We start from the raw sequence: 115,020 nt of genomic DNA, 5'->3' as shown, positions 1-115,020 counted from the left end.
GCCTGCATGCGGCCCACGGTGCCGAAGACGAAAAGGCCGGGCGCCACGAAGGGGCAGCCGGCGGGCACGCCGCGCTGCGGCGCCGGCGCGAAGCGCTCGGTGTCGACGCCGTTGTAGAGCTGCGAGATGCGCGCGCTCGGCACGCCTATCGGGTGCTGCAGGTGCTCAGCGAGGTCGCGCGACAGCGCCACGTAGTGCTGCACAAAGGGGCGGTAGGCGCGCCGCGTCCAGCGGTGGTTGCGGTTGGTGAGGTGGAGGTCGGCCATGTCGCGACCGTGCTCGCCGTGTACGCGCGCCGGCACGCCGGCCAGCCAGGCCGGCAGCTGCGCCTCGAGCGCCGCGATATTGCGCGTGTGGACCACGGCCGGGCGCAGTTCGCGGAAGGCGCGCCACAGCCGCGGCAGCTCGCGCAGGCCCTGGCCCGGCGGCTTGTGCAGCGAGGTGAAGCTCACGTCGTCGCGCACGATGCGGCGCGCGAAGCCGGGGTCGACCTCGGTCAGCGCCAGCACGCCATGGCGCCAGCGCGCCGGCGCCATGCGGTTGATGAGGTTGACGACGCCGTTCTCGAGGCCGCCCACCGCGAAGCGGTAGACGACGTGCAGGACCAGGGGGCGGGTGTCGCCCACGGCAGTGGGCGGCTTCAGAGCCGCCAGACGCGCAGCCCCGCCGCCTGCAGCGCCACCTGGTCGAAGCCGGCCTTCACATCGATGAAGGCGCCGCCCTTGACGAGCTTGCGACTGAACTCGTCGACCGACAGCGCGGCGAACTCGCGGTGCGCCACCGCGGCGACGATGGCGTCGGCGCGTGGCAGCTCTTCCCAGGGCAGCAGGCGCACGCCGTACTCGTGCATGGCCTCGTCGGCCTCGGCCTGGGGGTCGGTGACGAAGACCTCCACGCCATAGCTGCGCAGCTCGTTGATGATGTCGATGACCTTGCTGTTGCGCAGGTCGCCGCAGTTCTCTTTGAAGGTCAGGCCCAGCACGTTGACGCGCGCACCCTTGATGTAGCTGCCGCTGGCGATCATCTGCTTGATGGTCTGTTCGGCGATGAATTTGGCCATGCCGTCGTTGATGCGGCGGCCGGCCAGGATGACCTGCGGGTGGTAGCCCAGCATCTCGGCCTTGTGCGTCAGGTAGTAGGGGTCGACGCCGATGCAGTGGCCGCCCACCAGGCCCGGCTTGAACTTGAGGAAGTTCCACTTCGTGCCGGCGGCTTCCAGCACCTCGGTGGTGTCGATGCCGAGCTTGTCGAAGATGATGGCCAGCTCGTTCATCAGCGCGATGTTGAGGTCGCGCTGGGTGTTCTCGATCACCTTGGCCGCCTCGGCCGCCTTGATGCTGCTGGCGCGGTGGACGCCGGGGACGATGATCTTCTCGTACAGGCGCGCCACGCGCTCCAGCGTCTCGGGGCTGTCGCCGCTGACGATCTTGAGGATCTTGGTCAGCGTGTGTTCCTTGTCGCCCGGGTTGATGCGCTCGGGGCTGTAGCCGACGAAGAAATCCTGCTTCCACTTCAGGCCCGATTCACGCTCGAGCACGGGTATGCACACCTCTTCGGTGGCGCCGGGGTAGACGGTGGATTCGTAGATCACCGTGACGCCCTTCTTCATGTGGCGGCCGGCACTGGTGGACGAGCCGATGAGCGGGCGGAAATCGGGGATGTGGGCCTCGTCCACCGGCGTCGGCACGGCCACGATGATCATGTCGGCCTCGGCCAGCAGGGCCGGGTCGCTGGTGTAGACGGCATGCTTGGCCGCGGCCATCTGGGCGTCGTCCAGCTCGCGCGAAGGGTCGGTGCCGCGCAGGCAGGCGTCGACCTTGTGCTGGGCGATGTCGAAGCCGATGGTGCGGATCTGCTTGCCGAATTCGACGACGAGGGGCAGGCCGACATAGCCCAGGCCGATGACTGCGATGGTGTCCATGGTGGTGTCCTTGGATGCGGAGGTTGAAAGCTGGGGATGTCCGCGCTCAGCGCCGCGCCTGGGTGGCGGCCAGGCTGGCCTCGAGGGCCGGCAGGTGGCGCGCGACGAAGGCGTCGAGGCGGGCCGCAGTGTCGTCTTCGGCGGCACCGGAAAGGAAGAAGCTGATGGCGGCGGCATCGTCGCCGCGGCCGGCCAGGCGGTTGGCCACCGAATGCGCCACCGCGAGGTGATCGCTGGTGGTCAGACGCCCGCCCACCCAGTAGAGCTGGCGCACCTCAAGGCGGTGTGAGCGGTCGGCGCCGGAAGCGGCGGTAGGCAGCACCTCGGCCGTGCGCAACGCGATCGGGCGCCCGCCCACCGCCACCGTGGTGGCGCCGCTGGCGCTGCGGTTCCACTCGCGGTCTTCGCTCGTGACCAGGGTGTTGTCCGAGCTGACGAGCTTGTGGCCGAAGCGCTGGTGGCGGTAATAGGCAACGTGGACGAAGACCGCCTTGTCGCCGTCGGCATAGGCACGGCTGACGATTGCCGATGCGCCTTCGAACACCGGCTTCAACGGCAGCGGGGCCTGGCTCGCGCCCTGGCCTGCCAGGTCGGGCAGCGCAATCGCTGGCGCCGGTTCATTGCCGACGTGGGCAAACTGCCAGGCCGCGGCCTGGGGCGCGGCAGCCAGCACGAGGGCGGCCAGCGCCAGCCACCAGGCGTTGGCGCCGCCGGCGGTGGCGGCAGGCACGGCCCCGGTGGCTGGGGCATCCAGGTCCTCGTCGGGCTCGGCCCAGCGCGAACCGACGTAGAACATCAGCCCGACGACGATGCCGAAGAAGACCCAGCCGTAGACCAGGTGATCGACCCCCACCGCGAGTGTGTTGCCGGACACATGGCCCAGCATCACGATCATGTAGGCGCGCAGCCAGTTGGCGACGATGGGCACCGCCAGCGACACCGCCCAGAAGGCGGCGCGGGCGCGCAGCGAGCGGTAGTTGAGGTACGCGAACAGCGTGCCCACCATGAAGCTGGCGATGAGGTAGCGCACGCCGCTGCAGGCCTCGACCACCGACCACGCGCCCGAAGGAATGATGAACTGCAGGCCCTCGCGGTAGACCGGGATGCCCGACAGGCTGATCGCGGCAACGGTGAAGTCGGCGGTGGACTCCATCAGCCGCGGCATCAGGAACTCGCCGAAGGGCACCATGAAGAAGAGAAAGCCGAGCGGAAAGGCAATCTCGCGCGCCACGGCCCGGCCCAGCAGCAGCGGCACGGACAGCACCAGCAAGGCAGTGGCGGCGGCCTGGGTGAGGGCATTGACGCCGGCCAGGTCGCCAACCAGCCAGGCCAGCGCCACCGGCGCCATCGCCAGCAGCCAGGCCGGCTCTGCGCGCGGCGCCATGGCCGCCAGGCGGTGGCGGCGGCGCCACACCAGCCACAGCGAGATCGGCGCCACCAGGTAGGCGTGGGCAAAGGTGCCCGAGCGCGCCCAGATGGCCTCCATCGCGGCCAGGGTCGGCAGGTACAAGGCCAGCAGGGCCAGCAGCAGCAGGGCCAGCGCCGGCAGCGCGCGCCGCCAGGGCGAGCCCAGGGCCGTGAAGGAAGGCAGGACCGCGTTCATGCCGCCACCGCCGCGCCCAGGGCAGCAAGCTGGCGTTCGACCACCGCCATGTGGGTGCTCCAGTCATAGGTTTGCAGCACGCGCCGGCGGCCGGCCGCACCGATGGCGGCAGCGCGCTCGGGCGCGGCCAGCAGTTGTTCGAGGATGCGCACGTAGTCGTCGGCCGCTTCGGCGGCCAGCACCTCGGCGCCCTCCTCGGCCTGCAGCGCCTGCACGCAGGCGGTGGCGGCCACCACCGGGCGCGCCATCGCCATCGCCTCGAGGATCTTGTTCTGGATGCCGCGCGCCAGCCGCAGCGGCGCCACCACCACCGCCGCATGCTGCAGGTAGGGCCGCACATCGGGCACGGTGCCGGTGACGACGACGCCCGGCCCGGCCAGCGCGCGCACGGCCGGCGCCGGGCTGCGGCCGACGATGTGCAGGCGCAGGCCCGGCCGCGCCTGGCGCAGCCGTGGCAGCACGTCCTGCGCGAACCAGTTCACGGCGTCGACATTGGGCCAGTAATCCATCGCGCCGGTGAAGACCAGCGGCGCCTCGTCCTTCTCGAAGGGCGAGGCGCGCTCGGGCGCGGGCGAGAAGTAGCGCGCGTCGACGCCGTTGTTCATGGCCTGTACGCCGCGGCCCGCGGCGGGGGCGAGGCGACGAAAGAGATCGACCTCCTTCTCGGTGGCGAAGTACGAGGCCTGTGCCTGGCGCGCCACTTCGCTTTCGCATTCGAGCAGGCGACGGCCCTCTCGGCGGTAGAGCCACGACATCGGCCAGCGGTGATTGGGCGCGTAGTCGGTCCACTTGGCCGAATCGACATCGACGAAGTCGACCAGCATGGGGATCTGCGGATGGCGCTGCGCGTACTGCGCCATCGACGACGAGAACACCACCGTGGCGGCGATGGGCTCGCGCGCCACCGTCTCGTCGACCCAGCGCGCCAGCGCGGCGCTGCGGTAGTAGTGCAGCGTCAGCGCGTCGCCACGGGCCAGGCCCGCCAGGCTGGCCAGGCGCGCTCGCAGCGGGTGCAGGCGCTCGGCGTGCAGGCTGGCGCACAGGCCTTGCAGATGCGGCAGGTGGGCCTCGTCGGCCGGGTCGTCGACGAAGGTGCCCAGGTGGACACGGTGACGGGCCAGCAGGTGCTGCAGCAGATGGAAGCTGCGCACCTTGTCGCCCTTGTTGGGCGGATAGGGCAGGCGGTGTACCAGGTAGAGCAGATCGGCCATTTCGGCCCTACCCCAGGCTTCGCACGATGTAAGGGCCCAGCCAGTTGACGACGCCCAGCGGCAGCTTCTTCCAGGTGGCGATGAGCATCCGGTACTTGGCGTTGGACGGGTTGTTCTGGGGCACGGTGTCGCGCTTGTAAAGGCGGTACTCGTAGTGCAGCGGCTGCGGCTCGAAGCCCCAGTTCTTCTTGAAGGCGTAAGGCCCGGTGCCCTGCTTGCTGCGGCCGTAGTCGAAGACCTTGAGGCCGCGGGCGCAGGCGCGCCGCATCAGCTCCCAGTACTTGAAATCGTTGGCCGCCAGGTCGCGCGCCGCCTCGTCATCACCGGCGTAGTAGGGCAGCACCTCGTCGCGGAAGTAGAAGCTGAACACCGACGACAGCGGCCGGCCGTCGGGGCCGCTGACGGTGAGCACCTCGCAGTCGGCGCCGAACTCGCGCACCAGTTCCTCGAAGTAGCGCTTGGGCATGGCCGGCGTGCCATGGCGGTGTACGTTGCTGGCGAAAAGGGCGAAGAAACGATCAACCGTGGGGTCGATCTCGGCGACGAGCCCGTTCTTGATGCCCTTGCGCACCATCGCGCGCTGCTTGCGCGGAATGGCCAGCATATTGGCCTCTTCCTCGGGCAGGATGGCCTTGCGGAAGGTGACGTAGAGATCCTGCTGCGGCCAGTCGGGGTGGTGCTGGCGATCAAGATGCCGCAGCTCCAGGTGGGGCACATCGAGCTGGCGCGCCAGGCGGTCGGCCTCGGCCTCCAGCGCGGCGGCACTGGCCTCGTCGTCGGCGGCCACGCCGCCATAGGCGGCAAAGGGCAGGCTGGTGAGCGAGCTGCCGAACAGCCAGCTCTTCACATGGGCCAGCGGCAGCACGCCGGTGATGCGGCTCGCCGAGCCCTCACCCGTGCGCGCGAGCAGGAAGTAGGGCTCGTGGCCGTAGACCTCGCGCAGGATGCGCTGCCAGCCGGCGCGGTGGAAAAAGGTGGCCTGGGGACAGGCCATCACGTAGGCATCCCACGAGGCCAGCTCGCGGGCGTCCTGGGTATTCAGACGCGAGACGGTGGGCACGGCGTTCAGCCCCCAGCGCCGTTGCGCAGGCGGGGCAGGAAGATCTGATCCATGCGTCCCCATCGGAAGTCGGCCAGCAGATGCTGCAGGCGGGCCTCCGTGCGATCGATGTTGACGTAGTGGCGAAAGCGCGTCTTGGCGTTGATGCCGGCCACGCGCGGCTGGCCGGGGTCGATTTCCCAGGGGTGGAAGTAGAAGACGGCCGCCTCGCGGTCTTCGCGGTTCACCCGCCGCAGCATCCAGCGCGACAGTGCATAGGGCAGCAGCCTGAAATAGCCGCCACCGCTGGAGGGCAGGTTGCGGCTCGCCAGCCGCAGCGTGGTGACGGGAATCTCGAGCAGGCCATTGGCCAGGCGGTAGGCGAAGCGGGGCGAGTCGGGCATGCCGTAGTGGTCGTGGCGTATCGGGTAGATGCTGGAGCTGTAGCCGTGGCCGGTGCGCGCCAGCACATCGAAGGCCCAGAGGTTGGACGAGCCGATGGAGAAGCTGGGCGCGCGATAGCCCTGGACCGCCGTGCCGCCCAGGTCTTCGAGCAGCTTCTTGGCGCGCGTCACGTCGGCGGTGAAGGCCTCGGGGCTGAGATCGCTGGCGCGCTCGTGGCCGTAGCCGTGGCTGGCCAGCTCATGGCCCTCGGCGACGATGCGGCGCACGATCTGCGGGTAGCGCTCGGCCACCCAGCCCAGCGTGAAGAAGGTGGCCTGGGTCTGGCGCTCGGCCAGCAGGTCGAGGATGCGGTTGACGTTGCGTTCGACGCGGCATTCGCGCGTCTCCCATTCGTCGCGCCGGATATAGGGCGCGAAGGCCGAGACCTGGAAATAATCCTCCACGTCGATGGTGAGTGCATTGGTGATCGCGGGAGCGAGCATCGGTAGGGCAGGAATCCAGGTTCAGGGAGCGCCAGCGCGCAGCCATTGGTAGAGATCGGCGGCAATGCGTTCGGCGGCATGGCCGTCCCACAGCTCGGGCACCCGCCCGCGCTTGCCGCGGCCGGCCAGGATCTCGGCGGCCGCCTCGCGGATCGCCTGCACATCGCGGCCGACCATGGTGTTTGTACCCTGCTCGACCGTGATCGGGCGCTCGGTGTTGTCGCGCAGCGTGAGGCAAGGCACACCGAGGGCGGTTGTCTCTTCCTGCAGGCCGCCGGAATCGGTGAGCACCATGGTGGCGCCGGCCATCAGGCCCAGCATTTCGAGATAGCCCTGGGGCGGCAGAAGCAGCATGCGCTGCGGGTCTATCAGCGCGCCGAGGCCGAAGCGCTCGATGTTGGCGCGCGTGCGCGGATGCAGCGCAAAGACCAGGGGCAGGCGCCGCGCCACCTCGCCCAGCACGCCGAGCAGACGGCCCAGGGTCTGGGCGTCGTCGACATTGGACGGCCGGTGCAGCGTGACCACGCCCCAGCCTTGCTGCAGCAGCGCCGGGTCATGGCCGCCATCGCGCAGGGTGTCGGCCACCGGCCGCGCCTGGGCGCGGTTGGACAGCAGCGAATCGATCATCACATTGCCGGCGAAGCACACGCGCGACTCGGCAATGCCTTCGCGCACCAGGTTGTCGGTGGCGCTGCGCTCGGTGGTGTAGAGGCGATCGGCCACCTGGTCGGTGAGCACGCGGTTGATTTCCTCCGGCATCTTGCGGTCGTAGCTGCGCAGGCCGGCCTCGACGTGTACCACCGGCACGTTCTTCTTCACCGCCACCAGCGTACAGGCCAAGGTCGAATTGACATCGCCCACCACCAGCACGCAGCCGGGCTTGTGCTCGTCCAGCGCCGGCTCGAAGCGCTTCATCACCTCGGCCGTCTGCACTGCATGGCTGGCCGAGCCGACCTCGAGATTGATGTCGGGCCGCGGCAGGCGCAGGTCGGCAAAGAGCTGGTCGCTCATGGCGGCGTCGTAGTGCTGCCCGGTGTGCAGCAGCAGCGCCGGCAGCGGCGGCCGGTGGGCCGCCAGCGCGCGCAGGATGGGCGCCATCTTCATGAAATTAGGTCGCGCGCCCACGACGCACATCACCGGGCCGGCACTCAACTCGCGGGTCGTCATTTGGGCTTGTCTTCGTTCTTTCGCACCGCGCTCACCAGCTTCTGCAGCATCGACAGCGTCTGCACATTGATGCGCTCCAGGCGCATCAGGCTGCGCTCGAGCCGCTGCAGCTGGTCGGTGCGCTGGTCGGCAGTGAGGCTGGTGATCTGCTTGCTGATGCCATCGGCTGTTTCGGCGTCGAGCTTGAGCTTGCCGAGGTCGACATCGAGCACGGCGCCGGCCATGCCGCCGGGCATCATGGGCTCGCCGCCCACCATGGCCGGCTGCAGCGGCGCCGGTCGTGAAGGCACCTCGTTCTCGGCCTGGAACTCGCGCACCACCTCGTTGGCATCGGCCACCGTGAGCAGCACCCGGCCGGCCAGGAACCCGGCCAGCAGCAGGCGGTCGCAGACGGCATTGATGCGGCGCGGGATGCCGCCGCTGGCCTTGAAGATGACCTCGAACACGCCGGCCTCGAAGGCCGGCTTGCCCTGGGCGCCGGCGCACTTGAGGCGGTGCTCCATGTAGCCGCGCGTCTCGTCCAGGTCGAGCGGCCCGATGTGGCAGGTGGCCGCCACGCGCTGGCGGAACTGCTCCATCTCGGGGCGCTGGAGGATCTCGCGGAACTCCGGCTGGCCGACCAGGAAGCTCTGCAGCAGGGCCTGGTTGCCGAACTGGAAGTTGCTGAGCATGCGCAGCTCTTCCACCGCTCGCGGTGTCAGGTTCTGCGCTTCGTCGACGATGAGCAGGCAGCGCTTGCCCTTGCTGGTCTGGCTGATGAGGAAGGCCTCGAGCGTGATCAGCAGCTCCGACTTGGGCACGTCCTTGACGCGAAAGCCGAAGGCGGCGCCCACCATGCGCAGCGTGTCCTCGGCGCCGAGTTGCGTGGTCACCAGGTGGCCGGTGATGACGTTGCTGCCGTTCAGGCCCTCGATCAGCGAGCGCAGCACCATGGTCTTGCCGGCGCCGATCTCGCCGGTGATGACGATGAAGCCCTCGTTGCGCGAAACGCCGTATTCGAGATAGGCCTTGGCGCGGCGATGCTGCTTGCTGGCGAAGTAGAACGCCGGGTCCGGGTTGAGCTGGAAGGGCTTGGCGGTCAGCCCGTAGAAGGATTCGTACATGTCAGTACCCCCCGCGCGACCGAAGGCGCGTTGCCAGACGCCCCGAAGGGGCCGGGGAAGGATGAAGGCGGCTGCTGTCCATGCGTCAGAACCGCAGGTTGAGCGTGCCGGTCACGCTGGTTTCGCGATACGGATCGGTCGCGCTGTTGAAGACCGCATAGCGCGCCAGCAGCGAGGCGCCGACAGTCCGCCAGGGTTGGGCCGTGAGGCCCAGGCTGACCGACTTGAGCACATTGCCCGCCAGCACATCGGTGGCCGCCGTGCTCTGGCGCGAGCCTATGAAGTTGACCGAGGTGGTGGGCGTGAGGCGGTACGACAGCGTGCCGGTGTAGCCGAACAGGCGCGTGCTGCCCGTGTCCGGATTGCCGCCCAGCGTATCGAGCACGCGCGTGCGCGACGCGAAACCCTGGACATTGAAGCTCGCCCGCAGGCCGGTCCAGGTGAAGGACAGATCCTGCCGCCGCTGCAGGCTGACCGCCGAGTTGAGCAGGCCGCCCTGCACGATCTCGTTGCGGTCGCGGCTCAGCAGGCGCAGGGCGTCGAGCACCGCCTGGTCGCGCAGCACGGGGTCGGGCTGGGTCGGCCCGAACTGCGCATACAGCTGCTGGTAGAGCGTGACGGGCTGGCCGACGCCGCGCGGACCGCTGCCGCCAGTGCTGTCGCGCGTGTCGCTGTAGGCGAAGGACGAGCGCGCCATGCGGTGCTCGAAGGCGTAGACGTGCGAGCGGCCGAAATAGCGCCGGTCCGACTGCAGGCGCAGGCTGGTGCGCTCGGTCGGCGTCCAGCGTGCGCCCAGGCCCCAGTTGCCGTAGCGCTGGCTGTCCTGGGCCAGCACATCGGTAGCTTCCTGGCCGCCGCTGAGATTGAGCTGCAGGTCGGGGTCGGGCCGGTAGTTCAGCGTCAGGTTGGCGCGCTCGTTGGCGGTGGCGCGGCCGGTCTTGTAGTCGACGTTCTGCTGCGTCAGCGCCAGCGCCCAGCCCAGGCGGCCCTGGGTGGCCGAGGCGAGCGACACCGAACCGCCCAGCGTGGTGGCATCGTTTTCCGACGAACCCTTGGTCTCGTTGACGCTGGCGTCCAGGCGCACTTCGTAGTTGACCGACGGACCCAGCATGCCGCGTACATACGGCGAGAGGCTGGCCGTGCCGACCTCGGCGCGGTTGGCATTGGCACGCGCGCTGTCGGCCAGGGTCTGCTGGCCGTGGGCCGAGATCGATTGCTGCGAGATGGTGGAGCGCGCATCGATGAAGAGCCAGCGCTCGATGGCCTCGGCGGTGAAGGTGGCGGCCAGGCTGTTCTGGATTTCACGCGCCTCGTCGCTGCCCGAGCGGAACAGCGCGTTGAGGGTGTAGTTCAGCGAGCCCTGGACACGGCCGCTGCGGCTGTTGAGCGTGAAGCCCGGGCTCAGCCGGGTGGTGAGCTCGGTGCCGTTCTGGCGCGGGCTGTTGCGCGTCTCGGTGAAGATGCCCGAGGCCGCGAACTGCGGCGTGAGCGCAAGGGTGCGCGCGGCCTCCTGGGCCCGGGCCGACGCGCCGGCCAGGCAGGCCAGCGCCGCGCCGAGGGCAAGGGCGCGGACACGAACGTTGCGGGACGGGGGCATGGCGCGCACGGGCGGCTAGGGGCGCGTAGGCTCGGCGCCCGGCGCGGGCGCGTCCTGGCCTTCGCCATAGCCATAACCGTAGCCATAGCCATAACCGTAGCCATGGCCGCCATAGGCGCCCTGGGCACCGCTGCGCGCCTTGTTGAGCACCATCAGCTTGAGCGGGCAGCTCTCGATGGTGGCCAGCGCCTGCTGCACGGTGGCCTGCAGCGTGCTGCCGGCGTGTACCACGACGACGATCTGGCCCATGTGGCCGGCCAGCACGCGCGACTCGGTGGTCAGCAGCAGCGGCGGCGAATCGAAGAGGATGATGCGGTCAGGGTAGCGCGTGGCCATGTCATCGAGCAGGGCCTGCATCGAGGCACTGGCCAGCAGCTCGGTCGCCTTGGGGTGGGGCGAACCGCTGGGCAGGATGGTGAGCTTGTCGATGTTGGTGCGCAGCAGCACGTCGGCCATCTCGGCCTTGCCCTCGAGCAGGTCGAGCAGGCCCGGCGCCGGTGGCAGGCCCAGCACGCGCAGCACCGAAGGCCGCGCCACGTCGGCGTCGACCAGCATCACGGTGTGGTCGAGCTCGGCGGCGATGCTCATCGCCAGGTTGATCGAGGTGAAGCTCTTGCCCTCGCCGGCCACCGCGCTGGTGACCATGATCAGGTTGCCGTGGGTCACGGCCGCCGCGCCCTTGGCGATGGCGTTGGCGATCAGCGGCCTCTTGAGCACGCGGTACTGGTCGGCCAGGTGCGAGCGCGGCGAGGCCGGCGTCACGATGCCGGCCTTGTTCAGCGTCTCGAGGTCGATCTCGACACGCTTGGACGAGGCCGCCATGGCATCCAGCGGCAGATCCACCTCGAACGCGGCCTCGGCGGCCACGACCGCGGCCTGCTGCTGCGGCGGCGGAGGCGGTGCGGCATGGACATGGGGCGCGGCGGGTGCGGGCGGAGCCGGCGGCTGGCCGAAGGGCTGCGGTTCGTCGAACTCGGGCAGCACCACACCGGCCTGGCGCAGCTGCTCGAGCCGCTGCGCCGCCTGTTCGATCAAGCTGGTCATCGCTTCATACCACCGCGTAGCGCCCCATCAGGGACATGAGGATCAGGCCGGCCGCGAAAAGCCCGATCAGGCTGCCGGAGGCAGAGACGAAACGGATCAGGCGCATGCGCTCGAGGCGGCGGTCGGCGTCGCTCATCACCAGCGTCACCACGCCCAGCAGCGGCAGGCCGGTCTTGGTGCGCAACTCGTTGGCGTCGCTGAAGGTCGGCCGCAGCTGGCTGCCGGCAAAGGCCGCGGCGGCGCCGACGCCGAGCGCGGCGAGCAGGACCACGGGCACCAGCAGCAGCCGGTTGGGCGACACCGGCCGCGGCGAGACACGCGGCGGATCGATGAGGCGGAACTCGGCCATGCCGGAGGCCACATCGAGCTCGCCCGACATCACCGCCGACTGGCGCCGCGCCACCAGGTCTTCGTAGTTCTTCTTGGTGATGGCGTAGTCGCGGTTGAGCTGGGCCGCCTCGGCCTCGATCTGCGGTGCGTTCTTGAGCGAGGCGCGCGCCTGCGTCAGGCGGCCCGAGTACTCGGACACGCGCGCCCTGAGCGCGGCCACCGTCACCTCGGAGCTGGCCAGCATGCGGTTGAGTTCCTGCGCCGCCAGGCTGCCGCCGCCAGTGGCGCCGCCCCCGGCCGGACTGACACTGGCGGTGGCCATCGCGGCCTTGCGCAGCTCGATCATCTCCTTGCGCTTCTGCTCCTCGAGATCCTTGAGCAGCTTGCGGCCCGATTGGACGTCGGGGTGCTGCTCGGTGTAGCGCTGCAGCAGGGCGTCGAGATTGCGCTTGAGGGCGTCGATGCGGCCGTCGATTTCGGGCGTGGAAACCGAGATCGCCGATTCCTGCAGCAGGCTCTGGGTGGCGGTGCTCCCCGCCTGCGAGCGCTCGGCCTGCAACTGCTGTTTGGCGGCGTCACGCGAGTTCTCGGCCTCGCGCAACTGCAGCCGCGCGGCCTCGAGCTGGCCGTTGATCTCGGCCAGGCGCGAGGCGGCGTCCTTGCCGTCGGCGCTTTGCATCTCGGCATTGCGCAGGCGGAACTCCTTGAGCCGGCCTTCGGCCTCCTGCAGCTTGGTCTCGAAGCTCTTGATCTGCTCGCCCAGGAAAGTCTTGGCCGAATCGGTGTCCTTGCGGCTGGCGCCCAGGCCCGACTCGACGAAGATCGACACCAGCGACTGGATCACGCGCTTGGCCTTCTCCTGGTCGGCGTCGCGGTAGGCCAGCGAGTACAGGTTGATGCCGCCGGTGGTGCGGATCTCGATCGCCTTGATCAGCTTGTCGACCAGGATGTCCTGTTCGCCGCGGCCCTCGCTCTTGAGGTCGAGGTCGGCCATGCGGATCAGCTTCTCGATGTTGGGCCGGCTGATCAGCGTGCGGCTGAGCATGCCGATCTGCTGCTCGACATTGGGCTGCACCGCCAGGCCCGACATCAGCGGCTTGAGGATGGAGTCGGTGTCGACGAAGATGCGCGCCGAGGCCTCGTACTGATCGGGTATGCGGAAGACGACGATCACGCCGATCAGTGCCACCACCCAGGCGGTGACGAGCCCGTGCCAGCGGAACTTCCACATGCCGCTGACGACGGCCAGTATCTGCTTGACGATCTCTTCCATGGGCAGGGTAATCGGTTTCCGCTGGAGGGATTGAAGGCGCCGGGCCTCAGAACAGGCTTTGCGGAATGACGATGATGTCGCCCGGACGCATCTCGACGTTGGCCGAGACGTCGCCGCGCTTGAGCAGGTCGCGCAGGCGCACCGAATACTGCTTGTTGCCCTCGGACGTGCGCAGGATGGTGGCGCCGTTGCCGTTGGCGAAATCGGTCAGGCCGCCGACGGCAATCATCACGTCGAGCAGCGTCATCTTCTGCTTGAAAGGCAGGAACTGCGGCTTGGCGGCCTCGCCGACGACGCGGATCTGCTCGCTGTAAGGGCCGACGAAGCTGGTCACGATGACCGTGACGATGGGGTCGCGCACATAGGTGGCCAGCTTCTTCTCGACGTCGCGCGCCACCTCGACCGAGGTCTTGCCCTGCACCACCAGTTCGTCGACCAGCGGTGCCGAGATCTTGCCGTCGGGTCGCACCGGCACCGCCATCGACAGGTCCGGGTTGCGCCAGACCGTGATGTTGAGGTTGTCGCCGGCGCCGATCACGTAGCTGTAGTCCGCCGAGGCGGCGGAAGCGGGGGCCGGCGGCAGGCCGGCGGTGCCCACGGCACAGCCGGCGAACAAGCTGGCCAGCACCAAGAGCACGCCGGCGCCGAGGCGGCCGATCAGGGTTGAGCGGTTGCTTGTCAATTCAGACTCCTGTGATCAAAAGACGAAAGCGGCGACCCCGGCCGGGAGAAGACGCGCCCGGACGTGCAAAGGCCCCGCCACAGGCGTTTGCAGTGCCGGGTCCACAGCGAATGATGATGGCACAGGTTGTTGACGCCGCCATCCGGGGCAGCTTGACTCGCGGCGGGCTGCGCCCATTTTTTAACGGGCACCGCCGGCACCATTGCACGGAGGCGGGCAGTGCCGGCCTCCGGTCGGATTGGAAGGCAGTTCCGGGCCCGGCGTCCTCGGCGGCAGCATGTTCCCGATCCCCAGCCTTGGGGGGCGGGCCGCCGGATGCGGCCCAGCCATTCGGTGATACTCGGGTGCCGCCCGCCCCAGGGTTCCGGCCGTGGCATTCTTGTGACAAGGCAAGGGTGCTGAAATTGCCACCTGAAAGCCGCATGGACATGCCGACACCGAACTTCCTGCACCGGAGCCGACTTGCGGGCGCGCTGATGGGCGCCGTACTGGCACTGGCGGCCTGCCAGGCGAATTCGCCGCAGGCGCTGATCTCCTCTGGCAAGGAGTTTGCCGCCAAGAAAGAGCACGCTGCGGCCATCATCAAGTTCAAGTCGGCGTTGCAATCCAATCCGGGCAACGTCGAAGCGCGGATGCTGCTGGGCGAATCGCTGCTGGAGGTGGGCGAGATCGAGGCGTCCATCTCCGAGTTCGGCAAGGCGCTTGCCGAGAACGCGCCCAAGGCCACGGTCTTGCCCTCGCTGACGCGGGCGCTGGTGCTTTCCGGTGACCACAAGCGGCTGGTCTCCAGCTACGGCGATGTAAAGCTGGACGAGCCTGCGGCCCAGGCGGCCCTCAAGGCCAACGTCGCCATGGCCTGGGGCGCGTTGGGCGACCGTCCGCGCACCGAGACGGCGATCGCCGCTTCGCTGGCGGCCGTACCCGACTACAACCCAGCTCTCATCCTGCGCGCCCGCGTGCTTGCCGGCGCCGGCAAGTTCGACGAGGCCACCGTGATCGTCGACGGGGTGCTCGCACGCGACGACAAGCGCCACGACGCATGGCTGTTCCGCGGCGAAATCCTGTCCGCGGCCAAGAACGACTTCAAGGGGGCCGAAACCTGCTACCGCAAGGCGCTGGCGGTGGAACCGGCTTATATCGCCGCCCACGCCGCGCTCATCAGCCTGCAGATGCGCCAACGCGATTTCGCTGGTGCCAAGGCATCGGCCGACGCGCTGCGCAAGGCCCAGCCTCGCCACCCCTACACGATCCTGGTCGATGCCCAGCTGGCGTTCCTGGACAAGCAATACGCCCGCTCGCGCGATCTCGTGCAATCGCTGCTGCGCGTGTTCCCCGAAAACCGCGGCGCACTGGCCCTGGGCGGCGCCGTCGAGGCCCAGCTCGGCTCCGTCTCACAGGCGGCCGCCTACCTGAACAAGGCCCTGCTGCTCGACCCCACACTCATTGGCGCGCGGCGCAACCTGGCCGAAGTGCAGGTGCGGCAGGGCCAGTACGCCAAGGCTGTCGAGACGCTCAAGCCCCTGCTCGCCGCCGAGCAGCCCTGGTCGGACGCCCTCGCGCTCGCGGGCGACGCCGAACTGCGACTGGGCCGACACGCGGTGGCCGAGCGCTACTTCACGCGCGCCGCCCAGCTCGATCCGGAAAACAACCGGCTTACCGCGGCCGCTGCGATGGCCCGCTTCAACAGCGGGGACACCAGCGCGGCCCTGGCCGATCTGCAACAGATGTCGGCCAAGTCCAAGGACACCTATGCGGACGAGCTGATCTTCACGGCGCGCATGAAGCGCCGCGAGTACGACGCCGCGCTCGCGACGCTGGACACCATGCTCGCCAAGCAGCCGGGCAAGGCCGCGCACATGGAACTCCGGGGGCGTGTACACATGGCCCGGCGCGACTTCGCCGCAGCCCGCAAATCCTTCGAGCAGGCGCTGGCGGCCGATCCGGCCATGTTCGCCGCCGTCAGCAGCCTGGCCGACATCGACATCAAGGACGGCAAGCTGGCGCAGGCCATCGCCCGGCTGCGCGCCAGCGTCAAGGCCGATCCCAGGAACTCCTATGCCCTGATGACGCTGGCCTTTTACCTGGCGCGCGACAGCCAGCCTGACGCGGCGGAGATCAAGAAGCTGTACGCCGACGCCGTCGCGGCGGCGCCTACGGCGCCCGAGCCCCGCCTGCGCCAGATCGACTACGCGATGCGGCAACGTCAGTACAAGGACGCGCTGCAGGCGGCACAGGAGGCCGCGGCGGCGATACCCTGGGACGCCAGCATCCTGGACGCTGTGGGCCAGACCCAGGTGCGCACCGGCGACATCGAGCAGGCCGCCACCACCTTCCGCAAGCTGGCCACCGCGTTGCCGGATGCACCCGAGCCCTATATGCGGCTGGCCGAGCTTTACCTGGCGGCGGGCCGCCGCGACCAAGCGGAATCCGCCACCATCAAGGCGCTCGACCTCAACCCCAACCTGGCTTCGGCGCAGGCGGCGCTGGTCGAGATCGTCGCGGGCTCCAGCGACAAGAAGGCAGCGCTGAACCGCCTTGCCAACATCACGCGCGCCAACCCCAGGCAGCCCTTGGGCTATATCCTGGAGTCGCAGTTCCACATCAAGCAAAAGGACAACGACGCCGCGGCCGCGATCTTGCGCGAGGGCCTGGCCAAGACCGAAAGCTCGGAACTGGCGGGCCGGCTCTATGGCCTGCTGATGACGACCGGCCGCGCCGCCGAGGCCGACCGCTTCGGCACTGCCTGGATGGGCAAGCACCCGAAGGACGCCGCGTTCGAGAACCTGCAGGCCAACGTCGACATTTCGCGCGGCGACGCGGCAGGCGCGGAGAAGCGGCTTCGCCGCGTGGTGGCCGCTAACCCCAACGACGTGCTCGCGCTCAACAACTTGGCCGAGGTAATGGTCAAAATCGGGAGCAAGGGCGCGAGCGAGTTCGCGCAGCGTGCTGTCGAGTTGCAGCCCGACAGCGCCCCGCTGCAGGACACCCTGGCCACCACGCTGGCGGCCGAAGGCAAGCTCGCGGCGGCGCTCGACGTGCAGCAGCGTGCTGTCGAGATGTCACCCAAGGACAACCTGCTGCGCCTGGGACTGGCCAGGATCGCGCTTCAGGCCGGCGACAAGGAACTGGCGCGCAAAGAACTGCAGTACCTGGACGGGCTGGGCGCGAAGTTCTCGGGCAACGCGGAAGTCGGCAGGCTGATGAAGCGGCTCTGAGCGGGAAGCCCGTTCAGAGCCCCCCCATGGCGGCTGGGGCCGTGACTACGTCGACGGTGGCTCAGGAGCCCAGCGAGCCCGCAAAAGGACCATCGGGACCTTGACCCGGTCCTGCAAGAGTGGCTGTAGTCACGTCGGATATCACCAATTGCGGCGTTTCCCAAGCCGGCAGTTGCTCGGGAACAGTAACCATCGGGGACTGTGGCTCATTCATAGGTTGAATTCCTCAAGATACTGGAGGTCGCCGCAAGGCATTGGGTGCGACGAGTTTGGATGCAAGGGCATGCTACACCAAGGCCGTGGCGCTGCGGCAAGTGCCGTACAGCCAGGATGGCCCGTTCGATCAGCCGCAGCCGTCGACAAACACGGCCACGGCCAGTGCGCGCATGAGATGCTCCGGCGCCACAGTCTCGTTCGGCATGAAATCGCCACCGCGCACCACGGCCTCGACTGATGCACCCAGCCGGCGGACGTCGATAAACGCGCCGACGGCCGGATGGCGCGACACGCGGTCGAACTCATCGAACAACTCGTCCGCGCCGGCCTGCAATCGCTGACGCAGATCGGCCGACTGCAAGCCTCTGCGCCTGTTCTCAAGAAGCTCACGCGGCAGCATGGCGCGCATGGATTGCCTGATCAGGCCCCGCTTCTGCCCCTGGGCCCAGAACAACTCGTCGGGCAAGCGCCAGCAAAATTCAACCAACCGCCGGTCGCGCGTGGGATCGCACAGATCCAGGCCATGCGTCCGACCAAGCTCGGCCCATTCGGAATTGCCGTTCTCCGCGCCGCCGCAGAAACTCAGCCGAAACTGCCGCACGCGAGCCGCCGACGGCGCACCCCAGGCCGGATCGTGGCCTGCCTCACGCATGGCCTCCCTGAGCCCGAGGCTGGACGCCAGGACCGGCGCCACGAGCGAATAGCTGGTCCAGGGCGGCACCGCGCCTCGATTGGCCCAAGCCTGCCTCAGCGCACGCAAGGCCGGCCGAAAAGGGGGTTTGAGCAGTCGTTCGCGGGCGGCGACGGCCCAGCCCGCACGGTCGAGACGGAGTTCGCGCTGGACCGTCGCCCACTCCATGCGCCCCAGCCGATGCCAGAGCGACCCATCGCCCGTATAAGACACGGTGCCATTTCCAGCAGATCCCACGAGCAGCGTCCGCGCACCGCCTTCCGCAGCCTGGCCGCAGAGGTCTTGCAGCCAGTACCAGTTGCTGGGCGCGAACGAGGGCACGGCGGCCATCGCCAGCCAGCGATGAATCCCTGTCACCGGGCTTACCTGATCCGAAGAACAAGGCCGTGCCTCGATGTTGCCGACGTGGCGCGCAGTGGTCAGTGCCAGCGCCCACTCATCGGCCATTTGTCCGGGGAATCCATCGCTGCCGACCTCGAAGCGCGGCGTATGCACATAGGCTTGGAGAACCCGGCCTCGGCGGGCGAGAGCCGGCGCGGCCAGCGCCGCCACCGAGCCGGAGTCCAGGCCGCCGCTGAGCATCAGGGCCACCGGGCCTGAGCTGCGGTCGACACGCAGCCGCACCGCATCGTCGTAGAGGCCAAGGAACTGCCGTTCCAGATCGGCAAGCGGCTGCCCGTGCAGCGGCCGGAGCCGCTCGGGATACCACCAGCGCCTGAGTTCGGCCGATCCCGCCTGCGCCACCAGCACATGCCCCTGGGGAACGACTTGGACACCGTCGTAGGCGGTCTGGCCGACCTGGGCCGGATCACTGAACAGGCACAGCAGGCCGGCCAGCCAGCGTGCATTGGGACGCCGCGGCACCCCATTGGCAGCCATCAGCACCGGCAGGCTGCTGGCGAACAACAGGCCACCTTGGCCCTGCCACCAATAAAGGGCGCTGTGGCCGGTGGCATCGCGCGCCAGCACCAGGCGCCGGCGCGTCGAATCCCGGAGCGCGAAGACCCAATCGCCGTTCAGGTGCTGCGGCGCGTCCAGGCCGAACTTCTCGTACAGCGCCAACACCAGTTCGGCGTCACCAGCCTCCTTGCCCGCCCCACCGGCCAGGCCCAGGCGCCGCAACACCTCGTCGCGGTTGTCAAGCGCGCCAGCCAGGGCGACGCTCAGTGGTCCCCGCCTCGCTGTGGCCACGGGACGTTCCTCGCCCGGGAACAGCGGTTGGCTGAGTGCCAGGACCGTGGCCGCATCAGGCGCGAGCTTCGCTGCCATGCAAGGCCTGCGGGGCGTGAGTGAGCCGGCACGAGCCTCCATCTGCTCAAGGCAGGATGCAGCCCATGGCGCCAACAAGTCGGAACCAGCCCCGACCAGACCGTACAGGGTCGTCATCGGACGGAGGCCCGCCCACGGCGCCTTGCCACTAGGTGGGCCATCGAAGGGCGGTCGAAAGAGGCGGGCATGGGCACAAAGGAAGCAGGCATGCCGCCGGCGCCAGATGTCCGCCGCCACGGCTGGCGCAAGGGTAGCGCAAGCGCAAGGTCCAGCAGCCACTTTCCGGCTACCTGACCCGATGTCACGGCCACAACCGGATTCCAAACGCCGGCCAACGCCCCGATGCCGCAAAAATGGAACCGCCCCAAGCGCACGCCGAGCAGGCGAGCGGATTGGGGCAGCGTGGCGGGGGCCAGCGCCCCCGCGTCAAACCGTCAAGGCTTGCGAATTCAGGCCTTCTTGGCCGAACGGCGACGCGCCGTGGCGGCCAAGCCGAACAGCGCAATGCCCACCAGCGCGGTGGAAGCCGGCTCGGGCAGGCGACCGACGACGGCGGTGGCCGTGGTGCCGACGAAGGCGCTCGCGTTGATATCGAAGCGCTGCTGAGTCTGGAAGGAGAACGGCACGGCCGGATCGCTCCAGACCACCGAGGTGGCGCCAACGCCGGTGGTGCCGGTGCTCGTCGCCGCGCAGCTGGCATTGGTCGCGATGACGAAGGTGCAACCCATGGCCGTCACCGTGCCGGAAGAACCGCCCAGAGCAAACGGCGGGAAGAAGCTGTTCAGATTGGCCGAATTCACCGCGACGCGGGTCTGCACCGTGTCCGAGGCGGTGATGGTGCCGAACGGGGCACCCGACATCGAGCCGGAACCCGACAACGTCTTCAGCACGTCGGGCGGAGCCATCACGTCCATAGCGGTGAACTCGATCACCAGACCTTGCAGGCCGGCGGCACCGTCGGTGCGGTTGACCAGGTTGTTGTTGGCCTGGGCCAGCGCGAAGTTGGCATTGGAGATGGTGATGCCGGACGTCTGCTGAACCTGGAAGTCACCGACAATGCCGTTGAAAGTCAGGGCATTCGCACCGATAGCGAACACGCCGAACTCAGCGGAGCAGCCGCCGACGCTGGTATCGCAAGTCTTCGTCACGACGCCGCCCGTGACGTCAGAAATCGTCAGGATCACATAGGCTTGGGCCGAAGAAACGGCACCAATCGTGGCAGCGGCTGCAATGGCCAGCTTAGAGAGAACTTTACGCATTTCCTTAACCCCCAAAAAATTACACATCGGATTCGGACGGCGCCGGCAAGACATGAACCCTGCCGCTGCCTGGCGGGCTTGCCATCTGAGCCCGCCCTGCCAACTCTAGAGCAATCGTTGTACCAACCCTCCGAACATCATAAAAATCAACGACTTGCAGAAATCGCGGACTTGCTTCCGGGGCGCGCTGTAAGAATATTCGACAGGAACATTCCACACCCCGCCAAGCAGCCCGCGCCAGACTTCGCCCCGGCGCCAGGCAACCAGGGCGCCACGGCCAAGAGCTTGGGCACAACACATCGCCCCGACCACGCCCGATCACCCCGTTGCTCACGCCGCATCGACCCCACCCAGGCCAGCACCGAGTTCCGCTCAGGTGACGCTATGTCACCATCCAATACAGTGGATGATCCCGGTATTCCTTGCGCATAACATGGTCGCTGACCGACCCGCCCACGCCGCGCGCAGTGGTTCACCATGCGTCTGGGGCGGGTGTCGCCGTTCGGGTTGCCGTGGGCCAGCGTGACATGTAGACGCGCCGGCGCACGGCCCCCCGGACTGCGGGGTGCATCGGCACCACGGGATACAGGGGCCCTACCTACAATCCCTGCCATTGATCGCCAGTCTGGAGCAGCCCCATGGATTCGAATCAACCGCGACTTGACGGCCCCGCCGGGGACGCCGGGGAGGCGGTACGCGCCAGTCGCCGCCGTTTCGTGCGCGGTGGCCTGGCGGGCGCTCCGGTACTGCTGTCGGTGGTCAGCCGACCCGTTGGCGCAGTCGGCTGTTCAGCCGCCTCGGCCTTTGCCTCGGTCAATACGAGCCGCCCGCGCAATACCTATGTCTGCGGCGGGCGCACGCCGGGCTACTGGAAGCAGCCCTGCAAGTTCTGGGACTGGCCACTGGCCAAGTACATCCCGAGCGCGACGGCCATCACCGGCTGCGGCAACCCCGACGCCAACTACACCCCACCCTACAACGCCAGTGCGACCAAGTTCGACACCATCTTTGGTGCCGCCGGCGGCTACATGAACCTGACGCTGGTCGAGGTGCTCAATCTGCCCGGCAACGACATGGGCCGCGACGCGCTGGCACGCCACATCGTCGCCGCGCTGCTCAACGCCGCCAAGGGCATCACGCCCATCACGGTACTCAGCGAGACCACGGTGAAGGCAATCTGGGCCAGTTTTGTGGCCCGCGGCTACTACGAACCCACGGCCGGCATCAAGTGGTACGCCGACTACGCCGAGCCGGCCACCCAGACCGGCGGCCTGATCGCCTGGCTCAAGACCACCATGCCCGTCTGACGCGGCCATGGGGGCCGACGCAGCGGCAGGCTGCGGCCACTGGAGCCGCGCCCGCGGCGAGGTGCTCTTGCGCATCTGGGCCGACGACGCGGTGGCCTTCCACGAGGCCAGCTGGTCCACCCATCTGCTCACCCCGGCTGCCGCGGCCGTGCTGCAGGTGGTCAGCAGCACTGCCGCGCCGCTGGCGGCCCCCGCCATCTGGCGTCAGGCCTTCGGCGACGACGCCATCGGCGATGATCTGGACATGCTCGTAGAAACGCTGCAACGCCTGGCCCGCTCGGGGCTGGTCACCGCCCACCCCGCGTGAAGATTGGCGATCTCACGCCGCGCGAGTTGCGCGTGCGCCTGGCCGGCCCAGGCCTGCGCCTGCGCACCGGCCCGGCGGTGTTGTCGATTCGCTCCAGAGTGCCAGCCGTGGCCGAGGGCATGGCCCTGCACTACGCCCGCCACGACAGCCCCGACACGGCGACGCTGGCCGATTTCCATGTCAGCGTCGAGCGCCCGCGCAGCCTGCGCCGCTGGCTGCAGCCCCAGGTGGTGTTCGGCTTCGACGGCACCTCGCCTTTCACGCCCTTGCCAGGCGACCAGGGCTTCCCCATGCTCGAATGGGGCATGAACTGGTGCATCTCCACCCACTTGCACCGCTACCTGATCCTGCACGCCGCGGTACTCGAGCGCAACGGCCGCGCCCTCATCCTGCCGGCGCCGCCCGGCTCGGGCAAGAGCACGCTGTGCGCGGGCCTGGCCTGGCGCGGCTGGCGCCTGCTGTCGGACGAGCTGGCGCTGATCGACCCCGCCAGCGGCCGCGTCTCGCCCCTGCCGCGCCCGGTGAGCCTGAAGAATCGTTCGATCGAAGTCATCCGCGCCTTCGCACCCGAAGCCCGCTTCGGCCGCGTCGTGCGCGAGACCATCAAGGGCGAGGTGGCGCACTTCCAGCCGCCGGCCGAGGCGGTGGAGCGCGGCGGTGAGACGGCGCTGCCGGCCTGGGTGGTGCTTCCGCGCTACGAGGCCGGCGTGCCGACCCGCCTGACCCGCATGAGCCGGGGGCAGGCCCTGATGGCCCTGGTCGACAACGCCTTCAACTACCACGTCCACGGCGCCGCCGGCTTCCAGGCCCTGGCCGATCTCGTCGAGCACGGCGAGTCCTTCCGCTTCCACTACAGCCAGCTGGCCGAGGCGGCGCCGCTGTTCGAGCGCCTGGCCGCCGGCGAGCGCGGCATGGTCGTCGATGACGCAGGCGGCTGAATCCCTGCTCGTGCGTGCGCTGCGCGAGCCGCAGGCCACGGCCGGCTTGGCCATGCCCGAGTGGGAACTGCTGATCCGCCAGGCCCGCCACGCCGACCTGCTGGCCCGCATCGCCGTGCGCGCGCTCGCCCCCGGCATGCCGGCGCCCCCGCCCGGCGTGCGCGAGCACCTGGGCGATGTGCTGGTGCTGGCGCAGGCGCAGCGCGACGAGGTGCGGCGCGAGGTCGAGTTCCTGGCGCAGGCGCTGGCGCCGCTGGCCGTGCCGGTGACGCTGATGAAGGGCGCCGCCTACCTGATGGCCGGCAACGTGGCGGGTGCCGGGCGGCTGTTCACCGATGTCGACATCATGGTGCCCAAGGCGCGACTGCCCGAGGTCGAGGCGGCGTTGATGCAGCACGGCTGGGCCACCACCCACCACACGCCCTACGATCAGCGCTACTACCGGCTTTGGATGCACGAACTGCCGCCCATGCAGCACCTGCAGCGGCAGACCGTGGTCGACGTCCACCACGCCATCCTGCCCGAGACAGCGCGACTGCAGCCCGATGCCCAGGCCATCCTGGCTGCGGCGCAGCCGTTACCGGGAGACCCACGCGTGCAGGTGCTGGCGCCGGTCGACCGCGTGCTGCACAGCATCACCCACCTGCTCCACAATGAGGAGCTGAGCCACGGCTTGCGCGATCTTTCCGACATCGACCTGCTGCTGCGCGAGTTCGCCGCCGAGGCCGCATTCTGGCCCGAGTTGCTGGCGCGCGCCGCCCAGCTTGGCCTGCGCAGGCCGCTCTACTACGGCCTGCGCCAGGCACAGGCACTCCTGCGCACGCCAGTGCCGGCGGCGGTGACCGCGGCCATCGCCGACGCCGCGCCGCCACCGCCGCTGCGGTCGCTGATGGATGCCATCTGGCGGCGCGCGCTGGCGGCCCAGCACCCGTCCTGTGCCGAGCCCGGCACCGCGGCCGCGCTGGGGGCACTCTATCTGCACGCGCACTGGCTGCGCATGCCGCCGGCCCTGCTGCTGCGCCACCTGGCCACCAAGGCCTGGATGCAGTCCACCAACGGGGACAGAGCCGCCGAGCAGGCGGCAGATACGCCGCATCCCTGACCCCCCAGAAATCCCCCCGACACACCACCGTTTGGCGTGCAGGAATCGGCGCTTCCCCCGTCTGCGTGGCGCAGGGCACTGACGCGCGGGGCTGGCTTGCCTATGCTCCTCGGACCCCACGATCCGGACCCGCCTGCGAGCCATGAAAGCTGCCTTCGCAAGACCCGACCTGCCGACCGCCTGTGCGGACGGGAAGACCGCGCTTGCATCACCCGACATCCTCTCGCAAGACGAGAAGATGTCGGTCCACCCCCTCAAGGCGGGGGTTGTAGCGGTCGCTGGCATCTCCTTACATTGGTCCGGTCACTTGTGGCGCGGCGCGGCGGGCACGCTCCCGGCGCTCAGGGCATTGCGCCACCCCGGTACCGCACCCAACCAGACGGAAGCTCACGCAATCCTGCGCCAAGCAAAGCCGCTCTTCACCGCCCGGAATCCGGTGCCGCACCACCACCACCTACTGCATCGCACGAACCCGTCTATCACGGGCCCGGGCCGGAAGACGCCATGATCAGAATCTTCAGCCACTATGTCCACCGGGCAACCCTGGGCAGCATCTTCTTCGACGCCGCCGTCGTCTTCTTCGTCATCGTCTGCGCCCTCGTGCTGCAGGCTGGCGACAGCCTCAACGAAGCCATGCCGCTGGCCGGCACCCATGTGGTCTCGCTGGCCGCCTGCCTGTTCGTGATCAACAGCGCCTCAGGCCTTTACGAGAAGTCAGCCGCCAGTTCGTTCGGCCAGTCGTGTACGCGGGCCGTGCTGGCGCTGGTGGTGGTGCTGCCGCTGACCTGGCTGATCTTCGCCCTGCTGCCCAGCGACATCGCCAGCCGCGGCGCGGTGCAGATGTCGGCGATGGCCGGGGTTACCGCCGTGGTGATGCGCCGCGCCTACCTTTCGCACTGGGCCGCCGTGCCGCAGGCGCGTACACGCATCCTGGTCTTCGGCGCCGGCGCCGCCGCCCAGGTGGTGGGCAGCACGCTCAAGGCATCGGACCCCAACGCCCATGTCGTCGGTTACATCCCCGGCCCCAACGAGAAGGAAAGCGCCGTGGCGGCCGACGAGCTGCTGCAGCTCAGCGGTACGCTGAACGAAACCGCACGCCGACTGGACGTCGACGAAATCGTGGTCGCCCTCACCGAGCGCCGCTCGGGCAGCATGCCGCTGCGCCAGCTGCTCGACTGCAAGCTCGACGGCATCAAGGTCTACGACCTCAACACCCACTTCGAGAAGACGCTGGGCCAGATCCGCATTGACTACGTCAACGCCAGTTGGCTGATCTTCAGCGACGGCTTCAACCAGGGCGCGCTGCGCAGCTTCATCAAGCGCGTGTTCGACATCTTCTGCTCGGGCCTGCTGTTCCTGCTGGCGCTGCCCATCATGGCCGCCACCGCCGTGCTCATCAAGCTCGAGAGCCGCGGCCCCATGCTCTACAAGCAGGAGCGCGTGGGCCTCAATGGCCGCAGCTTCAAGGTCATCAAGTTCCGCAGCATGCGAACCGACGCCGAGAAAGACGGCAAGCCGCGCTGGGCGACCACCAACGACGACCGCGTCACGCGCGTCGGCCACGTCATCCGCCGCCTGCGCATCGACGAGTTGCCGCAGCTGTTCAACGTGCTCAAGGGCGAGATGAGCCTGGTTGGCCCGCGCCCCGAGAGACCCTTCTTCGTCGAGCAGCTGACGCAGGAGATCCCCTTCTTCGCGGCCCGCCACAGCGTCAAGCCGGGCGTCACCGGCTGGGCCCAGGTGCGCTACCAGTACGGCGCCACCATCGAGGATTCGCAAGAGAAGCTGCAGTACGATCTGTACTATGTGAAGAACCATACCCTCTTCCTCGACCTCGTCGTTCTGTTCGAGACCATCGGCGTGGTGCTTACCGGCAAGGGCGCACGCTGATCGCCGGCCCGGCGCCGTCTGCTCCTGCCACGGCCCGCCTTCGCGCGGGCCTTCCTCGAAGCCCTGCGCAGGCCGTGAGCGATGACTGACCGTGCCGCCGACCTGAGCATCTACGGCTACGCGCTGGCCGCGTTGGTGCATCTGGCGTTCGCCGGCTATGTGCTGGTTTCGGGGCGCTTCCGCCACCCGGGCAAGCGCATTCGCACCCTCTTCGTTGCCGCCCTGCTGGCCAGCGGCAGCTGGGCTGCGGCCACCGTGCTCGACGCCTTTTCGCGCAGCACCGGCTGGCTGCTGGCCGCCGCACTGCTCGATCTGGCCCGCTACGGCCTGTGGTTCGCCTTCCTGCTGCTGCTGGCGCTGCCGGCACGGCGGCCAGGCCCGCGCGCCGAGAGTGCCTGGCTGGCGTGGGCCGCCGCGACGCTGCCGCTGGCCGGCCTGGGCCTGCTGCTGACAAGGGCCATGGCGCAGGAAGTCGACGCGCCGCCCTCGCGCCTGATGCTGGGCGTGGCGCTGGCCCTGCCGGTGCTCGGACTGGTGCTGCTGGAGCAGTTGTTCCGCAACCTCGGCGACGATTCGCGCTGGAACGCCAAGCCGGTGTGCCTGGGCCTGGCCTGCATCTTCGCCTTCGACGTCTACCTGTACTCAGAGGCCCTGCTCTTCGGCCGCTTCGATGACGACGCGCTGGCCGTGCGCGGCGCCGTCCACCTGCTGTCCGTGCCCTTCCTCTTCGTCGCCGCCAAGCGGCGCGCTGACTGGATCGCCAAGATGCAGGTCTCGCGCACCGCGGCCTTCTACTCGGCCACGCTGCTGCTGGCCGGCCTGTACCTGCTGTTCATGTCGGCCATCGGCTACTACGTGCGCTTCTTCGGCGGCGACTGGGGCCGTGCGCTGCAGATGTCGCTGCTGGTCGCGGGCCTGGCCTTCCTGGCGGCACTGATGGTCTCGGGCTCGCTGCGGTCCTGGCTGCGCGTCTTCGTCGGCAAGCACTTCTTCAGCTACCGCTACGACTACCGCGAGGAATGGCTGCGCTTCACGGCCATGCTCTCGTCCAAGAGTTCGCCGCAGGAGGTGGGCGTGCAGGTGGTGCAGGGCCTGGCCAACATGGTCGAGTGTCCGGGCGGCAGCCTGTGGGCGCGCGGCGCCGGCGAAGACCGCTACTCGCAGGCGGCGCGCTGGAACATGCCGGCCGTGGAAGAGCATGAGGCGGCCGACTCGTCGTTCACCGTCTTCCTGCGCGACAAGGGCTGGGTCATCGACCTGGCCGAATTCCGCAATGCGCCGCGCCACTATGGCGAGCTGGCGCTGCCGACCTGGCTGCTGGGCACGCCCAACGCCTGGCTGGTGGTGCCTCTGCATGTGGGCGACGAGTTGCTCGGCTTCGTGCTGCTGGCGCGTCCGCGCACGGCGATGGAGCTCGACTGGGAGGTGCGCGACCTGCTCAAGACGGCAGGTCGGCAGGCGGCGAGCTTCCTGGCCCAGATGCAGGCCACCGAGGCCCTGCTCGAGGCGCGCAAGTTCGAGGCCTTCAACCGCATGTCGGCCTTCGTCGTACACGATCTCAAGAACATCGTCACCCAGCTCTCGCTGATGCTCAAGAATGCCCAGCGGCTGCGCGACAACCCCGAGTTCCAGGAAGACATGCTGCTGACGGTGGAGAGCTCGCTCGAGAAGATGCGCCGCCTGATGCTGCAGTTGCGCGAGGGCGCCACGCCGCCGGGCGGCAGCCGTGGCGTCGAACTGGCGCCCATCGTGCGCCGGCTGCAGGACACGGCGCGTGCTCAAGGCCGCGCGCTGGAAGCCGATACTGTCGAGAGGCTGTCGACGCGCGGCCACGACGACCGCCTCGAGCGCGTGCTGGGCCACCTGGTGCAGAACGCCTTCGACGCCACGCCGGCCACGGGCCGCGTGTGGCTGTCGGTGCAGCGCTACAGCGGCCAGGTCAAGGTCGAGGTGGGCGACACCGGCGCCGGCATGAGCGAGGAGTTCGTCCAGAAGCGCCTGTTCCGCCCCTTCAACACCACCAAGCACAGCGGCATGGGCATCGGCACTTACGAAAGCTTCCAGTACATCCGCGAACTCGGCGGCAGCATCAGCGTGGCCAGCCAGCCCGGCCAGGGCACGGTGGTGACCGTGCTGATGCCGCTGTTCGAAGCCCAGCACGGCTCGGACCTGCTGCGCGCCGAAGCCGGGTCCACCCGCTGACCACCACCAGAGCTATCCCACCCTGTGAGCACCCTGTGAGCAACCACGGCGCTACCCCCCTGCTGATCGTCGAGGACGATCTCGCGCTGCAAAAGCAGATCAAGTGGTCGCTCGACCGCTTCGAGTCGGTGACCGCGAGCGACCGCGAAAGCGCGCTGCTGCAGTTCCGTCGCCACCAGCCTGCGGTAGTGACGATGGACCTGGGCCTGCCGCCCGACCCCGATTCGGTGTCCGAAGGTTTCCGCCTGCTCGAACAGATGCTGGACATCGACCCCGGCGCCAAGGTCATCGTGCTCACCGGCCAGAACGACCAGGCCAATGCACTGCGCGCGGTGGCGCTGGGCGCCTATGACTTCCTGGCCAAGCCCTTCGACCCCGAGGTGCTGGGCCTGACGATAGACCGCGCCTGGCGCCTGGCCGAACTGCAGGCCGAGAACCGCCGCCTGCAGGCGCTGCGCCAGCCCGACGCGATGGCCGGGCTGATCACGCGCGACCCCGAGATGCTCCGCATCTCGCGCACCATCGAGCGCATCGCCAGCAGCGACGCCACCGCGCTGCTGCTGGGCGAGAGCGGCACCGGCAAGGAGGTGCTGGCGCAGGGAGTTCACGCGGCCTCCAAGCGCGCCGGCCGCTTCGTCGCCATCAATTGCGCCGCCATCCCCGAGAACCTGCTCGAAAGCGAGCTCTTCGGCTATGAGAAGGGTGCCTTCACCGGCGCTGCCAAGACCACGCCGGGCAAGATCGAGACCGCCCACAACGGCACGCTGATGCTCGACGAGATCGGCGATCTGCCGCATTCGCTGCAGGCCAAGCTGCTGCGCTTTCTGCAGGAGCGCACGATCGAGCGCCTGGGCGGCCGCCAGGAGATCCCGGTCGACGTGCGCGTGGTCTGCGCCACCCACCAGGACCTGAAGAATCTGATCAAGGAAGGCCGCTTCCGCGAAGACCTGTACTACCGCCTGGCCGAGATCGTCATCAACATTCCGCCGCTGCGCAGCCGCAGCGGCGACGCCGTGCTGCTGGCCCACGCCTTTCTGCGCCGCTTCGCGCAGGACCAGCGCCGCAGCGGCCTGAACTTCAGCGAGGACGCGATCCGCGCCATCGAGCTTCACCCCTGGCCGGGCAATGTGCGCGAGCTGCTCAATGCGATGAAGCGCGCCACCATCATGGCCGACGGCGACCGCCTCACCTGCGAAGACCTGGGCCTGCCGTCGCCGCCTGCCGATGCCGACGGCAGCCGCGCCGTCGAGCAGACCGATCTCGACCTGCGCACGGTGCGCGAGGCGGCCGAGCGCGGCGCCATCGTCACCGCGCTGGCCCGCGCCAACGGCAACATCGTGCGCGCCTCCGAGATCCTGGGCGTCAGCCGCCCCACGCTTTACGATCTGATGAAGCGGCTGGCCATCAAGTAAGCCGGCGGCAGCACCCGCCGCAGCCCAGCGCAGCCCGCCCGGCCTTCGAGTCCGAACCGAGAGAACCACGCCGATGAACCGCATTCTTGCCGCCGCCTGCCTGTCCGTCGCCGCCCTCAGCCTGGTCGGCTGCGGGGGCGAGAGCGAGAAGGATCTGATCGCCAGCGCCAAAACCGCGCTCGAGAAGAAGGACGCCAAGGCGGCGCTGATCCAGCTCAAGAACGCGATCCAGAAGAACCCGCGCTCGGGCGATGCGCGCTTCCTGCTCGGCAAGACCCTGCTCGAATCCGGCGACCCGGTGGCCGCGGCGGTCGAGCTGCGCAAGGCGCAGGAATTGCAGATCAGTGACGAGCAGGTGCTGCCCGAACTGGCGCGCGCCATGCTGCTGCTGGGCGAGGAGGCCAAGATCATCGTCCAGTACGCGCCTATGCGGCTCAAGGACGACGGCGCCACCGCCGACCTGCAGACCTCGGTGGCGGTAGCCTATGCGGTGCAGGGCGACCCGGCCAAGGCGCGTGAGGCCATTGACGCGGCGCTGAAGGCGCGCGCCACCCATGCACCCGCCATCATCGTGCAGGCACGGCTGAAGGCGGGCGAGGCCGATTTCGACGGCGCCCTGGCCCTGCTCGAGTCCGTGCTGGCCAAGGAGCCGACCAACGAGCGCGCCGGCGTGCTCAAGGGCGAGATCCTCTTCGGCGGCAAGAAGGACGTGGCGGCCGCACTCGAGGCCTACCGCAAGGTACTGGGCGTCAACCCCAAGTCGATGGCCGCCCACTCGGCCGTCGTGACACTGTTGTACGCCCAGAAGAAGGACGGCGAGGCCAAGGCGCAGATCGCCGAGATGAAGAAGGTTGCGCCCAACCACCCCGAGACGCTGTTCTTCGAGGCCCAGGTGGCCTTCAGCGAGAAGAACTACAAGCTCACGCGCGAGATCACCGAACGCATGCTCAAGGCCATGCCCGACAACGTGCGCGTGCTCGAACTCGCCGGCGCGGCCGAGTTCGCGCAGCGCCAGTACGCGCAGGCCGAAACCCTGCTGGGCAAGGCGCTCAAGGGCGCACCGGGCCTGCTGCGTGCCCGCCACATGCTGGCCCAGACCTATCTGCGCAGCAACCAGCCCAACAAGGCGGTCGACGTGCTGCAGCCGGTGCTCGATGGCAAGCAGGTCGACGGCGCCACGCTCGCGCTGGCCGGCGAGGCCTGGATGCAGATGGGCGACACCAAGAAGGCCGAGGCCGCCTTCCAGGCCGGCGCCAAGGCTGCCCCCGACGATCCGCGCGTGCGCACCTCGGCCGCGCTGTCGCAGCTGGCGCGCGGCGACACCGGCGCCATCGCCGAGTTGGAGAACATTGCCGCCAGCGACAAGGGCCTGCGCGCCGACCTGGCACTGATCAGCGCGCGGCTGTCGCAGAAGGACGTGGCCGGTGCGCTCAAGGCCATCGACGCCCTCGAACGCAAGGTGCCCGAGCAGCCGCTGGCGCCCAATCTGCGCGGCCGCGTGCTGCTGCTCAAGGGTGATGTCGCGGGGGCCGCCAAGTCCTTCGAGGCCGCGCTGGCCAAGGACGCCCATTTCTTCCCCGCCATCGCCAGCCTGGCGGCGATGGACCTCAGCGCCAGCAAGCCCGAGGCGGCGCGCAAGCGCTTCGAGGATCTGCTCAAGGTCCAGCCCAGGAACTTCCAGGCCCTGCTGGCGCTGGCCGAGTTGAGCGCGCGCAGCGGCGGCACACCGGCCGACGTGCTCAAGCTCACGCGCGACGCCGTCAAGGCCAGCCCGGCCGAGCCCACGCCCCATCTGGTGCTGGTCAATCAGCTGCTGGCCGCGGGCGAGGCCAAGGACGCACTGGCCGCAGCCCAGGCCGCCACTGCCGCGCTGCCCAATGACCTGGGCGTGATGGAGGTAATGGGGCGGGCCCAGATGGCGGCCGGCGAAGGCAACCAGGCCGTCGCCACCTTCAAGAAACTGGCCGCGCTGCAGCCCAGCAATGCCCAGAACCAGGTGCTGCTGGCCGAGGCTCACATGGCCGCCAAGGACAGCGACAACGCGGCGCGGGCGCTGCGTCGGGCGCTCGAGATCAAGCCCGACCTGCAACAGGCCCAGCGCGGCCTGGTGGCGCTGGCGGTGATGGACAAGCGCCCGCAGGACGGCCTCAACCTCGCACGCGAGATGCAGAAGAAGGATCCCAAGGCCGCCACCGGCTTTGCGTTGGAAGGCGACGTCGAAGCCAGCCGCCGCAACTGGGAGCCGGCGGTGGCCGCCTACCGCGCCGCGCTGCAGCGCGCCGCCAACACCGACAACGCCGTGCGCCTGCACAGCACCCTCAGGCAGGCCGGCAGGAACGCCGACGCCGACAAGGTGGCTGCCGACTGGCTCAAGGCCAGCCCCAAGGACGGCGCCTTCCTGTTCTACATGGGCGATGTGCAGATGGCGGCCAACGATGCCGCCGGCGCCGAGGCGCGCTACCGCGCCGTGCTCGATCTGCAGCCCAACAACGCGCTGGCGCTCAACAACGTGGCCTGGCTGCTGGTCAAGCAGGGCAAGCCGGGCGGCCTGGCGATGGCCGAGAAGGCCAACAAGCTCTTCCCCGAGCGCGGCCCGCTGCTCGACACCCTGGCTGCGGCGCAGGCCTCCGAGAACCAGTTGCCCCAGGCCATCGAGACCCAGCTGCGTGCCATTGCGCGCACGCCCGGCGATCCCTCGTTCAAGCTCAACCTAGCGCGCTACTACGCCAAGGCCGGCGACAAGGCCAAGGCACGCGCCGAGCTCGACGCCCTGGCCAAGCTGGGCGACAAGTTCGGCCAGCAGGCCGAGGTGAGCAAGCTGCTGCAGTCGCTGTAGGCGCGGCGCCGGCCATGAACCGCCGCCTGAGCCTGGCCCTGGCGGCCGGCGCCACCGCTCTGCTGCTGGCGGGCCTGCCCGCCCGCGCCGAAGACCTGGTGGCGGTGATCAAGGCGGCGCGGCCCTCGGTGCTGCCGGTGGGCACCTACAACGCCACCGACGCGCCGCGCTTCGGCTTTCGCGGCACCGGCTTCGTGGTCGGCGCCGGCAACTGGCTGGTCACCAATTTCCATGTGCTGCCCCCGGCCGCCGAAGTCGAAAGCAGCCAGTCGCTGATGGTGATGGCCTCGCGCGAGGCCGGCGCGGGCCAGTTGCGACGCGCCCGCCTGATCGCCGCCGACCGCGTGCGCGACCTCGTGCTGCTCGAGCTGGAAGGCCCGCCGCTGCCGGCGCTGGCGCTGGACGAGGCCGGCGCCGTGCGCGAAGGCCAGGCGGTGGCGCTGATGGGCTTTCCCATCGGCGGCGTGCTCGGCTTCGCGGCCGTCACCCACCGCGGCATCGTCGCCTCGATCACGACGGCCGCGCTGCCGGCGCCCAGCGCGCAGCAACTCGACGCACGCGCCGTGAGCCGGTTGCGCGAGGGCAATTTCGAGGTGCTGCAGCTCGACGCCACGGCCTACCCGGGCAACAGCGGCGGCCCGCTGCTCGACGCCAGCAGCGGCCGCGTCGTCGGCATCGTCAACCAGGTGCTGGTCAAGGGCAGCCGCGAGAGCGCCCTCACCCACCCCACCGGCATCACCTATGCGATACCGGTGCGCTACCTGCACGAGCTGCTGGCCGAGGCGGCAAGAAACCGCAAGTAGCCCAGGCGCGCGACCCGCGCGCCGCCGGCCTAGACCTTGTAGTAGCCGCGGTACCAGTCGACGAAGCGCGCCACACCGCTGCGGATGTCGGTGGCCGGCGTGAAGCCGACCCAGTCGCGCAGCGCGTCGACATCGGCAAAGGTGGCCGGCACGTCGCCATCCTGCAGCGGCAGCAGGTTCTTCTGCGCCTTGCGGCCGACGGCGTCCTCGATGCAGGCGATGTAGTCGAGCAGCTGCACCGGGTTGTGGTTGCCGATGTTGAAGACGCGGTAGGGCGCGTTGCTGGTGCCGGGATCGGGCGTGTCGGAGACATAGGCCGGATCGGGCTCGGCCTTGCGGTCCATCACGCGGATCACCCCCTCGACGATGTCGTCGACGAAGGTGAAGTCGCGCCGCATCTGGCCGTGGTTGAAGACGTCGATGGGCCGCCCTTCGAGGATGGCCTTGGTGAAGAGGAAGAGCGCCATGTCCGGCCGCCCCCAGGGCCCGTAGACGGTGAAGAAGCGCAGGCCCGTGGTGGGCAGGCCGAAGAGATGGCTGTAGGTGTGCGCCATCAGCTCGTTGGCCTTCTTGGTGGCCGCGTACATGCTTACCGGGTGGTCGACGCTGTCGTGCTCGGAGAACGGCATCTTCGTGTTGCCGCCGTAGACGCTGGAGCTGGACGCATAGACGAGGTGCTGCACGCCGCTGTGCCGGCAGCCCTCGAGGATGTTCATGAAGCCGACGATGTTGCTGTCGATGTAGGCGTGCGGGTTCTGCAGCGAATAGCGCACGCCAGCCTGGGCCGCGAGGTGGATGACGCGGTCGAAGCGTTCGGCGGCAAAGAGCGCTTCGATGCCGGCGCGGTCGGCGACATCCAGCTTGACGAAGCGAAAGCCCGGGTGAGGCGTCAGGCGCGCCAGGCGGTCGAGCTTGAGCTGGACCTCGTAGTAGTCGTTGAGGTTGTCCAGGCCGACGACTTCGTCACCGCGCGCCAGCAGGCGCAGCGTGGTCGTCATGCCGATGAAGCCGGCGGCGCCGGTGAGCAGGATTTTCATGGGTGGGCTTGGGCTTGGCGCGGCTCGGTGGACTGCAGGAAGCAGGCCGGAATGGGGCGCGCCGAATTCTGGCATGCGGGCGCGGAGGCCCGCGGTGGCGCCGCGGGCCACCCGCCCAGGAGTTCACGGCGCCTGCCTCAGGCTGGCGCTCGCGCCGCCAGCACCGTGCCGTGGCAGGAGCCGAAGCCAATGCGGCGCGCGCCCGCGCGCTGGCAGACGCCGCGCAGCACGACGGTGTCGCCGTCCTCCAGGAACAGGCGCTGCTCGCCGCCGGCCAGCGTGATCGCCTTGCGGCCGCCTTCGCTCAGCTCGAGCAGCGAACCGCCCTGCCCCGGTGCCGGCCCCGAGAGCGTGCCCGTGCCCAGCAGATCGCCGCTGCGCAGGTTGCAGCCGCCCACGGTGTGGTGGGTCACCAGCTGGCCCAGCGTCCAGTAGGCATCGGCCGCGTTGCTGTGCATCAGGCGCTGCGGCGCCTGGCGTGCCTGGCGCATGGCGGCCGTCTGCAGCCAGGCGCCGAGGCCGATGTCGAAGGCGCCTGCGGCGCGGTTGGCCGGGCTGTCCAGATAGGGCAGCGGCTGGGGGTCGCCGGCGGGCCGCACGAAAGGCCGGCGAAAGGGCGCCAGCGCGTCGAGCGTGACGACCCAGGGCGAGAGGCTGGTGCCGAAATTCTTGGACAGGAAAGGCCCCAGCGGCTGGTACTCCCAAGCCTGGATGTCGCGGGCGCTCCAGTCGTTGAGCAGCACGAGGCCGAACACGCGGTCCTCGGCCTTGGCCATGGGCACCGCCTCGCCCAGCGCATTGCCGCCGGCCACCAGCGCGCCCAGCTCCAGCTCGAAATCCAGCCGCCGGCTCGCGGCCAGCTCGGGCGGCGCCGCATCGGACGGCCTGATCTGGCCCAGCGGCCTCTGCACGGGCGTGCCGCTGACCACGACGGACGAGGCGCGGCCGTGGTAGCCCACCGGCACCCATTTGTAATTGGGCAGCAGTGGCTGGTCGGGGCGGAACAACCGCCCCACGGCGCTGGCATGGTGCAGGCCGCTGTAGAAATCGGTGTACTCGCCTACCGTGCAGGGCAGGGCCATCGCCGCCCCAGCGCGGGGCAGCAGGCAGGATTCGAGAAAAGGCCCCTGGTCGCTGCCGGCGGCCAGCGCATGGGAGAGCGCGGCGCGCACCGCCTTCCAGGCCCGCGGGCCGAGATCCATGAAGGCGATCAGGTCGCCCTCGGCCAAGGGCGCCAGCAGCGCATCAATGCCCTCGCCCCAGGGGCTGAGCTCGCGGGCCAGGCGCAGGTCCAGCACCTGGTCGCCAATGGCCACGCCCATGCGCAGCGGCTCTTCGGTGCCGACACGGCGAAAGCGCCCATAGGGCAGGTTCTGGATGGTGAAATCGGCGCCGGGCGCGTTGGCCGATTCGACCCAGCTCTGCAGCGCCGGGTCGTGGGTGGCGTCCAGCGCCGTCATGCCGGCACGGGCCCGGCGGCGGCCGGCCCCACGCCGGCACGCGCAGCACGCAGCGCCTGGCGCAGCACGCCAAGGTCGCCTATGTGGTTGGCCAGCAGCAGGATCAGGCGGGCGTTGACCAGCCGGCTCTCGGCGTCGCCGAGGTCGCGGTGAGCCTCCATCAGGATTTCGTAGAAATCGTCGCCGGGCGTGTAGGCCTGGCGCGGCACCTCGCCGGGCGTGCCGAAATGGGGCTGGGTGATCAGGTCACTCATGGCAGGTCACTCATCGCGCTACATCTCAGACTTGGGCGGTGGCGCGCGCCAGCGCGGCGTTCACCTCGGGCAGGCTCAGGTGGTGCCAGCGCGCGGCCACATGCTGGTCGGGGCGCAGCAGGTAGACGCTGCCGGGGCGGGCGCCGTAGCGGCGCGCCACCAGTTGGCGGTGGTCGAGCAGCACGGTGCAGCCGGCCGGCGGCTCGCCCGCGGCGTCACGGCTGACGATGAGCAGGGTGTGAACTGCCAGCGGCGCCCCTGCCAGCGCACGGATGGCGGCCTGGGCCGCGGCGTCTAGCGCCGTGGTGGGCGCGAAAAGCATCATCACGAAGCGCCCGCCGGCATGCTGCAGCAACCAGCCGTCCTGGCCCTGATGGCGCAGCGGCGCGTCTTCCATCGCCGAGCCCGGTGCCATGCGGCATTCGAAGACGGCCCGGTCGGGCGTGTTCAATGGCGAACGGCCGAGCTGGGCCGGCACCGAAAGGCGGCCGGAGTTGACCAGCAGGCGGGCGAAGGGGTGTTCGCGCGCCAGCGTCAGCACGGCGTCGCGGAAGTCCTTGGCCACCTGGCTCCTGGGGGTGATGAAGTCGGTCGAGCGTGTCGACTCGAGGATGTTCTCGTCGGCCGCGGCGATGCGCTCGTCGCTGTAGCTGTCGAGCAAGGCCTCGCTCGCGTGCCCCTGCAGCACCAGCGCGAGCTTCCAGCCCAGGTTGTCGGCGTCCTGGACGCCGGAGTTGGCGCCGCGGGCACCGAAGGGCGAGACCTGGTGGGCCGCATCGCCGGCGAAGAGCACGCGGCCGTGGCGCAGGCGCTGCAGGCGCCGGCACTGGAAGGTGTAGACGCTGACCCATTCGAGATCGAACTCGGCGTCGGGCCCCAGCATCGCATGCAGGCGCGGAATCACCCGCTCGGGCCGGGCTTCCAGTTCGGGGTCGGCGCCCCAGCCGAGCTGGAAATCGATGCGCCAGACGTTGTCGGCCTCGCGGTGCAGCAGCACGCTGCTGCTGGCCGGCGCGCCGGTGCCGGCCTGGGCGCCGGCGCCGGGGTGGAAGGGCGGCTCGAACCAGAACCAGCGCTCGGCCGAGTTGCCGGCGAACATGGGCTGCTTGAGCACCACATCGACGATGAGAAAGCGGTCGCGGAAGACCTTGCCCTCGACCTCCAGGCCCAGCATGGTGCGCACCGGGCTGCGCGCGCCGTCGGCCACCACCAGCCAGTCGGCCTGCAGCGCATAGCGGCCGTCGGCGGTCTGCACCTCGACGCGCACGCCGTCGTCCTGCGGCGCCACCGCAACGACGCGGTGCTTCCAGCGCAGGTCGATGAACGGCAGCGCGGCGGCGCGGCGCACCATGAACTCTTCGAGGTGGTACTGCTGCAGGTTGACCATGCCCGGCCGGTGGTGGTCGGGCTCGGGCTGCAGGTTGAAGCGGAAGACCTCTTCATTGCCGAAAAAGGTGCGGCCGATGTTCCAGGTCACGCCCTTGGCGGCGACGGCCTCGCCGCAGCCCAGGCGGTCGAGCACCTCCAGCGTGCGCTTGGCATAGCACAGGCCGCGCGAGCCGACGCTGACGGTGTCGTCGTCGTCGAGCAGCACCACCGCCAGGCCCTGCTGGGCCAGATCGATGGCCGTCGCCAGGCCCACCGGGCCGGCGCCCACCACCACCACCGGGTGGCGCGGCGTGGCGCCGGGGCTGTCGAGCTCGGCCGGGCGCCGGTAGGCGTAGCGCGGGTAGGTGTAGGTGCTGGGCATGCCGGCGCGGTCGTCAGCCGACCCGGAGCTTCGGGCGCGGATCGGCCGGCGGGACAAAGGCGGCTGGCGACATCGGGGGGCCTGGGCAGCGGGGACGGCGGGAGATATTAGCAGCGGGCATCGCGCCGCATCTGCCAACCTTTTACCAGCGCATAAAGCGCAGGAATGACCACCAGCGTCAGCACCGTTGATGACAACATGCCGCCCACCATGGGCGCGGCGATGCGGCTCATCACCTCGGAGCCGGTGCCGGTGCCCCACAGGATGGGCAGCAGGCCGGCCATGATGGCCACCACCGTCATCATCTTGGGCCGCACGCGCTCGACCGCGCCTTCCATCACCGCGCCGTAGAGATCGTCCGCCTGCGGCGCCCGGCCCTCGGCGCGGCAGCGGGCCTGCGCCGCCTGCCAGGCGTGGTCGAGGTAGATCAGCATCACGACGCCGGTCTCGGCCGCCACGCCGGCCAGCGCGATGAAGCCCACCGCCACCGCCACCGAGAGGTTGTAGCCGAGCGCCGCCATCAGCCAGACCCCGCCCACCAGCGCGAAGGGCACGGAGAGCATCACGATCAGCGTCTCGGTCATGCGGCGGAAGTTCAGGTAGAGCAGCAGGAAGATGGTCAGCAGCGTCACCGGGATCACGATCTTCATCTTCTCGACCGCGCGCTCCATGTACTCGAACTGGCCGCTCCAGGTGATGTAGTAGCCGCTCGGGAAGGCCACCGCCTCGGCCACCGCCTTGCGCGCATCGGCCACGTAGGAGCCGATGTCGCGGTCGCGGATGTCGACGAAGATGTAGGCCGAGAGCAGCGCGTTCTCGGTGCGTATGCCCGGCGTGCCGCGCTCGACCACGATGCGCGCCACCTGGCCCAGCGGCACCATGCCGCCGTCCATCGTGGGCACCAGCACTTCGCGCTCGATCTGCTGCGGGCTGCTGCGCAGCTCGCGCGGGTAGCGCACGGTGACACCGAAGCGCTCGCGCCCCTCGACCATGGTCGTCACCATCTCGCCGCCCAGCGCGGTGCCGATCACGTCCTGCAACTCGCCCACCGAGAGGCCGTAGCGCGCCAGCTGGGCGCGGTTGGGCTCCACCGTGAGGTAGCTGCCGCCGGTGATGCGTTCGGCGAAGGCCGAGGTCGTGCCCGGCACCTTCTTGACCACGGCCTCGATCTCCTTGGCCAGGCGCTCCATCTCGGCCAGGTCCTTGCCGAAGACCTTGATGCCGATGGGCGTGCGGATGCCGGTGGACAGCATGTCGATGCGCGCCTTGATGGGCATGGTCCAGGCGTTGGAGATGCCGGGGAACTGCAGCGCCTTGTCCAGCTCGGCGATGAGCTTGTCGGTGGTCATGCCGGCGCGCCATTCCGATTCGGGCTTGAGGTTGATCACCGTCTCGAACATCTCGGTCGGCGCCGGGTCGGTGGCGGTGTTGGCGCGGCCGGCCTTGCCGTAGACCGAGGCCACCTCGGGAAAGCTCTTGATGATCTTGTCCTGGGTCTGCAGCACCTCGGCGGCCTTGGTGATGGACATGCCCGGCAGCGAGGCCGGCATGTAGAGCAGCGTGCCCTCGTTGAGCGTGGGCATGAACTCGCTGCCCAGGCGCGAGGCCGGCACCCAGGAGGCGGCCAACACCGCCGCGGCGATGAAGATGGTGAGCAGCTTCCAGCGCATCACGCCGGCGATCAGCGGCCGGTAGGCCCAGATCAGGAAGCGGTTGACCGGGTTCTTCGCCTCGGGCATGACCTTGCCGCGGATGAAGAGCAGCATCAGCACCGGCACCAGCGTCACCGAAAGCATGGCCGCGCCGGCCATCGAGAAGGTCTTGGTATAGGCCAGCGGCGAGAAGAGGCGCCCCTCCTGCGATTCCAGCGTGAACACCGGCAGGAAGGACACGGTGATGATGAGCAGCGAGAAGAAGAGCGCCGGCCCCACCTCCTTGCAGGCCTCGAGCATGGCCTCGGCACGCTCGGCGGTCGTGTGCTCCTCGGGCAGGCGCTCGAGGTGCTTGTGGGCGTTTTCTATCATCACGATGGCAGCGTCGACCATGGCGCCGATGGCGATGGCAATGCCGCCCAGGCTCATCAGGTTGGAGTTCATGCCCAAGAGGCGCATCGCGATGAAGGCGATCAGCACGCCCACCGGCAGCATCAGGATGGCCACCAGGGCCGAGCGCACATGCAACAGGAAGACCACGCAGACCGCGGCGACGATGAGGCTTTCCTCGATCAGCGTGCGCTGCAGCGTGGCGATGGCGCGGTGGATGAGGTCGCTGCGGTCGTAGACCGCTTCTATGCTCACGCCCGCGGGCAGGCCGGCGGTGATCTCGGTGATCTTGGCCTTGATGTTGCTGATCACCTCCAGCGCGTTCTGGCCGTAGCGCGACATCGCGATGCCGCTCACCACCTCGCCCTCGCCGTTCAGCTCGGTGAGGCCGCGGCGCTCGTCGGGTGCCAGCTCGACACGCGCGATGTCGCGGATCAGCACCGAGGTGCCGCGGTCGTTCTTCACCACCAGCTGCTCGATGTCGCCGCTGCCGCGCAGATAGCCCTTGCCGCGCACCATGTACTCGGTCTCGGCCATCTCGACGACGCGCCCGCCGACATCGCGGTTGGAATCGCGGATGACCTGGCCCACCTTGGCCAGCGAGATGCCGAAGCTGCGCAGCTTGAGCGGGTCCACCGTGACCTGGTAGGTCTGCACGAAGCCGCCGATGGAGGCCACCTCGGCCACGCCGTGGGCCTTGGTGAGCTGGTAGCGCACATACCAGTCCTGGATGGTGCGCAGCTCGGCCAGCGTCTTGTTCTTGGCCAGCAGCGCGTACTGGTAGACCCAGCCGACGCCAGTGGCATCAGGCCCCAGCGCCGGCGACACGCCCTTGGGCAGGCGGGCGGCGGCGAAGTTGAGGTATTCGAGCACGCGGCTGCGCGCCCAGTAGATGTCGGTGCCGTCCTCGAAGATGACGTAGACGAAGGAGGCGCCGAAGACGGAGAAGCCGCGCACGACCTTGGAACTGGGCACGCCCAGCATGGCCGTGGTGAGCGGGTAGGTCACCTGGTCTTCCACCACCTGCGGCGCCTGGCCGGGGTATTCGGTGTAGACGATGACCTGCACGTCGGACAGGTCGGGCAGCGCGTCCAGCGGGGTCTTCATCACCGCGACGACGCCGGCGATGACGATGAACAGCGTCGCCAGCAGCACGAGGAAGGGGTTGCGGCCCGACCACTGGATGATCCTGGTCAGCATGGCGCTTCCTTCAGTGGCCGGCGTGGCCGCTCTTGGGGGCGGGAGCGGGGGCCGGCATGGGCGTCGCACCGTCCTTGGCCGGCGGCGCCGCCGCAGCGGCGCCAGCAGGCGTGAGGCTGGTGACCACCCACTCGCCCGGCTTGCGCTCGACGAACTCGAAGCTCACCGCGACGCCGGGCTTGAGGTCCTTGAGCAGGGCCGCGTTCGCGACCTTGAAATCCATCGTCATAGCCGGCCATTGCAGCGTCTCGACGGCGCCGTGGTGCAGGGTCACGGTGCCGGCGGCGGCGTCGAGCGCGTCCACCGTGCCCTGGGCCTTGTGCCCCACCGCGCCCGGCGCGCGGCCGGCGCTGGGTGCCGCCGCAGCCCCGCCCAGGCCGCCGATGGCGGCCTTGAGGTTGCTCTCGGCATCGAGCAGGAAGTTGGCGGCCACCACCACCTTCTCGCCCTCGCCCACGCCTTCGAGCACCTCGTCGTAGTGCTCGCCGCGCTCGCCCAGCTTCACCTCGCGCGGCTCGAAGCGGCCTTCCGCCAGCTGCACCAGCACGATGCGGCGCGTGCCGCTGTCGATGACAGCTGAATCGGGGATGGTCAGCACCGGCTTCTGGCTGCCGACCTGCAGGTCGACCTGGGCAAACATCGCCGGCTTGAGCAGCTGGCGCGGATTGGCCAGCTCGATGCGCACCGGCACCGTGCGCGTCTCGGCCTTGAGCGTGGGATAGATGTAGGTGACGGTGCCGTCGAAGACCTGGTTGGGGTAGGCGTTGAGCCGCACGCGCGCCCGCGCGCCCGGCTTCACCAGGGCCAGGTCCTGTTCGAAGACATCGGCCATCACCCACACCGACGACAGGTCGGTGACCTGGTAGAGCGCCTCGCCCGGCATGAAGCGCATGCCCTGCAGCGCCTTCTTCTCGGTCACGATGCCCGACACCGGCGAGCGGAAGGTGACGGTGCGCCTGACCTCGCCGGTGCGCACCAGGGCCTCCACCTGCTCGGCCGAGAGATCCCAGTTGCGCAGCCGCGCCAGGGCGGATTCGGCGAGCTGCTTCATGCCGGCCTGGGCCTCGCCGCCGGCAGCCTTCATGGCCTGCACGCCCTGCATGGCAATGGCGTACTCGCGCTGGGCCGACACCAGCTCGGGGCTGTAGACCTCGAACAGCGGCTCGCCGCGCGTCACCGGCTGTCCGGTCACGTTGACGTGCAGGCGCTCGACATAGCCCTCGAACCTGGGCGCGATGGTGGCCATGCGGCGCTCGTCGGGCTCGACCCGGCCCGAGGCGCGCACCGTGCGGCCCAGCAGGCGCCGGCTCGCGGCCTCGGTGCGCACGCCCAGCTTCTGCACCTTCTCGGTGCTGATGCGGATCTGGCCGGCGCCGCCCGGGGTGCCGGGCTGGGCCTGCTCTTCGTCCTCGCCGTCGTAGACCGCGATGTAGTCCATGCCCATCTGGTCTTTCTTGGGCACGGGGGACTTGTCGTCCAACCCCATGGGGTTGCGGTAGTAGAGCAGCTTGCGCGCCTTGGGCGCGGCGACAGCGGATGCGGCGGAGCCGGCGGCGCTCAACCCGGGAGACACGGCAGGGCTGCCGCGGCCGGCGACATAGCCCAGGCCGCCGACGGCGGCCAGGGCGAGCACGGCAATCAGGGTCTTGCTTGCGTTCACAGCGCTTCTCCCACCAGTCGTTCGATCTCGGCCAGGCGCATCTGCGCCTCGACCTGCAGCTTGAGCCTGTCCTGCCGCGCCTTGCGGATCTGGCGCTGGGCGTCGAGCAGGGTCGCGAAATCGACCTTGCCGTTCTCGTAGGCGGCCAGCGCCGAGGAGAGGCTCAGCTCCGATTGCGGCAGCAGCTGGCTGGTGATCAGCGCCTCGCTGCGCCGCGCGGCATCGATGGCAGATAGGTTCTCGCCCAGCTCGCCCAGCAGCTCGCTGGCCAGGGCCTGGCTGCGTGCGCGCGCCGCGCCGGCCATGGCATCGGCCTCGCGCTCCTGGGCGCGGCGCGACTCCTGCTGCAGCGGGATGTTCATCTCCACCATCAGGCCCCAGGCCATGACGCGGCCGCCCATCTGCGTCGGCGAGATGCCCACCGCCACGTCGGGCCAGCGGTTGCGCCGCACCAGCTCGCGGTTGCGCTCGGCGCCCTGCAGCCGCGCTGCTTCGGCCTTGAGCGCGGGATTCGCGGCGCGGGCGCGCTCGGCCAGCGCCATCGCATCGCGCACGCTCACCTCGGGCAGCGGGCGCATCGCCTCGGGCTCGGCCAGCGGTGCCGCCGGCTCGCGTGCCAGCAGCGCATTGAGCCTGGCGCGCAGCATGCGCTTGTCGTTGTCCAGCGCGATCAGCTCGGCGCGCATCGCCGTCTGTTCCAGCTGGGCGCGGATGGCGTCCTGCTGCGCCACCAGGCCGCCGGCATAGCGCGCCTGCGCCAGCTGCTCCAGCCGCGCCATCAGGTCCACCACTTCCAGCGTCAGCCGCTCATTGGCCGCCGCCTGGTAGTACTGGGCATAGCCGGTCTTGATCTTGGCCGCCAGTTCGGTCCAGGCCACGGCACTGCGCGCCTGGGCCTGGGCCACGTCGGCCGCGGCAACCTCCTGCCTCAACCCGCGCTTGCCCCAGGCCGGCAGGCTTTGCAACAGCGTGTACTTGATCTCGCCCACCTTCCACGGCAGCGGGCCGGGACGCTCGCCCAGGCCACCGTTGTTGCGGCTGGTGAGGTTTTCCAGCTCCACGCGCAGCATGGGGTCGGGCAGGGCGCCTGCCGGCTGCACGCGCTGCGCGGCGGCCTCGGCCTCGGCGCGCATGGCCGCGAGTTCGGGGCTCTGGGCGCGGGCGTGGTCCAGCAGGCTCTCCAGGCTGGCGCCCAGATCGGCGGCGCCAGCGGGCCCGGTCAGAAAGGCCAGGCACAGCGCGGGCCAGAGGCGCCGGCGCGGAACGGAAGGGGACATGGAAGCTTCCTTCGCATTCGATGAAGCGCCCCTCGGGGCCGAGGGGGCCGGAACTGCAGGCGGGCAGGGACGGCGCGGTGGCCGCCCGCGCGCTACCGCGTCAGGCGAAGAAAGGCGATGGCAACGGGAATGCGCGCACCGGCCCCGGCAGGGCCGGACTGGCGCGGGGCTGGCGGTGCGTGGAGGGCGGCCTGCACGGCCAGCGAAAGCGCCGGGGGCGGCGCCATCCACACCACCGCGGCTGCGGCGGCAGGCGCGGTCTGGGCGGCAGCACTGGCGCTGGGCACACCGGCCGCTTCGACCTCGCAGAACTTCTCGCACGACGGGTTGGCCGCATGCGCGGGCGGCGCCTCGTGAACGAAGGCGGCGCTCAATTCATCGACCGCGGGCGCCACCCTGCAAGGCGTGGCGGCGGCGCCCTGGCTCAGTTCATGGCCGACGACGCAGCCATGCACCGAACCGGCGCCAAGCGCGAACAACCACACCGCCAGCATGATGCGGGCCAGGCTGCGCAGGCGTCGACGCGCGCCGAACATGGCGGCCTCAGCCGGGGGTGGAGAGAGGGAACACCGGCGCATCATAGGCCGGCCGCCGCCGCAGCGCCCTTGACCCGAGTCAAGGGCTGCCGCGCAGCCAGGCACGCTCCGGCCCCGACAACAGGCGACCCAGGCGCGGCCCCAGCCAGGCATGGCCGCTCACCAGCACGATGCCGGCCAGCACCAGCGCCGCGCCGGCCACGAAGCCGGGCTCCAGCGGCTCGTTCAGCAGCCAGACGCCGAAGGCCACGCCGAACAGCGGCGTCATGAAGGAGCACACGCCCAGCTGCGAGGCGTGGTAGCTGCGCAACAGGCGAAACCAGAGCAGAAAGCTCGCGAACGAGACGATGACAGCCTGGAAGGCCAGGTGGCTCCACACCCACGGCGTGGCCTCGAAGCGGGCCTGGCCCAGCAGCGGCGCCGCGGCCCCCAGCAGCACGAAGGCGGCCAGCAGCTGGTAGAGCAGGGTCTGGCTGGCCGGCGCCGCAGCCAGCCGCGTGCTGCGCAGCACCACCGTGGTCGCACCCCAGGAGGCGCCCGCCAGCAAGCCCAGCAGATCGCCCCACAGCATGGCCGCACTGCCGGCCGAGCGCGGCGCGCCGCGGCCGAGAAAGGCCCAGGCGATGCCCGCCATCGCCAGCGCGATGCCGGCCCACTGCAGCGGCCGCAGGCGCTCCGACGGCAACCGGCGGTGCAGGCCCAGCGCGGCAAAGACCGGCGCCGTGTAGAGAAAGACCAACAGGTGGCCGGCGCTGGTGTGGCGCAGGGCCTCGCAGACGAGCAGGTACTCGAGCGCGAACAATGCGCCGACCGCGAGCCCCGGCCGCCAGGGGCCGCCGCGCAGCGCCAGCTGCTCGCCGCGGGCCGCCATCAGCAGCGCCACCAGGGCGGCGGCAATGCCCGAGCGCAGCGCGATCTGCAGCATCGGCGAGAAGGCATCGGCGCTGGCCTTGAGCGCCACCTGCTGCAGGCCCCAGACCATGCCGAGGCCGGTCATCAGTGCCAGGGCGGGGGCGTCGACGGCCTTGCGGGAGTTCATGCGGCACAGTTCGGGTTTGCGAGGGGCTCGATTGTGGAATGTCACCTTCCCTGCAGATAGCGGAATTCGGACAATCGATGCCTCTGCCCCGCCATCTGCCGCATCCCTCCTCGCCCCCTGCCCTGTTGGCCGATCCCATGCGCGCACCCGCCCGCAACCTGCGCCAGCCGCCCTTCAGCGACGCCCTGCCGGCACCGATCTGGTTCCGCGCCGCCGCCGTGCCGCGCGACACCACCTACCCGCGCCACCGCCATGCATGGGGCGAATTCGTCTACGCCTTCAGCGGCGTGATGGAAATCAAGCTGGCCGACCGCCACTTCCTGGCGCCGCCGCACTACGGCGTCTGGCTGCCGCCCGAGGTCGAGCACCTCGGGCTCAACCGGCTCGAGGCCTGCCACTGCTCGCTCTACATCGAGGCCGAGCACTGCGCCGGGCTGCCCGACACACCTTGCGCCCTTTCGGTGCGCCCGCTGGTGCGCGCGCTGCTGGAGCACCTGCGCGAACACACGCCCGGCCTGCCACGCGGCCACGGCGACGAGCGCCTGCTGCAGGTGCTGGTCGACCAGCTGGCACAGGCGCCGCGTGCCGGCAGCTACCTGCCCGGCAGCGACGACCCGCTGCTGGCACCAGTGCTGCAAACGCTGGAGGACGAGCCGGGCGACAACCGGCCGCTGGCCGAGTTGGCACTGGCGGCCCACACCACCGAGCGCACCCTGGTGCGGCGCTGCCAGCGCGAGCTCGGCATGCCCTTCGCCGAATGGCGCCAGCGCCTGCGCGTCGTGAAGGCGCTGCCGCGGCTGGAGGCGGGCGAGAAGGTCGAGGCCATCGCGCTTGACCTCGGCTATGGCGGCGCCTCGGCCTTCATCGCGATGTTCCGCCGCTTGATGGGCGTGACGCCCGACGAATACCGCAAGGGAGCGGCGCGCCCATGAACAGGCCCTGGGCCGTGCGCGCGTTCGATGCCCTGCGGCGCCAGGGCTGCAGGGCCGCCGCCGCACTGGCGCTGCTGGCGGCCTGCATGGCGCCGGCCGGCGCCGCACCGGGCCTGACCCTGCACGTCGGCGTCTACGAGAACGCGCCCAAGATATTCACCACCACGGACGGCAAGCCGGCCGGCATCATGGTGGAGTTGCTCGAGGCCATGGCCGAGCGCGAGCAATGGCAGTTGGTGTTTCAGCGCTGCGCCTGGCAGGAATGCCTGCGCCAGCTCGAGGCCGGCAGCCTGGACCTGTTGCCCGATGTGGCCTACAACGCCGAGCGCGAGCGGCGCTTCGATTTCCACCGCACGCCGGCGTTGCACAGCTGGTCGCAGATCTACCGCCGCGACGGCGTCGCCATCGAATCCATCCTCGACCTGCGCGACAAGCGCGTTGCCCTGCTCGGCGGCAGCATCCAGCAGCAGGGCCTGGAGGCCCTGCTCAAGGGCTTCGACGTCCCCATCACGCTGAGCAAGGTCGACTCGGTGGACGCCGCCTTTGCGCTGGTGGCCGCCGGCAAGGCCGACGCCGCCGTGGCCAGCCACCAGTTCGGTGCGTTCAAGGCGCGCAGCTACCGCCTCGTCGAGACGCCCATCGTCTTCATGCCCTCGAGCCTGTTCTACGCCGCCGGCCAGGGCCGCCACGCCGAAGTCCTGCAGCGCATTGATGCCCACCTCGAGGACTGGCAGCACGACACCGGTTCGCTCTACTTCCTCACCATCCGCAAATGGGGCGGCCAGGCCCCCGAGGCCTTCATTCCGGGCCCGGCGCGAACGCTGCTGGCAGCGCTGGCGGCCATAGGCCTGGTGCTGACGGGCGGCGTGCTGCTGTTGCGCCAGCAGGTGGCGGCCAAGACGCGCGAGCTGGCCAACGTCAACCGCCAGCTCGAAGTCACGCTGCAGGCCATCCCCGACCTGATGTTCGAGGTCGACAGCGACGGCCGCTACGTCGCGGTACACGCGGTGCGCCCCGACCAGCTGGCGGCGCCCGCCAGCACCCTGGTCGGCCGCACGGTGGCCGAGGTGCTGCCACCCGAGGCCGCCGCCGGCTGCATGGCAGCGCTGCGCGAGGCGGTGCAGGACGGCTATTCGGCCGGCCAGCAGATCCTGCTGCCGCTGCAGCCCGAGCCCCGCTGGTTCGAGCTGTCGGTGGCGCGCAAACCCGACGACGGCAGCGGCGGGCCGGCCCACTTCATCGTGCTCTCGCGCGACATCACGCCGCGCAAGCGGGCCGAGGCGCGCGTGCAACGCCTGGGCCGGCTCTACGAGACACTGAGCCACTGCAACCAGGCGGTGGCGCAATGCCGCACCGAGGCCGAACTGCTGCAACGCGTCTGCCACGACGCGGTGTACTTCGGCGGCCTGGTGATGGCCTGGATCGGCGAGCTCGACGCCGACGGCCGGCTGCAGCCGATAGCCAGCCATGGCGAAGGGCTGGAATACCTGGACGGCCTGGAGATCTCGATCAGGGCCGACGTGCCCACCGGCCGTGGCACTTCGGGCATCGCGATGCGCGAGGACCGGCCGGTGTGGAGCCAGGACTTCTCCACCGATCCGATGTCCCTGCCCTGGCGCGAGCGCGCAGTGCGCTTCGGCTGGGCCGGCGTCGCCTCGCTGCCGCTGCACCGGCGCGGGCAGGTCTGCGGCGCCATGGCCTTGTACGCACGGGAGAAGGGCGCCTTCGACGCCGACGCCCAGGCCCTGCTGGTGCAGATGGCGGCCGACATCGACGCCGGCATCGAGCGCTTCCGCCAGGCCGCCGAACGCGAGCGGCTGGCCGAGGCCATCAAGCTCAGCGAGGCCAAGTACCGCGAGCTGACCGAGACCATCAAGGACGTGATCTGGACGCTCGACCCCTACACGCTGCGCTTCCTCTACGTCAGCCCCTCGGTCCTGCGGCTGCGCGGCTGCACGCCCGAGGAAGTGATGGCCGAGCCCATGGACGCCGCGCTCACGCCCGAGGGCTCGGCGCGCGTGCGCGCCGCCATCGCGCGCAACCTGGCCGAGTTCGAGGCCGGCCGTCGCGGCCCGCATGACGTGAACGTCGACGAGATCGAGCAGCCCCGAAAGGACGGCACCACCGTCTGGACGGAAGTCGTCACCAATTACGCGCGCAACCCGCGCAGCGGCCGCGTGGAGCTGCGCGGCGTTACGCGCGACATCTCCGAGCGCAAGAAGGCCGAGGCCCAGATCCGCCAGCTGGCGATGTTCGACCAGCTCACCGGCCTGCCCAACCGCGCCCATCTGAAAGAGCGCTTCGACTACGCCCTCAACCTGGCCGAGCACCACGGCCAGCCGCTGGCCGTGGTCTTTCTCGACATCGACCGCTTCAAGGACATCAACGACAGCCTGGGCCACGACGTGGGCGACCAGCTGCTGGTGGAGGTGGCGCGGCGCCTGGCCGAGGGCATGCGCGCCAGCGACACCGTCTCGCGCCTGGGCGGCGACGAATTCATCCTCGTGCTGCCGCAGACCGATGCCGACGGCGCGGCGCGTACCGCGACAAGGCTGTTGCAGGCCATCGCGCGGCCGGTGCGACTGGGCAGCCACGAGCTGCGCACCTCCACCTCCATCGGCATCGCGATGTACCCCGAGGACGGCACCGACATCGACACCCTGTCGCGCTGCGCCGACGCCGCGATGTACCAGGTCAAGCGCGACAGCCGCAACGGCTACCGCTTCTTCACGGCCGAGATGCAGGTGCGCTCGGCGCGCACGCTGCAGCTGTCCACCGCGCTGCACGAGGCGCTCGACCGCGGCCAGCTTTCGCTGCACTTCCAGCCCCAGCTGGCGCTGGCCGACGGCCGCGTGATCGGCGCCGAGGCGCTGCTGCGCTGGCAGCACCCGCAGCTGGGCTGGATCTCGCCGGGCGAGTTCATCGCCATCGCCGAAAGCAACGGCCTCATCCTGCCCATCGGCGAATGGGTGCTGCGCGAGGCCGCGGCGCAGGCGCGCGACTGGATGGAGCGCGGCCTGCCGCCGCTGGTGGTGGCCGTCAACGTCTCGGCAGCACAGTTCCGCCAGGCCCACCTGCCCGAGCTGGTGAGCCGCATCGCCACCGAGGCCGGCATCGCGACCACCCAGCTGGGCCTGGAACTCACCGAGGCGGCGGCCATGAACAACCCGCGCGCCGCCGTCGCGATGCTGGACGACCTGGCCGGGCGCGGCCTGCACCTGTCGATCGACGACTTCGGCACCGGCTACTCGTCGCTGAGCTACCTCAAGCGCTTCAAGGTACATGTGCTCAAGATCGACCAGTCCTTCGTGCGCGACCTCGGCGCCGACCCCGAGGACCAGCAGATCGTCATCGCCATCATCAAGCTGGCGCACAGCCTGGGCATGCGCACCCTGGCCGAGGGCGTGGAGACGGCGGCCCAGCTCGAGTTCCTGCGCTGCCAGGGCTGCGACGAGGTGCAGGGCTATTACTTCGGCCGCCCCATGCCGGCAGCCGAGTTCGAGGCCTGGCTGCAGCGCCACGCCAACGCGGAACGGCCGGCCGAGGCCGCAGAGCTGGTTGCGGAAGGGGCTGCCGAGGGAAGCGGGCGCCGCGGCCCTTGACGCCGGCCCGCCACCAGTAACGGTGGTTGCGGAAAGCGACCGCCACCGGGCACGCACACGGCGGACGCGTACAAACCGTTGCAGCGGCAGCCCCGTGGGCGGCAGCGCGCCACCTAGGATCGCCCTGCCCCGCGCCACCCCGGCGCTGTGAAGGAGCCCGCTTGTCTTTCGTGATGATCGCCGCCGGCCAGGGTGCGCGCGTGCGCACGCTGGCAACCCGCCACCTGGCCGCAGCCGCCGGCGTGGCCGCCCTGCTGCTGCTGGGCGCCGGCGCGAGCCTGGGCTACTGGCTGGCGCCGCGCGGCGGCAGCGAGGCTCCGCTGCCGCTGGACGCCTCGGCGCGCCACTTCACGCTCGAGCAGTTGGGCGCGCTGTCGGGCCGGCTGTTCAAGCTTGAAAGCCAGGCCAGCCAGCTGGGGCAGCGCATAGGGCTGATGCCGGCGCCCGAGACACCCGCCAAGGCCGCGCCGGTGCAGGCGCCGCAGCCGGCGGTTGCCTCCTCGCCCGCGGCCGGCAGCGGCGGCCCGCTGCTGCCGCCCAAGCCACTGCCGGGTCTGGACGAGCTGGGCGCGCTGGACGAGCAGCTCGCGCGCCTGGACCGCCACCTCGCCGCCGTCTCCAGCGCCGTCGCGCTGCGTGCCAGCGATCTGCTGCGCCTGCCCACGCGCTGGCCGGTGGAAGGCGTCGAGATCGTCTCGCCTTTCGGCAACCGCCGCGACCCCTTCACCGAAGCCCATGCCTTCCACGCCGGAGTCGATTTTGCGGCGCCGCCGGGCACGCCGATCCTGGCCGCCGCAGGGGGACGCGTGGTGGTGGCCGGGCCGCGGCCGGAGTTCGGCCTCACGGTCGAGATCGAGCATGGCAACGGCCTGCGCACGCGCTATGCCCATGCCATGGCGCTGCTGGTGGGCGTGGGCGATGTCGTGGGCCAGGGCGAGGCCATCGCCCGCGTGGGCAGCAGCGGGCGATCCACCGGCCCTCATCTGCACTTCGAAGTGCTGCGCAACGACGCCGCGGTCGACCCGCGGCGCTGGCTCGCGCAGCGCCCCTGATGCGGCTGCGCGCAGGCCGCCGTCAGGGCCTGGATCTCTCGCGCGCCGGCCTCGTCGTCGCGGCCGCGCCAGGGCGGCGGCGTCTCGTCGTCGCGGCACTGGCGCTCGCCCTGGCCTACGCCGCCGGTGCCGGCACGGCAGCGCTGCGGCTGCACGAGCCGGCCGACCCGGCCGAGGCCGAGCAGCGGCAGCAGATGCTCGACCAGCAGCGCCTGGCCCAGGCGCTGGCGCGCGCCCATGCCCAGGAGCTGGAGCGCCAGATCGAGACCCTCAACCAGCAATTGCGCGCCTGCCAGGAGGAACTGACGTTCTTTCGCCGCACGCGCGATGCCAAGCGATAGGACGCCATGTTCGGCAAAGCCAAACCCCAAGCTGCCATCAAGCTGAACCAGCTGTCCAGCCTGGTGGCCGCGGATGTCGAGATCGACGGCGACCTCGTCTTCGTGCGCGGCCTGCGCATCGACGGCCGCGTGCGTGGCCGCGTCACCGGCCTGGCCGGCGATGCCGGCACGCCGGCCCTGCTGGTGCTGTCGTCCAGCGGCCGCATCGAGGGCAGCGTGTACTGCGGCAACGCCCTCATCGGCGGCTGCATCCAGGGCGACATCGAGATCGAGCAGTTCGTCGAGCTGCAGGCCGGCGCCCGCATCATCGGCACGCTGCGCTACCGCCGGCTGCAGATGGAACTGGGCGCCGTGGTGCAGGGCCAGCTGGTCTGCATCGCCGACGCCGAGGCGGCCGGCCAGGTGGTGGAGATCGGCGCGCCCGGCCTGCCGCTGGGCGACGGGGTACGCCTGCCCATCAGCTGAGGCGCAAAGGGCGCACCTCCAGAGGCCCGTCGTCAGCGCACGGGTTTCGGCCGCCGCTCAGTTGACGTGCAGCACCCGCATGCCGAGCTGGCCGCCGCCCGCCCGCTCGAGCACGCGCACCGTGGCCTGGCGGGGCGTGAAGCCTTCGGGCAGCGGCAGGCTGCCGCGCACCACGCCCTGACGGTCCAGCGCCAGCTTGACTGGCGGCAGCTCGAGCGCGCGCTCGCCCGCCCCCGCACCCGCCGACCCGGTGACGACCAGCTGCATCACGCCCTGCAGCGCGCCGCGGCGCTCGTGGCTCAGCGCCACGCTGTATTCCAGGCTGCCGCGCTGGGCCGCCAGGCGCGCCGCGCGCACCGCCACCTGGCCTTCGCGCGGGTCGGGCGGCAGCGCGTCGAGCGCGAAGGCGAGGTCGGCATTCAGGCGCTCGGCCGCTGCGCGCCCGGCGGCGGCGCCGGTCAGCAATGCATCGCGCTCGCGCTTGAGCGCCTGCATCGCCTGTGTGGCCGTGCCCAGCTCAGCTTGCAGGCGGCGGCGGTCGGCGACGGCCTGCGCATGGTCTTCGCGCAACTGCTGCGATTCGCCGGTGGACAGGCGCGGCGGCAGCACGCGCTCCTGCAGGTAGATGACGCCGGCCGCACCGGCGGCCAGGCCCAGGAGCAGAAGCAGCAGCCAGCGCGGGATGCGGCGGCGCTTGCCGCGGCCGCGGTAGGGATCGAAGACAACGGGCCTCGACGAACTTGCGAACATGCCGGCATCAGGGGTAACCAGGAAGCCGGCGAGCTTAGGCGCTGTGGCGCCCGCCCTGGAAACACCATGCAACCGCCCCGAAAGCAGGCGGCGCGTGGGGCTCAGCCGTTCAGGGGCTCCACCGCCGGCGTCGCCAGGTCACGGCCGACCGCGGCGCGGGCGTAGAAGTAGTTGTTGCGCGCCGACTCGGAGAGCTGGTCGAGGTTGACCTGGCCGCAGGGATCGCAGGGAAAGCTGTAACCGCGGCGGGCGTTGAAGAGCGATCGGAAACGCAGTTCGTAGGCTGCTCGGGCGGAAGCGCTGCTCGACGAAGTGTCCACGGCCATCTCCTGAAGTCCCCCGGTCTGCACCGGTGATGCGACAGAGCAGGCGGGGCCGCTTCTGATGCACCCCTTGCTTCGGGGGCCGGCCCTGCCGGCGCGGCACGCCTCTGTCTTGCATCCAATGTAGGCAGCGCGGCGCCGACTCCACATCCCGCGGAAGAGGGGGAACCTCCCCCCGCTTCGTGAGGGAAGGCGCAGGTACGGCCTCTGGCTGTGTCTGGACCCGGAGCTACGCCCGCGAGCGTGGCCGCTTGGCAGCGGGTGCAGCGAAGACCTTGCGCTGCTGCGCGGTGCGCTCGAACTGGCGTGCGATGCTGCCGCAGACCAGGTCGCATAGCGCATAGACCGACTCGTCAGCAATGCTGCAGTAGGCGCTGTTGCCACGGCTTTCGCGCGCCACCAGGCCGTGCTGGACCAGCAATCCGAGGTGGCGCGAGATGTTGGCCGAGCTGCAGCCGCAGAGCTGGGCCAGTTCGCCCACGCTGCGCTCCTGCTGGCGCAGCAGGTTGAGGATCTGCAGCCGCGTCGGCTCGGACAGGGCCTGGAAATAGGCCGCCACCTGCACCAGCGCTTCTTCGGGAAGACCATCCATGCTCGGGCACGACGGGAGTGGGGGAGCCGCCATCATGCCCGAGGCGCCGGCTCTTTGCTTGTCCATGAGCATGATCATACTTGACTATTTAGCTGCGTGCGCAAATAATGAGTTCACGCCATCGCACGTCGCCCCTGTGAGCCCCTCCATGACCCTGCTCCAACTCCACCTCGTACCGGCCGTGCTGGCCACCGTGCTCGCGCTGGCCATGCCTGCGGCCCAAGCCGCCGGTCCGGCCCTGGCGGCTGCGCCGGCCCAGGCCGCCACCGGCGAGAGGCTGGCGGCCTTCGACGGCGCCGTCGAAGCGGTGCGCCAGGCCGTGGTGGCAGCCCAGGTGGCCGGCGCCGTGGTGCAGCTTGACGCCAAGGTGGGCGACCGCGTCGCCGCCGGCCAGCTCTTGCTGCGCATCGACGCCCGTGCCGCCGAGCAGGCCGCGGCGGCCGGTGACGCTCAGGTGCAGGCGGCGCGCGCCGGGCTTGAGCTGGCCACGCGCGAGCTCGAGCGCCAACGCCAGTTGCTGCAGCAGAACTACATCAGCCGCGCCGCCTTCGAGCGCGCCGAGGCCGAGTTCAAGTCCACCCAGGCCCAGGCCAGCGCACAGCTGGCCCAGGCCGGCGCGACGCGCACGCAGAGCGGCTTCTACCTCGTGCGCGCGCCCTTTGCCGGCATCGTGTCAGAAGTGCCGGTGGCACTGGGCGACATGGCCATGCCGGGGCGACCCCTGGTGACGATCTACGACCCGACGGCGCTGCGCATCGCCGCCGCCGTGCCGCAATCGGCGGCGCCTGCGGCCGCCAGGCTGCCGCGCGTCGAGTTGCCCGGCCTGCCGCCTCCGGCCGGCCCCTGGGTCACGCCCACGCGCGCCCAGGTGCTGCCGACGGTGGATGCCGCCACCCACACCGTGCTGCTGCGCGCCGAGCTGCCGCCGCGCCTGGCCGGCGTGGTGCCGGGCATGTTCGCGCGCCTGTGGCTGCCGCTGGGCACGGCCGCGGCCGGCACGGTCTCGGTGCCGGCCACCGCCATCGTGCGCCGCGCCGAGATGACCGGCCTGTATGTGCTGGGTGGCGACGGCCAGCCCCTGCTGCGCCAGGTGCGGCTGGGCCGAACCGAGGGCGAGCGTATCGAGATCCTCTCGGGGCTGACCGCGGGTGAGCGCGTCGTCGCCGACCCCCAGGCCGCAGCCCGCGCACGTTGAGCCGACCATGACACAGCCCGACTCCCCCCAAGACGGCTCGCCGCTGGGCGTCTCCGGCCGCATCGCGGCCTATTTCCAGCGCGCCCAGATCACGCCGCTGCTGGCCCTGGTGGCGCTGCTGCTGGGCCTGTTCGCGGTGGGCGTGACGCCGCGCGAGGAAGAGCCGCAGATCAATGTCACGATGGCCAATGTGCTGATCCCCTTTCCGGGGGCGGCGGTGCGCGATGTCGAGCAGATGGTGGCCGGCCCGGCCGAGCAGGTGCTGGCGCAGATCGCCGGCATCGAGCACGTCAGCTCGGTCTCGCGCACCGGCCTGGCGGTGGTGACCGTGCAGTTCAAGGTCGGCGTGCCGCGCACCGAGGCCCTGGTGCGGCTGTACGACACGGTCAACGCCAATGCCGACTGGCTGCCCCGGAGCCTGGGCGTGCTGGCGCCGATCATCAAGCCCAAGGGCATCGATGACGTGCCCATCGTCACCCTGACGCTGTTCAGCAGGAATGCCGCCACCGGCCCCTACGACCTGGAACGCGTGGCCCACAGCATGGAGGCCGAGATCAAGCGCGTGCCGGGCACGCGCGAGATCGCCACCACGGGCGGCCCGGGCCGCGCGGTGCTGGTGCAGATGGACCCCACGCGCCTGGCCGGCAGCGGCCTGACGGTGGCCGATCTGCGCCAGGCTCTGCTCTCGGCCAACCTGGGGCTTCCGGTGGGCGAGCTGATCAGCGGCAACCGCACGGTCGCGGTCGAGTCCGGGCCTTTTCTGCGCCAGGCCGCCGAAGTGGGCGAACTGGTGGTGGGCGTGCGCGCCGGCAAGCCGGTCTTCATGCGCGACGTGGCCACGGTGGTGGATGGTCCGCTGCCGGCCAGCCGCTATGTCTGGCACGGCGTCGCCGCCCGCCCCGGCACACCGGCGGCCGACTACCCGGCGGTGACGATCTCGGTCACCAAGAAGCCGGGCGAGAACGCCATCGACGTCGCCGACGCAGTGATGCGCCGCGTCGAGGCGTTGCGCAATACGGTGATACCGGCCGAGGTGGAGGTGGCCGAGACGCGCAACTACGGCGCCAGCGCCAATGACAAGGCGCAGAAGCTGATCACCAAGCTGCTCTTCGCCACCGCCTCGGTGGTGGCGCTGGTGTTCATCGCGCTGGGCCGGCGCGAGGCCGCCATCGTCGGCAGCGCGGTGATCCTGACGCTGACGGTGACGCTGTTCGCGTCATGGGCCTGGGGCTTCACGCTCAACCGTGTCTCGCTGTTCGCGCTCATCTTCTCCATCGGTATCCTGGTCGACGACGCCATCGTGGTGGTCGAGAACATCCACCGCCACCAGGCGCTGCACCCGGGCCGCACGCTGGCCCAACTCATCCCGGGTGCGGTGGACGAGGTCGGCGGCCCCACCATCCTGGCCACGCTGACGGTGATCGCGGCGCTGCTGCCAATGGCCTTCGTCAGCGGGCTGATGGGCCCCTACATGAGCCCCATCCCCATCAACGCCAGCATGGGCATGCTGCTGTCGCTGGCCATCGCCTTTGTCGTCACGCCCTGGCTGGCGCGCATCTGGATGAAGGCGGTGCCGGCCGCCCATGCCGGCAGCCATGGCCTTGCAGGCAAGCTGGCGCCGCTGTTCGAGCGCCTGTTCCGCCCGCTGCTGGACGAGGCCCGCGGCCGACGCAATCGCGGCCTGCTGGGTGCCGGCATCGCGTTGCTGATCGCGCTCTCGCTGGCCTTGCCGGCCACCGGCCTGGTGCTGCTGAAGATGCTGCCCTTCGACAACAAGTCGGAGTTCCAGGTCGTGGTCGACATGCCGGCCGGCACGCCGGTGGAGAAGACCGCGGCCGTGCTGCAGGAACTGGGCCGCTACCTGGCAAGCGTGCCCGAGGTGACCGACTACCAGGCCTATGCCGGCACCGCCGCGCCCATCAACTTCAACGGCCTCGTGCGCCAGTACTACCTGCGCGCCGGCGGCGAGGTGGGCGACCTGCAAGTCAATCTGGTGGCCAAGAACGCGCGCAAGGAACAAAGCCATGCCATCGCGACCCGGCTGCGCCCGCCGCTGCAGGACATAGGCCGGCGTTTCGGCGCCAACGTCAAGGTGGTGGAGGTGCCGCCCGGACCTCCGGTGCTGGCGCCCATCGTGGCCGAGATCTACGGGCCCGAGGCGACCGGCCGCGCGCAGGTGGCAAAGGCGGTGCGGGCGGTCTTCGAGCGCACGCCGGGCGTGGTGGATGTCGACGACAGCAGCATCGCCGCCGCTCCGCGCACGCTGCTGCTGGTGGACCGGCGCAAGGCGGCGCTGCTGGGCGTGCCGCAGCAGGCCATCGTGAGCACGCTGCGCGCCGGCCTCGCCGGCGAGGCCACGGCCTGGCTGCACGACGAGAGCAAGTACCCCGCAGCGGCGGTCATCCAGCTGCCGCCCGAGCGGCACGGCGACATCGACAGCCTGCTGCAGCTGGCAGTGCGCAGCGCCGAGGGCCGGCTGGTGCCGATTCGCGAACTGGTGACGGCCAGCGACACGCTGCGCGAGCAGCCGGCTTATCACAAGGACTTGCTGCCCATGAGCTATGTCGTCGCCGACATGGCCGGCACGCTGGACAGCCCGCTCTACGGCATGTTCGCCATGCGCGGCGAGATCGCCAGCATCGCCACGCCCGGGGGCGGCAAACTGCAGGAGGCGTTCATCCACCAGCCCGAAGACCCGTACCGCAGCTACACGCTCAAGTGGGACGGCGAATCGCAGATCACCTACGAGACCTTCCGCGACATGGGCGCCGCCTACGCCGTGGGCCTGGTGCTGATCTACTTGCTGGTGGTGGCGCAATTCGGCAGCTACCTGACGCCGCTGATCATCATGGCGCCGATACCGCTCACCATCATCGGCGTGATGCCGGGCCACGCGCTGCTGGGCGCGCAGTACACCGCCACCAGCATGATCGGCATGATCGCGCTGGCCGGCATCATCGTGCGCAACTCGATCCTGCTGGTGGACTTCATCAACCTGCAGGTGCGCGAGGGCATGGTGCTGGAGCGCGCCATCGTGCATGCCGCGGTGACGCGCGCCCAGCCCATCGTGCTGACCGGGCTGGCGGCCATGCTGGGCGCTTTCTTCATCCTCGACGACCCCATCTTCAACGGGCTCGCGATCTCGCTCATCTTCGGCATCTTCGTCTCCACCCTGCTCACGCTGGTGGTAATTCCGATGCTCTATTACGTCGCCTACCGCAACCGCATCGAGGCCATCACCGGCCCTGCACCCACTCCACCGACCGAAGGAACCCCCGCATGACCTCCTGGCAAATCGTGCGCATCGTCGCCGGCAGCTTCATCCTCGCCTCGCTGGCGCTGGGCGTGCCCGGCAGCCCGCTGTTCCACAGCCCTTGGTGGCTGGCCTTCACCGCCTTCGTCGGTGCCAACCTGCTGCAAAGCGGGCTGACGAAGTGGTGTCTGATGGAAAGCCTGCTGCGCAAGCTGGGCGTGAGCGCGGGAAACTGAGGCGACGCTTCAGCGCCGCTTCGATGTGGCGACAAAGGCCGCAAAGCCCTGCAGGAAATCGCCCAGCTGGCGCTTGACGGCCTCGTCCTGCAGGCTGCCGTCGGCGGCAAAGGCGGCCTGGGCGCGCGACACCATCAGGCGGCCGCCATTCCATTGCCGGGCGCCCAGGGTACGCAGCACCGGCAGCCAGTGCGCCTGCGCCAGCGTGGTGCCGAAGCCGCCCGGCGAGGCGCCGATCAGCGCCAGCGGCCGGTCGCGAAAGACATCGGCCAGGCCGGGCGTCGGCCGTGACAGCCAGTCGACCGCGTTCTTGAAGACGCCGGGGATGCCATTGTTGTACTCGGGGCTGACGAGCAGCAGGCCGTCGCTGGCCAGCATGCGGTCTTTGAGCGCGCGCACCGCGGCCGGCGCGCCCTCGGCCTGCTCGACATCGCCGTCGTAGAGGGGGATGCCGTGCAGCGTGGCCGCCTCGAGCGCCATATCGGCGCCGGCCAGCGCCTGGGCCGCCTTCAGCAAGGCGGTATTGAGAGAGGCCGCCCGCAGGCTGCCCGAAATGCCGAGGATCCTGACCATCGCCCACCCCTGAAGTGAAGAAGCCGACCACCGCCTGGGGCGGTGGCCGGCTTGTGATTCTGCCGGGATGGGCGCCGCAGCGCCCGGCGGGGTCAGCGCTGCAGGATGTACTGGCCGGGCGCGTCTTCGAGCGCCTTGTAGGTCTTGTTGCCCATGGCCGGCGGCTTGACCTGGCCGGTGGAGTGCGCGGCCAGCCAGCCCTGCCAGGCCGGCCACCAGGAACCTTCGCTCTTGGGCGCGGCTTCCATCCACTCGTCCGGCGCCAGGTGCGGGTCGGCCAGGCGGCGCGTCATCATGCGGTAGTGGCGCTTGGGGTGGACCGGGCCGCAGACGATGCCGGCGTTGTGGCCACCGGCGGTGAGCAGAAAGGTCATGTCGTCGGAGCGCACGAGGTTGTCGACCTTGTAGACCGAGGTCCAGGGCGCGACGTGGTCGGCCTCGGTGCCCACCACGAACATCGGCACCCGGATGTCGGACAGGCGCACGCGCGTGCCGCCATGCTCGAAGCGGTTCATCGCCAGTTCGTTGTCCATGTACAGGCGGTACAGGTATTCCGAGTGCATGCGCCAGGGCATGCGCGTGCCGTCGGCGTTCCAGGCCATGAGGTCGATCAGCGGATCGCGCTTGCCCTTGAGGTAGTTGTTGATCAGCGGCTGCCAGACCAGGTCTTGCGCGCGCAGCAGCGCGAAGGCGCCGCCCATCTGCTTGCTCTCCAGCACGCCCTTGCGGTGCATGGTGGCGTCCAGCGTCGCCAGCTGGCCGGGGTTGATGAAGTAGGACAGCTCGCCCGGCTCGGAGAAATCGACCTGGGCCGCGAACATCGTCACCGAGGCCAGGCGCTCGTCCTTGGCACGGCCCAGGGCCGCGGCGCCGATGGTGAGCAGCGTGCCGCCGATGCAGTAGCCGACGGCGTGCATCTTGTACTTGGGCACAATGGCCGAGACGGCGTCGATGGCGGCGCGCAGGCCCTTGTCGACATAGTCTTCCATGCCGACATTGCGGTCGTCGGTGCCGGGGTTCTTCCACGACATCATGAAGACGGTGTGGCCCTGGTCGACCAGGAACTTGACCATCGAGTTGCGCGGGCTCAGGTCGAGGATGTAGTACTTCATGATCCAGGCCGGCACGATGAGCACGGGCTCGGCATGCACCTGGGCCGTGGTCGGCGCGTACTGGATGACCTCGATCAGCTCGTTGCGGAAGACCACCTTGCCCGGGGTCACCGCCACGCCCTTGCCGGCGGCGAAATCACCCGGGTCGGCCGCCTCGCCACCGGCCAGCGTGCGGCTGATGTCCTCGGCCAGGTGCTGCAGGCCGCGCACCAGGTTCTGGCCGTGCTCTTCCTGCGTCAGCGCCTGCAGCTCGGGGTTGGTGGCCAGGCTGTTGGCCGGCGAGGCCGCATCCGACACCATGCGCGCCGCGAACTGCAGCAGCTGGGCGTGGTAGGGGTTGAGCCCGCTCACGCCGTCGAGCGCCTCGCGCATCAGCGCCTGGTTGTTCTGGTAGGCCCGCGCGACGACGTTGAAGGGAAACTGCGACCAGGCCTGGTTGTCGAAGCGCTTTTCGGCCTTGCCCGCGAAGCCCTCGGCCGGCGACACCGCCTCGCCGGCCAGCGCCTGCAGCACGAAGGAGCCGGTGTCGGTGGCGCGCTCCATCGCGTGCTGGCGCAGCTCCTGCTGCTTGGCCGGCGACAGTGCCAGGTGCGTCACCCAGTCGACCCAGGCCGTGGTGAAGGACGACAGCGCCATCCCTCCCGTCATCTGCGCCAGCTGGGCGCGGTACTCGCGGTCGAGTTCCTTGGTGGAGAGGGGCTTGCTGCTGTTGTTGCTCATGTCGGCTCGGGGCTCTGGAAGGTCTGACTGGGGGGCAAGGCGGGCGCTGTGGACGTGCGGGCGTCAGGCCGGCGCATGCCAGCCGGCGTCGACCCACAACTCGCCGCTCACCGAGGAGTTGGCGAGCATGAAGCAGATTGCGTCGGCGATCTCGTCGGGCTGGATCAGGCGGCCGAGCTGGGTGAAGGGCAGGATGTTCTTGTCGACGTAGTCCAGGCCCATCGAGCGCACCATGGGCGTGTCGGTGAAGCCGGGGTGGATGACGCCGCAGCGCACGCCGTGGAACATCGCTTCCTTCATGATGGTGGCGGCGGCGCCGCGCAGGCCGGCCTTGGTGCTGGCGTAGGAGACCTGGCCGCGGTTGCCCTGCGACGAGATCGAGCCGACGAAGACCACCGAGCCCTGCACATGCTCGGCCGGTGTCCAGCGCTTGAGGCCCTTGGCGGCGCGGTCTTCGGCGATGCGGCCAATCATCTCGAGCGCCCAGTAGATCGGCGCGATGAGGTTGACGTCGACGACCAGCTTGAACTGCTCGATCGGGTAGATGCGGGCCTTGCCGGTGGCCTTGTCGATGCGCACCGCGAGCTCGTCGCGGGTGATGCCGGCGGCCGGCACGCACATCGAGACGCGGTCGAACTGGCTGCTCAGCGAATCGAAGACCGAGGCGCGGAAGGCCTCGTCGGTGGTGTTGCCCTTGAAGGGCACGGCAAACTTGCGGCCGAACTCGGCGTTGAGCTTCTCGGCGACCTCGCCGACGGCGTCGTTCATGTCCACCAGGCCCACCGCGGCCACGCCACGCTTGGCCATGGCCACCGCCACCGCCCGTCCGATGCCGCTGGCGCCACCGGTGATGACGCCCACCCTGTTCGAGATGTCCATAGCTATCTACCTCGTTGAGTCATGTTGCACCGCAGCATGATAATTGCCCGGGTTGTGTTTTTCCTTACGCAGGCGCGATCAGGGGCCCCAATTCGAGGGCATTTGCGTTGGCGCAAATCAATCCAGGCGCGGACCCGAATCGGCAGCCTGCCCCCGACCCTCGCCGCCCCATCGGCGCCGACCCTGGCTAGCATCGCGGCCATGACGGCATCTTCCTCCTTGCGCTTGTGCGTCGGCATCGACGGCGGCGGCAGCGGCACGCGCGCCCGCCTCGTCGCCGCCGACGGGCGGCGGCTGGGCCACGGCGAAGCCGGCCCCTCGGCCCTGGGCCAGGGCATGGAGCAGGCCTGGCGCCATGTGCTTGCGGCCACGGCCGCCGCGCTGGAGTGCGCCGGACTGGACGCCGCGGCCCTGGGCGACCCGGCCTGGCGGGCCGGCTGCGGCCTGGGCCTCGGGCTTTCGGGCGCCGAGAACCCGGCCTGGGCGCGCGCCTTCCACGACAGCGCGCCATCCTGGGGCCGCATCGCCCTCGAATCCGACGGCTGGACCGCCCTGCTCGGCGCCCATGCCGGCGCACCAGGCGCACTGGTGGTGGCGGGCAGCGGCAGCGTGGGCGTGGCACGCTGCCATGACGGGCGCAGGCTGATGGTCGGTGGCTGGGGTTGGCGGCTGGGCGACGAGGGCAGTGGCGCCTGGCTGGGCCAGCAGGCCGTGCGCCACGCCCAGCAGGCGCTGGACGGCCGCGCGCCGGCGGCCGCGCTGGCGCGTGCGATCTGGGCGCGCTGCGGCGCCGAACGCCACCGCCTGCTGGCCTGGTCGCTGGCCGCCGACCAGGCCGCCTGGGCCGCGCTGGCGCCAATGGTGTTCGATCTCGAGGCGGCGGATGCCGCCGCGGCGGCACTGATCGCCGCCGCCGCCGCCGCGGTCGAGACCTTGGCCCTCACCCTCGACCCGGCGGGCGCCCTGCCGCTGGTCATCACCGGCAGCGTCGGTGCCCGCCTGCTGCCGCGGCTGGATGCCGCGCTGCGCCAGCGCATCGTGCAGCCGGCCGGCGACGCGATGGATGGCGCGCTCGGCCTGCTGTCGGCGGCGGCACCGGCTGGCATCATCCCGACGCCATGAACCCGATCCAGCGCATCAGCGGCGCCATCCTCACCCCCGCGGGCTGGGTGAGCGGCCAGCTGAGCTTCGACAGCCGCATCGTCGCCATCGAGGGCGAGGCCGTGGCCGCGCCGCGCGCCGGCCAGCCGCTGCTGCTGCCCGGCTTCATCGACCTGCACGTCCACGGCGGCGGCGGCGCCGACGTGATGGAGGGCGGTGGCGCCATCGACACCGTGGCACGGCTGCATGCCCGCCATGGCACGACCAGCCTGCTGGCGACGACGATGACGGCGCCGCGTGCCGAGATCGAGCACGCCCTGGCCGACATCGCCCGCGCCATGGCCGGGCGCGCGGCGGGCGCGGCGCGGGTGCTCGGCGTACACCTCGAAGGCCCCTATCTCAGCCCCGACAAGCTGGGCGCCCAGCCCGCTGGCGCGCGGGCCGGCACGCTGGCCGAGGTGATGGCCCTCGCCGCGCTGGCACCGATACGCGTGCTGACGCTGGCGCCCGAAATCGCCGGCCACCTGGCATTGATAGCCGCGCTGCGCGGGGCCGGCATCCGGGTGCAGATCGGCCACAGCGGCGGCAGTTACGAGGACGGCGTGGCCGCGCTCGCCGCAGGTGCAGCCGGTTTCACCCATCTGTTCAACGCGATGAGCGGCCTGCACCACCGCGCGCCCGGCATGGTGGGGGCGGCGCTGGCCCACGCCGAGTACGCCGAGCTGATCCCGGACCTGCTGCATGTCCACGCGGGCGCCATCCACGCGGCGCGGCGCGCCATACCGCGCCTGTGCTGCGTCACCGATTCAACGGCCGGCGCCGGCATGCCCGATGGCGCTTACCGCCTGGGCTCGCAGACGGTCCACAAATGCCTGGGCGGCGTGCGCCTGGCCGATGGCACCTTGGCCGGCAGCGTGCTGACCATGGACCAGGCCTTGCGGAACCTGGTCGCCATCGGCATACCGCTGCAGCAGGCGGCGCTGCACCTCTCGACCCACCCGGCCGACTACCTGGGCGAAGGCGAACGCGGCCGCCTGCAGGCGGGCGCGCACGCCGACATCGTGGAATTGACGCCAGAACTGGCAATCAACCGCTGCTTCGTCGAGGGTGAATCCCTCGCGATCACCGGCGCCTGACCAGGCGCCGGCGCCGAGATTCAGGCCGGCATTTCGGCGCGTATGCGGGCGGCGATCTCATCGAGCGCCTTCGAGAGCGGCTCCCACTGTCCGGCAAGGCCAGGATCGTCGACCCTGAAGGCCATGGCCGCCTGGATTTGCGCGAAAACGGGGTCGAGACCGTCCAGCAGGCCATCGAGCGCGAGCGCGTTCTGCCCCGTGGCCGCCGGCCGCGGCGGGCGGGGTTCGGCGCGGTAGATCACCTCCACCGGCGCCGCGCGCTGGCGCTTGCGCCGCAGGCCGCTGCGCGGCAGTGGCGCGCTGTCACCCAGGTAGGCCGGCTGGCTGGCCTGCGGGGCCGGCGTGGCTTCGTCGCCTTCCTTGGGGTTGACGAGAAAGATGCGTGGCGCCTTCGAGGCTTCGGCCTGGGCCTCGGTCGCCGTGGCGGCATGGGCCTCGGGCGCTGGCGCGGCGGCGGACTCGGCCTGAGGCGGTGGAGTATCCGGCGCCCGCAGCGTGATCTTCCGGCTCACCACCGTGACGACCGGTGGCGGCACATCGGGGCGGGATATACGCTCGCTTCCGAAGGCGGAGAAAGCTTCTTCGGCCGCCAGACGGGCCGCACTCTTGGGTTTGTTGAATGGATTGAATTGCGGATACATGCGGTTTCGGCCGCCCCTCGGCGTTGCCAGACTTGCCTAATAGGAAACCCTTATCGCCGGCGCCGCACAAAACCGCGTCGGGGCGAATCCCCGGAGTTTATCGGAATCAACAGTTTTGACGATGACGGCCTGCAATGAGCGCGTCGCGCGCACCGGGGCCGGGTTTGCGCGATCATCGGACGGATTCGTTCGATGACCGGACCCCCGCCATGGCCAAGCTCCGCACAGAACCGCAGCGCGCGCCCCAGGTCGACGTGCCCGACTTTCCCATTGCCGCGGCCGACCTCATCGTCGCGCTCGGTCGCGGCCTGACGGTGATCGAGAGCTTCGACGACGAGCACCCGCGCATGACCGCGGCCATGGTGGGCGAGCGCACCGGCATTCCGCGCACCGCGGCACGCCGCCACCTGCTGAGCCTGTGCCACTTCGGCTATGCCCAGACCGACGGCAAGCACTTCTGGCTGGCGCCACGCGTGCTGCGCCTGGGCCGCAGCTACCTGGGTGCGGCGCGCATGCCGCGCCTGGTGCAGCCCTTCATCCAGCGCCTGTCCATGGCCAGCGGCGAAACCGTCAACGTGAGCCTGCTCGATGGCCACGAGGTCGTCTACGTGGCGCGCAGCAACAGCCCGCGCCTGGTGTCCATAGGCTTCCATGTCGGTGACCGCGCGCCGGCGCATGTGGTTTCGCCCGGCGTTGTGCTGCTCTCGCGCCTGCCCGACAGGGCCGTGCAGCGCTGGGTGCAGGAGCATGAATTCGCCGGCTTCAGCCCGGTGACGCTGACCGACCGCGATGCCTTTCTTGAAAAGGTGCGCGGCGCGCGCCGGCTCGACCACTGGATCACCCAGCAACAACTCGACGCCGGCCTGATGGGCGTGGCCGTGCCGCTGCTGGACCGCCACGGCAAGTGCCAGGCGGCGCTGAGCATGACGTTGCAGGTGCCCAACTGGCCGCACGCGGCCATCGAGGAGAAACTGGTGCCGGCGCTGCGCGATACCGCGCTGACGCTGCTGCCCCTGCTCTGATGTCGCCCGGTCAGTAGCTCAGCCGCGCCAGCGCGCGCAGCGTCTCGGGCGTGGTGGTGGGGAAGCCGAAGAATTCGAGGTAGGCCGGGATCATCTCGAACAGCATGTCCGAGCCCACCTGGTAGCGGCAGCCGCGCGCAGCGGCGGCCTTGAGGAAGGCCGTCATCTCGGTCTTCATCACCACCTCGCCGACGAAGGCCTGCGGCGAGATGCGCGCCACATCCAACGGCAGCGGGTCGCCGTCGTTCATGCCCAGTGGCGTGCCGTTGACGACGATGTCGCAGCCGTCGGGGTCGTTGCTGCCGACATTGACCTCGAGCGCGGCGTAGTGGTCCTTCAGGCGGCCGCCCAGGGCCTCGGCGGCCGGCGCATGGGCGTCGAAGAGGGCTATGGCCGCCACGCCGGCCGCCGCCAGCGAGGCCGCGATGGCCGAGCCGACGCCGCCACAGCCCACCACCAGCGCGCGTGCGCCCTGCAGCGTGCAGCCCTTGCGGCGCAGGCCGCGCACAAAGCCTTCGCCGTCGAACATGTCGCCCACCAGGCGGCCGTCGGCATCGCGGCGCACCGCGTTGCAGGAGCCGGCAATGCACACCGCCGGCAGCGCCACGTCAAGCAGCGACGCCGTCGTCACCTTGTGCGGCATCGTGATGAGGGCGCCGCGCACGTTGTCCAGCGCGAACACGGCGCGCAGAAAGGCCGGGTAGTGCTCGCCGCGGCTGGCCATGGGCACGACCACGGCGTCGATGCCGGCGTGCTCGAAGTACGGGTTGTAGATCATCGGCGCCTTGAAGGCGTGTGTGGGATAGCCGATGTGTGCGATCAGCTCGGTGGTTCCGCGAATCATGATCTCTCCGTCGCTTCGAGCCTTGCCGTCTTACTTGCGGACCTTGGCCAGTTCGGCCTGCAGTTCTGCCACGGTGGCGGCAATGGCGGCGCCGTGCTTGTCGATCACCGGCTTGAACTTCTCGCGCAGCTTGGCCTGCTCGGCGGCGGGCAGCTCGGTCACCTGCATGCCGGCCTTCTTCAGTTCGGCCAGCTGGCCGGCGGCGGCATCGCGGTTCACCTGGCGCTCGTACTTGGCGGCCTCGTTGGCGGCGTCCTGGATGATCTTCTTCTGGTCGGCCGCCAGGGTGTCCCAGACCTTCTTGCTCATCACCAGCGATTGCGGGTTGTACTGGTGGTTGGTCACCGCCAGGTGCTTCTGCACCTCGAAGAACTTGTTGGCCAGGATCACGCTGAAGGGGTTTTCCTGGCCGTCGATGGCCTTCTGCTCGAGGCCGGCATAGACCTCGGGAAATGCCATGGGCGTGGGGTTGGCGCCGACCGCCTTGACCCAGTCGACGTTGATGGCGTTGGGGATCACGCGCAGCTTGAGGCCGGCCAGATCCTCGACCTTGGCGATGGGCCGCTTGCCGTTGGTGATGTTGCGGAAGCCCAGTTCGAAATAGGCCAGGCCCACGATGCCCTTGTCGGCCAGCTTGGCGTGCAACTTCTGGCCGAAGGGGCCGTCGACCACGGCGTCGGCCTCTTGCGCATTGGCGAAAAGGAAGGGGAAGTCATAGACCTCGAAGTCCTTCACCTGCGAGGCCAGGATGCCCGAGTTGAGGGCCACGAACTCGATCGTGCCGCCCTGCAGCGCCGAGACATTGGCCGCGTCGCCGCCCAGCGTGCCGCCTGGGAAGACGTTGACCTTGAGCTTGCCGCCCGACTTGGCGGCCACCAGTTCGGCGAACTTGGTCGCACCCTGCTCGAGCGGGTGGCCCTTGGGGTTTTGCAGCGCGTACTTGAAGGTGCGTTCCTGGGCCTGGGCGGCGGCGAAGGGCAGCAGTGCGGCCAGGGCAACAGCCAGGGCGCGGCGGGTCAGGCGGATCATGGTTTGTCTCCTCGAAGGGGGTTGTGGGTGGAACGGTAGGACGTGGAGGGTGCGGTTCGATTCAACCCGCGAACCACTTGGCGGGCACGGTGACCAGCGCGGGGAAGAAGACCATCAGGAACATGACGATGAACTGGGCGATCATGAAAGGCACGACGCCGCGGGTGACCTCGTCCATCTTCATCTTGCCGACGCCGGCGACGACGTTGAGCACCGTGCCCACCGGCGGCGTGACCAGGCCGATGGCGTTGTTGATGATGAAAAGCACGCCGAAGTAGACCGGGTCTATGCCCGCGGCCTTCACCACCGGCATCAGCACCGGGGTGAGGATCAGGATGGTGGGCGTCATGTCCATCGCCGTGCCCACCGCCATCACCACGAACATGATGATGATCATCAGCAGGATGGGTTTGTCGATGAAGGGCTGGAGCAGGGCTATCAGCTCGGCCGGCAGGTTGGTGATGGTGATCAGCCAGGCCGAGACCATGGCCGCGGCCACGAGGAACATGATCACCGAGGTGGTCTTGGCGGCGCTGACGAAGACGTGGTACAGCTGGGCGAGCTTGAGTTCGCGGTAGACCACCGTGGAGACGAAGAGCGCATAGACCGCCGCCACCACCGCGGCCTCGGTGGGCGTGAACACGCCCATCTTGAGGCCCACCAGCACGATGAGCGGCAGCACCAGGGCCCAGGTCGAATCGCGCAGGGCCTGCATCCGCTCGGCCGTGGTGGCCTTGGGCGGCGGCACCACCTTCTCGCGCTTGGCCACCAGGTACCAGGCGATGGCGATGGCCACGCCCATCATCAGGCCAGGCACGATGCCGGCGAGGAAGAGCTTGGTGATGGACACGTTGGCGGCCACACCGAAGATCACGAAGCCTATGGACGGCGGGATGATGGGCGCGATGATGCCGGCGCAGGCGATGAGGCCACCCGACTTGGCGCGGTCGTGCCCGGCCGCCACCATCATCGGCAACAGCAGCGAGGCCAGCGCCGCGGTGTCGGCGACGGCCGAGCCCGAGAGCGAAGCCATGATGACCGCGGCCACGATGACGACATAGCCGAGGCCGCCGCGCATGTGACCCACCAGCGTGAGCGCCAGCTTGACGATGCGCTTTGACAGGCCGCCGACGTTCATGATCTCGCCGGCCAGCATGAAGAAGGGCACGGCCAGCAGCGGAAAGCTGTTGGCGCCTTCCATCAGGTTCTGGGCCAGGATCTGGGCATCGAACGTGCCCATGTAGGCCATCAGGGCCACGCCGCACAGCAGCAGCGCGTAGGCGATGGGGATGCCCAGGGCCATGGCCGCGAGCAGCGACCCGAGAAAGACGGCGACGGTCATGGCTTGTCTCCTGCGTCGGCCTTCAGCTTGGCCAGGTCTTCTGATTCCTGCACCACGACCAGCTCTTCCTCGCGCAGGCGGCCGGTGAACAGGCGGCCCAGCTTCATGAGGTGGAAGAGGGCCGCGGAGACGGCGAACACGATGCCTATGCCCGAGATCCAGCCCATGGACCAGCCGGTGACCGGGGCCTCGACATCGATGTTGATCTTGGTCTGGGCCAGGCTGCCGGTGTAGATCAGCCAGCAGGCGTAGAGCATCAGCATCTCGGCCACGGCCAGGCAGATCTTCTTGCCGGTATTGCCCAGGCGGCTGACCAGCATGTCGGTACCGAGGTGGCCGCCATCGCGCACCGCGACGATGGCGCCCAGGAAGGTCATCCAGACGAAGGCCCAGCGCGAGATTTCTTCGGATTCGGTGATGCCCGAATTGAAGACGTAGCGCAGCACCACGTTGCCGAACACCAGCACCACCATCACCACCAGGGCCAGCACGATGACCAGCTCGAGCAGGCGGCAATAGCCGTCGAGGATCTTGTTCATGCGTTTGTCTCCGCCTTTCAGGGGCCGGCGTGGAGGCACGCGGCATTGCCCTCAGCCGGCCGCCACCGCGGGCCACCGGCACCGCCGGAAGCCCTGTCTGCGCAGGCCTGCAATCCGGTACACGCAGTATGTACGAACTGGTTAGTTGCCATCCATGGGGAAAACCCTGGCCTCGGGCCTGGAGGGCCTGAGCGGCGTGGCGAGGGGGGTGCCCGCGACGGCGGACTCGGGCAGGATCGGCTACTTGCGCAGGAAGCGCACCACCATCTCGACGATGCTTTCGCGGCGCGCGGCAATGGCCTCGGGCGCGTCGAGATCGCGCTTGAAGATGAGCGCGAAGGTGTGCTTGTTGGCGACGTTGAACACGCTCAGCGCGCTGATCGACATGTGCAGGTCGACGGCGTCGATGCCGGCGCGGAACACGCCCTCGGCCAGGCCGCGCTCGTAGACCTTGCGCACGGCATCGATGGCCGGCACGTTGAGCTTCTGGATCGCCTTGCTGCGCGCGATGTACTCGCCGCGGTGGATGTTCTCGGTCATCACCAGGCGCACGAAATCGGGGTTGGCCAGCTGGTAGTCAACCGTGAAGGCCACCAGGCGGCGCAGCGCCTCGACCGGTCCCAGGTCATCGAGCTGCAGGTCGGTCTCGATGCTGCGGATTCGCCGGTAGGCCTCTTCCAGCACCGCGACGTAAAGGCCTTCCTTGCTGCCGAAGTAGTAGTAAATCATGCGCTTGCTGGTGCGCGTGGCATCGGCGATGACGTCGATGCGCGCCCCGGCCAGGCCCTTTTCCGAGAACTCGTGCGTGGCCACCTCGAGGATGTCGGCCATCGTCCGCTCGGGATCATTGGTGCGGCCCGGCGCGGCAGCCGCGGCACGGCGCGGGCGGGCCTTGGCGGCCGGCGCGGGGGCTGCAGGAGAGGCGGCGGCAGCCGCGGCAGCGGCAGCGGCTTCGCGCGAAGGCAAACGTACTGGTTTGTCCATTCCCAAAGTGTAGGCCAGGCCCGAGGCGGTGTCAGCGCCGCTTGACCCTGGGCGCCTTCAACGCCGGGCCGCGGGCGCGCACCGCCGGCCGCATGAAGAGTTCGGCGCAGGTGGTGCGCAGCCAGCGGCTGGCGGCGTCGTGGTGGTAGCGCGCATGCCAGTGCAACTTGACGGTGAAGCTGGGGATGGGCAGCGGGCAGGCATGCAGGCCGAGGTCGCCGCTGGCGGCCAGGGTCTCGCCAATCTGGCGCGGCAGCGTCGCGATCAGGTCGGTGGTGGAAACGATGGCCGGCAGCCCCAGGAAGCCCGGCAGCTCCAGCACCAGGCGGCGGGCTATGCCGGCGCGCTGCAGCGCCTCGAGCAGCAACAACTGGCCGGTGCCGTGGGCGATGCCGACATGGGCCTCGTCGCGGTAGGCGCGCAGCGTGAGTGTGCGGCCCAGGCGCGGGTGGTGGCGGTTGGCCAGGCAGACCCAGTCCTGCTCGAACAGCGTCTGCTGGTAGAAGCCGGAGTCCAGCTCGGGCAGCAGGCCCAGGGCCAGGTCGGCGTCACCGGCCTGCAGCGAGCGCGCGGTGTCGGCGTCGATGCGCGTGGCCTCCAGGCGAACCCGCGGCGCCACCGCGCGCAGGTGCGCCAGCAGGCGCGGCAGCAGGGTCACATGGCTGGCATCGGTCATGCAGATGCGAAAGCGCCGCTCGGCGCGTGCAGGGTCGAAGTCGGGCGCCAATTCCGACAGCCGGCGCAGCGCATCCAGCGCTTCGCGCACCGTGCCTATCAGCGCGTCGGCGCGCGGCGTGGGCAGCATGCCCTGGGCGGTGCGCACGAAAAGCGGGTCTTGCAGCTCGCGGCGCAGCCGCGCCAGCCAGATGCTGACCGTGGGCTGGCTCTGCCCCAGCTGCTCGGCAGCGCGGGTGACGCTGCCGCCGCCATGCATCAGCTCGAACAGGCGCAGCAGCTTGATGTCGAGCAGCCGGGCATCCACGGAACTGCCAGGAACGGGTTCGGCCATCATTGCGCCCTCCAATGCCAGTCGGCCGCATCATTGCATGGCCGGCATGGGCGATGGCGGGACGAGCCATCGAGACCGGGCGCGGCGGCACCCGCGTGGGCAAGGGCGATGGGGCTGGCGCCGCTACCTCGTGGACAGCGCGCCGAGGCCATCGTCCTCGGTGCGGAAGTGCGAGGCCGGCATCACCGCGATCTCGGCCGCCAGCAGGGGCGTGAAATCCATCTGGTCCAGCACGTCGCGCTGCAGGGCTACGCCGGGAGCGATCTCGAACAGCTCCACGCCGGCCGGCGTAAGGCGGAAGTTGGCCCGTTCGGTGAAGAAGAGCACCTGCTGGCCGCGCCGCAAGGCCTGGGGCCCGCTGAAGGTGATCTGCTCGACCTGGCGCACGGCCTTGCGCACGCTGCCCTGCTGCAGAACGCGGAGGCGGCCGTCGCCGGTGGCCAGCTTCAGGCCCTTGGCGGCAAAGGTGCCGCAGAACACGACCTTGCGCGCGTTCTGGGCGATGTCGATGAAGCCGCCCGGGCCCACCGTGAGCCCGCCGAGGCGCGAGACATTGACATTGCCCTCGGCGTCGAATTCGCCGAAGCCCAGCATCGCGATGTCCAGGCCGCCGGCGGCATAGAAGTCGAACTGCGTCGGCGCGTCCAGCATCGCGCTGGCATTGCGGGCGTAGCCGAAGAGCACGCCGTCGAGCAGGCTGCCGCCATAGGTGCCGTGCTCGATGGTCTGGTAGATGCGGTCCAGTTCGCCGCGCCGCGCCACCAGCTTGGCCACCGCGTCGGGCACGCCCACGCCGTAGTTGACCACCGCGCCTTCGACCAGCTCGCAGGCGGCGCGCCGCGCCACGGCCTGGCGCTCGCTGAAGGGCTCTTCGGGCTGCCTGGCCGCATGGGCATCGGCCTCCGCCCGCGCCATGCCGGTGAGTTCGCCCGACAGCGCAGCATCGAAGGGGATGTCGTAGCTGGTGCGCTGCTGCTCATCGACGACGACGGCGTCCACCCAGGCCGCCGGAATGCGCACCTCGCGCGCCTTGAGCGCGCCGCGCGGCCGGCGTTCGCGCACCTGCACGATGACCTTGCCGCCGCTGGCGCGCGCCGCCAGCGCGATGGCCGTGGCGTCCAGGTTGGCGGCCTCGTGCTCGAAGCTGATGTTGCCGTCCTCGTCGGCCGCCGAGGCCCGCACCAGGGCCACGTTCACGGCATAGGGCTTGTAGCGCAGGTACTCACGGCCATCCAGCGTCATCACCTCGGCCAGGTCTTCGGTGGCGCTGGCGTTCATGCGCCCGCCGCCGTGGCGCGGGTCGCACACCGTGCCCAGGCCCACATGCGTGATGAGGCCGGGACGGCCGCCGCCGATCTCGCGCAGCAGCTGCGAAGACACGCCGCCGGGCAGGATGTAGGCGGCGATCTTCTCGTCGCGCGCCAGCTGCTGCATGCGCGGCGACCACACCCAGTGCCCGCCGATGACCTTGCGCACCAGGCCTTCGTGGGCAAAGCAGTTCAAGCCGCGCTCGCCCTTGTCGCCAATGCCCAGGGCATGCACCACCGTCAGGTGGCGCGGATGCTCGGTGGCCTGGAAGCGCCGCTCCACGGCCTGGAACAAGCAGGTGGCCTCCATCAGGCCGCCGCCGCCGCCCATCAGGGCCACGGTGTCGCCGTCGCGTATCAATGCCGCCGCTGCGTCGGCCGAGACGAATTTGGACTTCATCGCCCAGCCCTCAGCGGTGCAGGTCAAAGAGCGCCGCGCCGCGCCTGAGCGCGCTCTTGGCGATCACCGTGCGGTGGATCTCGGAGGTGCCGTCGAAGATGCGATAGACCCGGGCATCCCGGTAGTAGCGCTCGATGGGCAGCTCCTTGCAAAAGCCCATGCCGCCGAAGATCTGCACGCCGCGGTCGACCACGCGCCCCAGTGTTTCGGCTGCCTGCACCTTGACCATCGCAATCCAGTCGCGGGCGTCCAGCCCGGCGTCGATCATCCAGGCCGCGTGCAGCACCATCAGGCGCGCGGCATTGATCTCGATGACGCTGTCGGCCAGCATCTGCTGCACCATCTGGAAGTCGCCGATGCGGCTGCCGAACTGCTTGCGCTCGCCGGCGTACTCGGTCATCAGCTCCAGCACATGGCTGGCCTTGCCGACGGCTCGCGCGCCCACCTGCGCCAGGCGCACGACGTTGAGCGCCCCCATCGCCAGCTTGAAGCCCTGGCCTTCGTCGCCCAGCAGCGCCAGCGGCTCCAGCGCCACGTTGTCGAAAAACAGCTCGACGTGGGGCGTGCCGCGCAGGCCCATCATCTTCTGGTCCTTGCCCACGGTGACCCCGGGCAGGCTCTTGTCGACCATGAACATCGAAATCGCCTTCTCCCCGGTCTTGGCCGAGACGAGGAAGAAGTCGCTCCATTCGCCGTCGCTGATGAAGTGCTTGCTGCCATTGAGCACCCAGCCGGCATCCGTCTTCTTCGCGTGGGTCTTGATGCCCTGGGCGTCCGAGCCCGCGCCGGCCTCGGTGATGGCGATGGAGCAGGTGCGCTCGCCGCGCACCGTGGGCGCAAGCCAGCGCTCCACCTGCCCGCCCTTGCACACCAGCAGCGGCTCGTAGACGTTGCCAAAGGCGCGGCGGATCAGGATGTCGCTGGTGTGGCCGAACTGTTCTTCGCACAGGATGCGGTCCACCGTACTGAGGCCACCGCCGCCCAGGTCGGCCGGGATGTTGAGCGCATAAAGGCCCAGCGCAGCCGCCTTGGCGAACACGGCGCGCGCCTTGGCGGGGTCGAGCTGCCCACTGTCCTCGACCTCGTCTTCCAGCGGCTTGAGTTCTTCCTTGATGAAGCGACGGACGGTGTCGATCGTCATCTTCTGCTCGTCGTTGAGGGCAAAGTCCATCGGTCTTGTCTCCAGCGGGGGTCTGAGGGTGGCCGGTCGTGGCCGGCCTGTACGGTGTGGCGAGACTCTATGAACAACGAACAGTGCGGACAACGGCCTCACTGTGACCTTATGATTTACGAATCGTGAGCGTCAAATTCCAGCTCGATGACCTGCAGGTGTTCTGCATCGCGGCCCGCAAGGCGGGTTTTGCCGCGGCAGCCACCGAGCTGGGCATGTCGCCGGCCTATGTCAGCAAGCGCATCGCGGTGCTGGAGAAAGCACTGGGCGTGACGCTGTTCCACCGCGCGGCGCGGCGCGTCACCGTCACCGACGAGGGCGAGCGCGTCTATGCCTCGGCGCAGCAGATCTTCCAGGGCGTGGCCGAGATGGGCGAGACCGTCGCCGGCGGCCGGCTCGACCCCCGCGGCACGCTGCGCGTGACCACCAGCTTCCGCCTCGGCCGCAAGCACCTGGGCCCCATCCTCTCGCTGCTGGCCCAGCAATACCCGGCGCTGGAGATCACGCTGGACGCGGTGGACCGCCGCGTCGACCTGATCGCCGAGAACGTCGACCTCGACGTGCGCATCGGCGATGTCGACGAGCCCCATCTGGTGGCCCACCGCATCGCCGACAGCACGCGTGTGCTCTGCGCCGCCCCCGGCTACGTCGACAGGCGCGGCATGCCGGCGAACATCGCCGAACTGAGCCGCCACGACTGCCTGGTGCTGCGCGACCGCAACCAGGCTTTCGGCGTCTGGCGTCTCACCGGCCCGCACGGCGTCGAGAAGGTCAAGGTCACCGGGCGGCTGTCGTCCAACAACTCCGAGATCGTGCGCGGCTGGGGCAACGACGGCCACGGCATCCTGCTGCAGGCGCGCTGGGACGTGAGCGCCGACCTGGCCGCCGGCCGCCTGCTGCGCGTGCTGCCCGACTGCTCGCAGCCGGCCGACATCTGGGCCGCCAGCACGGTGCGCCTGAGCCATTCGGCCAAGGTGCGCGTCTGCGTGCGCTTTCTGCAGGAGCAGCTGGCCAGCGGGCCGTTTGCCTTGAGGCAATAGGCCGGCCGCCAAGTTGCCAGGCCGCCGTGCCGTGGCAAGGCGCACGAAGCCTGCCGCCGATCATTGCGTCAGGCAATGCGATGTATTTGAACCATTGCATGGACAGCAGGACTTGTGCTGCCTATCGTGCGCCCTTCGCCGCCGGCCGGCATTCGATGTGCCCGCACTCCCATGACCGACCGCTATGCCGTCATCGGCAACCCCATCGCGCAGAGCAAATCGCCGCTGATCCACGGCCAGTTCGCGGCCACCCACGGCCAGGACATGGTCTACGAGGCCATCGAGGGCCCGCTCGAAGGCTTTGCCGACGCGGTGCGCGCCTTCATCGCCGCCGGCGGGCGCGGCATGAACGTCACCGCACCCTTCAAGCTGCAGGCCTACGAGATGGCCGACACGCTGAGCGAGCGGGCACGCCAGGCCGGCGCGGTGAACACGCTCAAGTTCGAGGGCGGGCGCATAGCCGCCGACAACTTCGACGGCATCGGTCTCGTCAATGATCTGCAGCGCAACCTCGGCATGGCCTTGTCAGGCTGCCGCGTGCTGATGCTGGGCGCGGGCGGTGCGGCGCGGGGTGCGCTGCGGCCTTTGCTGGAGCAGGGCCCGGCCGAACTGGTGATTGCCAACCGCCACCCCGAGAAGGCCGAGGCCCTGGCCCGTCCCTATGCCGCCAGCCACGGCGTGCGCGGCATCTCCTACGCCGAGATCGGGCGCCAGCGCTTCGACCTCGTCGTCAACGCCACCTCGGCCAGCCTGCGCGGCGAGCTGCCGCCGGTGCCGGCCACCGCCTTCTCGCCCGAGGGCCTGGCCTACGAGCTGGCCTATGGCAAGGGGCTCACGCCCTTTCTGCGCCTGGCGCAGAACGCCGGCGTCAGCCACCTGGCCGACGGCGTGGGCATGCTCATCGAACAGGCCGCCGAGGGCTTTGCCTGGTGGCGCGGCGTGCGCCCCGAGACCGGCCCGGTGATCAGGCGCATGACCGTGCCCCTGGTCTGAGAACCGCAACGACCAACAAGGAGACCCCCATGAAGATCCTCATGCTGCACGGCATCAACCACAACATGTTCGGCCAGCGCGACCCCAGGCAGTACGGCACCCTCACGCTGGCCGAGATCGACGGCACGCTGCAGGCCCTGGGCCGCGAGCTGGGCGCCGAGGTCGAGAGCTTCCAGACCAATGCCGAGGGCGCGATGTGCGAGCGCATCCACCAGGCCTATGCCGAGGGCCAGGACGCGGTGCTCATCAATGCCGGCGCCTGGACGCACTACAGCTACGGCATCCGCGACGCGCTGGCCATCCTCACCTGCCCCATCGTCGAGCTGCACATGTCCAACATCCATGCCCGCGAGGCCTTCCGTCACCACTCGGTCTTTGCCGAGATCGTGCGCGGCCAGATCTGCGGCTTCGGCGTCGACAGCTACACGCTGGCGCTGCGCGCCGCGGTGTCGGCGGTGCAGCAGGCACGCGCGGCCTGAGCAGCGCAGCCAAGGCGGCCGAACCATGAGCCTGCTGGCGCGCATCGTCACCATCGTCTTCCCCATCTTCCTGGTGGTGATGGTGGGCTTTGCCGTCGGCCGCCGCCAGCGCCCCGAGATGGCGCTGGTCAACCGCCTCAACATGCAGGTCTTCCTGCCGGCGCTGATCTTCATGGCGCTGGCCGGGCGCAGCTTCGAGCTGCGCGACAACCTCGCCATCGCGCTGGGCGCGGTGGTGGTGGTGGTGGTCTCGGGCCTGCTCACCTGGCCCGTGGCGCTGCTGCTGGGCCATGACCCGCGCACCCTGGTGCCGCCCGCTATGTTCAACAACGTCGGCAACATGGGACTGCCGCTGCTGCTGTTTACCTTTGGGCCCTCGGTGCTGGGCTCGGCCGTGGTGCTGATGCTGGTGGTGACGGTGGCGCAGTTCACGGTCGGCCCCTGGCTGCTGAGCGGCCGCCTGCGGCCCGCGACGCTCTGGCGCGAGCCCCTGCTCGCGGCCGCGGCGGCGGGCCTGGTGTGCAGCCTGGCCGGTGTGGCCGTGTGGCCGCCGCTGATGGCCGCCTTCAAGCTGCTGGGTGACATCTCGATCGGCCTGATGATCTTCGCCCTCGGCGTGCGGCTTGCGTCGGCGCGGCTCTCGGCCTGGCGCATCGGCCTGGCCGGCGCGGTGGTGACGCCGCTCACCGGCATGGCGGCGGCCTGGGCCTTTGCCGCAGCGGCGGGGCTGGACCGCCACACGGCCGACATCCTCTTCGTCTTCGGCGCGCTGCCGCCCGCGGTGTCGAGCTTCATCTTCGCCGAGCAGTACCGGCAGGAGCCCGACAAGGTGGCCTCCATCGTGATGATGGGCAATGTGGCGGCGATCCTCTTCATCCCGCTGGCGCTGGCGCTGCGGCTCTGAGCGAGGGCAGCGCCTCTAGTGCTCGACATCCTGGCCATCACCGGCCCCGTCTACCTCGTCATCGCCACCGGCTATGCCGCCACGCGCGCCGGCCTCTTTGCCAAGGCCGAACTGCGCGTGCTGGGCAGGTTCATCGTCAACATCGCGCTGCCGGCGATGCTGTTCAACGCGCTGTCGCGGCGGCCCATCGCCGAAGTGCTGAACCCGGCCTATGCCCTGGTCTACCTGGGTGCGACGCTGCCGCTCATCGCCGCCGGCTGGGCCTGGTGCCGCCGTCGCGGCCTCGCGCCGGGCACGGCCGCCGTGGTCGCGATGGGCATCAGCTGCCCCAACAGCGCCTACGTCGGCTACCCCATCCTGCTGCTCATCCTGCCCCAGGTGGCCGGCGTGGCGCTGGCGCTGAACATGCTGATCGAGAACGTGATCGTGATCCCGCTGCTGCTGGCCCTGGCCGAGAGCGGGCGCGGCGGCGGCAGCGGCTGGCAGGTGCTGCGCCAGTCGCTGCAGCGCCTGGCGCGCAACCCGATGATCATCGGCCTGGCGCTCGGGATCGCGGTCTCGCTCAGCGGCCTCACGCCGCCGGGGCCGCTGACGCGCACGGTCGACCTGTTCGCGGTGACCAGCGGCGCGCTCTCGCTCTTCGTCATCGGCGGCACCCTGGTGGGCCTGCCGATGCGCCGCATGGGCCTGAAGGTGGCGCCCATCGCGGCGGGCAAGCTGCTGGCCCACCCGCTGCTCATGGGGGGCCTGGGCCTGGCGCTGCCGCTGCTGGGCGGGCCGGCGCTCGACCCTTCACTGCGCACCGCCGCGCTGGTGATCGCCGCGATGCCCATGATGAGCATCTACCCCATCCTGGCCCAGGCCTATGGCAAGGAAGACCTCGCCGCCGCGGCCCTGCTCGTCACCACGCTGGCCTCCTTCTTCACGCTCAGCGGGCTGCTCTGGCTGGAACGCTAGCAGCACGGCCGGCGCCGGGCGCGACGACGAGGTCGGTGGCGCATTCGAAGACCGGGCCGCCGTCGTCGATGCAGACGTGGTGGGCGTAGCGCAGGCCGGCCTGCCACAGCAGATCCAGCAGCACGCGCGCCGCCGGGTCCACCTGGGCCACGGCGGCCTGCGCGGCGGGGCACAGGAAATCGGTATAGATCGGCTGGCGCGGCAGCAGCGCAGCCACATGGCCGCGCCAGGCGGGGCCGAAGCGCAGCGCCGCGGCAACCGGGTCGCCGTCGTAGAAGTGGCGGCCCAGGCCCTGCCAGAAGGGCGAGCGGCCGTCGGCGTCGCGAAGGCCCGGCAGTTCGACGATGAGCCGTGGCGCGTGTGCGTCGCGCCGCGCCGCTACCTCCTGCAGCGCCGCCGCGAGCAGCTGCGCCAGGGCCTGCGCGCCGGCCGCCAGGTCGAGCGCGGCGCGGTCCCAGGCCACGTCGGCGATCTCGCTGGCGCCGGTGAGATCGTTGCCCAGTTGCAGCGTGTGCAGGCGATGTACCAGCCCCAGTTCTGCGGCGGCATGGACGACGCAGCCGACGTGGTACCAGTGGCGCGGACTGTCCAGGCCGATGGCGCGGCGCAGCCGCAGGCAGGCCAGCGGTCGGTCGGCCCGCGTCGCCAGCAGCCAGCGCTCGGCGGCATCGCTTGCGGGCAGCTCGCGGTCCATGCCGGGGGCCAGCCAGGCCTGTACCGCCGCCAGGTCGCTGGCGCCCATTTCGCGCACGTCCATTCGTGCCGTCATGCCGGCTCGTCCATGCCGGCGACGGCATCCAGCGCCGCGGCATCCAGCCAGTCGCCAGCCGCCACGCCCAGGGCCAGCGCCTCGTCGTCAGCCAGCGCCAGGCCGCGGCCGGCGCCGCGCGGCAGCAGGGTGGCGCGGAAGTCGTCGCACCCGGGACGGGCCACGATCTGCCAGCCCGGTCCCGCGGCCGGCGCCGCATCCGGCCGCAACGTGGCGCGCAGGCGACGCCGCCGCGCCACGGTCTTGAGCAGGGCCACGCGGCTGTCGGCCGTGGGGCCGCCGTCGAAGACGTTGACGTAGTTGTCGCCGTCGAAGCCCTCGTCCATCAGGATGCCGAAGGGCAGTTCGCCCACCGGGTGCAGCTGGCCCAGCGACCACTGCGACTCCTCGGGCAGCAGCGGCACGTAGATGGGCGACTGCGGCAACAGCTCGGCGATCCAGTTCTTGTGCGTGCGACCACCGGCCAGCGCCTCGGCCGCGGCGTGGTCCATGCCGAAGAAGCGCCGGCCGACGGCGTCCCAGAAGGGGCAGCGGCCCTGGTCGTCGGCGATGCCGGGGTTCTCGGCCGCGATGCGGTCGGAAAAGCGCTCGGGGTGGGCGGCAATGAACATCAGCCGCCCGCGCGACAGCAGCTGCGGCGCCAGCGTGTGCGCATGCGTGGCCTGGATGTGGAAGCCGGTGAGCAGGGTCACGCCCGTGAGGTCGTGGCACAGGTGCAGCGTGTGGATGCGGTTGCGCGCACCCAGCGCCGGGCTGGCCTGGACCACGAACTCGTTGCGGTAGGCGTAGAAGCGGTCGTGGAAGCCGGCCGCGGCGGCGATGCCGGCCGTGCCGATCAGCTCGCCGCTGGCACCGCGGTCTTCCAGCACGAAAAGATAGGTCTCGTCGCCGCTGGGCGCGTCGTCGCTGGCGAAGGACTTGGCCGAGCGCTCGATGCGCTCTTGCAAGGCATCGCGCGCCAGCGGCAGCGAGCTGATGCCGATGGCGCGCTGGGTGGCCAGGCGCTGCAGGCCGGACAGGTCGCGCGGATGGGCCGGGCGCAGCAAGTAGCGCGCCGACACCGGGGGATTTGCCGCCCCGTTCATGGCGGCGCTTGGCGCGGGCCGGCCGTCGCCTCGGCCCCGTCGCGCATGGCGGGTGCCACGGCCTGCCGCGCCTGCGGCGCCGCACCGGGCAGGGCGCGGCGGCTGCGCTCGTCGCGCGGCGTGTGGCCGAAAAAGGCGCGGTAGGCGTTGCTGAAGTGCGAGCCGCTGGCAAAGCCGCAGGCCAGGCCCACCTGCATCACCGATTGCGGCGTCTGGCGCAGCAGGCGCTGCGCGCGCTGCAGGCGCAGCGACAAGTACCAGCGCGACGGCAGCTCGCCCATGTGCTGCTTGAACAGGCGCTCGAGCTGGCGCCGCGAGACGCCCACCAGGCCGGCAATCTCCTCGGTGGCCAGCGGCTCGGAGAGGTTGGCCTCCATCAGTGCCACCGCCTCGGCCAGGCGCGCCGAGCCACCGGCCTGGGCCGCCAGGCGGGCCGCCAGCGGCACGCGCTGGCGTTCGTCGGCAGCACGCACGCGGGCGAGGCCCAGCCGCGCCGCCACCTCCTGGCCGAAGCGCGGGCCGTGGCGCTGGGCCAGCCAGGCGATGAGCAGGTCGCGGCTGGCCTGGTGGCCGCCGCAGCTCAGGCGCTGGCGGTCGATCTCGTAGAGCGACTGCGAGACGATCACGCCCGGGTGGCGCTGGGCCAGCATGGTGACGTGCGGCCAATGGACGGTGGCGCGGTGACCGCGCAGCACGCCGGCCTCGGCCAGCAGCGCCGCGCCCGTGCCTATGCCGCCTAGCACCCGGCCGGCCGCGGCCTGGGCGATGAGCCAGCTGCTCAGCTGCGCCTGCTGCGGGCCGGGCTGGGCGGTGGCGGCACCGCCGACCGTGTGGTCGCTGACGACGAAAGCCAGCTCCAGCGCCGGTGCGTCGCGCAGCGGCAGGGTGTGGACGCGCAGGCCGCCGGCGCCGGCGACGGCATGGGCGTCCACGGCCAGCAGCAGCGGCTCGTAGAGGGCGTCGTCCAGCACCTGGTTGGCCGCGTTCAGCGCCTCCAGCGCGCCGGCCAGCGACAACGGCCCGAAGTCGGGCCACAGCACGAAGCCCACGCGCACCGGCGCGGCCCGCGCCGGCCGCAGGGGGTGCAGGAGGTGCAGGGCATGCATCACTTGAGCCCCGCCGAGAGGAACTGGCGCAGCCGCGGGCTGCGCGGCGCCACCAGCACCTGGCCCGGCGGGCCTTGCTCCTCGATGCGGCCCTGGTGCAGGAAGACCACCTCGCTGGCGACCTCGCGCGCAAAGCCCATCTCGTGGGTCACCACCAGCATGGTGCGGCCCTCGGCCGCCAGCTCGCGCATCACGGCCAGCACCTCGCCCACGCGCTCGGGGTCCAGCGCCGAGGTCGGTTCGTCGAAGAGCAGGATCTCGGGGTCCATCGCCAGCGCGCGGGCGATGGCCACGCGCTGCTGCTCGCCGCCCGAAAGCTGGGCCGGGTAGGCGTCGGCGCGGTGGGCCAGCCCCACGCGCTGCAGCAGCGCGTGGGCGCGTTGCAAAGCCTGCTCGCGCGGCCTCCCCAGCACATGGATGGGCGCCTCGGTGATGTTGCGCACCACGCTCAGGTGCGACCACAGGTTGAAGCCCTGGAACACCATCGCCAGGCGGGCGCGCCAGCGCTGCAGCTGGCGCGCGTCGGCCGCCACCAGGCGGCCGTCGGCGGCCGGGCGCAGCGCCAGCGTCTCGTCGCCCAGCTGCAGCCGGCCGCGGCTGGGCGACTCCAGCAGGTTGAGGCAGCGCAGCAGCGTGCTCTTGCCCGAACCGCTGGAGCCCACGATGGCCAGCACGGCGCCGGGCGGCGCCTGCAGCGAGATGCCGCGCAGCACCTCGATGGCCCCGTAGTGCTGGTGCAGGTCGGTGACGGTGAGGCCGCGGGGAGAGGCCGCTTCAGTGGGCATGCGGACGAGTGTATTCAGGGCGAAAGCAGCCGGCCCTGGCGCAGCGCCTGGCTGCCGGCCACCTTGCCCAGCCGGCCGCCGGCGCGAGCGAAGCGCCGCTGGTCTCGCGCGAAGAAGAGGCCGGACACCGGCGCCAGCAGCGGCGTGGTGGCGCCGCTGAAGGGGTCGATCAGCTCGGCGATCAGGTCGCCGGCCTGTACCACGTCACCCGGCTGGCGCGCGAACACCACGATGCCGCCGTGCGGCGCCACCAGGGGCACCGAGCCGGCCAGCGGCGTGGCCTCGCACAGCGGCGGCGGCGGCTCGGCGGCATCGATGTCGAGCAGGCCGCGCAGCGCCAGGAACTGCAGCAGCCCCTCGGCGTCGGCGGCGGCCAGGGCGTGGCTGACGTCGGCCTCGCCGCGCAGCTCCACCGTCAGCGCCAGGCAGGCCTGGGGCAGCGCCATTCCCAGGCGCTGGCCCAGCGCAGGCCACAGCATCGAGCAGGCCTCGTCGAAGGGATCGCCGCCGCTGCGCTCGGCCAGCAGCACGGCCCGGGCGCCCAGGCAGCGCGCCAGCGGCTGCAGCGCCGGCCAGCAGGCCGGGGTGGTGTAGAGGTGCAGCACGGCCTCGCTGTCGCAATGCAGGTCTATCACCAGCTCGGCCTCGGCCGCCAGGCCCAGCAGCAGGCGGCGCAAATCCTCCAGCGGCGTGGCCGCCGGCAGCGCCGCCACCGCCTCGCCCAGCGCGGCGCGCACGCAGGCGACATGGGCCGCGGCGTCGTCGCCCAGCCGGCCCTGCACCGCGGTGGCCACGGCCTCGGTGAGGTCGGCGTAATGACGGTTGAAGTTCTCGCCGCTGGCCAGCTCGAAGCGGCCGTGGTGGTAGCCGCCCAGCCACTGTTGCAGGCCTATGGGATTGGCGGCCGGCACCAGCACGATCTCGCCGCGCAGGCGCTGCGCGGCCTCGAGCTCGGCCAGGCGGCGGCGCAGGTGGTGGGCCACCAGCATGCCCGGCACCTCGTCGGCGTGCAGCGAGGCCAGGATCAGCACCCGCGGCCCGCTGCCGGGCTCGCCGTAGTGCAGGCTCAGCAGCGATTGCCGGGTGCCGGGCGTGGCCTCGGCGAGGGCGTGGTGGACGGTCTTCATGCGGGGGTGGCGATGGGCAAGAGGGTCATTGCGGGCGCTGCATGGGCTGCAGCCAGCGCCTTTCGGCGCCACGGAACAAGGCCACCAGGACGGCGGTGATGAGGCCGTACAACACAGCCGCGGTGATGAAGGCCTCGAAGGGGCGGTAGTACACCGAATTGAAGTCGCGCGCCGCGCCGGTCAGCTCGTGCAGCGTCACCACGCTGGCCAGCGCGGTGCCGTGCAGCATCAGCACCACCTCGTTGCCGTAGGCCGGCAGCGCGCGCCGCAGCGCCGCCGGCAGCACGATGCGCCTCAGCGTGGTGAAGGGCGTCATGCCCAGCGCCCGCGCCGCTTCCACTTCGCCGGCGGGCACGGCGCACAGCGTGCCGTGCAGGATTTCGGTGGTGTAGGCGCAGGTGTTGATGGCAAAGGCCGCCACGGCGCAGAAGGCGGGCGAGCGCAGCCAGGGCCAGAAGACGCTGGCGCGCACGGCCTCGAACTGGGCCAGGCCGTAGTAGAGCAGGAAGAGCTGCACCAGCAGCGGCGTGCCGCGGATGGCGTAGGTGAAGGCCCAGACCGGCCCGTGTACCCAGGGCGAGGCCGCGCCGCGCGCCACCGCCAGCGGCAGCGCCGCCGCCCCGCCCAGCAGCAGCGCCGCCAGCAGCAGCTGCAGCGTGAGCGCCGCCCCCGCCAGGTAGTGCGGCAGCGCGGCGAAGACGGCGTTCAGGTCCATCAACGCGCCTGGCCCGGCGAGAGCCGCCGCCGCAGCCAGGCAAAGCCCAGTTCCGACAGCGAGGTGAAGGCCAGGTAGGCCAGCGCCACCGCGCCGTAGAAGACGAAGGGTGCGCCGGTGTTGCCGGCGGCCTGGGCGGCGCGGTTGCTCAAATCCTGCAGGCCGATGACCGAGACGATGGCCGTGCTCTTGAGCATCACCAGCCAGTTGTTCGACAGCCCCGGCAGCGCGTGGCGCAGCATCTGCGGGCCGACGATGCGCCACAGCACCTGGGCGCGCGTGAAGCCCAGGGCCAGCGCCGCCTCGGCCTGGCCCGGCGGCACCGAGAGGATGGCGCCGCGCAGCACCTCGGCCACGTAGGCGCCGAAGATGAAGCCCAGGGTCAGCACGCCGGCCAGGTAGGGGTCGATATCGACATAGCCCCAGCCCAGGCGGTCGCCCACCTCGTTGATCGCGATCTGGCCGCCATAGAAGATCAGCAGCATCAGCACCAGATCGGGCACGCCGCGCACCAGCGTCGTGTAGGCCAGCGCCAGCCGGCTGGCCAGCGCCGAGCGCGACAGCCGCGCCACCGCGCCCGCCAGCCCCAGGGCCAGCGCCAGCAGCAGCGCGGCGCCGGCCAGCGCCAACGTCAGCGCTGCGCCCTGCAGCAGGCTGGGCCCGTAACCGTGCAGCATGCGGCTGGCGCTGGCGCGCTACTTCGCGTCGCCGTAGACGTCGAAATCGAAGTAGCGGTCCTGGATCTGCTTGTAGCCGCCGTCGGCGCGCAAGGCCTTGATGGCGGTGTTGAAGCGTTCGGCCAGCGCGGTGTCGGCCTTGCGCACCGCGATGCTCGAGCCGGTGCCGAAGTACTTGACCTCGTTGTAGGCGGGGCCGAAGAAGGCGAAGCCCTTGCCCTGCGGCTTCTTGAGCAGGCCGCCGTCTATGGCCACCGAGTCGCCCATCGCGAGGTCGATGCGGCCGGCCACCAGGTCGAGATAGACCTCGTCGGCCTTGCCGTAGCGCACGATCTCGCTGGCCTTGAAGGTGTCGGTGACGTAGCGGTCGTGGATGGTGCTGCGTTGCACGCCGATGCGCTTGCCTTTCAGGCCCTCGGGCGTGGCGGCGAGGGCGGCGCCGGCCTTGGCCACCAGGCGCGCCGGCGTGTTGTAGTACTTGTCGCTGAAGGCCACCACCCGGCGCCGCTCGTCGGTGGCCGCCATCGAGGCGATGATGGCGTCGAACTTGCGCACCTGCAGCGCCGGGATCATGCCGTCCCACTCCTGCGGCACCAGGCTGCACTGCGCCTTCATGCGCGCACACAGGGCAAACGCGATGTCGATGTCGAAGCCCTTGAGCTTGCCGTCGGGCCCGACCTCGCTGAAGGGCGGGTAGGCACCCTCGACGCCGATGCGCACGCTCTTCCAGTCGGGGGCCTGGGCCAGGGCGGTGAACGAAACGAAGGCGGCCAGGGCGGCGGTGAACAGGCGTCGTTGCATGGCAGGGTCCGGCAATGAAAGGTAAGGCGGGCTCAGGGTTTCCAGGGCTGGAACAGGGGCTGCGCCATGCGCACCGGACTCAGGTCCAGACGCAGATCCTGCACGGTGTAGTCCTCGGCGCCGCTGGCCTCGGTATACCAGCCGCGGCTGCCGGGGCCCTTGTAGAGGCGGGCGCGAAAGCCCAGCGTGCCCAGCGGGTCGGCGACGTCGGGCAGGGGGTCGAAGGCCATGCCCTCGACAAAGTCGTAATGGGCGTCGATGAGCAGGCCCATCGCGACGGCGACGACATTGTCGCCAAAGAAGTCGAGATGGAAGGGCTGGCGCGTGTAGTAGGGCTTGTAGCTGGGGGCGGCCGGGTCCAGCAGCTGCCCTTCGAGCTTGGCCTTGGCCGGCGTGAGCAGGCGCGTGCGCACATTGATGCGGTCGCCGGCATCGAGCAGGCTCAGGCGGGCGCCGGCAATGTTGTAGGCGCCCAGCTTGGCATCGCTGCGCGCTTCGTTCAGGTCCACGAACAGGGCCTTGCCGCCCACCACCTCGACCTCGTCGCCGCGCACCGCGGCGGCGCTGTCTTCCTCGACGCCCAGGCCGATGCGGTAGCCCTTGGCCGCCATCAGCGGCAGCATGCGACCCAGCCGCCCGCGCTTGAGGAAGTGCTGATCGACGAAGAGATCGGGGCCGACGAAGCCGAGGCCGGGACCGACCTCGCTGCCCTCGCTCCAGCGGCCCTTCATCACCTTGAGCACGTCGGGCGCGTCGCGGAACATCGTGGTGCTCATGATGGCGGCACCGGCCGAGGTGCCGGCCACGACGCCGCCGCCACGGTAGAGATCCCAGATGGCCTGCAGCAGCGGCGTGGCGCGGCCACCGGGCATGAGGTGGTCGACGATGCGATCCTGCGAGCCGCCGGTGAGAAAGACGCCGCGCGCCGCGCGCACGCGCGCCACCAGGGCGGGGTCGCGCACGGCCTGGGCGATGGCCGGCTCCTTGAGCAGCGGCGACACCGGCAGGGTCTCGGCCACGGCGCCATAGCGGCGCAGCTGGCCGGCGGCCTGCTCGGCCGCGGCCTGGGGGTTGTTGCTGGCCGTGCCCAGCACGACGAAGCGTGCGCCCGGACCGCCGGCCAAAGCCACCAGGCGCTTCCACACCGCCTCGTGGTCTGACTTGAGCCCGCCGCCGATCACGAAGGCCCAGCCCTGGCCGCGCTCACGCGAGTCGATGACCGGATCCTCCGCCGCGCCGGCCAGCGCCGGCAGCAGGGCGGCGGCGCTGGCCAGGAGAAGGGCACGGGCGGCGGTGGTCAGCAACATGGCGGCAGGGGCAAGGGCAGCGGAATGGGCAGGCGGATGCAGGAGCCGGCAGCCGCCGGCAGGCGTGGGCACAGGCGGCCTTCTTCGATCTTGTCACCGCCGCGCGCCACCCGCTTGCGGCTTTGCGACAGCAAGTTGCCGCCAGGCGACCGCGGCCGCGTGCCGGCCGCGGCGCAGGGGCGCCGGTCCCTAGACTGGCCGCCGCCCACCCCTCTGCACCGAAAGGCCCCCATGACGACCCGTCGCCGCGCCCATCCCTTCCTCCTGGGCGTCTGCGCCCAGGCCGCCCTGCTGGCCCTGCACGGCCCGGCGCTGGCGCAGACCACGCAGAAGGTGGAGATCACCGGCTCGGCCATCAAGCGCATCGACGCCGAATCGGCGCTGCCAGTGCAGGTGATCACGCGCGGCGACATCGACAAGGCCGGCGTCACCACCGCGGCCGAGCTGATGGCCACGATCTCGGCCTCGGCCAACAACCTGACCGACGGCGTGAGCATTGGCACGGGCGGCTTCAAGGACCAGATGGGCTTCAACTCGGCCAATCTGCGCGGCCTGGGCACCTCCTCGACGCTGGTGCTGCTCAACGGCCGGCGCATGGCCAACTTCGCCTCGCCGGGCGACGACAGCGGCGTCGACCTCAACAACATCCCCGCCGCCGCCATCGAGCGCGTGGAAATCCTGCTCGACGGCGCCTCGGCCCTCTACGGCACCGACGCCATCGGCGGCGTGATGAACTTCATCACGCGCAAGGACTACCGCGGCGCCCAGGTCGACGCCCACGTCTCGCGCACCGGCGAGAGCGGCGGCGGCAAGCGCACGGCCTCGGTGGCGGCCGGCTTCGGCAATGTCGCCAGCGACGGCTTCAATGTCTTCGGCGTCTTCGACGTGCAGAAGTCCGACGCGCTGCGCACCTCGCAACGCCAGTTCGTGCGCGACCTGCGCATCCCCGAGCGCCTGCCCCACCTGCTGTCGGACGCACCCTTCCCCGGCAACATCGTGCTCACCGCCGCCCAGCGCGCCGAATTGCAGGCGCAGGATTTCCGCATCAACGGCCAGGCCATCACCGGCAGCCGCATCAACTTTGCGGCGCCGGGCTGCACGCCGCCGCATTCGCTCAACCTGGCCGGTGGCATCGGCGGCGTCAACGGCTGCACCTATGACTTCATGGGCGACCTGGAGCTGGCGCCCAAGTCCGACAAGCTGGGCCTGCTGGCGCGCGCCGTGTGGCAGCTGGCGCCCGAGCACCAGCTCTTCGGCGAGATCTCTTACAGCGACGCCAAGACCTTGTACGTGGGCACCAGCAACCGTGTGCGCCTGCGCGGCGGCAACCGCCTGCCCACGGCGCTGATCCCGCAGCTGGCGGCGGCGCTGCCGGGCCAGGCGGTGGAGGTGCAGGCGCGCCTGCTCGACGCCGGCAACCGCACCAGCGAACTCACCAGCACCGGCACCCGCCTGGTGCTGGGCGCCAGCGGCACGCTGGCCGGCTGGGACTACGACGCGGCGCTGAACCACAGCGTCAACAAGGTGTCCGACCGCGACGTGCGCGGCTACCTGCTCTTCGACGGCATCATCGACGGCGCACGCGACGGCACCGTCAACCTCTTCGGCCCGCAGACGGCCGCCGGCCTGGCCTACCTGGAGGGCATCCAGGTGAACGACGAGGTGCGCAGCGCCCGCGGCAGCATGACGGCGCTGGACGTGAAGGGCTCGAAGTCGCTCTTCAAGATCGCCGGCGGCGACCTTGCCCTGGCCCTGGGCGCCGAGCTGCGGCGCGAGAAGGCACGCTCGCGCGCCTCGGAGCTGCTGCTGTCGGACAACATCCTGGGCGACGACACGCCCGGCGACGCCCAGACCACCGACCAGTCGCGCCGCGTCTGGGCCGTCTACGGCGAGATCAACGCGCCGCTGACCAAGCAGCTGGAGCTGCAGCTCTCGCTGCGCCACGACCAGTACGACAAGATCGGCGGCACCACCAATCCCAAGATCGGCCTGCGCTGGACGCCCAGCCCGGCGCTGCTGCTGCGTGCCTCGGCCGGCTCGGGCTTTCGCGCGCCCTCGCTCACCGATCTCTCGCGGCCCACCAAGGTGGGAGGCACCTCCATCCTGCCCGACCCGGTGTTCTGCGGCGAGAACGGCGGCGACCTTGGCATCTGCGCCTCGAGCTGGGAGACGCGCACCTTCGCCAACCCCGATCTCAAGCCCGAGCGCTCGCGCCAGTTCTCGCTGGGCCTGGTGCTGCAGGCCAGCGAGCGCCTGAGCTTCAGCATCGACTACTGGAACATCGCCAAGCGCGATCTCATCAGCACCCTGGGCGACGACGTGATCCTGGCCAACCTGGGCAAGTACGAAGGCCTGGTACACCGCTTCAGCGAGGACGAGGGCCTGGACGGCTGCGACCTCGACCCCGCCGACAACACGATCTGCTTCATCGAGCTGCGCAAGGAGAACCGGGGCCGCCAAAAGGCCTCGGGCCTGGACCTGATGGCCGAGCTCAAGCCGGTGGCCACGCCCCTGGGCCGCGTCGGCGGCCGCCTGCAGTCGACGCTGGCGCTCAGCTCGCGCCAGCAGACCGGCTATGGCGACCCCTATGTCAGCAACCTGGGCAAGTTCGTCACCAACGGCGTGGTGCAGCGCTGGCGCCACCGCGTGACGGCTGACTGGGCCGGCGGCCCCTGGGCGCTGTCGCTCACCAACAGCTACCACAGCGGCTACGACGACCAGAACTCGGCCATCGACACCGGCACCGGCACCGTCATCGCGCCCAACCGCGTGAAGGCCTATTCGCTGTGGGACCTGTCGGCCTCGTGGTCGCCGTCCGCGCAGCTCACGCTGCGGGGCGGCATCAAGAACCTGGGCGACACCGCGCCGCCGTTCTCCAACCAGGGCTACTTCTTCATCTCGGGCTACGACCCCAGCTACACCGACCCGCGCGGTCGCAGCTTCTACCTCGGCGCGACCTACGCCTTCCAGTAGCCCGCCCGGCCGCGGCCCGGCGGGCCGCGGATCAGGCGCTGGCCGCGGCCGCCGGTGCGTGGGCGCCGCCGAGGAAGAGGCGCTCGATGTGCGGGTCGGCCAGCAGTTCGCCGGCCGGCTTGTGCAGCACCAGGCGGCCCGATTCGAGGGCGATGGCCTCGTCGGCCATCTTGAGCGCGCTCTTCACGTTCTGCTCCACCATCAGCACGGTCGCACCCTGGTCGGCCAGGCGGCGCAGCAGCTTGAAGACATCGGCCACCACCATGGGCGACAGGCCTATGGACGGCTCGTCAATCAATATCACCTTGGGCCGCAGCAGCAGGGCGCGGCCCACCTCGAGCTGCTTTTGCTCGCCGCCCGAAAGCGAAGACGCCGCGCTGTGCAGCCGCTCCTTGACGCGCGGGAACAGCTCCAGCACCTCGGGGATGCGCTCGCGCGTGGTCTTCATGCCCAGCGTGATGCCGCCGAGCTCGAGGTTCTCGTAGACGCTGAGCTGGCCGAAGAGGTTGCGCCCCTGCGGCACGAAGGCGATGCCGTGCTCCACCAGCAACGCCTTGGCGCTGGCGCCGGTGATGTCGCCGCCGTTGAGCCGGATGCGGCCGTTGCGCACCTTGAGCATGCCGAACAGCGTCTTCAGCACCGTGCTCTTGCCGGCGCCGTTGGGGCCCAGCAGCAGCGTGATCTTGCCGCGCCGGGCCTTGAAGCTGAGGTTGTTGAGGATCATGAAGTCGCCGTAGCCGGCGACGACGTCGTCGAATTCGATGCAGCAGTCGTCGGCCATCTCAGTTCCCCAGGTAGGCGTCGAGCACCTGCTTGTTGGCGCGGATCTCGGCCGGCGTGCCGATGGCCATCACCTGCCCTTCGACCATGACCATGATGCGGTGGCAGAGGTCCATCACGAAGTCCATGTTGTGCTCGATGACGACGAAGCTGCCCTTGCGCGTCTGGTTGAGCTGCTTGAGCAGATCGCTGATGCCGCCCACCAGGCTGGGGTTGACACCGGCGCAGGGCTCGTCGAGCAGCACCAGGTCGGGCTCGCTCATGAAGGCCATCGCGATGTCGACCAGCTTCTGCTGGCCGTAGCTCAGTTCGCCGGCCTTCTTGTGCGCGACGTGGCGAATGCGGAACTGGTCAATCAGCGCGTCGGCCTTGGCGCCCAGGCCCGAATCACCGGGCGCGAACATGCGGCTCCACATCGAGCCCGCGTGCTCCTGCGCGGCAACGATGAGGTTGTCGCGCACGCTCATCTTGCCGAACACCTGCAGTGTCTGGAAGGTGCGCCCGACGCCGCGCTGGTTGAGCGCCATCGGGCTCAGGCCGGTGATGTCGTGGCCGTTGAGCTCGATGCGACCGCGGCTGGGCGTGATCTGGCCCAGCACGCTGTTGAACAGCGTCGTCTTGCCCGAGCCGTTGGGGCCGATGACGCCGAAGATCTCGCCCGGCATCACCTCGAAGGAGACGCCGCTGACGGCCTGGATGGCGCCATAGTTCTTGGCGAGGTCGCTGACCTTGAGGACGGGGGCGATCATGAGCGGGCTCCGATGGCGGCGGCCGCGGCGGCCCGCGCGGCCGAGGCCTCGCGGGCCAGGCGGCGCGCCTGGATGCGGTCGGGGATGCTGAGCAGGCCGTCCGGCAGCCACAGCATCAGCAGCATCACCGCCGAGCCGAAGGCAAACAGGTACCAGGCCTGGGCGAAGCGCAGCCACTCGGGCAGCAGCACGCCCACGGCCGAGCCCAGCAGCGGCCCGAGGAAGTAGCCCGGACCGCCGATGACCACCATCAAATACATCATGAAGCTGGCTCCCACCGCGAAGGGCGCCGGCTCGATGAACTGCACCAGGCTGGCGAACAGCGCGCCGGCCACGCCGGCATAGACGGCGCCGATGGCAAAGGCCAGCAGCGTGTAGGCCTGGATGTGGATGCCCAGGCTTTCGGCGCGTATCGGGTTGTCGCGCAGCGCCGTGAAGGCCTTGCCCCAGGGTGAGCGCAGCAGGCCGAAGAGCAGGGCCGCCAGCACCAGCGTCACGCCGAGCACGAAGTAGTAGTAGGCCAGATTGCCCTCCAGGCTGATGCCGAACAGGCTGGGCCGCGCGATGTTGTTGATGCCGAAGGTGCCGCCGGTGAGCCACTCCTCGTTGCGCAGGAAGAGCCAGACCGCGGTGTTGAAGCCGAGCGTGGCGAAGGCCAGGTAGATGGTCTGCACGCGCAGCGCCGGGAAGCCCAGGCCCAGGCCGATGACGAAGCAGCCCAGCATGGCCACGGGCAGGCCGAACCAGAAACTGAAGCCGGCCTTCATCAGGATGGCCACGGTGTAGGCGCCTATGCCGAAGAAGGCGGCGTGGCCCAGCGACTTCTGGCCGGCGTAGCCGATGGTGAGGTTCAGGCCCATGGTGGCGATGACGAACACCAGCCAGTAGCTGAACAGGTAGACGCCATAGCTCTTGAGCATGGGCGGCACCGCCAGCAGCACGATGGCGACGACGGCGAGGGTGATCCAGTGCAAGGTTTTCATGGCGGCCTCCTCAGACTTTCCGTTCGACTTTTTGACCCAGCAGGCCTTGCGGCTTGAACAGGATCACGGCCATGAAGATCAGCAGGGCCACGGCGTCCTTGTAGGCCGGCGAGATATAGGCCGAGGCCAGGTTCTCGCAGACACCCACGATGAGCCCGCCCAGCAGGGCGCCGCGCGAGTTGTTGAAGCCGCCGATGATGGCGGCGAAGAAGGCCTTGGTCGCCAGGCCCTCGCCCATGTCGAACTTGGCCAGGTAGGTGGGCGTCACCAGCAGCGCCGCGGCGCAGGCCAGCAGGGCGTTGATGGCAAAGGTGTAGAGCACCATGCGCGGCACGTTGATGCCCAGCACGGTGGCGCTGTCGGTGTTCTGCGCCACCGCCTGCATGGCGCGGCCGGTGACGGTGCGCGACAGGAAGGCCTGCGTGCCCAGCACCAGCAGCAGGGCCAGCGCCAGCGTGCCGACATCGGCCAGCGTCACGGTGACGCCGGCGATGTTGAACAGCTTGTCGGCAAAGAGGCCGGGGAAGGGATGGGCCTCGGGGCTGTAGCCGGCGCGCACGCCGTTGCGCATGGCGATGGACAGGCCCAGCGTGGCCACCACCACCGGCATCATGCCGAAGCGGATGAGCGGGTCGATGAGGCCGCGCTTGAAGACCCAGCCGAGCAGGAAGACCGCCACGAAGCAGGTGAGGGCGAAGCTGGCCAGCAGCGGCAGGCCCAGGTTGTTGAAGGCCAGCATCAGGAAGGCCGGGACCATCACGAATTCGCCCTGGGCGAAGTTGATGGTGCCCGAGGCCTGCCAGAGCAGGGTAAAGCCCAGCGCGGCCAGCGCGTAGATCGCACCCGTGGCCATGCCGGACAGCAGCAGTTGGATGAAGTCGGTCATGGCAGCACCGGGCGCGAGTCGGTCGCTTACTTCTTGGCGGACAGCGGGGGCAGCACCTCCTTGACGACCTGCTTGCCGCCCTGCACTTCCACCAGGAAGCTCTCGCGGTCGAGGTCGCCCTTGTCGTCGACGCTCACGTCCATCAGCACGCCGGGCTCCTTGGCGGCGCTGACCTTGAGGCCGTGCATGGCCTTGGTGAGGGCGGCGCGGTCGATCTTGCCGGCCTTCTCGAGGCCGGCCTTCATCAGGTAGACGCCGGTATAGCCCTTGATGCCGTTGTGATCGGGGATGTACTTGTAGTCGCGGTAGAAGTTGGCCTTGAACTTGAGCATCAGCGGGTTGGGCGCGTCCACCGTGAGGCCGACGTGGGCCACGGCGCCGTTGGCGGCGTCACCGGCCAGCTCGATCACCTTCTGGCCGGTGAGCACGGTCTCGCCGACGATGGGCTTGGCGACGCCCTGCTTGCGCAGCTCGCGCAGTGCGCGTGCCGCCTCTTCCTCGTTCGTGTAGACGAAGATGGCGTCGGCATTGCTCTGCTTGGCCTTGAGCACCGGCGAGGCCCAGTCGATCTGTCCCGGCTCGGTGGAGATGTCGGCCACCACCTTGACGCCCTGCTCGGCCAGGGCCTTGCCGATCATGTCGCGACCGCCCTTGCCGTAGTCGTTGTTGACGAAGACCACCGCCACCGTCTTGGCCTTCAGGTTGGCGGCGATGTAGCGGCCGATCTTGGGCATCGCGTTCTGCTGTCCGAAGCTGGTGCGGAACACATAGGGGTTGCCCTGCATCGTGATCGAAGCCGCCTCGGCGCCGGTGAAGTTGGGCACCTCGGCGCGCCGCGTCTCCGACATGCTGACGATCATCGAGCCCGAGAAACCGGGGCCGAAGACGGCCAGCACGTTGTCATCCACCGCCTTCTGCGCCAGGCCCTTGGCCACGCCCGGGTTGCTTTGCGTGTCGGCGTGGCTGACCTCGATCTTCTTGCCCAGGATGCCGCCGGCGGCGTTGATCTCCTTGATGGCCAGGTCCATGCCGTTCTTGAAGTTGTTGCCGGCGGTGGCGCCGCCGCCCGACAGCTCTTGGATGCTGGCGATCTTGATCGTGGCCTGGGCCTGGGCCAGGCCGCCTGAGAAAGCGAGCGAGGCGGCGATGAGGGTGAGGCGTAGCGCTTGCATGGGTTGTCTCCTTGGTATGGGTGTGCGTGAGGGCGAGGGATGGGCGGTGAGGCCTAGACGAGCGTGGCGCCAGGCGCCTGGAAGAGGGTGCGCAGTTCCGACGGGTCGGCGCTGACCTGGCGCGCCAGCGCGTCGTAGCCAAAGAAGGCCAGGTATTCGGGCACCTGCTGCACCAGCATCTCGAAGCCCGGGTGGGCCTTGATGCCGCGCTCGGCGCAGGCGCGCAAGAGCGGCGTGGGCGCGCTCTTCATCAGGATGTCGACGACGGTGGCGCCGTGGTCGATGCGGGCCACATCGAAGGGCATCGGGTCGTCGGAACGCAGGCCCAGCGGCGTGCAGTTGACGACGAGGTCGAAGCCGGCCGGGTCGGCGCTGGCGGCAGCGACGAGGGGCGCATCGAAATGCCGGCGCAGCCGCGTCACCACGGCCTCGGTGCGGGCCGGCGACAAATCGTGCAGCGCGATGCCGGCGGCGCCGGCCGTGGCCATCGACGCCGCGATGGCAACGCCGGCACCGCCCGCGCCCACCAGCAGCACGCGGCGGCCGGCGACATCGAAACCGAAGCCCTGCAGCGAGCGCGCAAAGCCGATGCCGTCGAACAGCGCGCCCTCCAGCCGGCCATCGACGCCGCGCCGCACCGCATTGACGGCGCCAGCCGCCTGGCCCAGGCGGTCGCAGTCGTCCAGCATCTCGTAGAGCGCGGTCTTGTAAGGGATGGTGAGCCAGAGGCCGTCGATGTTGCGGGCCTTGAGTGCGTGGCGCACGAAGCCGGCCAGGTCGGCCTCGGCCACGCTGGCCGGCACCAGCACGGCGTCGATGCCGGCCTGGCGGAACAGGTGGTTGAAGACGGCGGGCGCCCGCACCTGGGCGATGGGTTCGCCGAGGATCATGAAAACGCGCGTGGTGCCGGAGATGTCCATGGGTGCGTCGTTGGAAGCGGGCTGCGGGATGCGATGGCGGCACGATAGGCAGGGCCCGGGTTCGCCACAAGGCGCAAAGACAGCCTCCGCGCGATAATCGCGCAGCGCGAGCGGCCACCGCCCATAACTTGGGTTTCCCCTGAGGCCCCGGCAGAGGCGGCGAGCGTGCGCGAGGAGTTGCCATGACCACCGCCCCCTTCCCCATCGAGCGCAAAGACCTGATCGAGGGCTTCGGCAAGGGCCTCAAGGTGATCGAGGCCTTCGACCACGACCACGCCCGCCTCACGCCCAGCGAGACCGCCGAGCGCGCTGGCATCACGCGCACCGCGGCCCGCCGCTACCTGCTGAGCCTGGCGCACTTCGGCTTTGCCGACAGCGACGGCAAGCACTTCTGGCTCACGCCGCGCGTGCTGCGCCTGGGCCAGAGCTACCTGGAATCGGCGCGCCTGCCGCGCCTGGTGCAGCCCTTCATCCAGCGCATCTCGATGCAGTGCGGCGAAACCATCAACGCCAGCGTGCTCGACGGCCACGAAATCGTCTATGTGGCGCGCAGCAACCCGCCGCGCCTGGTGTCCATCGGCTACCAGGTGGCAGCGCGCGTGCCGGCCCATGTGGTGTCGCCGGGCACGGTGATCCTGTCGACCTTCACCGAGGACGCGCTGGCCGAGTGGATCGCCGCGCACGATTTCAGCTCCTTCACCTCGCACACCATCACCGACCGCGCCAAGTTCCACGAGCGGGTGCGCGCCGCCCGCGCACTCGGCCACTGGATCTCCGACCAGCAGCTCGACATGGGCCTGCGCGGCATCGCCGTGCCGCTGATCGACCGCCACGGCGCCTGCCGCGGCGCCATCGGCACCACCATTCCTTCGCAGGCCTACAGCGTCGAGGACCTGGTGGCCAAGCTGCTGCCGCTGCTGCGCGAGGCGGCGCAGGCGCTGCGTCCCCTGATCTGAGGCACCCGTCCATGTAGCGTTGGCGCATCAGATGTATGCGGGTGTTCCCGCATTCGGATCGAAGGCCGCGCACGCTGCGCGATAGGCGCGCAACAGGGCTGGTCGGGCACCAACCGCGGTGCTGCAATGACGGCACACCGGACAGGGCCACTCGCGCTGAGCTTGCGAAACCCGCCCGGTCCACGGCCCCCAATCCACCCGACAAGTCGACGACTGCCGTCGCCACCCCACCCGGAGACTAGCCATGAAGCGAATCGCCCTCGCCGCCGCCCTGACCGCCCTCGCCGGCGCCGCCAGCGCCCAATCCACGGTCACGCTGTTCGGCCTGATCGACCTCAACGTCAACAAGTCCATGGCCGGCGGCAAGTCGGGCGCGGCTGACCTGACGGCGATGAACGACGGCACCGTCAACGGCCTCAACGGCTCGCGCTGGGGCGTCCGCACCAGCGAAGACCTGGGCAACGGCATCCGCGTCGGCGCCCACCTGGAAGCCGGCATCCTGGTCGACACCGGCACCTCCGCCCAGGGTGGCCGCGCCTTCGGCCGCCAGATCTTCGCCTCGGTCTCGTCCAAGGAAGCCGGCGAAGTGCGCCTGGGCCGCCAGTACATCCTGAGCGACTCGGTCGTCGGCGCCGGCAACCCCTACGGCAACGGCGGCGTGTGGAACCCCACCACCTCGGTCACCAACGTCGGCAAGAACCTGCCGATGTTCCTGAACGCGCCCCGCGCCGACAACATCGTCCAGTACCAGACCCCGGCCCTGGGCCCGGTGACGCTGGCCGCCCAGATCGCCCCGGGCGAAGGCACGAACGACCGCTTCCACGGCCTGCGCGCCGTCTACTCGGCCGCGGGCCTGTATGTCGGCGCCACCTACGAGTGGGGCGAGTCGCGCGCCACCGGCAAGACCAACAACAAGTCGGTCTCGCTGTCGGCCAACTACGACTTCGGCAAGTTCAAGGTCAAGGGCGGCCTGCAGCGCAACAGCGACCTCGCCACCGGCAGCGGCAACGGCGCCGCCGTCGGCGTGAGCAACCTGGTGGTCACCGGCGACACCACCTTCACCTTCGACAAGTCCAACGGCTGGACCCTGGGCGGCGAGTTGCCCATGGGCGCCATGACCCTGGCCGCCAACTACACGCGCATGACCTACGACGGCACCAATGGCGCTTCCGATGACCTCGGCAAGATCGCCGTCGGCGGCTGGTACGCGCTGTCCAAGAGCACCCTGCTCTATGTCGGCGCCTCCTTCGCCACCGGCGGCCTGAAGGACTACATCAGCCAGGAAAAGGTGATGCACGCCGGCATCCGCACCTCGTTCTGATCTGACGGCAGCGGGCCGGCCGCGCGGCACCTGCCGCCTGGCCGCCCGCCTTGCCATTGCTGACCGCGCCACGGGTACAGCCCCGGCGCCGCCCCTTGCGGCTGTACCGCCCAGGCCTTTGCGGCGCGCAGAATCGTGCGCTCGGCAAGGAGCGACGCGATGCGAGACAAGCGGCCACGGCCTTCGCAAGATCCCCCGCCAGGTTCCCCGCCAGGGCGACGCGCCCTGCTGCGCCAGGGGCTGGCGCTGGGCGCAGCCGGCCTGCTGGCGCGCGCCGCTGGCGCTGCGCCGCCGGCACCGGCAGCCGCCACCCGGCCGCTGCCCAAGAGCGGCGAACCCCTGCCCCTGGTCGGGCTGGGCAGCTGGATCACCTTCAACGTCGGCCGCGACGCCGCCGCGCGTGAGCAGTGTGCCGACGTGATGCAGGCCTTCTTCGAAGGCGGCGGCCGCCTCGTCGATTCGTCGCCGATGTACGGCTCGTCGCAGGACGTCATCGGCCACGGCCTGCGCCGCCCTGGAGCGCTGGCGCGCGTGCTGGCCGCCGACAAGGTGTGGATCAGTCCGGGCGCGCGGGGTCCGGCACAGATCGAGGCCTCGCGCCGCCTCTGGGGCGTGGCGCGCTTCGACCTGCTGCAGGTCCACAACCTGCTGTCCTGGCAGGAGCACCTGCCCACGCTGTTCGAGATGAAGGCGGGCGGACGGCTGCGGCACGTTGGCGTCTCCACCTCGGAAGGCCGCCGCCATGCCGAACTGGAGCAGATCATGCGCAGCCAGCCGCTGGACTTTGTTCAGCTCACGCTGAGCCTGCGCGACCGCCGCGCCGAGGAACGCCTGCTGCCGCTGGCGCGCGAGCGCGGCATCGCCGTCATCGTGAACCGGCCCTTCGAGGGCGGCGAGCTGCTGCGCAGCCTGGGCCGCCAGCCACTGCCGGCCTGGGCCGGCGAGCTGCAATGCACGAGCTGGGCGCAGCTGGCGCTCAAGTTCGTGCTCGGCCACCCCGCCGTGGGCTGTGCCATCCCGGCCACCACCCGCATCGATCATGTGCGCGAGAACCTGGCCGCCGCGCACGGCCGCCTGCCCGACGCCAGCGAGCGCGCACGCATGGCGGCCCTGGCCGACAAGCTGCTGTGAGCCGCGCCTGATGGAATTGGGGGGCCTCGCCTGGGCCGACTGGGCCAGCTACCGCGCTGCCAGCTTCCTGCCCTATTCGCCGCGCGCCTGGGCTCGCCTGGTGGCCGCCTACAACGCCGAGATCTGGCCGCTGCAGCCGCTGCTGCTGGCGCTGGGCCTGGCCGCCCTGGCCCAGGCCTGGCGCTGCGCCGCGCCGGCACGCCCCGTCTGGGCCCTGCTCGGCGGCGCCTGGTGCTGGGTGGGCTTCGGCTTCCTGCACCGCCACTACGCCAGCCTCAACTGGGCCGCCGATGCGCTGGCCTGGGCCTATGGCGCCCAGGGCCTGGCACTGGCCTGGGCCGCCGCCCGGCAGGACGGCCTCGGCTTTGCGCCGCAGCCGGCGCTGCGCACGGCACTTGGCCGCGCCACCGTCGCGCTGGCCCTGCTGGCCTGGCCACTGGCCCGCGCGCTGGCCGGCCGACCCCTCGAACAGACCGAGGCTTTTGGCGCCCTGCCCGCTCCGACCGTCGCGGCCACGCTGGGCATGCTGCTGCTGGCGCGCCGCCCGCCTTGGTGGCTGTGGCCGGTGCCGCTGCTGGCGGCACTGCACAACGGCGCCATGGGCTGGGCCCTCCACGGCGCGGGCGGCGGCTGACAGGCTGGGCTGCAGCCCGGGCATCCACCGCAGATGCCGGGTTCGGCGCAGATGCTGCCGAGCCAGGCCTGGCCCTGGCCCTGGCCCTGACCGCCCGCCTTGTGTCAGGTCAAGCCCCGTGCGCGGCGAGGCCCGGAAAATCCCTGGTTGTCGTCAGGTCAGGGCGAACTCAGTCTTGGGTCGCGGCCGGCTGCCGCGGCGGGACAACTTCGCAAACGCCACTATGCAGTCCCCTGTCGCCCTCGCCTCGGTCGCACCCGCCAACCCGGGCGGGGCCAGATTGCGCCGCCTGGCCTGGGGCATGCCCGTGGTGGTGGTGGCCATCATCACCTTCCAGCTGTGGAGCGTGCATGCCGGCCACCGCGACCTCCAGACCCAGGCCATCGCCCGCGAAAGCCTGCACGCCGAGCAGTTGGCGCGCGCCAAGGCCGAGCAGGTGCGTACCCTCATCCTGGGCGCCGACCGCCTGCTGCGCCAGTTTCGCGACCAGTACGCCGCCGGCCAGCTGGCGGCGGCCAAGGTGTCGGCCCAGACCACCCTCGAGGCCTTTCCCGAGGGCGCCGTCGTCCACCTCTCGGCATCGGACGCCGGCGGCACCATCCGCTACTCGTCGCGACCGACCACGCCAGCGCCCTTCGTGGGCGACCGCGAGTACTTCAGTGTCCATGCCAAGGGCGTGACGGACGTCCTCTACATCAACAAGCCCGTGCGTTCGCGTGCATCGGGGGACTGGATCGTGGTGCTGACCCGGCCGCTGCTGGGCACCGACGGGCGCTTCGCCGGCGTGGCCATGCTGTCACTGTCACCGCAGTACCTGTCCGACGAGCTGGGTGCCATGCCGACGAGCCCCCACGACGCCATCTCACTGTTCTTTACCGACGGCAGCTATCTGGCGCGCAGCCACGACATCGACAAGCTGCTCGGCACCGGCCTGCCGGCCGACCGGCCTTTCCTGCAAGCCGGAGCGCCTGCCCATGGCGTGGCGCGCCAGGTGGCCTTTGCCGACAGCCGGGCACGCCTCTACGGCTGGGCCCGCCTGGATCCGTTGCCGCTGATCGTGAACGTCGGCCTCGACGAAGCCGCGGCGCTGGCGCCAGCTGCGGCCGCGGCAGATGCAGCCTGGATGCGCGCCGCCCTGGCCGTGCCGCTGGCGCTGCTCATCACCGGCGGCTTTTCCTGGCTGCTGCTGCGCAGCGGCCGCCACCAGCAACAGCTGGCCTCCAACGATGCGTTGCTGCGGGCCACGCTCAATTCGACGGCCGACGGCATCCTGGTGGTCGGCGGCCACGGGCAGCTGCTGGCGATGAACACGCGCTTCCGCGAGCTGTGGCGCATACCCGAAGAGCTGGCCGAAGCCGATCACGACCAGCCCCTCATCGACCACGTCCTCGCCCAGTTGCACCATCCGGCAGAGTTCCTGATCGGCGTGCAGGCGCTCTATGCCTCGGATCGCCAGTGCCTGGACTTCGTCGAGTTCAAGGACGGGCGCGTGTTCGAGCGCTACACGCAGACGGTGGTGCTGCAGGACGAGCAGGCGCGGCTGTGGTCCTTCCGCGATATCACGGCTCGCCGCATCGCCGAGGAACAGCTGGCGCGCATGTTGGCCGAGCTCGACCACCACCGCCTGCACCTGGAAGACCAGGTGGCCGAACGCACGGCCCAGCTCGAGGTGGCGCGCAAGCGCGCCGAATCGGCCAACCGGGCCAAGAGCGCCTTCCTGGCCAATATGAGCCACGAGATCCGCACGCCGCTCAACGCCATCACCGGCATGGCCTACCTGCTGCGCCGAGGCGGCCTGGCACCGGCGCAGTCGCAGCAGCTTGCCCGCATCGAGACCGCCGGCCAGCACCTGGTGCAGATCATCGACGCCGTGCTTGACCTGTCCAAGATCGAGGCCGGCCGGCTCGTGCTCGAGGAGGGTGATGTCGATGTCGTGGCCATCCTCGACAGCGTGGCCGCCATGGTGCAGGCAGGTGCGCGGGCCAAGGGGCTGGACCTGGCGGTGCGGGCGCCGCCAGACCTGCCGCGGCTGGCGGGCGACGAGATGCGGCTGAAGCAAGCGCTGCTGAACTATGCGGCCAACGCCGTGAAGTTCACCGAAAGCGGCAGCGTCACACTGGCCGCAACGGTCGCCGAGGCGTCCGAGGCCGGGCTGCTGCTGCGCTTCGAGGTCAGCGACACCGGCATAGGCATTGCACCCGCGGCCCTGGCGCGGCTCTTCGAGCCCTTCGAGCAGGCCGACAACTCCACCACCCGCGTCCATGGCGGCACCGGCCTGGGGCTGAGCATCGTCAAGCGCTTGGCCACGATGATGGGCGGCGACAGCGGAGCCGACAGCAGCCCTGGCGCCGGCAGCTGCTTCTGGTTTACCGCGCGGCTGCGCGTACAGGCGCCGCTGCCGGCCCCGCCGCCCGCGCCGGCCGAGGCGGCCGTTGCGCTGCTGCGGCGCCACCACGCCGGCTGCCGCGTGCTGCTGGTGGAGGACAACCCCATCAACCGCGAGATCGCCACCGGCCTGCTGGAAGGCGCGGGGCTGGCCTGCACGGCGGCGCAGGACGGCGTCGAGGCCGTCGAGCGGGCAACGCTGGAACCTTTCGACCTGATCCTGATGGACGTGCAGATGCCGCGCATGGACGGGCTGGAAGCGACGCGCCAGATCCGCGCCCTCAATGGCGGCGCCCAGCCGCCCATCCTGGCGATGACGGCCAATGTCTTCGACGAGGACCGCCGGCTCTGCCTGGAGGCGGGGATGGACGATTTCATCGGCAAGCCCATGGTCCCGGACACACTCTACGCCAGGATCCTGCACTGGCTGGCGACGGGCCAGAACAGGCAAGGCGGCTGAACGGCGCCCAGGGAAGAGCGCCCGCATCGGGCGCGCAACCAAGCCGCCCTCCGCCCACCCGGGAACGCCCGGCGCGGCGCCCGCTGCGTTTCTAGAACCAGGCCCCTATTTTGTTGCATTGCAGCAAAAACAGCTTGCATCCACCGTCGAGGCCTCTACACTTCGGGTCATGTTGCAGCGCAGCAAAGCAGTCTGAGCGATGCGGCAAGTGCACCCCAACTTTTGACCACCCTCCAGGAGATCACCATGACTTTCACCCCCGAGCAATTCGCCGCCGCCCAGAAGGCCAATGTCGAAACCCTCTTCGGCCTCACCGGCAAGGTCTTCGAGAGCGTCGAGAAGCTGGTCGAGCTGAACCTGCAAGTGGTTCGCAGCTCGCTGGCCGAAGTCGCCGAAACCACCTACGCCGCCCTGTCGGCCAAGGACGCGCAAGAGCTGCTGGCCCTGCAAGCCGGCCTGCTGCAGCCCGTGGCCGAGAAGGCCAGCGCCTACAGCCGCGCCCTGTACGACATCCTGGCCGGCAGCAACGCCGAGCTGACCAAGGTGGCCGAAGCCACCCTGGCCGACGGCCAGCAAAAGGTTCTGGCCCTGGTTGACAGCGCCGTCAAGAACGCCCCGGCCGGCAGCGAGAACGCCGTCGCCCTGGTGAAGTCGGCCGTCGCCGCCGCCAACAACGCCTTCGAAAGCGTGCAGAAGGCCGCCAAGCAGGCCACCGAAGTCGCCGAAGCCAACTTCGCCGCCGTCACCAACTCGGCCGTCAGCGCCACCAAGGCCGCCACGGCCACCGCCGCCAAGGCCGCCAAGCGCGCCGCCTAAGCAGCGCCTACGGGCAGGCCCAGCCTGCCCTGCACCACCCCCGAAAACGGGCCGGCCTTGCCGGCCCGTTTTCCTTTGTGGCGCCGATCTTCTTGCCGGCCCGCCGCCCTGTCGCGGCCACCCCTCCCCCAAGCCGTGCCGGCGGCCCGCCCAGGTGATCTCCACCGCCACTTTCACCCCGACCCAGGGATAACCATGAGAACGGCCGATGACCGGACAACAACGTCCGATGATCGGACATTCTGGTCTTGGTGCGCCTTGTGGCCCCGGGGTGGGAAACCTATTCTGCAAACCATGGAAACGCAGCCGGCAGGCACCGTCAGCAACGCGGTTCCCAGCCCCGTAGAGCCCCACATCAACCCGGAGACATCGACCATGGCAACCGCCCCCCAGACCGTGAACCCCATCACCGCCGAGCAGCAGGAAGAGCTGGACATGGTGTTCGAACGCGCCCGCAAGGCGCTGGCGATCATCGAGACCTATGACCAGGCGCGCGTCGACCGCCTGTGCCAGGCCGTGGCCTGGGCGGTGGCCAACAAGCAGACCTTCACACGCCTGGTCGACATGGGCATTGCCGAAAGCCGCCTGGGCGACGCCGCCAGCCGCATGGGCAAGCGCATGAAGATCCGCGGCGTGCTGCGCGATGCACTGCGTCAGAAGAGCGTGGGCATCATCGAAGAGATCCCCGAGAAGGGCATCGTCAAGTACGGCAAGCCGGCCGGCATCATCGCCTGCATCGTGCCGACCACGAACCCCGACCTGACCCCGGCCGGCAATGCCATCTACGGCATCAAGGCGCGCGACGTGGTCGTCTTCTCGCCGCACCCGCGCTCCAAGAAGACCAGCTTCGAGACCGTGCGCCTGATGCGCGAGGCGCTGGAGCGCGAAGGCGCGCCGGCCGACATCCTGCAGTGCCTGACCAAGGTCAACATCCCGATGTCGCAGGCGCTGATGGCGCGCGCCGACCTCATCGTCGCCACCGGCGGCCAGCCCATGGTGCGCGCCGCCTACAGCTCGGGCACGCCGGCCTACGGCGTGGGTTCGGGCAACTCCACGATGATCATCGACGAGACCGCCGACATCGTCGAAGCGGCCTACAACACCCGTCTGTCCAAGACCAGCGACTTCGGCTCCGGCTGCTCGGCCGACGGCAACCTCATCATCGAGGAAAGCATCTTCGACAAGCTGCTGGCCCAGCTGCAGGTGGAAGGCGGCTACCTGGCCTCGGCCGAAGAGAAGGCCCTGCTGCGCCGCGCGATGTGGGACGACGAGGCCCACCGCACGGCCGACACCGTGGCCATCGCGCCGCAGGCGCTGGCCAAGGCCGCCGGCTTCAGCATCCCGGCCGACCGCAAGTTCATCATCGTCCACGGCGACGGCATCGGCCGTGAGCACCCGTACTCCGGCGAGAAGCTCACCACGCTGCTGGCTGTGTACAAGTACAAGGGCTTCGACCAGGCGCTGGACATGATGCGCGCGGTCTACGAAGTGGGCGGCAAGGGCCACTCCTGCGGCATCTACTCCTTCGACCCGGACCACATCCACCGCCTCGGCCTGGCCGCGCCGGTGAGCCGAATCATGGTGCGCCAGCCGCAGAGCAAGGCCAACGCCGGCGCCTTCAACAACGGCATGCCCATGACCAGCAGCCTGGGCTGCGGCACCTGGGGCGGCAACGTCGTGTCCGAGAACGTGGGCCTCAAGCACTACCTCAACACGACCTGGGTCTCGGTGCCCATCAAGGAAGACAAGCCTTCCGACGAAGAGCTGTTCGGCAGCTTCTACGACCCGGCGCTCGAGGCCGAAGTCGAGACCATCACGACCTGATCACCGCCCCGCCCCACCCGCACCGGAGCCCTTCATGGCCGCCAAGACACCCGAAGAGATCATCGACGACGCGCAGGCGTGGTGGTCGACCTCCATCATCGACATCCACCCCGGCAAGATCGCGATGCGCGGCTACGCCATCGAGGAGCTGATCGGCACGGTGCGCTTCCCGCAGATGATCTGGCTGATGCTGCGCGGCGAACTGCCGACGCCGGCGCAGGCCGAGCTGCTGGAGCACTCGATGGTGGCGGCCGTCGACCACGGCCCGCACGCACCATCGATCGCGATCTCGCGCATGGCGGTGTCCTGCGGCCTGCCGGTCAATGGCGCCATGGCCTCGGCCATCAATGCGCTGGACGACGTGCATGGCGGCGCCGGCCAGCAGTGCATGGAGCTGTATTGCGAGATCGCCGCCGAGGCGGGCGCTCATGTCGAAGATGAAGCTGACGTGACGCGCGCCACCGAGGTGGTGATAGGCCGCTGGCGCGAGCGCGGCATCAAGATCTTCCCCGGCTTCGGCCACCGCTTCCACCCGCTGGACCCGCGTTCGCCGCGCCTGCTGGCGCTGGTGGACGCGGCCCAGGCCAAGGGCGTGGTGGGCGGACGCTTCGCCCGCATCGGCCGCGCGGTCGAGGCGGTGCTCGGCCGCGGCCGGCCCAAGCCCATCCCGATGAACATCGACGGCGTCACCGCCATCATCTACTGCGAGCTCGGCTTCGAGCCCGAGCTGGGCCGCGGCATCTTCATCCTCTCGCGCGCCGTCGGCATCCTGGCCCACGCCTGGGAGCAAAAGCAGCAGGGCGCGCGCATCAAGGGCCCCATGCCCAAGACCATCCCCTACCGCTACACCGGCGCGGCGCCCCGCCCGGTGCCGGCCCAGGACTGAGAAGCCTTCAACCCCACAAAAGGCTCAGCGCCAGGTGGCGCCGCGGGCCGCAAGGAGACACCCCATGAAAGACCAGATCGCCAACCTGCTCATCAAGTACCTCGAGGCCCGCGGCGTCGAGCACATGTTCGGCCTCTGCGGCCACACCAATATCGCGGTGCTCGCGGCGCTGTCCAAGAGCGAGAAGATCCGCTTCATCAACACCCGCCACGAGCAGATTGCGGCCCATGCCGCCGACGGCTATGCCCGCGCCACCGGCAAAGCCTCGGTGCTGCTGTCGCACCTGTCGCCCGGCCTCACCAATGCGGCCACCGGCGTCGCCAACGCCGCGCTCGATTCCATCCCCATGGTGGTGATCGCCGGCGACGTGCCCACGCACTACTACGGCAAGCATCCGCACCAGGAAGTCAACCTGCACGCCGACGCCTCGCAGTACGAGATCTACCGCCCCTTCGTCAAGCGCGCCTGGCGTGTCGACTCGCCGCATCTCTTCCCCGAGATCATGGAAAAGGCCTTCCAGCTGGCCGAGAGCGGCCGCCCGGGCCCGGTGCTGGTGGACGTGCCGATGGACATCTTCTCCAAGGAAATCGACAGCGAGCTGTTCGACCGCGTGCTGAAGAATGCGCGCGAGCTGCAAAAGCCCTCCATCGACGACGAGACCGCCGAGAAGATCGTGCGCCAGCTGCTCGAGGCCAAGAGCCCGGTGCTCTACGTGGGCGGCGGCATCCTGCTGGCCGACGCAGCCGAGGAGATGCGCGCCTTTGCCGAGCATCTGCAGCTGCCGGTGGCGCACAGCCTGATGGGCAAGGGCGCCCTGCCCGACGACCACCCGCTGATCCTGGGCATGACCGGCTTCTGGGGCACGCATTACATCAACGACAAGTGCAAGGGCGCCGACTGGATCCTCGCGCTGGGCACGCGCTTCTCCGAGGCCGACTGCAGCTCGTGGGAGAAGGCCTACACCTTCGACTTCGACGTCACCAAGCTCATCCACATCGACATCGACCCGGCCGAGATCGGCCGCAACTACCCCGTGGCCATCGGCGCCATGGCCGACCTGAAGCAGGCGCTCAAGGTGCTGAACCGCGTCGCGCGCCGCCTGCTGCCGGCTGGCGTGCAGCGCCCTGCCCTGGTGGCCGAGATGGCTGCCAACCGCCAGAGCTTCGTGGCCGGCAACCAGGCCGCGAGGACCAGCGACGCCTGGCCCATGCGCCCCGAGCGCATCCTGGCCGACCTGCGCCAGGCCCTTCCGCGCGACGCCATCCTGTGTACCGACGTGGGCTGGAACAAGAACGGCATGGCCCAGCAATACCCCGTCTACACACCGGGCAGCGTGTTCACGCCGGGCGGCTTCGCGACCATGGGCTTCGGCTCGCCGGCGGCGCTGGGCGCCAAGGTGGCCGAGCCCGACCGCGTGGTGGTGGCCCTGATCGGCGACGGCGGCTTCGGCCAGAACCCGGCCGCCCTGGCCACGGCGTATGAGGAAGACATCGCCGTGATCTGGGTGATCATGAACAACCACGCCTTCGGCACCATCGCCGGCCTGGAGATGGCGCACTACGGCACCACCTTCGCCACCGTGTTCGAGAAGGACGGCAAGAGCTATTCGCCCGACTATGCAGCCATCGCCCGCGCCTACGGCGTCGAGGGCATCAAGATCGAATCGGCGGCCGAGCTGAAGCCTGCGCTCGAGAAGGCCATCGCGCTGAAGAAGCCGGTGGTGCTGGATGTCTACATGAAGAACGAGCCGGTGCCCACCGCCGGGCACTGGAACATCATGGACATCTACTCGCCCGGCAAGAAGGTGCACCACGTCAGCACCGGCGACTGAGAAGGCGCGAATGAACCTGCTGCGCGACCCGATCTCGGTCCTGCGCGCATCAAAGTACGGGTGTACGGCTGCGGTGCTCGAACCAAGCTCGGGCCGCTCGCGACGGTTCCTTCACACCTTCTGAATCTGCCACCGCCGCCGTCCAAGGATCCCCATGGCACAGCTGTTCTCGCTCGCCCACCTCACGGTGCTGGGCTGCCCGCCGCCCGAGATGACCTACATCGCGGCGCGTGCGGGTTATGACTTCGTCAGCATCCGCCCCATCTTCATGGGCCTGCCCGGCGAACCCAACTACGCGCTGGCCGACAACCCGCAAATGCTGCGCCAGACCAAGCGCGCGCTGGCCGACACCGGCGTGCGCGTACACGACATCGAGCTGGCCCGCGTCTACGAGGGCCTGCACCCGACCAAGTACCTGCCGGCGATGGAAGTGGCAGCCGAACTCGGCGCCAAGGCCGTGCTGTCCAGCATCTGGGGCGGCGAGCGCGACGACTACCTCGACAAGTTCGCGCGTATCTGCGACCTGGCCCGCCCCTTCGGCCTGACGGTGGACCTGGAATACGTGCCCATCGCCGCGGTGGCCAACCTGGCCCAGGCGGTGGACGTGCTGCGCACGGTGAACCGCCCCAACGCCGGCCTGATGGTCGACATGCACCACTTCCACCGCGCCCGCGACAACCCGGCCGACCTGGACGCGCTGCCGCGCGAGTGGTTCCACTTCGCCCATCTGTGCGACGCGCCGGCCGAGATCCCCACCGAGCGCGCCGAGATGATCCGCATCCTGCGCGAGGCACGCAGCTATGTCGGCGAAGGCGGCATCGATGTCGCCAGCGTCGTCGACCACCTGCCGCCCGACTGCGTCTTCTCCATCGAACTGCCCAACACGGAGCGGCATGAAGAGCTGGGCTATGCCGAGCACGCGACGCGCTGCCTGGAGACGCTCAAGGCCTATCTGGTGCGCGAGCGGCCGGGCCGCTTAGCCTGATCGCGGTCAGCGTACCGAAGACGCTTGGGCCTCACACTTAGTCAGACAGGTTTTGGAGTGCATCGCATGAAGCAGAGCAAGAAGATGATCGATGCGCGCGGCAAGAAGCTGGGCGGCGAGACGCCGCTGCTGGGCACGCCGCTGGTGGGCCGCACGCGCGCCGGCCTGCTGGCCGAAGCGGCCCGAGTGATGGCGCAGAAGCCCGACATCGTCGAGTGGCGGGTCGACTACTTCGAGGCCATCGCCGACACCAAGGCCGTGCTGGAAACGGTGGCCGCGCTGCGCGAGCTGCTGGGCCGCACGCCGCTGATCTTCACGCGGCGCTCGGCCACCGAGGGCGGCGAGCGCATTGCCATCGCCGACGACAAGGTGGTCGAGCTCTACGAGGCCGTGGCCGCCAGCCACCGGGTCGACTTCATCGACTTCGAGATGGCCAACGAGGCCGAGCATGTGCGGCGCGTGCGCGCCGCGACAAAGCTCAACAAGGTGCGGCTCATCCTCTCGTACCACAACTTCAGCTACACGCCGGGGCTGGACTTCCTGGTCGACAAGTTCCTCGAGGCCGAGCGCCTGGGCGCCGATGTCGCCATGGTCTCGGTGATGCCGCGCGACCGCGCCGACGTGCTGACCCTGCTGGCCGCCACCGAGCGCGCCGACGCCAAGGCCCACATCCCGCTGATCAGCATGTCGATGGGGCCGCTGGGCGCGGTCTCGCGCATGATCGGCGGCCTCTTCGGTTCCGGCCTGACCTACGGCGTCGGCGAATCGGCCTCGGCGCCGGGGCAGATTCCGCTCGGCGACCTCGTCACCGTCTTCGACATCATCCGCCGCTCGCGCGGTGGCGAGATGTTCTGAGGCCTGGCCGCCCCACCCCTTTCACATCCAGCAGCGCACCATGACCACCGCACGCCCCATCCTGCTCAAAGGCCGCCCCATCGCCGACGGCGCCTTTCCGCTCATCATCACGCCCTTGGTCGGCCGCGACGCCGGCGCCATCCAGGACGAACTGGCCGCCATCCTGCCCAAGCGGCCCGACATGCTGGAGTGGCGCGTCGATTTCTTCGAGGCCATCGCCGACACCACCCAGGTCATCGCCACGGCGCTGGCCATACGCGCGGCGGCGGGCGGCATCCCGGTGCTGTTCACGCGCCGAAATGTCACCGAGGGTGGCCAGACGCTTCCCATCGCCGAGCCGGCCGTGGTGGCGCTGATTGCCGCCGTCTGCGAAGCCCGGTGCGTCGAGCTGATCGACTACGAACTCTCCAACGCGCCGGCCGACCTGGCGCTGCTGCGCCGCGCCTCGGCGCAGCACGGCATCGCGATGGTGATGTCCTTCCACAACTTCCAGCAGACGCCTTCGGGCGCCGAGCTGGACGCCAAGTTCATGCGCGCCCGCGAGCTGGGCGCCGATGTCGCCAAGCTGGCGGTGATGCCGCGCGACCCGGCCGACGTGCTGACGCTGCTGGCCGCCACCCTGCGCGCCAGCCAGGCGCTGGACATCCCGGTCATCAGCATGTCGATGGGCGCCATCGGCTCGGTCAGCCGCATGATGGGCTGGATCTATGGCTCGGCCGCCACCTTCGCGGTGGGCAAGTCCAGCTCGGCGCCCGGCCAGGTGGCCATCGATGAATTGCGCGCCATGCTGGCCACCGTGCGCAAGACCACCCTCGGTTCTTGAGCGTCAGCGCCGGTGGCGGGCCCGGGCGAGCGGGCCTTCCGTTTGCCGGCGCTGGCGCTCTTTTCTCATGCAGAATGACCCGGCACGGGGGCGACAGCCGTGTTTTGCAAGGCCCGCCGCAAGGCCCGCCGCAAGGCCGGCGCGCAGCGCTGGCAGCCGCCCCGCAGACCCGATCCAGGAGATGGCATGCCAGTCGCAGTGTTCGACCGCGAGGCCCTAGGCGAAGCGCCCAATCCGCTGGGCATGGACGGCATCGAGTACGTCGAGTACTCGACCAAGCAGCCGCAGGCCCTGGGCCAGGTGCTCGAGGCCATGGGCTTCAAGGCCGTGGCGCGCCACCGCTCGCGCGAGGTGCTGCTCTACCGCCAGGGCGGCATGAACGTGGTCGTCAACGCCCATGCCGGCGTGCTGCGCTCGACATTGGCCACCGACGACGGCGCCCCGCGCATCAGCGCCCTGGCCTTCCGGGTGCGCGACGCCCGCGCCGCCCATGAGCGCGCGCTGGCGCTGGGGGCCTGGGAAGTGGCCATGCACGCCCATGTGATGGAGCTCAACATCCCCGGCATCCACGGCCCGGGCGGCGCCCACATCTACTTCGTCGACCGCTACCGCGATTTCTCGATCTACAGCGTCGACTTCACGCCCATCCCGGGCGCCGACCCCCAGCCCGAGGGCACGGCCGGCCTGCATTGGTTCGGCATCGTGCAATACATAGGCAGCGAGCGCACCGACGACTGGGTGGAGTTCTACCACCGCCTCTTCGGCTTTGTGCGCCTGCCTCAGGACACCAGCTTCGGCATCCTGCCCAAGGGCACGCTGCTGCAAAGCCCGCAGGGCGGTGCCACCGGCTTCTACCTGCAGCTGATCGAGCCCGACCGCGCCACCGTGGTCTACGACGAGCAGGAGCTGTTCCACCGCATCGGCTTCGGCACACCCGACGTGCCGGCCGCAGTGGCGGTGCTGCGTGGCGCTGGCGTGGATTTCATCGACACGCCTCCGGTGCGCGTCACCGAGCGCGGCGCGATCACGCGCAATGCGCTGCGCTCGGTGGTGTTCGAGCTCGTCCACGATCCGCGGCGCTGAGCCTGCCGCCATGAAGATCGCCGAATTCGCGATGGACACGGCCTCGCTGGCCGGCCCGCTGCCGGCCAAGCTGAGGGCCATGCGCGCGGCCGGCTTCGGCCAGCTGACGCTGAGCGCACGCGACCTGGTGGGCCATGAGCAGGGCCTGGAGGCCGCCATCGCCGCGGTGCGCGCCAGCGGCCTGCGCGTGGCCGCCTTCGGCGCGCTGCGCGATTTCGAGGGCCTGTCGGGCCCGCTGCACGAGCACAAGGTCGGCATGGCCAAGTCCATGATCCAGATGTGTGCCGCGCTGGGCTGCAAGGTGCTGGTGGCCAGCGCATCCACCCATCGCCAGTCTTCCACCGACGGCGCCACGCTGTCGCGCGACCTGCACAAGCTGGGCATGCTGGCCCTGCCGCACGGCATCCAGATCGCCTACGAGGCCTTGTCGTGGGCGCGCACGGTGCGCCACTACACCAAGGCCTGGGAACTGGTCGACCGCGCCGACTGCCCCAACCTAGGCATCGCCCTAGCCTCGGCCCATGTCTTTGCCGGCAAGGACGATCTCGACGACCTCGATCTGGTGGACCCGTTGCGCATCCACCTTGTGCAGCTGTCCGACTTCATGTCCGACGAGCCGCCCACGCTGGAAGAGAACATCGCCGCCGGCCACAACTCGCGCGTGTTCCCGGGCGAGGGCGTCAACAGCGAAGGCCTGTCACAGTTCGTGCTCGCGCTCGACCGCCTGGGCTACCGCGGCAACTACAGCTTCGATGTCAGCAACGACGACTACCAGCAGCTGCCGCTGCCGGCCGTAGCCGAACGCGCACGCCGCTCGGCCGTGTGGCTTTCTGAGGATGTGCTGCGCCGATTGGTGCCCCTGCCCGGGGCGATGCGGCTCAGGACGCCGTCGGCTTAAGCGCCTTCCACGCGCAAGCTGGCGAAGCGCTTCTCGGTCTCCACCCGCATCTCGCGCCGCACGATGGCGGCAGCATGGCGGCGGCGCTCGTCGGGCGAGAAGGGTCGCAGCGGCGGCACCGGCACCGGCTTGCGCTCGTCGTCGACCGCAACCATGGTGAAGAAGCAGCTGTTCACATGCCGCGCCTTCTGCGTGCGGATGTCTTCGGCGATGACCTTGATGCCCACCTCCATCGACGAGCTGCCGGTGTGGTTGACGGCGGCCAGCAGCGTCACCAGCTCGCCCACATGCACGGGCTGGCGAAAGATCACCTGGTCGACGCTGAGCGTCACCACGTAACGGCCGGCATAGCGGCTGGCACAGGCATAGGCCACCTGGTCGAGCAGCTTGAGCAGGGTGCCGCCGTGTACATTGCCGGCGAAATTGGCTGTGTCGGGCGTCATCAGCACCGTCATCGTGAGCTGGTGTGCCGGTAGTTCCATCGTTCTTTCCTCGGGCCTGCGCCGGTAGCTTCGTCGCGTGCATCGATTGTCCCGAGCCCGGCCCGCGGGGAACAGCCAGTGCCAGCCGCGGGTGCCTCGGGGCTAACCCGCGTTTCGGCCACTGATCGGACGGCGACGTCCGATCATCGCCCGGGACCCCACCCAAGCCTCTGGGATAAGTGGGTCTGGCTGCCTAAAGTGAAGACACGCCACCCAGGTCACAAGACATGGCCTCAAGCCACGATCACGAGCCCGCCGGCAGGCACCAGACGCGCAAGGCCACGGCCAGCGGCTGGATAGGCTCGGCCCTCGAGTACTACGACTTCTTCATCTACGCCACCGCGGCGTCACTGATCTTTCCGCAGATCTTCCTCCCCAAGGGCGACCCCAAGACCGCCATCGTCGCCTCGCTGGCCACCTACGGCGCGGGCTATGTCGCGCGCCCCATCGGCGCCTTCTTCCTCGGCCACTGGGGCGACACCCACGGGCGCAAGAGCGTGCTGGTCATCTGCATGTTCCTGATGGGCTTCTCAACTGTGGCCGTGGGCCTGCTGCCCACCTACGACCAGGTTGGCCTTCTGGCGCCGGCGCTGCTGGTGCTGCTGCGCCTGATCCAGGGCTTTGCGGTGGCGGGCGAGATCTCGGGCGCCAGCTCGATGATCCTCGAGCACGCGCCCTTCGGCCGTCGCGGCTACTTTGCCAGCTTCACGCTGCAGGGCGTGCAGGCCGGCCAGATCCTGGCTGCGGCGGTGTTCCTGCCGTTGGCCCACTACATGCCCACCGAGGCCTTCAGCAGCTGGGGCTGGCGCATTCCCTTCCTGCTGAGCTTCATCGTCATCGTGGCCGGCTGGATCATCCGCCGCGAGGTCGACGAGACGCCAGCATTCGCCGAGGTCAGCGAAGCGGGCAAGATGCCGCGCGCCCCCATGGTTCAGGCCATCGCCGAGAGCTGGCGCGACATGCTGCGCGTGATCTGCATGGCGCTGATGAACGTGATCCCGGTGGTGACCTCGATCTTCGGCGCCGCCTATGCGGTGCAGCCGGGCTATGGCATCGGCTTCTCCAAGGACGTCTACCTGTGGATTCCGGTGCTCGGCAACATCCTGGCGGTGCTCGTGATCCCGCTAGTGGGCAGCCTGTCCGACCGCATCGGTCGCCGCCCGCCCATCATCGTCGGCGCGCTGTCCTCGGGCCTGCTGTCCTTCGGCTACCTCTACGCCATCAGCATCCACAACGTGCCGCTGGCGGTGGTGATGTCGCTGCTGATGTGGGGCGTTGTCTACCAGGGTTACAACGCGGTCTTCCCGAGCTTCTACCCCGAGCTCTACCCCACCCGCACCCGCGTCTCGGCGATGGCGATCTCGCTGAACCTGGGCACGCTGGTGACGGCCGTGCTGCCGGCCCTCTTCGCCACCGTGGCGCCCCCGGGATCGACGAATATTCCGGTCGTCATCGGCTCGATCACGCTGGCGGTGACAGCGGTTGCGGCAGCCGCAGCCTGGTCGTCGCGCGAGACCTACCGCATCTACATGAACGACCTCGGCAACGCCAATGCCGTGCCAGTCGAGGCCGGCGAGTATCAACGGCATCGTAAACAGACCTTGCGCCAGACGAGGCTCGGCCAAGCGGCCATGTGATCCCGAGTTCGACACCAAACGCTGTAAGTGGTTGATCTGCGTAGAGTCGGCCCTTTCGGCTGCCACTACAGCAAGGACATTTGAGCGTTGGCACCGGGCTTCTTGAGGTTGAGTGCGTCCAACACTTCGGCCTGTTCGGTGCTGACGGTGGACATGCCGACCATTCGCGCGGCGTGACGTGGCGGATGCTGACGCCGGTTCGCTGTTCCGCACCGCCAAGTATCGGCCGGAGTTCCCTGCCAAAGGCTTCGCCAGTCTGAACGAGACCAGGTCAAGGGCGGCTGAGTTCGTGCGTTGGTAGAAGTTCGACCACCGCCACAGCGGTATCCGCTACGTCAGCCCACAGCAGGGCCATGCCGGCGACGATCAAGCCATCTTGTCGGCCCGGGATGCGCTGTACAGGCAGGGCACAGGGATGCGCACCCGGCACGCTGTTCTGGCAACACGAGGAACTGGTCGCCTATCGGCTCGATCACCCTCAACCCAGGGCGCGATGCAGTGGTCCCGATGGCTGCCAGCATTCAACATACTCAGCCCAAGGCTGAGTGACTGAGGCGACAACGACCTCGGTTACCGACAATCGCTACAGCGGCCTTGGCCGAATGGAGTGCCCAAAGGCGAAAGGGCCCCAACCTTTCGGTTGGGGCCCATTCTGGTAAATAGCCTGACGATGTCCTACTTTCACACGGGAACCCG

Annotated in this window: 96 protein-coding genes and 1 pseudogene (1 of these 97 only partly in view); 43 read left to right on the top strand and 54 right to left on the bottom strand. The window is 69.9% G+C overall.

The window, feature by feature from the left end; translation table 11 throughout:
* The 12 genes from JMV16_RS23675 to JMV16_RS23620 all read right to left on the bottom strand — a co-directional run.
* Window positions 1–626, bottom strand: partial view of a TIGR03088 family PEP-CTERM/XrtA system glycosyltransferase gene (locus JMV16_RS23675; RefSeq protein ID WP_201496796.1) — the 5' portion only. 529 nt of this gene lie to the left of the window's left edge; only the first 626 of its 1,155 coding nucleotides appear in the window; its start codon is at window positions 624–626; its stop codon lies beyond the left edge, outside the window.
* 14 nt (window positions 627–640) lie between these two features.
* Entirely contained in the window at window positions 641–1,921 is a 1,281-nt protein-coding gene (locus tag JMV16_RS23670; RefSeq protein ID WP_201496795.1) for a nucleotide sugar dehydrogenase, read from the bottom strand.
* 46 nt (window positions 1,922–1,967) lie between these two features.
* Complete coding sequence (gene xrtA / locus JMV16_RS23665; RefSeq protein ID WP_201496794.1) at window positions 1,968–3,524, bottom strand: exosortase A; 1,557 nt, start codon at window positions 3,522–3,524, stop codon at window positions 1,968–1,970.
* Window positions 3,521–4,735: a TIGR03087 family PEP-CTERM/XrtA system glycosyltransferase gene (locus JMV16_RS23660; protein ID WP_201496793.1), complete on the bottom strand. Its 1,215-nt coding sequence runs from the start codon at window positions 4,733–4,735 to the stop codon at window positions 3,521–3,523. Before JMV16_RS23660 ends, xrtA begins: the two co-directional genes overlap by 4 nt.
* A gap of 7 nt (window positions 4,736–4,742) precedes the next feature.
* Entirely contained in the window at window positions 4,743–5,795 is a 1,053-nt protein-coding gene (locus JMV16_RS23655; RefSeq protein ID WP_255511433.1) for a FemAB family XrtA/PEP-CTERM system-associated protein, read from the bottom strand.
* Window positions 5,796–5,800: 5 nt separating this feature from the next.
* On the bottom strand, window positions 5,801–6,661 hold the full coding sequence (locus tag JMV16_RS23650) for an XrtA system polysaccharide deacetylase (protein ID WP_201496791.1): 861 nt from the start codon (window positions 6,659–6,661) through the stop codon (window positions 5,801–5,803).
* Window positions 6,662–6,682: 21 nt separating this feature from the next.
* Complete coding sequence (gene wecB, locus JMV16_RS23645; RefSeq protein ID WP_201496790.1) at window positions 6,683–7,828, bottom strand: non-hydrolyzing UDP-N-acetylglucosamine 2-epimerase; 1,146 nt, start codon at window positions 7,826–7,828, stop codon at window positions 6,683–6,685.
* Window positions 7,825–8,931, bottom strand: a complete 1,107-nt coding sequence (locus JMV16_RS23640; protein WP_201496789.1) for an XrtA/PEP-CTERM system-associated ATPase — start codon at window positions 8,929–8,931, stop codon at window positions 7,825–7,827. The genes wecB and JMV16_RS23640 overlap by 4 nt, the downstream gene beginning before the upstream one ends.
* A gap of 85 nt (window positions 8,932–9,016) precedes the next feature.
* Window positions 9,017–10,528: a TIGR03016 family PEP-CTERM system-associated outer membrane protein gene (locus tag JMV16_RS23635; protein ID WP_201496788.1), complete on the bottom strand. Its 1,512-nt coding sequence runs from the start codon at window positions 10,526–10,528 to the stop codon at window positions 9,017–9,019.
* Window positions 10,529–10,543: 15 nt separating this feature from the next.
* A complete protein-coding gene (locus JMV16_RS23630) occupies window positions 10,544–11,572 on the bottom strand; it encodes an XrtA-associated tyrosine autokinase (protein WP_201496787.1) in 1,029 nt (342 codons plus the stop codon).
* A gap of 4 nt (window positions 11,573–11,576) precedes the next feature.
* Window positions 11,577–13,175: an XrtA system polysaccharide chain length determinant gene (locus tag JMV16_RS23625; protein WP_201496786.1), complete on the bottom strand. Its 1,599-nt coding sequence runs from the start codon at window positions 13,173–13,175 to the stop codon at window positions 11,577–11,579.
* A gap of 46 nt (window positions 13,176–13,221) precedes the next feature.
* Entirely contained in the window at window positions 13,222–13,857 is a 636-nt protein-coding gene (locus JMV16_RS23620) for an XrtA/PEP-CTERM system exopolysaccharide export protein (RefSeq protein WP_411565065.1), read from the bottom strand.
* Window positions 13,858–14,279: 422 nt separating this feature from the next.
* On the opposite strand from JMV16_RS23620, the gene prsT (JMV16_RS23615) reads away from it, so the two are divergent.
* A complete protein-coding gene (gene prsT / locus JMV16_RS23615) occupies window positions 14,280–17,072 on the top strand; it encodes an XrtA/PEP-CTERM system TPR-repeat protein PrsT (protein ID WP_201496785.1) in 2,793 nt (930 codons plus the stop codon).
* Window positions 17,073–17,415: 343 nt separating this feature from the next.
* Here the strand turns inward: prsT (JMV16_RS23615) and JMV16_RS23610 are convergent, their stop codons facing one another.
* On the bottom strand, window positions 17,416–19,248 hold the full coding sequence (locus tag JMV16_RS23610) for an asparagine synthase family protein (protein ID WP_201496784.1): 1,833 nt from the start codon (window positions 19,246–19,248) through the stop codon (window positions 17,416–17,418).
* A 449-nt stretch (window positions 19,249–19,697) separates the two neighbouring features.
* Entirely contained in the window at window positions 19,698–20,507 is an 810-nt protein-coding gene (locus tag JMV16_RS23605; protein ID WP_201496783.1) for a PEP-CTERM sorting domain-containing protein, read from the bottom strand.
* 638 nt (window positions 20,508–21,145) lie between these two features.
* Between JMV16_RS23605 and JMV16_RS23600 the strand changes: the two genes are divergently transcribed.
* The 9 genes from JMV16_RS23600 to JMV16_RS23560 all read left to right on the top strand — a co-directional run bounded on the left by JMV16_RS23600 (window position 21,146) and on the right by JMV16_RS23560 (window position 33,304).
* Window positions 21,146–21,814, top strand: coding sequence for a hypothetical protein (locus JMV16_RS23600; RefSeq protein ID WP_201496782.1), 669 nt, complete (start codon window positions 21,146–21,148; stop codon window positions 21,812–21,814).
* Window positions 21,815–21,821: 7 nt separating this feature from the next.
* Window positions 21,822–22,121 carry an HPr-rel-A system PqqD family peptide chaperone gene (locus JMV16_RS23595; RefSeq protein ID WP_201496781.1) on the top strand — a complete coding sequence of 100 codons (300 nt, stop codon included), beginning with the start codon at window positions 21,822–21,824 and terminating at the stop codon, window positions 22,119–22,121.
* Window positions 22,118–23,059 (top strand): HprK-related kinase A, encoded by a 942-nt coding sequence (locus JMV16_RS23590; RefSeq protein WP_201496780.1) that lies wholly within the window; start codon window positions 22,118–22,120, stop codon window positions 23,057–23,059. The genes JMV16_RS23595 and JMV16_RS23590 overlap by 4 nt, the downstream gene beginning before the upstream one ends.
* Window positions 23,043–24,161, top strand: a complete 1,119-nt coding sequence (locus JMV16_RS23585; RefSeq protein WP_201496779.1) for a nucleotidyltransferase family protein — start codon at window positions 23,043–23,045, stop codon at window positions 24,159–24,161. The genes JMV16_RS23590 and JMV16_RS23585 overlap by 17 nt, the downstream gene beginning before the upstream one ends.
* Before the next feature lie 504 nt (window positions 24,162–24,665).
* Entirely contained in the window at window positions 24,666–26,051 is a 1,386-nt protein-coding gene (locus JMV16_RS23580; protein WP_201496778.1) for a TIGR03013 family XrtA/PEP-CTERM system glycosyltransferase, read from the top strand.
* A gap of 81 nt (window positions 26,052–26,132) precedes the next feature.
* Window positions 26,133–28,253, top strand: coding sequence for an XrtA/PEP-CTERM system histidine kinase PrsK (prsK, locus tag JMV16_RS23575; RefSeq protein WP_201496777.1), 2,121 nt, complete (start codon window positions 26,133–26,135; stop codon window positions 28,251–28,253).
* 35 nt (window positions 28,254–28,288) lie between these two features.
* Entirely contained in the window at window positions 28,289–29,665 is a 1,377-nt protein-coding gene (prsR, locus tag JMV16_RS23570; RefSeq protein WP_236580678.1) for a PEP-CTERM-box response regulator transcription factor, read from the top strand.
* Between the two features lie 73 nt (window positions 29,666–29,738).
* Window positions 29,739–32,501, top strand: coding sequence for an XrtA/PEP-CTERM system TPR-repeat protein PrsT (prsT, locus tag JMV16_RS23565; protein ID WP_201496776.1), 2,763 nt, complete (start codon window positions 29,739–29,741; stop codon window positions 32,499–32,501).
* Window positions 32,502–32,515: 14 nt separating this feature from the next.
* Window positions 32,516–33,304 carry a serine protease gene (locus JMV16_RS23560; RefSeq protein ID WP_201496775.1) on the top strand — a complete coding sequence of 263 codons (789 nt, stop codon included), beginning with the start codon at window positions 32,516–32,518 and terminating at the stop codon, window positions 33,302–33,304.
* A 29-nt stretch (window positions 33,305–33,333) separates the two neighbouring features.
* Here the strand turns inward: JMV16_RS23560 and JMV16_RS23555 are convergent, their stop codons facing one another.
* The 9 genes from JMV16_RS23555 to JMV16_RS23515 all read right to left on the bottom strand — a co-directional run bounded on the left by JMV16_RS23555 (window position 33,334) and on the right by JMV16_RS23515 (window position 45,559).
* On the bottom strand, window positions 33,334–34,341 hold the full coding sequence (locus JMV16_RS23555) for an NAD-dependent epimerase (RefSeq protein WP_201496774.1): 1,008 nt from the start codon (window positions 34,339–34,341) through the stop codon (window positions 33,334–33,336).
* A 137-nt stretch (window positions 34,342–34,478) separates the two neighbouring features.
* Window positions 34,479–35,801 carry a fumarylacetoacetase gene (gene fahA / locus JMV16_RS23550; RefSeq protein WP_201496773.1) on the bottom strand — a complete coding sequence of 441 codons (1,323 nt, stop codon included), beginning with the start codon at window positions 35,799–35,801 and terminating at the stop codon, window positions 34,479–34,481.
* Window positions 35,798–36,055 (bottom strand): DUF2783 domain-containing protein, encoded by a 258-nt coding sequence (locus JMV16_RS23545; protein WP_201496772.1) that lies wholly within the window; start codon window positions 36,053–36,055, stop codon window positions 35,798–35,800. Before JMV16_RS23545 ends, fahA begins: the two co-directional genes overlap by 4 nt.
* A gap of 25 nt (window positions 36,056–36,080) precedes the next feature.
* Window positions 36,081–37,805, bottom strand: coding sequence for an FAD-dependent oxidoreductase (locus JMV16_RS23540; protein WP_201496771.1), 1,725 nt, complete (start codon window positions 37,803–37,805; stop codon window positions 36,081–36,083).
* Window positions 37,806–37,912: 107 nt separating this feature from the next.
* The gene (locus JMV16_RS23535) at window positions 37,913–41,047 is read right to left on the bottom strand and encodes an efflux RND transporter permease subunit (RefSeq protein ID WP_201496770.1); all 3,135 of its coding nucleotides are present in this window, start codon (window positions 41,045–41,047) and stop codon (window positions 37,913–37,915) included.
* 10 nt (window positions 41,048–41,057) lie between these two features.
* Window positions 41,058–42,707, bottom strand: a complete 1,650-nt coding sequence (locus JMV16_RS23530) for an efflux RND transporter periplasmic adaptor subunit (protein ID WP_236580677.1) — start codon at window positions 42,705–42,707, stop codon at window positions 41,058–41,060.
* Window positions 42,704–43,984 (bottom strand): TolC family protein, encoded by a 1,281-nt coding sequence (locus tag JMV16_RS23525; RefSeq protein WP_201496769.1) that lies wholly within the window; start codon window positions 43,982–43,984, stop codon window positions 42,704–42,706. Before JMV16_RS23525 ends, JMV16_RS23530 begins: the two co-directional genes overlap by 4 nt.
* 92 nt (window positions 43,985–44,076) lie before the next feature.
* Window positions 44,077–44,520, bottom strand: a complete 444-nt coding sequence (locus tag JMV16_RS23520) for a hypothetical protein (protein ID WP_201496768.1) — start codon at window positions 44,518–44,520, stop codon at window positions 44,077–44,079.
* A 79-nt stretch (window positions 44,521–44,599) separates the two neighbouring features.
* On the bottom strand, window positions 44,600–45,559 hold the full coding sequence (locus tag JMV16_RS23515) for a DMT family transporter (protein WP_201496767.1): 960 nt from the start codon (window positions 45,557–45,559) through the stop codon (window positions 44,600–44,602).
* Between the two features lie 137 nt (window positions 45,560–45,696).
* On the opposite strand from JMV16_RS23515, the gene JMV16_RS23510 reads away from it, so the two are divergent.
* The 5 genes from JMV16_RS23510 (at window position 45,697) to JMV16_RS23490 (ending at window position 51,951) form a co-directional block, all read left to right on the top strand.
* The gene (locus tag JMV16_RS23510; RefSeq protein WP_201496766.1) at window positions 45,697–46,491 is read left to right on the top strand and encodes an AraC family transcriptional regulator; all 795 of its coding nucleotides are present in this window, start codon (window positions 45,697–45,699) and stop codon (window positions 46,489–46,491) included.
* On the top strand, window positions 46,488–50,093 hold the full coding sequence (locus JMV16_RS23505; RefSeq protein WP_201496765.1) for an EAL domain-containing protein: 3,606 nt from the start codon (window positions 46,488–46,490) through the stop codon (window positions 50,091–50,093). The genes JMV16_RS23510 and JMV16_RS23505 overlap by 4 nt, the downstream gene beginning before the upstream one ends.
* A 170-nt stretch (window positions 50,094–50,263) precedes the next feature.
* A complete protein-coding gene (locus JMV16_RS23500; protein ID WP_236580682.1) occupies window positions 50,264–51,145 on the top strand; it encodes a M23 family metallopeptidase in 882 nt (293 codons plus the stop codon).
* A complete protein-coding gene (locus JMV16_RS23495) occupies window positions 51,145–51,486 on the top strand; it encodes a hypothetical protein (RefSeq protein WP_201496763.1) in 342 nt (113 codons plus the stop codon). Before JMV16_RS23500 ends, JMV16_RS23495 begins: the two co-directional genes overlap by 1 nt.
* 6 nt (window positions 51,487–51,492) lie before the next feature.
* Window positions 51,493–51,951 (top strand): polymer-forming cytoskeletal protein, encoded by a 459-nt coding sequence (locus tag JMV16_RS23490; RefSeq protein WP_201496762.1) that lies wholly within the window; start codon window positions 51,493–51,495, stop codon window positions 51,949–51,951.
* A 57-nt stretch (window positions 51,952–52,008) separates the two neighbouring features.
* Here JMV16_RS23490 and JMV16_RS23485 read toward each other — a convergent pair whose 3' ends face one another.
* The 3 genes from JMV16_RS23485 to JMV16_RS23475 all read right to left on the bottom strand — a co-directional run bounded on the left by JMV16_RS23485 (window position 52,009) and on the right by JMV16_RS23475 (window position 53,616).
* Window positions 52,009–52,701 (bottom strand): hypothetical protein, encoded by a 693-nt coding sequence (locus JMV16_RS23485; RefSeq protein ID WP_201496761.1) that lies wholly within the window; start codon window positions 52,699–52,701, stop codon window positions 52,009–52,011.
* Window positions 52,702–52,802: 101 nt separating this feature from the next.
* Window positions 52,803–53,021, bottom strand: a complete 219-nt coding sequence (locus JMV16_RS23480) for a hypothetical protein (RefSeq protein WP_411565064.1) — start codon at window positions 53,019–53,021, stop codon at window positions 52,803–52,805.
* A gap of 232 nt (window positions 53,022–53,253) precedes the next feature.
* A complete protein-coding gene (locus tag JMV16_RS23475; protein WP_201496759.1) occupies window positions 53,254–53,616 on the bottom strand; it encodes an ArsR/SmtB family transcription factor in 363 nt (120 codons plus the stop codon).
* A gap of 148 nt (window positions 53,617–53,764) precedes the next feature.
* Here JMV16_RS23475 and JMV16_RS23470 point away from each other — a divergent pair, with 148 nt between their 5' ends.
* The 3 genes from JMV16_RS23470 to JMV16_RS23460 are packed head-to-tail and all read left to right on the top strand — an operon-like array spanning window position 53,765 to window position 58,300.
* Window positions 53,765–54,811, top strand: coding sequence for an efflux RND transporter periplasmic adaptor subunit (locus tag JMV16_RS23470; protein WP_236580676.1), 1,047 nt, complete (start codon window positions 53,765–53,767; stop codon window positions 54,809–54,811).
* Window positions 54,812–54,818: 7 nt separating this feature from the next.
* Window positions 54,819–58,094 carry an efflux RND transporter permease subunit gene (locus tag JMV16_RS23465; protein WP_201496758.1) on the top strand — a complete coding sequence of 1,092 codons (3,276 nt, stop codon included), beginning with the start codon at window positions 54,819–54,821 and terminating at the stop codon, window positions 58,092–58,094.
* Window positions 58,091–58,300 (top strand): DUF2892 domain-containing protein, encoded by a 210-nt coding sequence (locus tag JMV16_RS23460; RefSeq protein ID WP_201496757.1) that lies wholly within the window; start codon window positions 58,091–58,093, stop codon window positions 58,298–58,300. The genes JMV16_RS23465 and JMV16_RS23460 overlap by 4 nt, the downstream gene beginning before the upstream one ends.
* Before the next feature lie 9 nt (window positions 58,301–58,309).
* On the opposite strand, the gene JMV16_RS23455 is transcribed toward JMV16_RS23460, so the two are convergent.
* From JMV16_RS23455 to JMV16_RS23445, 3 genes are all read right to left on the bottom strand, one after another.
* Window positions 58,310–58,873, bottom strand: coding sequence for an NADPH-dependent FMN reductase (locus tag JMV16_RS23455; RefSeq protein ID WP_201496756.1), 564 nt, complete (start codon window positions 58,871–58,873; stop codon window positions 58,310–58,312).
* Window positions 58,874–58,965: 92 nt separating this feature from the next.
* Window positions 58,966–60,705, bottom strand: a complete 1,740-nt coding sequence (locus JMV16_RS23450; RefSeq protein WP_201496755.1) for a PHA/PHB synthase family protein — start codon at window positions 60,703–60,705, stop codon at window positions 58,966–58,968.
* A 63-nt stretch (window positions 60,706–60,768) separates the two neighbouring features.
* Window positions 60,769–61,584 (bottom strand): SDR family NAD(P)-dependent oxidoreductase, encoded by an 816-nt coding sequence (locus JMV16_RS23445; protein ID WP_201496754.1) that lies wholly within the window; start codon window positions 61,582–61,584, stop codon window positions 60,769–60,771.
* Window positions 61,585–61,785: 201 nt separating this feature from the next.
* Between JMV16_RS23445 and JMV16_RS23440 the strand changes: the two genes are divergently transcribed.
* Complete coding sequence (locus JMV16_RS23440; protein WP_201496753.1) at window positions 61,786–62,706, top strand: BadF/BadG/BcrA/BcrD ATPase family protein; 921 nt, start codon at window positions 61,786–61,788, stop codon at window positions 62,704–62,706.
* A complete protein-coding gene (nagA, locus tag JMV16_RS23435; RefSeq protein WP_201496752.1) occupies window positions 62,703–63,821 on the top strand; it encodes an N-acetylglucosamine-6-phosphate deacetylase in 1,119 nt (372 codons plus the stop codon). The genes JMV16_RS23440 and nagA overlap by 4 nt, the downstream gene beginning before the upstream one ends.
* 20 nt (window positions 63,822–63,841) lie before the next feature.
* Here the strand turns inward: nagA and JMV16_RS23430 are convergent, their stop codons facing one another.
* On the bottom strand, window positions 63,842–64,333 hold the full coding sequence (locus JMV16_RS23430) for a hypothetical protein (RefSeq protein WP_201496751.1): 492 nt from the start codon (window positions 64,331–64,333) through the stop codon (window positions 63,842–63,844).
* Between the two features lie 338 nt (window positions 64,334–64,671).
* Between JMV16_RS23430 and JMV16_RS23425 the strand changes: the two genes are divergently transcribed.
* On the top strand, window positions 64,672–65,484 hold the full coding sequence (locus tag JMV16_RS23425; protein WP_201496750.1) for an IclR family transcriptional regulator C-terminal domain-containing protein: 813 nt from the start codon (window positions 64,672–64,674) through the stop codon (window positions 65,482–65,484).
* Between the two features lie 10 nt (window positions 65,485–65,494).
* Here JMV16_RS23425 and JMV16_RS23420 read toward each other — a convergent pair whose 3' ends face one another.
* The 8 genes from JMV16_RS23420 to JMV16_RS23385 all read right to left on the bottom strand — a co-directional run bounded on the left by JMV16_RS23420 (window position 65,495) and on the right by JMV16_RS23385 (window position 74,109).
* Window positions 65,495–66,328, bottom strand: a complete 834-nt coding sequence (locus tag JMV16_RS23420) for a shikimate dehydrogenase family protein (RefSeq protein ID WP_201496749.1) — start codon at window positions 66,326–66,328, stop codon at window positions 65,495–65,497.
* Between the two features lie 30 nt (window positions 66,329–66,358).
* Complete coding sequence (locus JMV16_RS23415) at window positions 66,359–67,357, bottom strand: TRAP transporter substrate-binding protein (RefSeq protein ID WP_201496748.1); 999 nt, start codon at window positions 67,355–67,357, stop codon at window positions 66,359–66,361.
* A 61-nt stretch (window positions 67,358–67,418) separates the two neighbouring features.
* Window positions 67,419–68,699 (bottom strand): TRAP transporter large permease subunit, encoded by a 1,281-nt coding sequence (locus tag JMV16_RS23410; RefSeq protein ID WP_201496747.1) that lies wholly within the window; start codon window positions 68,697–68,699, stop codon window positions 67,419–67,421.
* Window positions 68,696–69,238: a TRAP transporter small permease gene (locus JMV16_RS23405; RefSeq protein ID WP_201496746.1), complete on the bottom strand. Its 543-nt coding sequence runs from the start codon at window positions 69,236–69,238 to the stop codon at window positions 68,696–68,698. Before JMV16_RS23405 ends, JMV16_RS23410 begins: the two co-directional genes overlap by 4 nt.
* A gap of 240 nt (window positions 69,239–69,478) precedes the next feature.
* A complete protein-coding gene (locus JMV16_RS23400; RefSeq protein WP_201496745.1) occupies window positions 69,479–70,222 on the bottom strand; it encodes a TetR/AcrR family transcriptional regulator in 744 nt (247 codons plus the stop codon).
* Window positions 70,223–70,253: 31 nt separating this feature from the next.
* Window positions 70,254–71,231 (bottom strand): LysR family transcriptional regulator, encoded by a 978-nt coding sequence (locus JMV16_RS23395; protein WP_201496744.1) that lies wholly within the window; start codon window positions 71,229–71,231, stop codon window positions 70,254–70,256.
* A gap of 123 nt (window positions 71,232–71,354) precedes the next feature.
* Window positions 71,355–72,938: an acyl CoA:acetate/3-ketoacid CoA transferase gene (locus tag JMV16_RS23390; protein WP_201496743.1), complete on the bottom strand. Its 1,584-nt coding sequence runs from the start codon at window positions 72,936–72,938 to the stop codon at window positions 71,355–71,357.
* 10 nt (window positions 72,939–72,948) lie between these two features.
* Window positions 72,949–74,109 carry an acyl-CoA dehydrogenase family protein gene (locus JMV16_RS23385; protein WP_201496742.1) on the bottom strand — a complete coding sequence of 387 codons (1,161 nt, stop codon included), beginning with the start codon at window positions 74,107–74,109 and terminating at the stop codon, window positions 72,949–72,951.
* 125 nt (window positions 74,110–74,234) lie between these two features.
* Between JMV16_RS23385 and JMV16_RS23380 the strand changes: the two genes are divergently transcribed.
* The 5 genes from JMV16_RS23380 (at window position 74,235) to JMV16_RS23360 (ending at window position 78,482) form a co-directional block, all read left to right on the top strand.
* Window positions 74,235–75,149: a LysR family transcriptional regulator gene (locus JMV16_RS23380; protein ID WP_236580675.1), complete on the top strand. Its 915-nt coding sequence runs from the start codon at window positions 74,235–74,237 to the stop codon at window positions 75,147–75,149.
* A gap of 171 nt (window positions 75,150–75,320) precedes the next feature.
* Window positions 75,321–76,142, top strand: a complete 822-nt coding sequence (gene aroE / locus JMV16_RS23375; protein WP_201496741.1) for a shikimate dehydrogenase — start codon at window positions 75,321–75,323, stop codon at window positions 76,140–76,142.
* Window positions 76,143–76,171: 29 nt separating this feature from the next.
* Complete coding sequence (gene aroQ / locus JMV16_RS23370; protein WP_201496740.1) at window positions 76,172–76,621, top strand: type II 3-dehydroquinate dehydratase; 450 nt, start codon at window positions 76,172–76,174, stop codon at window positions 76,619–76,621.
* Between the two features lie 25 nt (window positions 76,622–76,646).
* The gene (locus JMV16_RS23365; protein ID WP_236580674.1) at window positions 76,647–77,525 is read left to right on the top strand and encodes an AEC family transporter; all 879 of its coding nucleotides are present in this window, start codon (window positions 76,647–76,649) and stop codon (window positions 77,523–77,525) included.
* Window positions 77,526–77,543: 18 nt separating this feature from the next.
* The gene (locus JMV16_RS23360; RefSeq protein ID WP_201496739.1) at window positions 77,544–78,482 is read left to right on the top strand and encodes an AEC family transporter; all 939 of its coding nucleotides are present in this window, start codon (window positions 77,544–77,546) and stop codon (window positions 78,480–78,482) included.
* Here the strand turns inward: JMV16_RS23360 and JMV16_RS23355 are convergent.
* From JMV16_RS23355 to JMV16_RS23315, 9 genes are read right to left on the bottom strand one after another with little or no spacing between them, the layout of a single operon-like run.
* Window positions 78,454–79,251 (bottom strand): arginine N-succinyltransferase, encoded by a 798-nt coding sequence (locus JMV16_RS23355; protein ID WP_201496738.1) that lies wholly within the window; start codon window positions 79,249–79,251, stop codon window positions 78,454–78,456. The genes JMV16_RS23360 and JMV16_RS23355 overlap by 29 nt on opposite strands.
* On the bottom strand, window positions 79,248–80,336 hold the full coding sequence (locus JMV16_RS23350) for an arginine N-succinyltransferase (RefSeq protein WP_201496737.1): 1,089 nt from the start codon (window positions 80,334–80,336) through the stop codon (window positions 79,248–79,250). The genes JMV16_RS23355 and JMV16_RS23350 overlap by 4 nt, the downstream gene beginning before the upstream one ends.
* A complete protein-coding gene (locus JMV16_RS23345; protein ID WP_201496736.1) occupies window positions 80,333–81,442 on the bottom strand; it encodes a GlxA family transcriptional regulator in 1,110 nt (369 codons plus the stop codon). Before JMV16_RS23345 ends, JMV16_RS23350 begins: the two co-directional genes overlap by 4 nt.
* A complete protein-coding gene (locus JMV16_RS23340) occupies window positions 81,442–82,227 on the bottom strand; it encodes an ABC transporter ATP-binding protein (RefSeq protein ID WP_201496735.1) in 786 nt (261 codons plus the stop codon). Before JMV16_RS23340 ends, JMV16_RS23345 begins: the two co-directional genes overlap by 1 nt.
* Window positions 82,228–82,241: 14 nt before the next feature.
* Complete coding sequence (locus JMV16_RS23335; RefSeq protein ID WP_201496734.1) at window positions 82,242–83,354, bottom strand: succinylglutamate desuccinylase/aspartoacylase family protein; 1,113 nt, start codon at window positions 83,352–83,354, stop codon at window positions 82,242–82,244.
* Window positions 83,355–83,379: 25 nt separating this feature from the next.
* Complete coding sequence (locus JMV16_RS23330) at window positions 83,380–84,069, bottom strand: ABC transporter permease (protein ID WP_201496733.1); 690 nt, start codon at window positions 84,067–84,069, stop codon at window positions 83,380–83,382.
* Entirely contained in the window at window positions 84,069–84,746 is a 678-nt protein-coding gene (locus tag JMV16_RS23325; RefSeq protein ID WP_201496732.1) for an ABC transporter permease, read from the bottom strand. The genes JMV16_RS23330 and JMV16_RS23325 overlap by 1 nt, the downstream gene beginning before the upstream one ends.
* An 18-nt stretch (window positions 84,747–84,764) precedes the next feature.
* Window positions 84,765–85,547 (bottom strand): ABC transporter substrate-binding protein, encoded by a 783-nt coding sequence (locus JMV16_RS23320; RefSeq protein WP_201496731.1) that lies wholly within the window; start codon window positions 85,545–85,547, stop codon window positions 84,765–84,767.
* A gap of 32 nt (window positions 85,548–85,579) precedes the next feature.
* The gene (locus JMV16_RS23315; RefSeq protein WP_201496730.1) at window positions 85,580–86,854 is read right to left on the bottom strand and encodes a cyanophycinase; all 1,275 of its coding nucleotides are present in this window, start codon (window positions 86,852–86,854) and stop codon (window positions 85,580–85,582) included.
* A 231-nt stretch (window positions 86,855–87,085) separates the two neighbouring features.
* Here JMV16_RS23315 and JMV16_RS23310 point away from each other — a divergent pair, with 231 nt between their 5' ends.
* Window positions 87,086–89,827 (top strand): TonB-dependent receptor, encoded by a 2,742-nt coding sequence (locus JMV16_RS23310; protein ID WP_201496729.1) that lies wholly within the window; start codon window positions 87,086–87,088, stop codon window positions 89,825–89,827.
* A gap of 31 nt (window positions 89,828–89,858) precedes the next feature.
* Here the strand turns inward: JMV16_RS23310 and JMV16_RS23305 are convergent, their stop codons facing one another.
* From JMV16_RS23305 to JMV16_RS23280, 6 genes are read right to left on the bottom strand one after another with little or no spacing between them, the layout of a single operon-like run.
* Complete coding sequence (locus tag JMV16_RS23305) at window positions 89,859–90,608, bottom strand: ABC transporter ATP-binding protein (RefSeq protein ID WP_201496728.1); 750 nt, start codon at window positions 90,606–90,608, stop codon at window positions 89,859–89,861.
* 1 nt (window position 90,609) lies between these two features.
* On the bottom strand, window positions 90,610–91,356 hold the full coding sequence (locus JMV16_RS23300) for an ABC transporter ATP-binding protein (protein WP_201496727.1): 747 nt from the start codon (window positions 91,354–91,356) through the stop codon (window positions 90,610–90,612).
* Window positions 91,353–92,339, bottom strand: coding sequence for a branched-chain amino acid ABC transporter permease (locus tag JMV16_RS23295; protein WP_201496726.1), 987 nt, complete (start codon window positions 92,337–92,339; stop codon window positions 91,353–91,355). Before JMV16_RS23295 ends, JMV16_RS23300 begins: the two co-directional genes overlap by 4 nt.
* Before the next feature lie 10 nt (window positions 92,340–92,349).
* A complete protein-coding gene (locus JMV16_RS23290; protein ID WP_201496725.1) occupies window positions 92,350–93,225 on the bottom strand; it encodes a branched-chain amino acid ABC transporter permease in 876 nt (291 codons plus the stop codon).
* A 26-nt stretch (window positions 93,226–93,251) separates the two neighbouring features.
* Window positions 93,252–94,397, bottom strand: coding sequence for an ABC transporter substrate-binding protein (locus tag JMV16_RS23285; protein WP_201496724.1), 1,146 nt, complete (start codon window positions 94,395–94,397; stop codon window positions 93,252–93,254).
* A gap of 53 nt (window positions 94,398–94,450) precedes the next feature.
* A complete protein-coding gene (locus JMV16_RS23280; RefSeq protein WP_201496723.1) occupies window positions 94,451–95,317 on the bottom strand; it encodes a shikimate dehydrogenase family protein in 867 nt (288 codons plus the stop codon).
* A 182-nt stretch (window positions 95,318–95,499) separates the two neighbouring features.
* Here JMV16_RS23280 and JMV16_RS23275 point away from each other — a divergent pair, with 182 nt between their 5' ends.
* The 14 genes from JMV16_RS23275 (at window position 95,500) to JMV16_RS23210 (ending at window position 112,205) form a co-directional block, all read left to right on the top strand.
* Window positions 95,500–96,273 carry an IclR family transcriptional regulator C-terminal domain-containing protein gene (locus JMV16_RS23275; RefSeq protein ID WP_201496722.1) on the top strand — a complete coding sequence of 258 codons (774 nt, stop codon included), beginning with the start codon at window positions 95,500–95,502 and terminating at the stop codon, window positions 96,271–96,273.
* Between the two features lie 244 nt (window positions 96,274–96,517).
* A complete protein-coding gene (locus JMV16_RS23270) occupies window positions 96,518–97,594 on the top strand; it encodes a porin (protein WP_201496721.1) in 1,077 nt (358 codons plus the stop codon).
* 159 nt (window positions 97,595–97,753) lie between these two features.
* On the top strand, window positions 97,754–98,725 hold the full coding sequence (locus JMV16_RS23265; RefSeq protein ID WP_201496720.1) for an aldo/keto reductase: 972 nt from the start codon (window positions 97,754–97,756) through the stop codon (window positions 98,723–98,725).
* A 10-nt stretch (window positions 98,726–98,735) separates the two neighbouring features.
* A complete protein-coding gene (locus JMV16_RS23260; protein ID WP_201496719.1) occupies window positions 98,736–99,359 on the top strand; it encodes a DUF6064 family protein in 624 nt (207 codons plus the stop codon).
* Between the two features lie 223 nt (window positions 99,360–99,582).
* Complete coding sequence (locus JMV16_RS23255; RefSeq protein ID WP_201496718.1) at window positions 99,583–102,204, top strand: response regulator; 2,622 nt, start codon at window positions 99,583–99,585, stop codon at window positions 102,202–102,204.
* 246 nt (window positions 102,205–102,450) lie between these two features.
* On the top strand, window positions 102,451–103,020 hold the full coding sequence (gene phaP, locus JMV16_RS23250; RefSeq protein WP_201496717.1) for a TIGR01841 family phasin: 570 nt from the start codon (window positions 102,451–102,453) through the stop codon (window positions 103,018–103,020).
* A 375-nt stretch (window positions 103,021–103,395) separates the two neighbouring features.
* Entirely contained in the window at window positions 103,396–104,844 is a 1,449-nt protein-coding gene (locus tag JMV16_RS23245) for an aldehyde dehydrogenase family protein (protein WP_201496716.1), read from the top strand.
* Window positions 104,845–104,878: 34 nt separating this feature from the next.
* A complete protein-coding gene (locus JMV16_RS23240; protein ID WP_201496715.1) occupies window positions 104,879–105,730 on the top strand; it encodes a citryl-CoA lyase in 852 nt (283 codons plus the stop codon).
* Between the two features lie 64 nt (window positions 105,731–105,794).
* Window positions 105,795–107,561 carry a thiamine pyrophosphate-binding protein gene (locus JMV16_RS23235; protein WP_201496714.1) on the top strand — a complete coding sequence of 589 codons (1,767 nt, stop codon included), beginning with the start codon at window positions 105,795–105,797 and terminating at the stop codon, window positions 107,559–107,561.
* A 154-nt stretch (window positions 107,562–107,715) separates the two neighbouring features.
* Entirely contained in the window at window positions 107,716–108,546 is an 831-nt protein-coding gene (locus tag JMV16_RS23230) for a sugar phosphate isomerase/epimerase family protein (RefSeq protein WP_201496713.1), read from the top strand.
* A gap of 66 nt (window positions 108,547–108,612) precedes the next feature.
* The gene (gene aroD, locus JMV16_RS23225; protein WP_201496712.1) at window positions 108,613–109,401 is read left to right on the top strand and encodes a type I 3-dehydroquinate dehydratase; all 789 of its coding nucleotides are present in this window, start codon (window positions 108,613–108,615) and stop codon (window positions 109,399–109,401) included.
* Window positions 109,402–109,441: 40 nt separating this feature from the next.
* Complete coding sequence (gene aroD / locus JMV16_RS23220) at window positions 109,442–110,224, top strand: type I 3-dehydroquinate dehydratase (RefSeq protein ID WP_201496711.1); 783 nt, start codon at window positions 109,442–109,444, stop codon at window positions 110,222–110,224.
* Window positions 110,225–110,410: 186 nt separating this feature from the next.
* Window positions 110,411–111,307, top strand: a complete 897-nt coding sequence (locus tag JMV16_RS23215) for a 4-hydroxyphenylpyruvate dioxygenase (protein ID WP_201496710.1) — start codon at window positions 110,411–110,413, stop codon at window positions 111,305–111,307.
* 10 nt (window positions 111,308–111,317) lie between these two features.
* Entirely contained in the window at window positions 111,318–112,205 is an 888-nt protein-coding gene (locus tag JMV16_RS23210; protein WP_201496709.1) for a sugar phosphate isomerase/epimerase family protein, read from the top strand.
* On the opposite strand, the gene JMV16_RS23205 is transcribed toward JMV16_RS23210, so the two are convergent.
* The gene (locus tag JMV16_RS23205) at window positions 112,202–112,687 is read right to left on the bottom strand and encodes an acyl-CoA thioesterase (RefSeq protein ID WP_201496708.1); all 486 of its coding nucleotides are present in this window, start codon (window positions 112,685–112,687) and stop codon (window positions 112,202–112,204) included. The genes JMV16_RS23210 and JMV16_RS23205 overlap by 4 nt on opposite strands.
* A gap of 227 nt (window positions 112,688–112,914) precedes the next feature.
* Between JMV16_RS23205 and JMV16_RS23200 the strand changes: the two genes are divergently transcribed.
* A complete protein-coding gene (locus JMV16_RS23200) occupies window positions 112,915–114,324 on the top strand; it encodes an MFS transporter (protein ID WP_201496707.1) in 1,410 nt (469 codons plus the stop codon).
* 163 nt (window positions 114,325–114,487) lie between these two features.
* A pseudogene (locus JMV16_RS24375) lies at window positions 114,488–114,873 on the top strand (hypothetical protein); the annotation flags it as partial.
* Window positions 114,874–115,020 lie beyond the last annotated feature (147 nt).

The sequence above is a fragment of the Rubrivivax sp. A210 genome, assembly GCF_904426505.1.
Lineage (GTDB): Bacteria > Pseudomonadota > Gammaproteobacteria > Burkholderiales > Burkholderiaceae_C > Rubrivivax.
Note: the sequence above shows the minus strand (reverse complement) of the source record. Positions and strands in the feature narration are given on the sequence as shown.

Coding starts and splice junctions, on each gene's coding strand:
- JMV16_RS23400 (WP_201496745.1), bottom strand. CDS start 70,222: ATGGACAAACCAGTACGTTTGCCTTCGCGCGAAGCCGCTGCCGCTGCC.
- xrtA (WP_201496794.1), bottom strand. CDS start 3,524: ATGAACGCGGTCCTGCCTTCCTTCACGGCCCTGGGCTCGCCCTGGCGG.
- JMV16_RS23600 (WP_201496782.1), top strand. CDS start 21,146: ATGGATTCGAATCAACCGCGACTTGACGGCCCCGCCGGGGACGCCGGG.
- JMV16_RS23545 (WP_201496772.1), bottom strand. CDS start 36,055: ATGAGTGACCTGATCACCCAGCCCCATTTCGGCACGCCCGGCGAGGTG.
- fahA (WP_201496773.1), bottom strand. CDS start 35,801: ATGACGGCGCTGGACGCCACCCACGACCCGGCGCTGCAGAGCTGGGTC.
- aroD (WP_201496711.1), top strand. CDS start 109,442: ATGACCACCGCACGCCCCATCCTGCTCAAAGGCCGCCCCATCGCCGAC.
- JMV16_RS23390 (WP_201496743.1), bottom strand. CDS start 72,938: ATGAAGTCCAAATTCGTCTCGGCCGACGCAGCGGCGGCATTGATACGC.
- wecB (WP_201496790.1), bottom strand. CDS start 7,828: ATGACGACCCGCGAGTTGAGTGCCGGCCCGGTGATGTGCGTCGTGGGC.
- JMV16_RS23630 (WP_201496787.1), bottom strand. CDS start 11,572: ATGACCAGCTTGATCGAACAGGCGGCGCAGCGGCTCGAGCAGCTGCGC.
- JMV16_RS23285 (WP_201496724.1), bottom strand. CDS start 94,397: ATGCAAGCGCTACGCCTCACCCTCATCGCCGCCTCGCTCGCTTTCTCA.
- JMV16_RS23660 (WP_201496793.1), bottom strand. CDS start 4,735: ATGGCCGATCTGCTCTACCTGGTACACCGCCTGCCCTATCCGCCCAAC.
- JMV16_RS23200 (WP_201496707.1), top strand. CDS start 112,915: ATGGCCTCAAGCCACGATCACGAGCCCGCCGGCAGGCACCAGACGCGC.
- JMV16_RS23240 (WP_201496715.1), top strand. CDS start 104,879: ATGGCCGCCAAGACACCCGAAGAGATCATCGACGACGCGCAGGCGTGG.
- aroQ (WP_201496740.1), top strand. CDS start 76,172: ATGAAGATCCTCATGCTGCACGGCATCAACCACAACATGTTCGGCCAG.
- JMV16_RS23365 (WP_236580674.1), top strand. CDS start 76,647: ATGAGCCTGCTGGCGCGCATCGTCACCATCGTCTTCCCCATCTTCCTG.
- JMV16_RS23350 (WP_201496737.1), bottom strand. CDS start 80,336: ATGAACGGGGCGGCAAATCCCCCGGTGTCGGCGCGCTACTTGCTGCGC.
- JMV16_RS23325 (WP_201496732.1), bottom strand. CDS start 84,746: ATGCTGCACGGTTACGGGCCCAGCCTGCTGCAGGGCGCAGCGCTGACG.
- JMV16_RS23670 (WP_201496795.1), bottom strand. CDS start 1,921: ATGGACACCATCGCAGTCATCGGCCTGGGCTATGTCGGCCTGCCCCTC.
- JMV16_RS23355 (WP_201496738.1), bottom strand. CDS start 79,251: ATGACGGCACGAATGGACGTGCGCGAAATGGGCGCCAGCGACCTGGCG.
- JMV16_RS23525 (WP_201496769.1), bottom strand. CDS start 43,984: ATGTCCCCTTCCGTTCCGCGCCGGCGCCTCTGGCCCGCGCTGTGCCTG.
- JMV16_RS23265 (WP_201496720.1), top strand. CDS start 97,754: ATGCGAGACAAGCGGCCACGGCCTTCGCAAGATCCCCCGCCAGGTTCC.
- JMV16_RS23315 (WP_201496730.1), bottom strand. CDS start 86,854: ATGTTGCTGACCACCGCCGCCCGTGCCCTTCTCCTGGCCAGCGCCGCC.
- aroE (WP_201496741.1), top strand. CDS start 75,321: ATGACCGACCGCTATGCCGTCATCGGCAACCCCATCGCGCAGAGCAAA.
- JMV16_RS23290 (WP_201496725.1), bottom strand. CDS start 93,225: ATGACCGACTTCATCCAACTGCTGCTGTCCGGCATGGCCACGGGTGCG.
- JMV16_RS23330 (WP_201496733.1), bottom strand. CDS start 84,069: ATGGACCTGAACGCCGTCTTCGCCGCGCTGCCGCACTACCTGGCGGGG.
- JMV16_RS23635 (WP_201496788.1), bottom strand. CDS start 10,528: ATGCCCCCGTCCCGCAACGTTCGTGTCCGCGCCCTTGCCCTCGGCGCG.
- JMV16_RS23475 (WP_201496759.1), bottom strand. CDS start 53,616: ATGGATGGTCTTCCCGAAGAAGCGCTGGTGCAGGTGGCGGCCTATTTC.
- prsT (WP_201496785.1), top strand. CDS start 14,280: ATGGACATGCCGACACCGAACTTCCTGCACCGGAGCCGACTTGCGGGC.
- JMV16_RS23295 (WP_201496726.1), bottom strand. CDS start 92,339: ATGAAAACCTTGCACTGGATCACCCTCGCCGTCGTCGCCATCGTGCTG.
- JMV16_RS23490 (WP_201496762.1), top strand. CDS start 51,493: ATGTTCGGCAAAGCCAAACCCCAAGCTGCCATCAAGCTGAACCAGCTG.
- JMV16_RS23555 (WP_201496774.1), bottom strand. CDS start 34,341: ATGAAAATCCTGCTCACCGGCGCCGCCGGCTTCATCGGCATGACGACC.
- JMV16_RS23610 (WP_201496784.1), bottom strand. CDS start 19,248: ATGGCAGCGAAGCTCGCGCCTGATGCGGCCACGGTCCTGGCACTCAGC.
- JMV16_RS23595 (WP_201496781.1), top strand. CDS start 21,822: ATGGGGGCCGACGCAGCGGCAGGCTGCGGCCACTGGAGCCGCGCCCGC.
- prsT (WP_201496776.1), top strand. CDS start 29,739: ATGAACCGCATTCTTGCCGCCGCCTGCCTGTCCGTCGCCGCCCTCAGC.
- JMV16_RS23510 (WP_201496766.1), top strand. CDS start 45,697: ATGCGCGCACCCGCCCGCAACCTGCGCCAGCCGCCCTTCAGCGACGCC.
- nagA (WP_201496752.1), top strand. CDS start 62,703: ATGAACCCGATCCAGCGCATCAGCGGCGCCATCCTCACCCCCGCGGGC.
- JMV16_RS23445 (WP_201496754.1), bottom strand. CDS start 61,584: ATGGACATCTCGAACAGGGTGGGCGTCATCACCGGTGGCGCCAGCGGC.
- JMV16_RS23580 (WP_201496778.1), top strand. CDS start 24,666: ATGATCAGAATCTTCAGCCACTATGTCCACCGGGCAACCCTGGGCAGC.
- JMV16_RS23505 (WP_201496765.1), top strand. CDS start 46,488: ATGAACAGGCCCTGGGCCGTGCGCGCGTTCGATGCCCTGCGGCGCCAG.
- JMV16_RS23485 (WP_201496761.1), bottom strand. CDS start 52,701: ATGTTCGCAAGTTCGTCGAGGCCCGTTGTCTTCGATCCCTACCGCGGC.
- JMV16_RS23270 (WP_201496721.1), top strand. CDS start 96,518: ATGAAGCGAATCGCCCTCGCCGCCGCCCTGACCGCCCTCGCCGGCGCC.
- JMV16_RS23460 (WP_201496757.1), top strand. CDS start 58,091: ATGACCTCCTGGCAAATCGTGCGCATCGTCGCCGGCAGCTTCATCCTC.
- JMV16_RS23405 (WP_201496746.1), bottom strand. CDS start 69,238: ATGAACAAGATCCTCGACGGCTATTGCCGCCTGCTCGAGCTGGTCATC.
- JMV16_RS23535 (WP_201496770.1), bottom strand. CDS start 41,047: ATGCTGACCAGGATCATCCAGTGGTCGGGCCGCAACCCCTTCCTCGTG.
- JMV16_RS23385 (WP_201496742.1), bottom strand. CDS start 74,109: ATGGACTTTGCCCTCAACGACGAGCAGAAGATGACGATCGACACCGTC.
- JMV16_RS23455 (WP_201496756.1), bottom strand. CDS start 58,873: ATGGTCAGGATCCTCGGCATTTCGGGCAGCCTGCGGGCGGCCTCTCTC.
- JMV16_RS23415 (WP_201496748.1), bottom strand. CDS start 67,357: ATGATCCGCCTGACCCGCCGCGCCCTGGCTGTTGCCCTGGCCGCACTG.
- JMV16_RS23305 (WP_201496728.1), bottom strand. CDS start 90,608: ATGGCCGACGACTGCTGCATCGAATTCGACGACGTCGTCGCCGGCTAC.
- JMV16_RS23625 (WP_201496786.1), bottom strand. CDS start 13,175: ATGGAAGAGATCGTCAAGCAGATACTGGCCGTCGTCAGCGGCATGTGG.
- JMV16_RS23585 (WP_201496779.1), top strand. CDS start 23,043: ATGACGCAGGCGGCTGAATCCCTGCTCGTGCGTGCGCTGCGCGAGCCG.
- JMV16_RS23275 (WP_201496722.1), top strand. CDS start 95,500: ATGACCACCGCCCCCTTCCCCATCGAGCGCAAAGACCTGATCGAGGGC.
- JMV16_RS23540 (WP_201496771.1), bottom strand. CDS start 37,805: ATGCCCAGCACCTACACCTACCCGCGCTACGCCTACCGGCGCCCGGCC.
- JMV16_RS23425 (WP_201496750.1), top strand. CDS start 64,672: ATGGCCAAGCTCCGCACAGAACCGCAGCGCGCGCCCCAGGTCGACGTG.
- JMV16_RS23640 (WP_201496789.1), bottom strand. CDS start 8,931: ATGTACGAATCCTTCTACGGGCTGACCGCCAAGCCCTTCCAGCTCAAC.
- JMV16_RS23410 (WP_201496747.1), bottom strand. CDS start 68,699: ATGACCGTCGCCGTCTTTCTCGGGTCGCTGCTCGCGGCCATGGCCCTG.
- JMV16_RS23465 (WP_201496758.1), top strand. CDS start 54,819: ATGACACAGCCCGACTCCCCCCAAGACGGCTCGCCGCTGGGCGTCTCC.
- JMV16_RS23300 (WP_201496727.1), bottom strand. CDS start 91,356: ATGATCGCCCCCGTCCTCAAGGTCAGCGACCTCGCCAAGAACTATGGC.
- JMV16_RS23230 (WP_201496713.1), top strand. CDS start 107,716: ATGGCACAGCTGTTCTCGCTCGCCCACCTCACGGTGCTGGGCTGCCCG.
- JMV16_RS23245 (WP_201496716.1), top strand. CDS start 103,396: ATGGCAACCGCCCCCCAGACCGTGAACCCCATCACCGCCGAGCAGCAG.
- JMV16_RS23255 (WP_201496718.1), top strand. CDS start 99,583: ATGCAGTCCCCTGTCGCCCTCGCCTCGGTCGCACCCGCCAACCCGGGC.
- JMV16_RS23560 (WP_201496775.1), top strand. CDS start 32,516: ATGAACCGCCGCCTGAGCCTGGCCCTGGCGGCCGGCGCCACCGCTCTG.
- JMV16_RS23310 (WP_201496729.1), top strand. CDS start 87,086: ATGACGACCCGTCGCCGCGCCCATCCCTTCCTCCTGGGCGTCTGCGCC.
- JMV16_RS23215 (WP_201496710.1), top strand. CDS start 110,411: ATGCCAGTCGCAGTGTTCGACCGCGAGGCCCTAGGCGAAGCGCCCAAT.
- aroD (WP_201496712.1), top strand. CDS start 108,613: ATGAAGCAGAGCAAGAAGATGATCGATGCGCGCGGCAAGAAGCTGGGC.
- phaP (WP_201496717.1), top strand. CDS start 102,451: ATGACTTTCACCCCCGAGCAATTCGCCGCCGCCCAGAAGGCCAATGTC.
- JMV16_RS23495 (WP_201496763.1), top strand. CDS start 51,145: ATGCGGCTGCGCGCAGGCCGCCGTCAGGGCCTGGATCTCTCGCGCGCC.
- JMV16_RS23520 (WP_201496768.1), bottom strand. CDS start 44,520: ATGTTCGGCGCGCGTCGACGCCTGCGCAGCCTGGCCCGCATCATGCTG.
- prsK (WP_201496777.1), top strand. CDS start 26,133: ATGACTGACCGTGCCGCCGACCTGAGCATCTACGGCTACGCGCTGGCC.
- JMV16_RS23205 (WP_201496708.1), bottom strand. CDS start 112,687: ATGGAACTACCGGCACACCAGCTCACGATGACGGTGCTGATGACGCCC.
- JMV16_RS23650 (WP_201496791.1), bottom strand. CDS start 6,661: ATGCTCGCTCCCGCGATCACCAATGCACTCACCATCGACGTGGAGGAT.
- JMV16_RS23605 (WP_201496783.1), bottom strand. CDS start 20,507: ATGCGTAAAGTTCTCTCTAAGCTGGCCATTGCAGCCGCTGCCACGATT.
- JMV16_RS23395 (WP_201496744.1), bottom strand. CDS start 71,231: ATGGCCGAACCCGTTCCTGGCAGTTCCGTGGATGCCCGGCTGCTCGAC.
- JMV16_RS23440 (WP_201496753.1), top strand. CDS start 61,786: ATGACGGCATCTTCCTCCTTGCGCTTGTGCGTCGGCATCGACGGCGGC.
- JMV16_RS23470 (WP_236580676.1), top strand. CDS start 53,765: ATGACCCTGCTCCAACTCCACCTCGTACCGGCCGTGCTGGCCACCGTG.
- JMV16_RS23320 (WP_201496731.1), bottom strand. CDS start 85,547: ATGCAACGACGCCTGTTCACCGCCGCCCTGGCCGCCTTCGTTTCGTTC.
- JMV16_RS23335 (WP_201496734.1), bottom strand. CDS start 83,354: ATGAAGACCGTCCACCACGCCCTCGCCGAGGCCACGCCCGGCACCCGG.
- JMV16_RS23345 (WP_201496736.1), bottom strand. CDS start 81,442: ATGCATGCCCTGCACCTCCTGCACCCCCTGCGGCCGGCGCGGGCCGCG.
- JMV16_RS23260 (WP_201496719.1), top strand. CDS start 98,736: ATGGAATTGGGGGGCCTCGCCTGGGCCGACTGGGCCAGCTACCGCGCT.
- JMV16_RS23235 (WP_201496714.1), top strand. CDS start 105,795: ATGAAAGACCAGATCGCCAACCTGCTCATCAAGTACCTCGAGGCCCGC.
- JMV16_RS23420 (WP_201496749.1), bottom strand. CDS start 66,328: ATGATTCGCGGAACCACCGAGCTGATCGCACACATCGGCTATCCCACA.
- JMV16_RS23280 (WP_201496723.1), bottom strand. CDS start 95,317: ATGGACATCTCCGGCACCACGCGCGTTTTCATGATCCTCGGCGAACCC.
- JMV16_RS23450 (WP_201496755.1), bottom strand. CDS start 60,705: ATGAGCAACAACAGCAGCAAGCCCCTCTCCACCAAGGAACTCGACCGC.
- JMV16_RS23515 (WP_201496767.1), bottom strand. CDS start 45,559: ATGAACTCCCGCAAGGCCGTCGACGCCCCCGCCCTGGCACTGATGACC.
- JMV16_RS23210 (WP_201496709.1), top strand. CDS start 111,318: ATGAAGATCGCCGAATTCGCGATGGACACGGCCTCGCTGGCCGGCCCG.
- JMV16_RS23340 (WP_201496735.1), bottom strand. CDS start 82,227: ATGCCCACTGAAGCGGCCTCTCCCCGCGGCCTCACCGTCACCGACCTG.